This window comes from Sphingobium sp. SYK-6 (genome assembly GCF_000283515.1).
GTDB classification, from domain to species: domain Bacteria; phylum Pseudomonadota; class Alphaproteobacteria; order Sphingomonadales; family Sphingomonadaceae; genus Sphingobium; species Sphingobium lignivorans.
On the sequence record NC_015976.1, the window covers coordinates 1535799 to 1651141 of the forward strand.

At 65.4% G+C, this 115343-nt stretch carries 101 protein-coding genes and 1 tRNA gene (2 of these 102 cut by a window edge); 55 read left to right on the forward strand and 47 right to left on the reverse strand.

Translation table 11 applies throughout. The annotated features are described in order from the left end of the window. The 14 genes from SLG_RS06955 to SLG_RS07020 form a co-directional block, all read left to right on the forward strand. A protein-coding gene (locus SLG_RS06955) for an ABC transporter permease (RefSeq protein ID WP_014075739.1) crosses the window boundary here: on the forward strand, positions 1-1025 show its 3' portion. It extends 238 nt beyond the left edge of the window; 1025 of the gene's 1263 nt are visible here — the last part of the coding sequence; the start codon falls outside the window, past its left edge; its stop codon occupies positions 1023-1025. Between the two features lie 5 nt (positions 1026-1030). Next, positions 1031-1543 (forward strand): DUF3299 domain-containing protein, encoded by a 513-nt coding sequence (locus tag SLG_RS06960; RefSeq protein WP_014075740.1) that lies wholly within the window; start codon positions 1031-1033, stop codon positions 1541-1543. 301 nt (positions 1544-1844) lie between these two features. Next, positions 1845-3203: a dicarboxylate/amino acid:cation symporter gene (locus tag SLG_RS06965; protein ID WP_014075741.1), complete on the forward strand. Its 1359-nt coding sequence runs from the start codon at positions 1845-1847 to the stop codon at positions 3201-3203. 169 nt (positions 3204-3372) lie between these two features. Then, positions 3373-4257, forward strand: a complete 885-nt coding sequence (locus SLG_RS06970) for a LysR substrate-binding domain-containing protein (RefSeq protein WP_041392832.1) — start codon at positions 3373-3375, stop codon at positions 4255-4257. 98 nt (positions 4258-4355) lie between these two features. After that, positions 4356-5393, forward strand: a complete 1038-nt coding sequence (gene dgcN, locus SLG_RS06975; protein ID WP_014075744.1) for an N-acetyltransferase DgcN — start codon at positions 4356-4358, stop codon at positions 5391-5393. Beyond that, on the forward strand, positions 5351-6340 hold the full coding sequence (gene dgcA, locus SLG_RS06980; RefSeq protein WP_014075745.1) for an N-acetyl-D-Glu racemase DgcA: 990 nt from the start codon (positions 5351-5353) through the stop codon (positions 6338-6340). The genes dgcN and dgcA (SLG_RS06980) overlap by 43 nt, the downstream gene beginning before the upstream one ends. A 163-nt stretch (positions 6341-6503) precedes the next feature. Next, entirely contained in the window at positions 6504-8048 is a 1545-nt protein-coding gene (locus tag SLG_RS06985) for an N-acyl-D-amino-acid deacylase family protein (RefSeq protein WP_014075746.1), read from the forward strand. Then, positions 8045-9277, forward strand: coding sequence for a dicarboxylate/amino acid:cation symporter (locus SLG_RS06990; protein ID WP_014075747.1), 1233 nt, complete (start codon positions 8045-8047; stop codon positions 9275-9277). Before SLG_RS06985 ends, SLG_RS06990 begins: the two co-directional genes overlap by 4 nt. Positions 9278-9339: 62 nt before the next feature. Further along, positions 9340-12153, forward strand: coding sequence for a TonB-dependent receptor plug domain-containing protein (locus tag SLG_RS06995; RefSeq protein ID WP_014075748.1), 2814 nt, complete (start codon positions 9340-9342; stop codon positions 12151-12153). A gap of 60 nt (positions 12154-12213) precedes the next feature. Beyond that, on the forward strand, positions 12214-13815 hold the full coding sequence (locus SLG_RS07000; protein WP_083853339.1) for an N-acyl-D-amino-acid deacylase family protein: 1602 nt from the start codon (positions 12214-12216) through the stop codon (positions 13813-13815). 180 nt (positions 13816-13995) lie between these two features. Further along, entirely contained in the window at positions 13996-15648 is a 1653-nt protein-coding gene (locus tag SLG_RS07005; RefSeq protein WP_014075750.1) for an N-acyl-D-amino-acid deacylase family protein, read from the forward strand. A gap of 226 nt (positions 15649-15874) precedes the next feature. Continuing rightward, positions 15875-16780, forward strand: coding sequence for a 3-keto-5-aminohexanoate cleavage protein (locus tag SLG_RS07010; RefSeq protein ID WP_014075751.1), 906 nt, complete (start codon positions 15875-15877; stop codon positions 16778-16780). A gap of 2 nt (positions 16781-16782) precedes the next feature. Further along, positions 16783-17703 carry an NAD(P)-dependent oxidoreductase gene (locus SLG_RS07015; protein ID WP_014075752.1) on the forward strand — a complete coding sequence of 307 codons (921 nt, stop codon included), beginning with the start codon at positions 16783-16785 and terminating at the stop codon, positions 17701-17703. Next, positions 17700-18731, forward strand: a complete 1032-nt coding sequence (locus SLG_RS07020; RefSeq protein ID WP_014075753.1) for a fumarylacetoacetate hydrolase family protein — start codon at positions 17700-17702, stop codon at positions 18729-18731. Before SLG_RS07015 ends, SLG_RS07020 begins: the two co-directional genes overlap by 4 nt. Here SLG_RS07020 and SLG_RS07025 read toward each other — a convergent pair. The 5 genes from SLG_RS07025 to SLG_RS20305 all read right to left on the reverse strand — a co-directional run bounded on the left by SLG_RS07025 (position 18715) and on the right by SLG_RS20305 (position 24260). Beyond that, positions 18715-19932 carry an MFS transporter gene (locus SLG_RS07025; RefSeq protein WP_014075754.1) on the reverse strand — a complete coding sequence of 406 codons (1218 nt, stop codon included), beginning with the start codon at positions 19930-19932 and terminating at the stop codon, positions 18715-18717. The genes SLG_RS07020 and SLG_RS07025 overlap by 17 nt on opposite strands. Positions 19933-19950: 18 nt before the next feature. Beyond that, the gene (locus tag SLG_RS07030; RefSeq protein ID WP_014075755.1) at positions 19951-20739 is read right to left on the reverse strand and encodes a class II aldolase/adducin family protein; all 789 of its coding nucleotides are present in this window, start codon (positions 20737-20739) and stop codon (positions 19951-19953) included. 15 nt (positions 20740-20754) lie between these two features. Next, on the reverse strand, positions 20755-21129 hold the full coding sequence (locus SLG_RS07035) for a carboxymuconolactone decarboxylase family protein (RefSeq protein ID WP_014075756.1): 375 nt from the start codon (positions 21127-21129) through the stop codon (positions 20755-20757). Between the two features lie 11 nt (positions 21130-21140). Next, a complete protein-coding gene (locus tag SLG_RS07040) occupies positions 21141-23393 on the reverse strand; it encodes a TonB-dependent receptor (RefSeq protein ID WP_014075757.1) in 2253 nt (750 codons plus the stop codon). Positions 23394-23483: 90 nt separating this feature from the next. Next, positions 23484-24260 (reverse strand): helix-turn-helix transcriptional regulator, encoded by a 777-nt coding sequence (locus SLG_RS20305; protein WP_014075758.1) that lies wholly within the window; start codon positions 24258-24260, stop codon positions 23484-23486. Positions 24261-24355: 95 nt separating this feature from the next. On the opposite strand from SLG_RS20305, the gene SLG_RS07050 reads away from it, so the two are divergent. Further along, on the forward strand, positions 24356-25372 hold the full coding sequence (locus tag SLG_RS07050) for an LLM class flavin-dependent oxidoreductase (protein WP_014075759.1): 1017 nt from the start codon (positions 24356-24358) through the stop codon (positions 25370-25372). Between the two features lie 10 nt (positions 25373-25382). On the opposite strand, the gene SLG_RS20310 is transcribed toward SLG_RS07050, so the two are convergent. The 4 genes from SLG_RS20310 to recJ all read right to left on the reverse strand — a co-directional run bounded on the left by SLG_RS20310 (position 25383) and on the right by recJ (position 29774). Beyond that, positions 25383-26162, reverse strand: coding sequence for a helix-turn-helix transcriptional regulator (locus SLG_RS20310; RefSeq protein ID WP_014075760.1), 780 nt, complete (start codon positions 26160-26162; stop codon positions 25383-25385). A 17-nt stretch (positions 26163-26179) separates the two neighbouring features. After that, a complete protein-coding gene (locus SLG_RS07060; RefSeq protein ID WP_014075761.1) occupies positions 26180-27493 on the reverse strand; it encodes an MFS transporter in 1314 nt (437 codons plus the stop codon). A 294-nt stretch (positions 27494-27787) separates the two neighbouring features. Continuing rightward, positions 27788-27862 (reverse strand) — tRNA-Glu (locus tag SLG_RS07070). Positions 27863-28016: 154 nt separating this feature from the next. Beyond that, positions 28017-29774 (reverse strand): single-stranded-DNA-specific exonuclease RecJ, encoded by a 1758-nt coding sequence (recJ, locus tag SLG_RS07075; protein WP_014075762.1) that lies wholly within the window; start codon positions 29772-29774, stop codon positions 28017-28019. 195 nt (positions 29775-29969) lie between these two features. On the opposite strand from recJ, the gene SLG_RS07080 reads away from it, so the two are divergent. Then, positions 29970-30911 carry an ABC transporter ATP-binding protein gene (locus SLG_RS07080; RefSeq protein WP_014075763.1) on the forward strand — a complete coding sequence of 314 codons (942 nt, stop codon included), beginning with the start codon at positions 29970-29972 and terminating at the stop codon, positions 30909-30911. Beyond that, complete coding sequence (locus SLG_RS07085) at positions 30908-31669, forward strand: ABC transporter permease (RefSeq protein ID WP_014075764.1); 762 nt, start codon at positions 30908-30910, stop codon at positions 31667-31669. The genes SLG_RS07080 and SLG_RS07085 overlap by 4 nt, the downstream gene beginning before the upstream one ends. A 124-nt stretch (positions 31670-31793) precedes the next feature. Here the strand turns inward: SLG_RS07085 and glpX are convergent, their stop codons facing one another. Next, positions 31794-32780, reverse strand: coding sequence for a class II fructose-bisphosphatase (gene glpX, locus SLG_RS07090; protein ID WP_014075765.1), 987 nt, complete (start codon positions 32778-32780; stop codon positions 31794-31796). Between the two features lie 62 nt (positions 32781-32842). On the opposite strand from glpX, the gene SLG_RS07095 reads away from it, so the two are divergent. Next, complete coding sequence (locus SLG_RS07095; RefSeq protein WP_148276518.1) at positions 32843-33202, forward strand: hypothetical protein; 360 nt, start codon at positions 32843-32845, stop codon at positions 33200-33202. Between the two features lie 20 nt (positions 33203-33222). Here the strand turns inward: SLG_RS07095 and SLG_RS07100 are convergent, their stop codons facing one another. Together SLG_RS07100 and SLG_RS07105 are read right to left on the reverse strand one after the other, a co-directional pair. Beyond that, complete coding sequence (locus SLG_RS07100) at positions 33223-34533, reverse strand: homoserine dehydrogenase (RefSeq protein WP_014075767.1); 1311 nt, start codon at positions 34531-34533, stop codon at positions 33223-33225. Between the two features lie 198 nt (positions 34534-34731). Next, entirely contained in the window at positions 34732-35499 is a 768-nt protein-coding gene (locus SLG_RS07105) for a hypothetical protein (RefSeq protein WP_041392846.1), read from the reverse strand. 345 nt (positions 35500-35844) lie between these two features. On the opposite strand from SLG_RS07105, the gene SLG_RS07110 reads away from it, so the two are divergent. The 5 genes from SLG_RS07110 to SLG_RS07130 all read left to right on the forward strand — a co-directional run bounded on the left by SLG_RS07110 (position 35845) and on the right by SLG_RS07130 (position 39303). Then, the gene (locus SLG_RS07110; RefSeq protein ID WP_014075769.1) at positions 35845-36501 is read left to right on the forward strand and encodes an energy transducer TonB; all 657 of its coding nucleotides are present in this window, start codon (positions 35845-35847) and stop codon (positions 36499-36501) included. A 78-nt stretch (positions 36502-36579) separates the two neighbouring features. Further along, positions 36580-37338, forward strand: a complete 759-nt coding sequence (locus SLG_RS07115; RefSeq protein WP_014075770.1) for a MotA/TolQ/ExbB proton channel family protein — start codon at positions 36580-36582, stop codon at positions 37336-37338. Positions 37339-37429: 91 nt separating this feature from the next. Further along, positions 37430-37915, forward strand: coding sequence for an ExbD/TolR family protein (locus SLG_RS07120; protein WP_014075771.1), 486 nt, complete (start codon positions 37430-37432; stop codon positions 37913-37915). 25 nt (positions 37916-37940) lie between these two features. Beyond that, entirely contained in the window at positions 37941-38366 is a 426-nt protein-coding gene (locus SLG_RS07125; RefSeq protein WP_014075772.1) for an ExbD/TolR family protein, read from the forward strand. Positions 38367-38970: 604 nt separating this feature from the next. After that, complete coding sequence (locus SLG_RS07130) at positions 38971-39303, forward strand: PilZ domain-containing protein (protein ID WP_014075773.1); 333 nt, start codon at positions 38971-38973, stop codon at positions 39301-39303. A 131-nt stretch (positions 39304-39434) separates the two neighbouring features. Here SLG_RS07130 and SLG_RS07135 read toward each other — a convergent pair whose 3' ends face one another. The 4 genes from SLG_RS07135 to SLG_RS20315 form a co-directional block, all read right to left on the reverse strand. After that, positions 39435-41213, reverse strand: coding sequence for an ABC transporter transmembrane domain-containing protein (locus SLG_RS07135; RefSeq protein WP_014075774.1), 1779 nt, complete (start codon positions 41211-41213; stop codon positions 39435-39437). A 376-nt stretch (positions 41214-41589) separates the two neighbouring features. Further along, positions 41590-42207 (reverse strand): peptide chain release factor H, encoded by a 618-nt coding sequence (gene prfH, locus SLG_RS07140; protein WP_014075775.1) that lies wholly within the window; start codon positions 42205-42207, stop codon positions 41590-41592. Next, on the reverse strand, positions 42204-43301 hold the full coding sequence (locus SLG_RS07145; protein ID WP_014075776.1) for an RNA ligase RtcB family protein: 1098 nt from the start codon (positions 43299-43301) through the stop codon (positions 42204-42206). The genes prfH and SLG_RS07145 overlap by 4 nt, the downstream gene beginning before the upstream one ends. After that, entirely contained in the window at positions 43298-43801 is a 504-nt protein-coding gene (locus tag SLG_RS20315; RefSeq protein WP_193790358.1) for a hypothetical protein, read from the reverse strand. Before SLG_RS20315 ends, SLG_RS07145 begins: the two co-directional genes overlap by 4 nt. 1275 nt (positions 43802-45076) lie before the next feature. On the opposite strand from SLG_RS20315, the gene SLG_RS07155 reads away from it, so the two are divergent. The 3 genes from SLG_RS07155 to SLG_RS07165 are packed head-to-tail and all read left to right on the forward strand — an operon-like array spanning position 45077 to position 47817. After that, positions 45077-46312: a polyhydroxyalkanoate depolymerase gene (locus SLG_RS07155; protein ID WP_014075779.1), complete on the forward strand. Its 1236-nt coding sequence runs from the start codon at positions 45077-45079 to the stop codon at positions 46310-46312. A gap of 24 nt (positions 46313-46336) precedes the next feature. After that, the gene (gene dgcA / locus SLG_RS07160; protein ID WP_014075780.1) at positions 46337-47332 is read left to right on the forward strand and encodes an N-acetyl-D-Glu racemase DgcA; all 996 of its coding nucleotides are present in this window, start codon (positions 46337-46339) and stop codon (positions 47330-47332) included. A 47-nt stretch (positions 47333-47379) separates the two neighbouring features. Further along, complete coding sequence (locus SLG_RS07165) at positions 47380-47817, forward strand: hypothetical protein (protein ID WP_148276519.1); 438 nt, start codon at positions 47380-47382, stop codon at positions 47815-47817. Here SLG_RS07165 and SLG_RS07170 read toward each other — a convergent pair. Beyond that, positions 47802-48965: a mechanosensitive ion channel family protein gene (locus tag SLG_RS07170; RefSeq protein ID WP_148276520.1), complete on the reverse strand. Its 1164-nt coding sequence runs from the start codon at positions 48963-48965 to the stop codon at positions 47802-47804. The genes SLG_RS07165 and SLG_RS07170 overlap by 16 nt on opposite strands. A 20-nt stretch (positions 48966-48985) precedes the next feature. After that, positions 48986-49726, reverse strand: coding sequence for a bifunctional 2-polyprenyl-6-hydroxyphenol methylase/3-demethylubiquinol 3-O-methyltransferase UbiG (gene ubiG, locus SLG_RS07175; RefSeq protein WP_014075783.1), 741 nt, complete (start codon positions 49724-49726; stop codon positions 48986-48988). Between the two features lie 103 nt (positions 49727-49829). Between ubiG and SLG_RS07180 the strand changes: the two genes are divergently transcribed. The 9 genes from SLG_RS07180 to trxA all read left to right on the forward strand — a co-directional run bounded on the left by SLG_RS07180 (position 49830) and on the right by trxA (position 63806). Beyond that, on the forward strand, positions 49830-51089 hold the full coding sequence (locus SLG_RS07180; protein ID WP_014075784.1) for an aspartate kinase: 1260 nt from the start codon (positions 49830-49832) through the stop codon (positions 51087-51089). Positions 51090-51281: 192 nt separating this feature from the next. Continuing rightward, positions 51282-52268: an NAD(P)H-dependent flavin oxidoreductase gene (locus SLG_RS07185; protein ID WP_443018055.1), complete on the forward strand. Its 987-nt coding sequence runs from the start codon at positions 51282-51284 to the stop codon at positions 52266-52268. Positions 52269-52489: 221 nt separating this feature from the next. Then, a complete protein-coding gene (locus SLG_RS07190; RefSeq protein WP_221413803.1) occupies positions 52490-54784 on the forward strand; it encodes a sensor histidine kinase in 2295 nt (764 codons plus the stop codon). A 4-nt stretch (positions 54785-54788) separates the two neighbouring features. After that, entirely contained in the window at positions 54789-55247 is a 459-nt protein-coding gene (gene tsaE / locus SLG_RS07195; RefSeq protein WP_014075787.1) for a tRNA (adenosine(37)-N6)-threonylcarbamoyltransferase complex ATPase subunit type 1 TsaE, read from the forward strand. Next, complete coding sequence (locus tag SLG_RS07200) at positions 55244-56236, forward strand: aminoglycoside phosphotransferase family protein (protein ID WP_014075788.1); 993 nt, start codon at positions 55244-55246, stop codon at positions 56234-56236. The genes tsaE and SLG_RS07200 overlap by 4 nt, the downstream gene beginning before the upstream one ends. Continuing rightward, the gene (locus tag SLG_RS07205) at positions 56233-56958 is read left to right on the forward strand and encodes a nucleotidyltransferase family protein (protein WP_014075789.1); all 726 of its coding nucleotides are present in this window, start codon (positions 56233-56235) and stop codon (positions 56956-56958) included. The genes SLG_RS07200 and SLG_RS07205 overlap by 4 nt, the downstream gene beginning before the upstream one ends. Next, on the forward strand, positions 56951-59968 hold the full coding sequence (addB, locus tag SLG_RS07210; protein ID WP_014075790.1) for a double-strand break repair protein AddB: 3018 nt from the start codon (positions 56951-56953) through the stop codon (positions 59966-59968). Before SLG_RS07205 ends, addB begins: the two co-directional genes overlap by 8 nt. Continuing rightward, entirely contained in the window at positions 59961-63452 is a 3492-nt protein-coding gene (gene addA, locus SLG_RS07215) for a double-strand break repair helicase AddA (protein ID WP_041392855.1), read from the forward strand. Before addB ends, addA begins: the two co-directional genes overlap by 8 nt. 33 nt (positions 63453-63485) lie before the next feature. Beyond that, positions 63486-63806, forward strand: a complete 321-nt coding sequence (gene trxA / locus SLG_RS07220) for a thioredoxin (RefSeq protein WP_014075792.1) — start codon at positions 63486-63488, stop codon at positions 63804-63806. Positions 63807-64393: 587 nt separating this feature from the next. Here the strand turns inward: trxA and SLG_RS07225 are convergent. Together SLG_RS07225 and argJ are read right to left on the reverse strand one after the other, a co-directional pair. Continuing rightward, the gene (locus tag SLG_RS07225) at positions 64394-65191 is read right to left on the reverse strand and encodes an inositol monophosphatase family protein (RefSeq protein WP_014075793.1); all 798 of its coding nucleotides are present in this window, start codon (positions 65189-65191) and stop codon (positions 64394-64396) included. 4 nt (positions 65192-65195) lie between these two features. Next, positions 65196-66419 (reverse strand): bifunctional glutamate N-acetyltransferase/amino-acid acetyltransferase ArgJ, encoded by a 1224-nt coding sequence (argJ, locus tag SLG_RS07230; protein WP_014075794.1) that lies wholly within the window; start codon positions 66417-66419, stop codon positions 65196-65198. Between the two features lie 99 nt (positions 66420-66518). Here argJ and SLG_RS20320 point away from each other — a divergent pair, with 99 nt between their 5' ends. The 3 genes from SLG_RS20320 to secA all read left to right on the forward strand — a co-directional run bounded on the left by SLG_RS20320 (position 66519) and on the right by secA (position 70377). Then, positions 66519-67028 (forward strand): energy transducer TonB, encoded by a 510-nt coding sequence (locus SLG_RS20320; RefSeq protein WP_014075795.1) that lies wholly within the window; start codon positions 66519-66521, stop codon positions 67026-67028. 246 nt (positions 67029-67274) lie between these two features. Then, positions 67275-67523, forward strand: coding sequence for a hypothetical protein (locus SLG_RS07240; protein ID WP_041391798.1), 249 nt, complete (start codon positions 67275-67277; stop codon positions 67521-67523). A 112-nt stretch (positions 67524-67635) separates the two neighbouring features. Further along, the gene (gene secA / locus SLG_RS07245; protein ID WP_014075797.1) at positions 67636-70377 is read left to right on the forward strand and encodes a preprotein translocase subunit SecA; all 2742 of its coding nucleotides are present in this window, start codon (positions 67636-67638) and stop codon (positions 70375-70377) included. A gap of 45 nt (positions 70378-70422) precedes the next feature. Here the strand turns inward: secA and SLG_RS07250 are convergent, their stop codons facing one another. The 8 genes from SLG_RS07250 to SLG_RS07285 form a co-directional block, all read right to left on the reverse strand. After that, on the reverse strand, positions 70423-71667 hold the full coding sequence (locus tag SLG_RS07250) for an MFS transporter (protein WP_083853455.1): 1245 nt from the start codon (positions 71665-71667) through the stop codon (positions 70423-70425). A gap of 61 nt (positions 71668-71728) precedes the next feature. Next, positions 71729-72565 (reverse strand): TrmH family RNA methyltransferase, encoded by an 837-nt coding sequence (locus SLG_RS07255; protein ID WP_014075799.1) that lies wholly within the window; start codon positions 72563-72565, stop codon positions 71729-71731. Positions 72566-72576: 11 nt separating this feature from the next. Then, a complete protein-coding gene (locus tag SLG_RS07260; RefSeq protein WP_420825243.1) occupies positions 72577-72846 on the reverse strand; it encodes an HPr family phosphocarrier protein in 270 nt (89 codons plus the stop codon). A gap of 5 nt (positions 72847-72851) precedes the next feature. Beyond that, positions 72852-73256: a PTS sugar transporter subunit IIA gene (locus SLG_RS07265; RefSeq protein WP_014075801.1), complete on the reverse strand. Its 405-nt coding sequence runs from the start codon at positions 73254-73256 to the stop codon at positions 72852-72854. Then, on the reverse strand, positions 73253-74209 hold the full coding sequence (gene rapZ / locus SLG_RS07270; protein WP_014075802.1) for an RNase adapter RapZ: 957 nt from the start codon (positions 74207-74209) through the stop codon (positions 73253-73255). Before rapZ ends, SLG_RS07265 begins: the two co-directional genes overlap by 4 nt. Beyond that, positions 74206-74649: an HPr kinase/phosphorylase gene (locus SLG_RS07275; RefSeq protein WP_148276521.1), complete on the reverse strand. Its 444-nt coding sequence runs from the start codon at positions 74647-74649 to the stop codon at positions 74206-74208. Before SLG_RS07275 ends, rapZ begins: the two co-directional genes overlap by 4 nt. Further along, positions 74649-76244 (reverse strand): ATP-binding protein, encoded by a 1596-nt coding sequence (locus SLG_RS07280; protein WP_014075804.1) that lies wholly within the window; start codon positions 76242-76244, stop codon positions 74649-74651. The genes SLG_RS07275 and SLG_RS07280 overlap by 1 nt, the downstream gene beginning before the upstream one ends. Continuing rightward, on the reverse strand, positions 76213-76920 hold the full coding sequence (locus SLG_RS07285; protein ID WP_014075805.1) for a response regulator transcription factor: 708 nt from the start codon (positions 76918-76920) through the stop codon (positions 76213-76215). The genes SLG_RS07280 and SLG_RS07285 overlap by 32 nt, the downstream gene beginning before the upstream one ends. Before the next feature lie 277 nt (positions 76921-77197). Here SLG_RS07285 and SLG_RS07290 point away from each other — a divergent pair, with 277 nt between their 5' ends. After that, positions 77198-78793: a phosphoenolpyruvate carboxykinase gene (locus SLG_RS07290; protein ID WP_014075806.1), complete on the forward strand. Its 1596-nt coding sequence runs from the start codon at positions 77198-77200 to the stop codon at positions 78791-78793. 178 nt (positions 78794-78971) lie between these two features. Here SLG_RS07290 and SLG_RS07295 read toward each other — a convergent pair whose 3' ends face one another. After that, positions 78972-79463, reverse strand: a complete 492-nt coding sequence (locus SLG_RS07295; RefSeq protein ID WP_014075807.1) for an NfeD family protein — start codon at positions 79461-79463, stop codon at positions 78972-78974. Then, positions 79460-80428, reverse strand: a complete 969-nt coding sequence (locus tag SLG_RS07300) for an SPFH domain-containing protein (protein WP_014075808.1) — start codon at positions 80426-80428, stop codon at positions 79460-79462. The genes SLG_RS07295 and SLG_RS07300 overlap by 4 nt, the downstream gene beginning before the upstream one ends. A gap of 93 nt (positions 80429-80521) precedes the next feature. Here SLG_RS07300 and SLG_RS07305 point away from each other — a divergent pair, with 93 nt between their 5' ends. After that, a complete protein-coding gene (locus SLG_RS07305) occupies positions 80522-81367 on the forward strand; it encodes an HpcH/HpaI aldolase/citrate lyase family protein (RefSeq protein WP_014075809.1) in 846 nt (281 codons plus the stop codon). Between the two features lie 102 nt (positions 81368-81469). Here the strand turns inward: SLG_RS07305 and SLG_RS07310 are convergent, their stop codons facing one another. Beyond that, positions 81470-83128, reverse strand: a complete 1659-nt coding sequence (locus SLG_RS07310) for a M28 family metallopeptidase (protein WP_041392865.1) — start codon at positions 83126-83128, stop codon at positions 81470-81472. Between the two features lie 169 nt (positions 83129-83297). Between SLG_RS07310 and guaB the strand changes: the two genes are divergently transcribed. Genes guaB through SLG_RS07325 form a run of 3 tightly spaced genes read left to right on the forward strand, consistent with a single transcriptional unit; the run spans position 83298 to position 86563 of the window. Then, the gene (guaB, locus tag SLG_RS07315) at positions 83298-84755 is read left to right on the forward strand and encodes an IMP dehydrogenase (protein ID WP_014075811.1); all 1458 of its coding nucleotides are present in this window, start codon (positions 83298-83300) and stop codon (positions 84753-84755) included. Between the two features lie 45 nt (positions 84756-84800). Continuing rightward, positions 84801-85985, forward strand: coding sequence for an RsmB/NOP family class I SAM-dependent RNA methyltransferase (locus SLG_RS07320; RefSeq protein ID WP_014075812.1), 1185 nt, complete (start codon positions 84801-84803; stop codon positions 85983-85985). A 50-nt stretch (positions 85986-86035) separates the two neighbouring features. Continuing rightward, a complete protein-coding gene (locus tag SLG_RS07325) occupies positions 86036-86563 on the forward strand; it encodes a tetratricopeptide repeat protein (RefSeq protein WP_041391801.1) in 528 nt (175 codons plus the stop codon). A gap of 21 nt (positions 86564-86584) precedes the next feature. Here SLG_RS07325 and rsmA read toward each other — a convergent pair whose 3' ends face one another. The 4 genes from rsmA to SLG_RS07345 all read right to left on the reverse strand — a co-directional run bounded on the left by rsmA (position 86585) and on the right by SLG_RS07345 (position 92199). After that, complete coding sequence (gene rsmA / locus SLG_RS07330) at positions 86585-87415, reverse strand: 16S rRNA (adenine(1518)-N(6)/adenine(1519)-N(6))-dimethyltransferase RsmA (RefSeq protein ID WP_014075814.1); 831 nt, start codon at positions 87413-87415, stop codon at positions 86585-86587. Continuing rightward, positions 87412-88419, reverse strand: coding sequence for a 4-hydroxythreonine-4-phosphate dehydrogenase PdxA (gene pdxA, locus SLG_RS07335; protein ID WP_014075815.1), 1008 nt, complete (start codon positions 88417-88419; stop codon positions 87412-87414). The genes rsmA and pdxA overlap by 4 nt, the downstream gene beginning before the upstream one ends. Positions 88420-88456: 37 nt before the next feature. Next, the gene (locus SLG_RS07340; protein ID WP_014075816.1) at positions 88457-89800 is read right to left on the reverse strand and encodes a peptidylprolyl isomerase; all 1344 of its coding nucleotides are present in this window, start codon (positions 89798-89800) and stop codon (positions 88457-88459) included. Between the two features lie 152 nt (positions 89801-89952). After that, positions 89953-92199 (reverse strand): LPS assembly protein LptD, encoded by a 2247-nt coding sequence (locus tag SLG_RS07345; protein WP_041391805.1) that lies wholly within the window; start codon positions 92197-92199, stop codon positions 89953-89955. A gap of 264 nt (positions 92200-92463) precedes the next feature. Between SLG_RS07345 and SLG_RS07350 the strand changes: the two genes are divergently transcribed. Together SLG_RS07350 and SLG_RS07355 are read left to right on the forward strand one after the other, a co-directional pair. Next, a complete protein-coding gene (locus SLG_RS07350; RefSeq protein ID WP_014075818.1) occupies positions 92464-93918 on the forward strand; it encodes a leucyl aminopeptidase in 1455 nt (484 codons plus the stop codon). A 20-nt stretch (positions 93919-93938) separates the two neighbouring features. Next, positions 93939-94376 (forward strand): DNA polymerase III subunit chi, encoded by a 438-nt coding sequence (locus SLG_RS07355; RefSeq protein ID WP_014075819.1) that lies wholly within the window; start codon positions 93939-93941, stop codon positions 94374-94376. A 14-nt stretch (positions 94377-94390) separates the two neighbouring features. Here the strand turns inward: SLG_RS07355 and SLG_RS07360 are convergent, their stop codons facing one another. Then, entirely contained in the window at positions 94391-94864 is a 474-nt protein-coding gene (locus SLG_RS07360; RefSeq protein ID WP_051003713.1) for a hypothetical protein, read from the reverse strand. 461 nt (positions 94865-95325) lie between these two features. Between SLG_RS07360 and ndk the strand changes: the two genes are divergently transcribed. Further along, positions 95326-95748: a nucleoside-diphosphate kinase gene (gene ndk / locus SLG_RS07365; protein ID WP_014075821.1), complete on the forward strand. Its 423-nt coding sequence runs from the start codon at positions 95326-95328 to the stop codon at positions 95746-95748. Between the two features lie 59 nt (positions 95749-95807). Here the strand turns inward: ndk and SLG_RS07370 are convergent, their stop codons facing one another. Further along, a complete protein-coding gene (locus SLG_RS07370; protein ID WP_014075822.1) occupies positions 95808-96272 on the reverse strand; it encodes a hypothetical protein in 465 nt (154 codons plus the stop codon). Between the two features lie 120 nt (positions 96273-96392). Then, positions 96393-96674, reverse strand: a complete 282-nt coding sequence (locus SLG_RS07375; RefSeq protein WP_014075823.1) for a chorismate mutase — start codon at positions 96672-96674, stop codon at positions 96393-96395. Between the two features lie 105 nt (positions 96675-96779). Between SLG_RS07375 and SLG_RS07380 the strand changes: the two genes are divergently transcribed. From SLG_RS07380 to SLG_RS07390, 3 genes are all read left to right on the forward strand, one after another. After that, complete coding sequence (locus SLG_RS07380; protein ID WP_014075824.1) at positions 96780-97793, forward strand: polyprenyl synthetase family protein; 1014 nt, start codon at positions 96780-96782, stop codon at positions 97791-97793. Between the two features lie 66 nt (positions 97794-97859). Next, positions 97860-100328: an ATP-dependent helicase HrpB gene (hrpB, locus tag SLG_RS07385; RefSeq protein WP_041392869.1), complete on the forward strand. Its 2469-nt coding sequence runs from the start codon at positions 97860-97862 to the stop codon at positions 100326-100328. A gap of 89 nt (positions 100329-100417) precedes the next feature. Further along, on the forward strand, positions 100418-100696 hold the full coding sequence (locus tag SLG_RS07390) for an NADH dehydrogenase ubiquinone Fe-S protein 4 (RefSeq protein ID WP_014075826.1): 279 nt from the start codon (positions 100418-100420) through the stop codon (positions 100694-100696). Between the two features lie 51 nt (positions 100697-100747). Here the strand turns inward: SLG_RS07390 and purN are convergent, their stop codons facing one another. Beyond that, positions 100748-101710 carry a phosphoribosylglycinamide formyltransferase gene (gene purN, locus SLG_RS07395; protein ID WP_014075827.1) on the reverse strand — a complete coding sequence of 321 codons (963 nt, stop codon included), beginning with the start codon at positions 101708-101710 and terminating at the stop codon, positions 100748-100750. 117 nt (positions 101711-101827) lie between these two features. Continuing rightward, positions 101828-102934 carry a phosphoribosylformylglycinamidine cyclo-ligase gene (gene purM, locus SLG_RS07400; protein WP_014075828.1) on the reverse strand — a complete coding sequence of 369 codons (1107 nt, stop codon included), beginning with the start codon at positions 102932-102934 and terminating at the stop codon, positions 101828-101830. Between the two features lie 58 nt (positions 102935-102992). Between purM and SLG_RS07405 the strand changes: the two genes are divergently transcribed. The 4 genes from SLG_RS07405 to SLG_RS07420 are packed head-to-tail and all read left to right on the forward strand — an operon-like array spanning position 102993 to position 108566. Next, the gene (locus SLG_RS07405; RefSeq protein WP_041392871.1) at positions 102993-104252 is read left to right on the forward strand and encodes a hypothetical protein; all 1260 of its coding nucleotides are present in this window, start codon (positions 102993-102995) and stop codon (positions 104250-104252) included. Beyond that, entirely contained in the window at positions 104249-104881 is a 633-nt protein-coding gene (locus SLG_RS07410; RefSeq protein ID WP_014075830.1) for a hypothetical protein, read from the forward strand. Before SLG_RS07405 ends, SLG_RS07410 begins: the two co-directional genes overlap by 4 nt. A 6-nt stretch (positions 104882-104887) precedes the next feature. Beyond that, positions 104888-107038, forward strand: a complete 2151-nt coding sequence (locus SLG_RS07415; protein WP_014075831.1) for an RNA degradosome polyphosphate kinase — start codon at positions 104888-104890, stop codon at positions 107036-107038. A 16-nt stretch (positions 107039-107054) separates the two neighbouring features. After that, positions 107055-108566, forward strand: coding sequence for a Ppx/GppA family phosphatase (locus tag SLG_RS07420; protein ID WP_014075832.1), 1512 nt, complete (start codon positions 107055-107057; stop codon positions 108564-108566). A 58-nt stretch (positions 108567-108624) separates the two neighbouring features. Here SLG_RS07420 and SLG_RS07425 read toward each other — a convergent pair whose 3' ends face one another. Next, positions 108625-108921 carry an I78 family peptidase inhibitor gene (locus SLG_RS07425; protein ID WP_014075833.1) on the reverse strand — a complete coding sequence of 99 codons (297 nt, stop codon included), beginning with the start codon at positions 108919-108921 and terminating at the stop codon, positions 108625-108627. A 1-nt stretch (position 108922) separates the two neighbouring features. Beyond that, positions 108923-110092 (reverse strand): ribonuclease D, encoded by a 1170-nt coding sequence (gene rnd / locus SLG_RS07430; RefSeq protein ID WP_014075834.1) that lies wholly within the window; start codon positions 110090-110092, stop codon positions 108923-108925. A gap of 145 nt (positions 110093-110237) precedes the next feature. Between rnd and aspS the strand changes: the two genes are divergently transcribed. Beyond that, complete coding sequence (gene aspS / locus SLG_RS07435) at positions 110238-112028, forward strand: aspartate--tRNA ligase (RefSeq protein ID WP_014075835.1); 1791 nt, start codon at positions 110238-110240, stop codon at positions 112026-112028. A 148-nt stretch (positions 112029-112176) separates the two neighbouring features. Beyond that, positions 112177-112962: a polyphosphate kinase 2 family protein gene (locus SLG_RS07440; RefSeq protein WP_041391809.1), complete on the forward strand. Its 786-nt coding sequence runs from the start codon at positions 112177-112179 to the stop codon at positions 112960-112962. A 42-nt stretch (positions 112963-113004) separates the two neighbouring features. On the opposite strand, the gene SLG_RS07445 is transcribed toward SLG_RS07440, so the two are convergent. The 5 genes in view from SLG_RS07445 to SLG_RS07460 are tightly spaced (at most 52 nt apart) and all read right to left on the reverse strand, a layout consistent with a single transcriptional unit that may run on beyond the window. Next, complete coding sequence (locus tag SLG_RS07445; RefSeq protein WP_231848770.1) at positions 113005-113577, reverse strand: GNAT family N-acetyltransferase; 573 nt, start codon at positions 113575-113577, stop codon at positions 113005-113007. Continuing rightward, entirely contained in the window at positions 113577-114293 is a 717-nt protein-coding gene (locus tag SLG_RS07450; protein ID WP_014075838.1) for a hypothetical protein, read from the reverse strand. Before SLG_RS07450 ends, SLG_RS07445 begins: the two co-directional genes overlap by 1 nt. Beyond that, complete coding sequence (gene greB, locus SLG_RS07455) at positions 114290-114808, reverse strand: transcription elongation factor GreB (protein ID WP_014075839.1); 519 nt, start codon at positions 114806-114808, stop codon at positions 114290-114292. The genes SLG_RS07450 and greB overlap by 4 nt, the downstream gene beginning before the upstream one ends. Before the next feature lie 5 nt (positions 114809-114813). After that, positions 114814-114987 (reverse strand): hypothetical protein, encoded by a 174-nt coding sequence (locus SLG_RS21920; protein ID WP_014075840.1) that lies wholly within the window; start codon positions 114985-114987, stop codon positions 114814-114816. A 52-nt stretch (positions 114988-115039) separates the two neighbouring features. Continuing rightward, positions 115040-115343 carry the 3' end of a lytic transglycosylase domain-containing protein gene (locus SLG_RS07460; RefSeq protein ID WP_014075841.1) on the reverse strand. It continues 1715 nt past the right edge of the window, so the window shows 304 of its 2019 coding nt (coding positions 1716-2019); its start codon lies beyond the right edge, outside the window — the gene reads right to left on this strand; its stop codon occupies positions 115040-115042.

Here is a 115343-nt window from a genome sequence, read left to right on the forward strand (position 1 = left end):
CGCTGGACAGCGTCGATCTGCTGCGCGCCGATCCTTCGGTCCGACAAGTCATTCCCCTGGCACTCGGCGACAATTTTCGCGGCTATCGCATTGTCGGCACCGAGGTCGCCTATGTCGACCATTTCGGGGCCAAGCTGGCGGAAGGGCGGATGTTCACCGCGCCGCAGCAGGTCGTCATCGGAGCCGGCGTCGCCAGGGCGCTGGGCATGAAGCTCGGTCAGCGCTTCGTCGGCTCGCACGGGCTGGAGGCTGATGAAGGTGCCGGCGAGCATGAGCATTCCCCTTTCACCACAGTGGGCATTCTGGCGCCGACCGGCAGCGTCATCGACCGCCTCATCCTGACATCGGTCGAGAGCGTCTGGGACGTTCACGGCATCGCGCATCATCATCATGATGATGAAGCCGGGGAGCACCATGACCATGAGGCCGAGGCGCATCACGAGCATGAACCCAATCTCACCGGCCGCGAGGCCCTGAAACCCGAGGTGACCGCGCTGCTGGTCTCCTACAAGTCGGCCTTCGGTGCCGTGCGCCTTCCGATCATGATCAACCGCCAGACCAACATGCAGGCCGCCGTTCCGGCGATCGAGACCGCTCGCCTGCTTTCCCTGCTGGGCGTCGGCATCGACGGCGCGCGCGCATTCGCCTGGCTGCTCGCCGCGACCGGCGGCCTGTCGATCTTCGTGGCCCTGCTGGCCGCTGCCACCGCGCGGGAAGGTGATCTCGCCCTGTTGCGGATCATGGGGGCCAGTCCCTGGCAAGTCTTCGGGACGATCCTGGCGGAAGGCCTGATCATCGCAGCGGCCGGCGCGATGGCCGGCTTCGTGCTGGGCCATGCCGCGCTGGCGCTCGCGACCCGGATGCTCCCCCAACTGGGCGACTTCGGCTTTGATCCCTTCGCGCTTCCGCCGGGGGAGGGCAGCATCGTCCTCGCCGTTCTCGCCATCGGCCTCGTTGCCGCGCTCATCCCGGGCCTGCGCGTGTTCCGCACCGATCTGGTGCGCACGCTCGCCCGGACAAGCTAGGAGTTATGTCCATGCGCCCCGCCTGCCTCGCAGCCCTTGCGGCCATCACGCTCCTTGCCGCTCCGCTTTCCGGCGCGATGCAGGAGACCGGCCGCGTCCCCGATCCCAAGGTCAAGGATATCTGGCAGCCCGCCAAGACGCCGGCGGGCGGGATCGCCTGGTCCATGCTGGAGACGACCAAGCTCAGCGATCGCACCGATCCCAAGACCAACATCATCTATACCAAGCCGATTTTCCCGCCCGCGATCAAGGCACTCGCGGGCAAGCCGATCAAGGTCGCGGGCTGGATGATGCCGCTCGACAACGCGGCGCGGCAGAAGCACTGGGTGCTGCTCGGCTATCCCCCCGGATGCCCCTTCCACATGCATGCGCTGCCCAATCAGTTCATCGAAGTGATGGCTGCCGAACCCTTTCCGGTCAACGAGAGCAAGGTCCATGTGATCACCGGCACGCTGCAGCTGGTCGGCCAGGACGAAAGCGGCATCTTCTATCGCCTCGTCAACGCACGGTCCGCGTAACGGAGCAGCGCCGGTAGAGGCGTTTTCTCGCTGGCGTAGATCGGGAATTGCCCAGGCCTGATGTGACGGCGTTGACCGTGCTCCATAGCCTCAGGCTATTGCGCGGCGCAGCTTTTTTGGGGGACGAGGCGTCCAATCGCTCTAGAATGAAGGCAATCGCGCTTCTCTATAGGCCGCGCCGGACCGGCGCGGCCTTGTGGTTCTGGTGGCACGAAGAGTCTGCAGACCAGATCCTGTCGAGAAGCCCAGTCTTTCCGGTCGCAGTGCAGCGTCCATCCACCTTTTGCGGAGAAACCGTCGCATGGCACCGCGCCTTACGCGTTATATCATCATGGGCATGGTGCTCGGCGTGGCGGCCGGGACGGGGGCGCATTTTGCGCTTGGGGAGAATGCGGAACTCTCTGGACGGGTGGCCGGCTATCTTCATCTGCCGGCGGACGTGTTCCTGCATCTCATCAAGATGATCATCGCGCCGCTGGTATTCTCGACGCTGGTGGCGGGGATCGCGCATATGGGCGACAGCGCGGCACTTGGGCGGATCGGGGGACGGGCGATCGGCTGGTTCCTGGTCGCCAGCCTGATCTCGATCGGCCTGGGCCTTGTGATGGTGAACCTGCTGGCGCCGGGGGAGGGGCTCAACCTCACGCGCACGGCGGCGGAGGCCGGTGCAGCCGGCGGCATGGGCATCGAGACCGGCGGGCTCAACCTGCGCGATTTCATCCTGCACATCTTCCCCACGTCGATGGTGCAGGCCATGGCGGACAACCAGATTCTCCAGATCGTGGTCTTCTCGCTGTTCGTCGGAGTGGCACTCACGGCGATCGGGGAGAAGGGCAAGCCGATCGTCACGCTGGTGGAATCGCTGGTCGAGCTCATGCTGCAGGTGACCGGTTATGTGATGCGGGTCTCGCCGATCGCGGTGTTCGGTGCGCTGGCCGCCTCGATCACGCGGGAAGGGCCCGGCGTGCTGCTGACCTATGGCGAGCTGGTGGGCGAGTTCTACATCGCGCTGTTCCTGCTGTGGGGACTGCTGATCCTGGCCGGTGCGTTCTTCCTGGGGCGGCGCATCCTCACGCTGCTGCGCTATGTGCGCGAGCCGGTGCTGCTGGCCTTCTCCACCGCATCCTCGGAAGCGGCCTATCCCAAGATGCTGGAGCAGCTGGACCGGTTTGGCGTGCCGCGCCGCATCTACAGCTTCGTGCTGCCGCTGGGCTACAGCTTCAATCTCGACGGCTCGATGATGTATGCCAGCTTCGCGACGATCTTCATCGCGCAGGCCTATGGCATCGATCTCCCGATCCTCACGCAGATCACCATCCTGCTGGTGCTGATGGTGACGAGCAAGGGCATTGCCGCGGTGCCGCGGGCGAGCCTGGTGGTGGTCGCCGCGACGCTGGGGCAGTTCAACCTGCCGGTCGAAGGCATCGCGTTCATCCTCGCGGTGGATCACTTCATGGACATGGGCCGCACCGCGACCAATGTGCTGGGCAATGCCATCGCGACATCGGTGGTGACGAAGTGGGAAGGCATGCTCGAGGTCGAGGAGCCCGAATATGTGGCCCACCCCAAAGCCCCCGCCCACACCGCTGCCGATGGCCGCGCCGGCCTCGAACTCGCCGACGATATGGTCATCACGAGCGACAGCCACAAAGGCGCTTGAGGCAGAACGCGGCGGCCGACAAATGTGCTGCAGGGTTGGGGCGCCATCACCCTTTTGAAGGACGGCCCGGAAGCTGGTATCGCGGAGGAATGGAGCGCGGAGTTGACATTCGCCTGCCCTGTGGCGTTTCAGCAGGGCGTCTCCTTTCCATGATCGGTCCCTGCCCGTGATCAGCTTGCGCCATATCGAGGTTTTCCACGCCGTTTACAGCAACGGCTCGGTCAGCGGCGCCGCGCGTTCGCTCAACGTTTCGCAGCCGTCGGTTACCAAGGTGCTCAAACATGCCGAGATGCTGCTCGGCTTCCCGCTGTTCGAACGCGCGAAGGGTGGCCTCGTCCCGACCGAGGATGCGCACACGCTCTTCGCCGACGTCGCGGAGATCCAGGATCGCGTCTACGCCTTGCGTCAGGCGAGCAAGAATTTGCGACAGGGCCGGACAGGGACGCTGCGCATCTCGGCGTTGCCGTCGCTCAGCCTCAATGTGCTGCCCGCGACGGCCGCGCGGTTCCTCGCCACGCATCAGGGTGTGGGCTTCGACCTGCAAACGGTCCACCATGAGGATATGGTGCGCAAGCTCTATGAGCGCGAAACCGATGTCGTGATCGGATATGAAGTGCCGCCCGACGCGCCGGTCTCCCATCGCTGGCTGGGCGAGGCGGAGCTGGTCGTCCTGTTCCGGGACGAGGACATGCCGGACCCACCGGCGCGCATCGCTTTCGAGGAGCTCAAGGGGCGACCTTTCATCAGCCCGATCCGCAGCGGGCCTGTGGGGCGGCTTCTTCTGGCGGAGCTGCAGCGTCTTGACGTGCATCTCGACGAAGTCGTCTCGGCGCGCACTTTCTACATTGCCTCGGCGCTGGTCCAGGCAGGTGTTGGCATGGCGATCGTCGACAATTTCACGGCGCATGCAGCGCTCGCACCCGGCGTGAGCTATCGACCGCTGCAGCCGTCGCTGGTGTTCGACGTCCATGCGATTCATCTGCAGAACCGGCCGCCATCGGGCCTTGCGACCGCCTTTCTGAAGCTCATGGGGGACGCCATCGAGAGCCTATAGCCTCGCGTTATAGGGTGGCGGGAGCTTGCTATGCGACGCCGTGCGCGCCGACGCTCTATCGCGTTTGCGAAATAACCCGCAAACAATGAGAGCGTTCGATGATCCCACATCCCTATTTCCTGTATCTCGGCCATTCTGTCGATGAAATCGGGATCAAGACCTCTCGCGGTCTCGCCGTGTTCCGTGGCGAGGACTGTGTCGGCGAGTTTCGCCATGACGATTGCCCGCTCACCCTGGGCCTGAAGCGCATGAGCTTCGAGGAAGCGGTGGCGGCCGGTGCCCGGACGCTGGTGCTTGGTATTGCCAATGCCGGCGGGCGGCTGGGCAAGGATCTGGTCGATGATGCCGAGGCGGCGCTCGCTGCGGGCCTCAACGTCGCGTCCGGCCTGCACCAGCGGTTGCGCGACGAGCCGCGTCTGGTCGCCGCCGCAGCGAAATATGGCAAGACCCTCTATGACGTGCGCGATCCGGCGGATGACCTGGAGGTCGGCAACGGCAAGGCGCGCGCCGGCTTGCGTTTGCTCACGGTCGGCACCGATTGCTCGGTGGGTAAGATGTACACGACGCTCCAGCTCGCGCGTGCCCTGCAGGCGCGCAAGATCGCGGCGGACTTCCGGGCCACCGGGCAGACGGGAATTCTCATCGCCGGGAGCGGCGTGCCGCTGGACGCCGTGATCGCGGACTTCATCTCGGGTGCGATCGAGCAGGTATCCCCTGCCCGCATCGATGGCGGCTGGGATCTGATCGAGGGGCAGGGGTCGCTCTTCCACCCCTCCTTCGCCGGCGTATCCACCGGTCTGCTTCATGGTGCGCAGCCCGATGCGCTGGTGCTGTGCCACGAGCCGGGCCGTCCGCACATGCGCGGCCTGCCGCACTATCAGCTCCCTGATCTGGCCGAATGCCTTGAGGCCAATCTGCGTGTTGCGCGCCTGACCAATCCGGACGTGATTCCGGTGGGCATCGCCTTCAACACGTCCAAGATGGACCCGCAGGCCGCCCGGGCGCTGTGCGCCGAGACGGCGGCCGCCTTCGATCTCCCATGTGTCGACCCCGTTGCGATGGGTGTCGAGCCAATCATTGACCGGATTCTCGCATGCTTCGCACCCTCGACGTCCGCAACGACAGCTTCCCGCTGATCGCACCCTTCCGTATCTCGCGCGGCGTGAAGAGCGCCGCCGAGGTCGTGACGGTCTCCCTGACGCTCGGTGACCATGTCGGGCGGGGAGAGGCCGTGCCTTATCCCCGCTACGGTGAATCGATCGCGGGTACGATCGACGCCATAGAGGCCGTGCGTCCCGCGCTCGAAGCAGGTGCGAACCGCGGGGAGATCGGGCGCCTCATGCCTCCCGGCGCGGCGCGCAATGCCGTGGACTGCGCGCTGTGGGATCTGGAGGCGCAGCTCGCCGACAAAAGCGTTCCGGAGCTGCTTGGGCGTCCGGCTCTCACGCCCGTGCCGACGGCGCTCACGGTGGGTCTCGATACGCCGGACGCCATGGCGGCGGCGGCGGCAAAGCTCGCTTATGTTCCGCTCATCAAGGTGAAGGTCGACCGGAATGACCCGACGGCGCAGATCCGCGCGGTCCGTGCCGCTGCGCCGCGTCCGCGGATCATCGTCGATCCGAACGAGAGCTGGACGATGGCGGAGGTCCGCGATCTCCAGTCGCTTCTGGCCGAAGCCCGGGTGGATCTGCTCGAGCAACCGCTGCCGTCCGAGGAGGATGGCGAACTGGCCGGGTTCCGCTCGGTGGTGCCGATCGCAGCGGATGAGTCCGCGCATGTCGCGGGCGATGTTGCGGTGCTTCGCGAGAAATATCAGGTCGTCAACATCAAGCTCGACAAGACCGGCGGACTGACGGCCGCGCTGGATCTGGCGGCTTCGGTGCAGGCGCATGGCATGGGGCTGATGGTCGGCTGCATGGTGAGCTCCTCGCTCTCGATCGCGCCCGCTCTGGTCGTGGCTGCGCGCGCGGCCTTCATCGATCTCGACGGGCCGGTCTGGCTCAAGCACGACCGGGAAGGCGGGGTTTCGTGCACGGATGGCGTCATGTCTCCGCCGCGGCCGGGCTTCTGGGGCAATCCATAGACTGGGGTTATGGGATCGGAAACCCTTGCAATTGGCCGCTACACTTCACTTTTCCATGCTGCGCCTGCACAATCCGATCCAGCAGAAGCAGGCAAGTTTTGAAAGGGCGTTGATGACAGGCCGATCTTCACGGCAATTCCAGGGCCTCCGGCGCATTCTTGCAATGGCCACATTGTCCTGTTCGGCCATCCCGGCGGGCGCGCTGGCGCAGGACTATGATGTGCTCCTGCGGGGCGGCACCATCTATACCGGTTCGGATGCGCCCTTCGTCGGGGATGTCGCGATCGCCGGCGACAAGCTGGTCTATGTCGGCCCTCGCGCGTCCGGCAAGGCCAAGCGCGTCATTGATGCCAAGGGCATGATCGTTTCTCCGGGTTTCATCGATCCTCATACGCATGTAGGCGATATGCTCGCCGGCGACGATGCGGCTGAGCGACTGGTGCTACCGTTCCTCATGCAGGGCGTGACGACGGCGTTCATCGGCAATGACGGCGCGGGCGATCCCGATGTCGCGAGCGTGCTCGGCCGGCCGCGCAGTCATCCCGTGGGCATCAACTATGCGACATTCGTGGGCCTTGGGGCGGTCCGTAACAAGGTGATCGGGCCAGTCGACCGCGCGCCGTCGGCGGACGAGCTTGCGAGCATGAAGACACTGGTCGCGACGGCCATGTGCCAGGGTGCGCTGGGCCTCTCGACCGGATTGTTCTACGCGCCGCAAAGCTTCGCCAAGCAGGATGAAGTGGTCGCGCTCGCGCGCGAGGCGGCCGTACGGGGCGGCATCTACGACAGCCATATCCGCGACGAGTCGAGCTACACGATCGGCCTCTCCGGCGCGATCGAAGAGGCCCTCACGATCGGCAGGGAAGCCGGGTTGCCGGTCCACATCGCCCATATCAAGGCACTGGGCGTCGACGTGCATGGTCAGGCCGGCGCGATCATCGCGAAGATCGAGGCTGCGCAGGCGGCGGGGCATGTCGTCCATGCCGATCAATATCCCTGGTCCGCTTCGGGCACTGGCCTTTCGGCATCGCTGCTTCCGCGCTGGGCGGAGGATGGCGGGCGCAAGGCCATGCTGGCCCGCTTCGACGATGCGGCCACCCTTGAGCGCATCAAGGTCGAGATGCGCGAGAATATGCGTCGCCGGGGTGGCGCGGACTCGCTGCTGATCACGTCCGGCGGGCCGGATATCTCCGGCAAGACGCTGGCGCAGGTCGGCACAGACATGGGGCTCGATCCTGTCGACGCCGCCGTCGCCATTCTGCGCAAACAGAGCGCTTCGGTCGCCTCCTTCAATCAAAGCGAGGCGGATATCGCTGCCTTCATGAAGCGTCCCTGGGTCATGACCAGTTCGGACGCCTCGACCGGCCATCCCCGCGTCTATGGCTCTTTCGCACGTAAATATGACAAATATGTGAGACAGGAGCAGGTTGTTCCGCTGCGCGATTTTATCGAACGCAGCAGTCGTTTGACGGCCGAGGCCTTCAGCCTTGCGGGTCGCGGTCGCCTCGCGGCGGGCAGCTTTGCGGACGTGCTGGTGTTCGATCCCGAGCGTTATTCCGCGCGGGCCGATTATGTTCAGCCCACCCTGTTCGCCAGGGGCGTGCGGTTCGTGTTCGTGAACGGCGGCCTGGCGATCGAGGATGGGGCGCCGACGGGCGTCTCGGCCGGCAGGGCGCTTCCCCGCACCGCGACGAGCCATTGCCCGTGAGGCTGATCCGGTCCTGGTTCGCGATACCGCTCTGGAAAAGGGTGATCGCCGGCCTCGTTCTGGGCGTTGCATTCGCGGTCTTCTTTCCCGGCCTCACACCCGCGGTCGCGGTGGTCGGAGATATTTTCATCCGGCTGATCCGCATGCTCGTGGTGCCGGTGGTGTTCATCACGATTGCCTCGGGGGTGACCGCGCTCGGTGATCCCAAGCGGCTCGGTTCGGTCGGCGGACGCACCCTGGGGTTGTTCGCGGTCACGACCGCCATTGCGGTGTCGGTCGGCATGATCGTCGCCCTGATCATCGGGCCAGGCATCGGTGCCAATCTTGGCAGCGCGCTCCCACACGAGATCGGGACGCCCAAATCCACTTACGACCAGCTCGTCGGCATCATTCCCATCAACATCATCGAGGCGCTGGCCGCCGGCGACATGCTGGCGATCATCTTCTTCTCGCTGCTGCTGGGCGTCGGCACGATCCTGGCGGGGGAGGGCGGACGCCCGCTCGCCAACCTGCTCCAGTCCGGTTCGAACGTGCTGTTCCACATCATCCGCCTCGTGATGGAGGTGACGCCCTTCGGCGTCTTTGCGCTGACCGCCGGGGCCATCGCCACCAATGGCTTTGCGGTCTTCGCCAATATCGGCCTCCTCGCGCTGTGCGTGGTGATCGGATCGCTCATCCAGGTGGTGTTTGTTCACAGCCTGCTGGTGCGGGGCATCGCGCGGATGCGGCTTTCCTTCTTCTTCCGCGGGATCATGGATGCGCTGGCAGTGGCCTTCTCCACGGCATCATCTTCGGCGACGCTGCCGGTGGCGCTGCGCGTGGCGCGTGACAATCTGCGCATTGCCCCTGCCGTCGCATCGACCGTGCTGCCGATCGGCGCCAGCATCGGCAAGGACGGCACCGCCATGTATGTCGGGCTGCTGAGCATCTTCAGCCTGCAGGCGCTCGGCATCCAGCCCGACGCCGGCATGCTCGCGGTCATTCTGTTTACCGGTGCGCTCGCGGCCTTCGGCACGGCGCCCATCCCGTCCGCTTCGTTGTTCATGCTGGCTGCCGTTCTCTCGGCGGTCGGCGTCTCAACCGAACAGGCGGCCCTGATCGTCGGCTTCGTCCTGCCGTTCGATCGGCTGCTCGACATGACGCGCACGGTGCCCAGCGCCTGCGCCAATCTGGCTGTCACGACGGCCATTGCTCACTGGGAAGGCGACCTTGCCAGAAGCGACGGCTGACCAGCACGCAGAAGCTGGCAGTCGGGAGGAACTTCCAACCAAGAACCTAAAGGGGAAGCATAATGTACAGATTATTGATCTGCGCGTCGGCAAGCGCGCTCATGGCGACAATCCCGTTCCAAACAGCGGGGGCGCAGGGCATCGATGCCGAAGAGGGCGGAAGCGACGCAATCGTCATCACTGGCTCGCGTATCGCGCGCGACGGCTATAATGCGCCGACCCCGCTGACGGTGCTCAACGAAGCGGATGTCCAGGTCGCTGCGCCGGCCAACGTTGCCGACTTCGTCAACCAGATCCCGTCGCTGGTCGGCAGTGCCACGCCTGCCAACTCGAACCTCTCCATCAGCGCCGGCACGGCAGGCGTGAACGCGCTCAACCTGCGCGCGCTTGGCTCCAGCCGGACGCTCGTGCTGCTGGACGGCCAGCGCTCGGTCGGCGCCACGCTGGGCGGCATCGTCGATGTCAACAACATTCCCCAGGGCCTCGTGAAGAGCGTGGAAGTCGTCACTGGCGGTGCATCGGCAGCCTACGGGTCGGACGCTGTCTCCGGCGTGGTCAACTTCATCCTCGACAAGGAGTTCACGGGGATCAAGGGCGCCATCGAAGGCGGCGAAACCACCTATGGTGACGGGCAGAACTATCGCATCTCGCTTTCCGGCGGCATGAGCTTTGCCGGTGGCCGGGGGCATCTGCTGCTGAACGGCGAATATGCCAAGAAGGAAGGCATTCACGGCGTCCCGCGCGACTGGAACCAGCAGGGCTGGTACATGATCAACAACCCCGCTTATGCTGCCGGCAATGGCGCGCCGGAGCGGCTGATCGTCCGCAATGCCGGCCTCAGCAATGCCTATCCGGGCGGCATGATCACCAACACGGCGCTGCGCGGCACGACCTTCGGCGTCAACGGCGCGCTCGGCCAGTTTGCTTATGGCGAGACGCGCGATCCCTGGATGATCGGCGGGGACTGGCAGGCCGTGCAGGTCAACAGCAACCAGTCGCTCGATCCGGAAGAGGAGCGCAAGGGCCTGTTCGGCCGGTTGAGCTACGAGGTGACGGACAATATCGAGCTGTTCGGACAGGTGTCCTGGAACCAGACGAAGAATCTCGGCTGGCTCGGCGTTCAGATGAACCAGGGCAATGTCACCATCCAGCGGGACAATGCCTTCATTCCGGAGGAACTGCGCGAGCGGATGGTCGCCGAGGGGATTCAGTCCTTCGCACTCGGCACGACCAATGCGGACCTGCCGATCCGCAAGAATGACGGCGTGCGCGAAACCGAGCGTTATGTCGTCGGCGCGAATGGTCATTTCGAACTGCTCGGCACGACCATGCGCTGGGACGCTTATTACCAGAAAGGCATCACCCGCACGCGCGAGATGGCGCGTGATATCACCAACAATGCCCGCCTTGCAGCGGCGACCGACGCTGTCTTCCATCCCGACACCGGCGAGATCGTCTGCCGTTCCAGCATCGCCAATCCGGGCAATGGCTGCGTTCCGCTCAACCGCCTCGGCATCGGCGTGGCCGATCCGGCGGCACTCGATTATGTTCTGGGCAATCCGTTCCGTCGCCAGAAGTTCGAACAGGATGTCTTTGCGGCGAACCTCTCGTTCAATGCATTCGACCTTCCCGCCGGCGCGGTGGCCATCGCGGTGGGCGCCGAGCATCGCAAGGAGAAGGTCAGCGGCGAAGTCGATCCGGACTTCCAGAGCGGCTGGTTCGTTGGCAATTTCCGGGCGACGAACGGCCAGTATGACGTGACGGAGGCCTATCTCGAGCTGCTGGTGCCGATCGCCGAAGGCCTTGAATTCAATGGTGCCGTTCGCGGCACGGATTACAGCACGTCGGGTTATGTGACGACCTGGAAGGCTGGCCTGACCTATGAGCCGATCCCGGATATCCGCCTGCGCGCCACGCGCTCGCGCGATATCCGCGCGCCCAATCTCGGTGAATTGTTCACGGCCGGCTCGACCCGCACGAACGTGCTGATCGATCCGTTCAACGGCAATGCCACCGTGCAGTTCAGCGGCACCACGCAGGGCAATCTCGGCCTGGATCCGGAAAAGGCGGACCAGTGGGGCATCGGTGCGGTGTTCGAACCGACATTCCTGCGCGGCTTTGCGATGTCCGTCGATTTCTATGACATCAAGCTCAACGGCGGGATCAGCTCGGCGACGGCGCAGACGATCGTCGATCGCTGCTTTGAAGGCGTGCAGCAATATTGCGCGGCGATCGTGCGGGGTCCCAACGCTTTCGGCACCAATCTCCAGGTGTTCGAGAGCCCCTTCAACTTCGCCACGCAGCATGCCCAGGGCCTCGACTTCGAGGCATCCTACCGCACGCCCCTCGATCGTCTGGCGAGTTCGCTCGGCGGCGATCTGCTGGTGCGCGCGATGGCCACCCGCTACCTCAAGAACTATGTCGACGATGGCTTGACCACGCCGACGGACAGTGTCGGCCAGAATGCCGGCAGCGGTCCGCCCAAGTGGCTCTATCGCGTGCAGGCGACTTATACGAACGACCCGGTCTCCATCACGCTCATCGGGCGTGGCGTCAGCGCGGGCGTGTATGACAACAGCTTCATTACATGCACGAGCGGTTGTCCGGTTTCGACAGCCGACAACCGCACCATCAACAGCAACCGGATCGATGGCGCCTTCTATGTCGATGCGAACATCACGTATGACTTCAGCGTGCTTGGCGAGGAATCCCAGCTGTTCTTCAATGTGAGGAACCTCTTCAACAAGGATCCTGCGATCGTGGCCGGTGGCGGGCAGGGGGCTGCGGGCAGTGCCTATGCCACGCCGTCGACCAACCAGTCGCTCTATGATCTGCTGGGCCGCACCTTCCGAGTGGGGCTGCGCTTCAAGTTCTGAAACGACGACGGCGGAGCGGCCTCGTGTCGCTCCACCGCATCCAAAGTCGGGAGTGGTGGTATGAAGAAGGCATCGGGATTGATGCGCCGGACGGTCAGGGTCGCCGCCATGGCGGCGCTGTTTGCGGGCACGAGCGCGTTTGCGCAGGATTATGACGTCCTCATTCGCGGCGGAACCGTTTATGACGGGACCGGCAGCGAAGGGCAGAAAGTCGATGTTGCGATCAGGGGCGAGCGCATTGTCGAGGTCGGGCGCATCGCGGCCACGGCGACCGCCAGCACTGTCGTGGACGCGACGGGCAAGATCGTTTCGCCCGGTTTCATCGACCCGCATTCTCACGCCGGGGAAGGTCTTGTCGATCCGGAAGTCGCCGGCGCCGCGGCGATACTCTATCAGGGCATCACGACGCTGGCGATCAATCCTGATGGCGGCGGACCGGGGGACATTGCGCCCCAACTCGCGACGATCGAGGGGCATGGGACCGGCATCAATGTCGTTCCCCTGATCGGCCATAACGGCGTGCGGCGCGATGTCATGGGCGTGGCGAACCGCAAGGCCAGCTCAAAAGAACTGGCGGCAATGGAAGCGCTGGTGAAGAAGGGCATGGAGGATGGCGCTTACGGCTTCTCTTCCGGCCCCTTTTATGTGCCGGGCAAATATTCGGACACGGCCGAACTGGTCCAGCTGGCCCGCGTTGCCGCCCAATATCCCCATTCGTTCCACATCAGCCACATCCGGGATGAATCCAATTACGACATCGGCGTGCTGGATGCGATCGGCGAAGTGATCGAAGTCTCGCGGCAGGCCCGCATTCCCGGGATCGTCACGCACATGAAGGTGCTCGGCCCGCAATTGTGGGGCAAGTCCAGGGAGGCCGTGGCGCTGATCGAGAGCGCCCGGGCGGAAGGCCTGAGCATCTGGGCCGATCAATATCCCTATGCGGCGTCGGGTTCCGGACTGCAGCCGGCCCTGCTGCCCGGATGGGCGCAGGAAGGCGGGCCCGAAGCGATCGCCAGGCGGTTGCAGGACCCCAAGCAGCGGGCGGTCATCCGCGAGGCGATGGTCGAGAATCTTGCCCGTCGCGGCGGGGCAAACGCGATCATGATCCGCAATTTCCCGCCTGATCCCTCGCTTCAGGGCCAGCGTCTCGACGAGATCGCCGCCGCGCGGGGCATGCATCCTCTCGATGTCGCCATCGACATGCTCATCCAGGGCGGTTCGAGCATCGTCTCGTTCAACATGAGCGAGGATGATATCGAATATATCATGCGGCAACCCTGGACGATGACCTCGACGGACGGTGGCCTGCAGGCCTTTGGCGTGGGTGGCACGCATCCGCGCAGCTATGGCGCCTTCCCGCGCAAGATCCGCAATTATGTCCTGGACAAGCCCGTCATCCCGATGGCGCAAGCCATTCATTCCTCGACCGGGCTCACCGCACAGGTGCTCCATATCGACGACCGGGGCGTGCTCAGGGCGGGCGCCTATGCCGATGTGATCGTGTTCGATCCCAAGGCGATCCGTGACACCGCGACTTATGACAAGCCGCACGCCTTCTCCGAGGGAATGAGCTTCATTCTGGTGAACGGCAAGCCTGCGCTGGTCGACGGCAAGGTCACGGATGAGCGACATGGCAAGGTGCTTCGTCGCGCGAAGGACTGACGAGATCGGCTCCGTTCCGTTTCCACGCTCTCTCCCGGGGAGCGGAGCCGAACCTGAATGGGGCGCTAAGCCCCGGCATGATCTTGCCTCCGGTCCGGCCTGGTCGTCTGCGACGACAGGCGTTGCTGCGCCACCCGGGCGCAAGGTCATAGGCGAGGCAATGGACGGAAAGGACGAAAGATGACGACCAAACAGCGCTGGCTGACCGGCCTTGCTTCTGTGCTCGCGCTCACGATGGGCAGCGCCGAGCCTGCACAGGCCGATGGACCGCTGCATGATGTCGTCATCCTCGGCGGTACGGTGGTCGATGGCACGGGCGCTCCCGGCTACCGTGCTGATGTCGCGATCAAGGGTGATCGCATCGTGGCCATTTCCCGCGATGGTCTCGCCCCGGAGAGCGGCCGCTATGCCCTGAATGCCGAAGGGCTGGTGGTCGCACCGGGCTTCATCGACAATCACGCGCACATCTCGACCAATATTGATCAGTATCCGCTGGCCGAGAATTTCCTGCGGCAGGGCATCACCAGCATCGTTGCCAGTCTTCACAGTGGCGCGCAGCCCTATCCGCTCAAGCCTTATGCGGAATCGCTTCGCGTCGCACCCAATGTCGCATTCTTCACAGGCCATTCCTATGCGCGCATGCAGGTTCTCGGCATGGAGAACCGCGCGCCGAACGCGGACGAACTGCGACGGATGCAGAACATCATCGCCGATGGGATGAAGGATGGCGCGCTCGGCCTGTCGACCGGCCTGATCTATGTGCCAGCCAATTACGCCCGGACAGAGGAAGTGATCGCCCTTGCCAAGGTGGCTGCCTGCCATGGCGGCATCTACGTCTCCCACATACGCGACGAGGGGAACGGAGTTCTCGACTCGATAAAGGAAGCCATCCGCATCGCGCGCGAGGCTGGGCTGCCCGGCCAGATCAATCACCACAAGGTGATGGGGGCTGGGCAATGGGGCTGGAGCCGCCAGACCATCGCGCTGATCGACGAGGCGCGCGCAAGCGGGCTCGACATCACGCACGACGTCTATCCCTATGCGGCGTCCGCGTCCTATTCCACCGTGATGTTCCCGAGCTGGGCACTGGCCGGTGGCCCGGATGCGTTCCGCAAGCGTGTCGAGGAGAAGGGCACGCGCGCGCGCCTCGAGCAGGAGATGATGCGCATCCTGATGGTCCAGCGCACCGGCGCGGATCTCAAGCGGCTGCAGTTTCGTTCCGTCGAGGCCTTTCCCGACTATGACGGGCGGACACTGGCGGATCTGGCTGCCGACCGGGGTCTCGCTGGCACGCCCGAAGACGCCATCCAGCTCCTGATCGAACTGCAGCTCAAGGGTGGCTTCACGGCCATCTATCATGCGATGGACGAAGCGGACATCATCCGCATTCTCCAGCATCCGCTGGCGATGATCGAGACGGACGGGGATCCGGTCGGGCTCGGCGAGGGCTTTCCGCATCCCCGCAGCTATGGCGCATTTCCGCGCGTGCTCGGGCGCTATGTGCGCGAGCAGGGCGTCATCACGCTGGAAGACGCGGTGCGGCGCATGACCTCGCTCGCCGCCGACCAGATCGGCCAGACCGAGCGCGGCCGTGTGCGCGAGGGGGCCTATGCGGACATCACCGTGTTCGATCCCCGGCAGATTGCCGACAAGGCGACCTATATCGAGCCGCATCAATATCCGGTCGGGATCGTCCATGTGCTGGTGAACGGTGTTCCCGTCATCCGGGGTGGGGCGCTGACCGGCGAGAAGCCCGGCCGCCCCCTGCTCGGGCCAGCGCGTCCGGGCGCGGTGCGCGCCGACAAGGCCGTTCCGGGCTGCGAGGGCAGTTGACGCGGGTGGAAGGCTGATCTGCCGCCGGATCGCCATCCCCCTGCTGCTCCCTTCTACCTGATCTTCATCTCCTATCCTCGCTGACTCTCGCAAGTTGTCGGCTGCCTGAAACAGCCGTCACGCCTCATTTCGTGGCGGAACGGCGCCTTGTCCCGCAGCAAGAGGACAGACTTGCAGCGCGACACGAGAGAAGGCTTCCGGACTGACGGATTGTGGAGAGGATTGCATGCTCGCTGGGAATAAGATCATCATCACCGTCGCCATCAATGGCGGCATGCAGCAGGATCGCGAAGGTGCGGTCATTCCCAAGCAGCCTGTCGAGATTGGCGAAGCGGCGGCGCGCTGCTACGAGGCGGGGGCTGCGATGGTGCATGTCCATGCGCGTGATCCCGAGGGCAAGAATAGCGGCGACCCCGCAATCTACGCCCAGATCATCAAGGAAATTCGTGCCCGTTCGCCGATTCTCGTCCAGACCACCAACGGCATCGGCGTGCGACGCGACCCGAAAACGGGCCAGCTATACTGGCCATCCGATGAGGAGCGCCTGGGTCTGTTGGGGATCGAGCCGCAGCAGGACCTGTTCGGTATCGCGGCGGGTTCGGCGGATTTCTATAATCCCGAAGGCGGTTATCCGGGCGAGACGCCCTATGTGAACTCGCCCGAACTGCTGCGCAGTACGATCAAGGCCGTCTACGAGAAGGGTTCGGCGCTCGAATATGAGATTGTCGAGGCAAGCTCGCTTCATCGCCTCATGCGCTATGCCGAGGAGGGACTGTTCGATCGTCACCGCGAGAATATGTGGCTTCTGCACGGCGGCGGATTTGGAGCGACGCCGGCCATTGCGCGCAACGTGATCTTCTCCATCGATGAAGGCCTGCGCATGTTCCCCAAGGCGATCTGGGGCATTACAGGGACCGGGCGCGACATGTTCAAGATGGCGACACTGGGCGTCGCGATGGGTTGCGATCTGGTCCGGGTCGGATTTGAAGACGGCATTCACCTGCCGGATGGCACGGTGGGCCGCGACAATAGCGAGATGGTCCGGGCCGCGGTGGACATCGCCGCTTTCTATGGCGCCCAGCCAGCCACGGTTGAGGAAGCGCGGGCACGTTTCGGGCTCAAGGCGGCCTGACCGTGGAGCCACCCGCCGTGCTCGTCACCAGTCCGATGCTTGCCGCACGGCAAGCTGACTGGAATCTCGGCTATCGCCTGATCACGGGCGACGTGACGCCGGAGGTTGCCGAGCACGTGGAAGTGGTCGTGAGCGGCGACAGCCTTTCGAACGCCCTGATCGACAGTTTGCCGCGGCTCAAGCTCGTCGCCTGCTTCTCGACCGGCTATTCGGGAATCGATCTCGCCCATCTGCGCAGGCGCGCCATCGCGCTCACCACTGCTGCGGGCGTCAATGCCCATGATGTGGCCGATCATGCGATGGCACTGCTCCTCGGCTGGTGGCATGGCCTTTCCAGCGCCGACCGGCAGGTGCGCAGTGGCGGCTGGCGTGACTCGCTGCCTCCGCGCTCTTCACTGCGAGGCCGCAGGGCCGGCGTGGTCGGTCTGGGACGTATCGGGCGCGCCATCGCACAGCGGCTGCAAAGCCATGAGATGCCGGTCCGCTGGTGGGGGCCGCGGGACAAGCCCGACGTGCAATGGAAGCGTGCCGGGAGCCTGCCCGCGCTTGCTGAGTGGAGCGATATATTGATCGTCGCGAGTCGCGCCGATCCGCAGAATGCCGGCCAGATCGACGCTGCCGTGCTGCGGGCTCTGGGACCCGGCGGTGTGCTGGTGAATGTCTCGCGCGGCTTTCTCGTCGATGAGGATGCGCTGATCGGCGCGCTCCGCGACGGCTCGCTGGGCGGCGCTGCGCTCGACGTCTTTGCGGCCGAGCCGACCGATGCGACGCTTTGGAGCGATGTTCCCAACATCCTGCTGAGTCCCCATATTGCCGGGTTCACGCGCGAGGCAGGCGCCGACATGATTGCCCAGCTTCGCGAGAATGTGCGTCGCTACTTCGCAGGCGAGCCATTGCTGACACCGGTTGAGGACGCGGCATGACGGTCTTTCATCCCGCGACCGGGCTCGCGGTGGGGGGCTTCGGCGTCGGCACTTATCGTGTCCCGGGCGGCAGGCCCTTTCCAGCTATCGTTCTTGCCGATGGCACGGTGATCGATGTGTCTGGAGACTATGTCGATACTCATGCCATTTTCGACGACTGGGATCGTGCACTGGACAGGTTTGCCGACCTTGCCGCGAAAGGGCAGGGAAGTGACCTGCGCTTCGAGGCCATTGAGTGCCTGCCTCCGCTTGCCCATCCCAATCTGCTCGGCGCCGGTTCGAATTATCGCCAGCATGTCGCGGAGATGATGACACACAACAAGTTCAACCAGGACCAGCGTCTTGCAGGGGAAAGCGACGAAGCCTTCTTTCAGCGCAATCTGGCGGAGGTCGATCGGCGCGCAAGCGAAGGCATGCCGTTCATCTGGACGGGTCTTCATTCATCGCTCGCCGGTGCCAATGACGATATCGTCCTGCCGCTGATCGGCGAGAATCCCGATTGGGAGCTGGAACTGGGCGTCGTCGTGGCGGGAAGCGGTCGCTATTTCAGGCCGGACGAGACCGAGTCTCTCATTGCGGGCTATGTGATCGTCAACGATCTCGGCACGGTGGACGAGTTCCGCCGCGTAGACATCAAGTTCGGCTATGACTGGATGAGCAAGCATCAGCCGAGCTTCAAGCCGTTCGGGCCGTTCATCGTGCCGAAGCAATTCGTGAAGCGCGACGAAATCCGCATCAATCTCAAGGTCAATGGCGAGACGATGCAGGACTGGCCAGTGACGGACATGATCTTCTCGCCCGAGCAGATGCTTTCCTATGCCACCGAGCGGCTGCGGCTTCTGCCGGGCGATCTTCTGATTACCGGATCACCGCCGGGCAATGCCGGATCGCATGGCGGCCGGTGGCTGCGTCCGGGCGATGTCGTGGAAAGTTCGCTCGACTATCTGGGCCGCCAGCGCAACCGCGTCTTGGCGGAAGACGCTGGGGGGCGGAGCCCAACCTTTGGCGCATTCAAGACGAGTTGGTAGCGAGCCGCGGCAGGAGCAGGAAGAGCGTGGCGGGGATCAGCAGCAGCCCGGCCGCTGCGAGGAGGGCGGATGTATAGCCGCCCGTCATGTCCGCCAATTTCCCCATCCATAGCGGGCTGAGTCCCGCGGCGACCATGAAGCCGCCATATTGCGCGGCATAGGCGCGGCTATAGGCGGCGAGGGGGAAATAGCGCGCCGTGAGGATGCCGATCAGATCGGCTTCAGCGCCCATGGCGGCGCCCAGCGCGATCGCACCCAGCGGTGCCATCGAGGGGCCGCCAAGCGCCAGAACGGCGCAGCCCGTCCCGCACATGAGGCAACTCGCACAGCCGAGCCAGGCCGGCTCGATCCGATCCGCCAGCCATCCGACGAGGATCCGCGTGACGATCACCGACAGGCCGATAAGCCCGGCAAGGGCGCCAGCCTGCTGCACCGGCATGCCGGTCTCGCGCAACATCGGGACGAAATGCGGGAGCATGCCCGCAAAGGCGAAGGCCATTGCGCAAAAGGCGAGATATTGCAGGCGGAAGAGCCGCGACGAGCGCACCGCGCCATAGTGCTCGCTCCCGGCCTGAGCGGCAGAGGGCGCCCGGCCCGGCAAGCCGAGAAGCGCCGGAAGGATCCCGAGCGCCGCGAGCGCGGCAAGCGCCAGGAAGCCCTCGCGCCAGCCGTAGCGTGCGATGATGAGGGCAATGAGCGGCGGCACGATCGCCGCTGCGAGACCGATCCCGACCTGAGTGAGGCCAAGCGCCAGGCCACGCGAGCGGTTGAAGGCGGCCGAGACCGCGCGCGTGTAGGGCACGGGGGTCGACGTGGCCGTCAGCAAGCCGATCAGGACCAGGATCAGCACATAGGCCCCTGCCGACCAGACTTGCGACAATGCGAGGAAGCCCAGCGAAAGCGTGAGGGAACCCAGCGCTGCCATGGCGCGTGGTCCGAACCGGTCAATGAGCCGCCCGACCAGCGGCATCGCAGCTGCCATGGCGAGGGTGGAGCCGAAAAAGGCCGCACCGAATGCCGTCCGGCTGAGCGCGATCTCGCCTGCGAGATCGCGCGCAAACAGGCCGACATTATAGGTGAGCAACCCGGAGACGCCGAGACCCACGCCCAGTGCCGAGGTCAGGACGATCCGCCAGCCCCGTACGAACTCCGAAGGCGCTATAGCGCCGGCGGCTCCCGGCTCATTCTCCCCTGTCGTCACTCTTGTCCTTGCCGAGAGCTAGTGCGCATAATCCGCGCCAGCATCGTCCAGCATCCGGGTGAGCGCAACCCATTCGCGGTCGATCACCGCATCGCCATTCTCGAAGGCTCGCGCCATGAACCGGCAATCCTCCTCGGTCGGCCAGACGAGATCGGCCTTCGGATCACGGCATTGTGAGAGCGTCGCCACCTGCATGCGGCAGGCGCGCTCCAGATAATAGATACGCGAGAAGCACTCCCGCACCGACTTGCCGATGACGAGGGGGCCGTGGTTGCGCAGCATCAGCACGTCGCCATCGGCCAGGGCCGCCGGCAGTCGTGCGCGCTTCTCGGCGCTGTCGAACGGGCCACAATAGTCGAGATAGAAGATCTTGCCGAAGAAACGCAGCGCGTGCTGGCTCAACGGCAGCAGGCCCTCGCGATAATTGGCAACCGCGATCGTCGCTTCGGTATGCGCATGCATGACGCAGGCCGCGCGGGGCTGGCCCATATGGATGGCGCTGTGGATGCAGAAGCCGCCGCGGCTGATGCCGAGGCCGGTCGGATCGCTGATGACATTGCCGTCGACGTCGCATTTGACCATGTCCGAGGCGCGCGCCTCGTGGAAAAGATGGCCATAGGGCAGCTGGAGGAAATGTTCGTCCTCGCCCGGCACGCGGATCGAGATATGCGTATGGATGAGGTCGGTGATGCCGAGCCAATGGAACAGCCGGTAGGCGATCGCCAGTTCGACCCGCGCTTCCTGCTCCGCCGGTGAGATATGGTCCGCGACCAGTTTGACGGACGCCATGATATTGCCGGTCGTCATATCAGTTCCTCCCTGTCAAAGCTCCAGCTCAGCACCGCCCTGGATGCGCCGGAACAGCGCCATCGCGCTGAGCGCCCGGGGCAGGCCGGCATAAGGGATGGTCTGGAGGATGATCTCCTTGATCTCCTCGTCCGTGAAGCCGAGCTTGTGCGCATGCTTGAAGTGGATCGCGACGCCATGCGCGCCGATCGCGATCAGGATCGACATGCAGATCAGCTCGCGGTCTCGCAGCGACAGGCCGGGGCGTGCCCAGATTGTCCCGAAATTGGCTTCCGAGATGATCTTCCACAGATCCTCGTCAAGCTCGCGGACGCCCTCATTCTGCCCCCAGCCGAGCTGTGCGATGATGTCGAGCCCAGCCTGCTCCCGCCCGTCGTTAAAATCGCTCATCCTGTTTTCCTTCAAAACCTCACCTGACCCCGGACACCGAAGGTGCGCGGCGCGTAGAGGACGATGCCGACCGCCTGATTATTGGGATAAGCGTTGCTCATCGTGGCGCTGGCGATTGTGACAACATCGGTCACATTGTTGACATAGCCCTGGATCGACCAGCGATTGTCCGGCGCCTGATAGGAAAGGCTGAGGTCGATCCGCGCAGTCGGCTTTCCTTGTGTTTCTGGCACATAGGAAACGTCGTTCTGGAACTCCGTCTCGTAGCGGCCCCGCGCCTCTGCGGCGAACCTGCCGCCATTGGCGAGCGGAAAACTCTGCTCGATGCTGCCGTTGATCGTCCATTCCGGCGCGCGCAGCGGCGGCTGCCCGTCGCAATTCACGGTCGCCTGAGGGACGCCCGCCGTCACCTTGCACGCGGACGTGGCGGGTGGTGCAGCAAGGGTCAGATAGGAGAAGCTGTCATATTTTGCCTTGAGATACTGGATCTGCGTGCCGAGCCGCGTGGTCGGCGTTGCCAGAAACTCGCTTTCCAGTTCGAAGCCATAGGCGTGGGACTTGCCGGCATTCTCCGTCACCAGTGTGGATGAAACGCCGATCAGCTTCACGAAGGAAAGCTGCTGGTCCTTGTAGTCGGAGTAGAAGGCTTCGATGTTGAGCTGCAGCTTGTTGTCGAGGAACCGGTTCTTCGATCCCACCGTATAGGATGTCACCTTTTCGGGCTCGTAGGTCTGCGAGCCGACCGGACCATAGAAGAAGCCGCCTGCCTTGAAACCGGTTCCGACGCTGGCATAGAGGAAGTTGCGCGGCCCTGCGTCGAACTCGACGCCGGCTTTCCAGGTCACCTTGTTCCAGTCGCGTGAACCCCGGACGATGTTGGCCGGCGCGCCGACCGGCAGATCGGGAATGACCGGATCCGGACCGACGGTGTTGTTGAGCGTGTAGCGGGCGCTGTCGCTATTCTTCTTCTCGTAGGTGTAGCGCAGACCGCCGGTCACGCGAAACGCATCGGTGAAGCCATAGGTGAGCTGCGAGAAGAGTGCCCCGGTCCAGCCCCAGAGGTTGGTGTGTTGGTCGCTATAGTTGCGGCGTGGCGCATTCTCGCCATTGGCACGCGCTTTCATGTCCGTGTCGAGATAATAGGCGCCGAAGACATATTGGAAGGGTTGCGCGCTGGGTGAGGCGAGGCGCAGCTCAACGGATTTTTGCCAGGGCTCCTGCTGCTCGCGCAACTGCCAGCTCGTCGCTGTCGTCACGTAGCGGACATTGGCGGCGCGATAGCCACCAACCAGCGACACCGTACCGAGTGTGGTCGTCCAGTCCATATTGAGGCCGACGCCGTAATAATTCCCGTCGGTGAAGGGATTGCGGGTCTGCGCGGCGAGGCCAACGGACGTGTAGAAGCTCGCAAGATCGCCGACGCCGGTGTAGGGATCGGCGACGAAGCAGCTCACGCCTGTCCGTCCGAGCGCAGCGCATGGTTTGCGCAGCGTGGCCCCAGGCCCCTTTCCGCCCTGATGGGCCCAGTCGAACGAGATGAGCACCGAGAAATTGTCGGTCGGCTCGGCGAGGAACGAGGCGCGCACAGCCTCGCCTTTGTCGTCGCCCGTGCCGTCGCTCATGAAGCCGTCACGGCGCACGCGCTGCCCGGCGATCCGCACGGCGACATTGTCCGAGATCGGGATGTTCAGTACGCCGGTCGCGTTGAAGCGGTCATAGTTGCCGACGTCGGCGGCAAGGCTTCCTTCAAACTCGAACCTGGGCCGCACCGGAATGACGTTGATGGCGCCGGCCGTCGCGTTGCGGCCGTAGAGGGTTCCTTGTGGGCCTTTAAGGATTTCGACGCGATCGAGATCGAGATAGAGTCCGTGGATGACCGTGGGCGTCGCCAGGTAGACGCCGCCGAGGTTCACTGCGACGGTGGGATCGGCAAAGGCATTGCCGCCGAGCTGGCTGACACCACGGACAGCGAAGGTCGTGTATGGACCGCCTGAGGGCTGCACTTGCAGGCCCGCGGTCAGGCGGCTGAGATCCTCGGTTTGGCTCACACCGCGCGATACCATGGTTTCGCCCGTGACGGCGGTGACAGACAAGGCTGTCCGCTGCACATTCTCCGAGCGGCGCTGGGCGGTTACGACGATATCCTGAAGCCCCTGTTCGCCGGTCTCGATTTCGGCCGATGCGCTGCCCTGCGCCAGTGCCGGCGACGAGAGCGCGACGCTCAATGCCAGAAACGATGTTCCAAGTTTGGCCACCACCCCCATGAAATCCCTCCCGATGATTTGCTGTTTGGGGGAGAAGTAGATGGACGGGGGGAGGGGGTCTGTCCGTCCGGCAAAGGACAGAGGCGCTCGCTAGCGCAGGACCAGCCGGGCAAGTTCATAGGCGCTGCTTATGCCGAGGCGCTGATAGGCGCGTTTCCTGTACGTCAGGACGGACGACGCGGCGATTCCGAGATCGAGCGCGCATCCCTCGACCGAGATGCCCATGGCCGCGCGCGCACAAACCTCGCGCTCGCGGGGCGTCAAGGCAGGGTAACGCTGGCCGAACCGTTCCTCCAGTTCGGCGATGCGATCGGCCCGGTTCTCGACGACTTCGCCGATCAGGCTGCGGTGCCGGTCGACCAGTGGAGTCAGCAGGCGGTAGGCGCTGCCAAGCAGGGATAATTCCCGTTCCGTGAACCGGCCTGACGTTTTGCGTCGCACGACGGTCATGCAGCGCCAACCGTTTCGCCCCAACTTGCGAATGAAGGAGACGCGCTCGACGACGCTTGCTCGTTCCAGCATGGATCGATAGGCCGGCACGACGATATCGCAAGGCGCCACCTTCAGGCACAGGATCGTGTCGTCATCCTTGACGCTGTCGATGGCCACCTGCAGCGGATCATTGGGCAGGAACAGCTTTACATAAGTGCTCCCGTTGACGACCGGCTTGTCCAGTTCGGTCTGCATGATCAGCGGTTCCGATCTGGTGCTGCCATCGATGAGATAGAATCTGTCGACCAGCACGCCGAGCGATCCACTGAGCGTTCGGTAGAAGCGATCGGATCCCAGCCGATCGACTGCAGCCGCGAACGGTTTCAACACGGCTGGTTCGACCATATGTCCATCGATGCGTCGGACCTCTGTCATGGGCTTATCGCTCCTTGGTTGTCCCGAACTGGGTGGACAGGCGCCGCCATCCCGCTTCGCTATCTGTCGGCCCATCACGAGATGGAGGCAGCGACATGCAGTTCGGACTATTCATGGGCATCTGGGAAAACCCCCAGGCGGGCACCAGCCATCATGCCATCCTGCATCAGGTGATCGACTATGTCGTGCGCGCCGAGGCACTTGGCTTCATGTCCGTGTTCCTCAACGAGCATCATTTCACGGGCCTGCCCCAGATCCCTTCCTCGATGATGGTGCTCTCGAACCTGGCTGCCCGCACGCGCACGATCCGGCTGGGAACGGCCGTCACGATCCTGCCCTGGCACAATCCGCTGTTGTTCGCTGAAGAAGTCGGCACGCTCGATTTGCTGTCCGACGGGCGTTTCGATTGCGGGATCGGCCGCGGCTTCCGCTTTGTCGAATGCCAGGGATTCGGGATTCCCGGCGCGGAACTTCAGGCCCGCTATGAGGAAGCGCTGACCATTCTTCAGAAAGCCTGGTCGGCGCCGGGGCGTTTCTCGCACAGCGGCACATATTGGAACTTCACGGACGCGATCATCGACCCAAAATCGATCCAGCAACCGCATCCGCCGGTCTGGATCGCCGTCGGCAGCGATGCCTCGGCGCGCCGCACGGCAGAGCAAGGCTATAATCTGCTGCTTGATCAGTTCAGCGATTCCGGCCAGCTCGGCCAGCGCATCGCGGTCTATCGCGAGGCGGTGGAAGCGCAGGGCTGCCCGTTCGACCCACGCTCCATCGGCGTGACCCGCGCTTTCCATCTCACGACGAACGAAGCCGAAACACGAGAGGCGATCGCGCATCACCACCATGTGCTTGCCAATAATCGCATGCTCTCGACTGACCCGAACGCGTCCGGCGGCGTGCATGCGCCGCCGATGGCGACGGGCGATGAAGACGATATCTGGCTCATCGGCACGGCCGACCAGTTGATCGCCAGGATCGAGCGGCTGAAGGCGGCCGGCGTCGATTATCTGCTGCTGCTCGACGCGGCGGGCGATCAGAAGAGCCTCGAGCGATTTGCCAGCGAGATCATGCCGCTTTTCGCCGACTCGCGCGAAAGCGTTGCGGCCTGACGCATCAGTCCTAGTGCGTGACGAGCGAGCATAGCTCGAAGGGGCTCGTCACGCGCAGCCTCTGGTAGGCGCGCTGGCGGTAGGTGAGGACCGAGGTTTTTGCGATACCGAGGTCGAGCGCAGTGGCCTCCACGGTCATGCCGATCGCGGCCCTGGCGCAGACCTGCCGCTCACGCTGGGTCAACTGGTCGAAGCGGCTGGCAAATCTTTCCTCAAATTGCGCGACGGTCAGCTGCTGCGGGCTTGCCTGCCGACGCCGGTTGAGCGGCAGCATCGGCAGCGCCAGACAGGCGAGTCCGACCAGCGCGTCCAGTTCGTCATCCCCAAAGCAGCCCTCATTCTCATGACGCGCGACATTGATTACGCGCCAGCTATCGGCACCGCGCTGGATGATCGAGACGCGCTCGACAATGCCGGCATCGTCGAAAAAGCGCTGGCGAAAGCCGCGGGAAGCGATGTCAGAGGGGCCGATACGCAGCATGGCGACGTTGCTGCATTCGGGTGCCGCACGATAGGCATCGAACACGGGGTCGAGCCGGACATACCATTTGTTATAGGCTGGAAAGAGATCGGCGACGCCTGGCTCGCAGGAATAATATTGCAGCGAATGATCCTCGCGGCCAGTCGCCTCGAAAAGATAGATCCGGCGCGCTCCTGCGGTCACGGCCAGCACCGAATCCCGTACCGTGGAACCGAACTCCTCGGTTCCGATCGCGCCGAGGAGCCGTTCGTACATCGTCCCCATGGTGGTCGGCGCGCGCCAATCCCTGATCTGCCTGATGTCCGACATGTGCCTCTCCGGCTTTTCTAGTTACCGCTCGAGACCACTGCCCGAGCCGCCTCTCGCGATCCTGCGACAGCTATGACGACGAGCGCAAGCACCGATAGGCTGGCCGGAACAGAAAAGAGCGACATGATCGTCGTCTCCGAAACGCCGGCGCTGAGGCCGAAGCCAATCAGGATTGGCGCAATGACGGTGCCCACGCGCCCGACGCTCTTGGTCCAGCCGATGCCGACGGCGCGAAGATGATCGGGATAATAGCTCGCCAGCACGACATTCACGCCGCCATAGGCGCCGAGGAAAAAGAAGCCGCATATTGCCAGCAGCACGAGCAGGATTGTCGTTGGCGCCGAGGCTAATAACTTGCCGATAAGGAACATCAGGATCGCGGCGATCGTGAGGAAGGTCGTCAGAACGGGTGTGGCGCCGAACCGGTCAATAAGGATGCCCACGCCGAGGGCCGCGATAATTCCTCCGAACGAGAAGATCGACACGGACATGGTGGCCACCCAGTTCTCGCGACCGACCTCGACCAGCAAGATGGGGAGCCAGCTGCTGAGGCAGTAGCTGATTGTCAGCATCGAAATGAACAACATCCAGAGCATGAGCGTGCCGAGGAGATAGCCAGGCGATACGATCGCCAGTGCGCCATTGCCAATGCTCCGGGTGACTTGCGCGTTGGCCTCGTCTCGCTTCGCAGGTTCGATCAGCCAAAGGCCGGCAATTGCCGCAAAGATGAGGCAGCTGCCTCCGACGGCCACGGAGGCCGCCCGCCAGCCCCCCAGGCCCGAGAACATCTCGGCGACCACGCCCGACATGGTGGCGCCCAGGCCATAGCCGGTGAACAGGATCATGATCGCGATGCCGCGCCGTTCCGGAGGCGCCGAAGCCGTCACGATCGAAAGACAGCTTGGCAGGCAGCCCCCCAGGAAGGCGCCGGTCATCAATCGGGCGGCAAAGAGTTCCGCAGCGGTGCTTGAGGCGGCCGACAACGCCTCGAAAAGACCGAAGCCGACCAGCGTGCAGAGCACGATGCGCCGATGCCCCAGTCGTGCGGCCAGCAGCGGAAATATGATGAGGCCGGCGCACTGGCCGATCAGATTGGCCGAAAAAATCGGGCCCAGATCGGCGTGCGACAATCGCAACGTCGCGGCGATATCGGGTGCCAGCGGCCCCACGATACTGTGAACGATCCCGTCGAGAAAATAGACAAGGCTGCAGACCAGAATCAGGGAGAGGCGAAGTGACGCCTGCCCAGCATCCAATGCCTTTGGCCCGCCGCCCGCTTCAGCCATGCTTAGCTCTCCCATGGAGCCTTCTCGCACGATTTCGGCGGTCATTTTGTCCTCTCCAGAAAGGACGCAGGCAAGCACGCCGAAGTGGGGGGTGAGCCAATCAGAAGGTGCATCTTTCAGCGCCGAATCGCTGGAATTGCACCTGGATGGCCCTCCCCAGCAGCAGATCAGGCAAGCAGCGGCGAACCCGCCGCCGGCGCGCCAAACCGCAGCAACCAAGGAAGGGTTTATCGGTAAAATCGATCAAGGCCGTCCAGCGCAGGCTCAATCCATATGTGGACGAATTCGATATGTTGCATTCTGCAACTGACAAAATCAAAGCTAAATCGTTGATTTCATTGGTGACCCCTACGGGAATCGAACCCGTGTTTCAGCCGTGAGAGGGCCGCGTCCTGACCGCTAGACGAAGGGGCCACGTTCGGGCAGTTGCCTGCCGCCGTGATCGGGGCGCTTTAGGGGGCTCCTCCGGTCGGGTCAAGGGGGCGTGGCGCCTTCGCGGCGCTATGCTGCTCGGTCCGAGGCGAAGCGGTCACCCACCGGAATGCGCCTCCTCATTTCAGCGGGGTTTTCAGCTGTCGGCGATGTCTTCCACATGCAGTTCGGTGGCGGGGCGGGGCCCCCAGTCATCGATCTTCGCGCGGCCCGCGAGCCAGAAGCGGCGCGCACGATCGGCGCCCAGAAGGGCCTGGCCCAGCGGCGCATCGGCCTGGCGAAAGGCCATCGCCTTGAGCGAGCGTCCGTCTTCCCCGGCGACGATGGCGCGGACATGGCCATTGCCCACGATATCGGCGCGCACGACGCGGACCGGCCCGAGCACGACGCGCGGTGCGGGCCAGCCATTGCCGAAGGGGCCCGCCTGCTCCATCCGCGTCACCAGATCCGGAGTCAGCCCGCCGGGCGCGACCAGAAGATCAACAAGCAGGGCACGGGCAGCGGACGCGCGGGCGATGTCCTCCCGCAGCCGCTCCTCCAGAAAATCGGAAAGCGCCTGAACCCGGTCCTGCCGGACGGTGAGCCCGGCCGCCATGGCATGGCCTCCCCCGGCGATCAGCAGCCCATGGTCCCCGGCGGCGAGGATAGCAGCGCCCAGATCGACTCCCTGGATGGACCGTCCCGATCCCTTGCCGAGGCCGTCCTCGTCCAGCGCGATGACGATGGCCGGCGCGCCGGTCTTCTCCTTGAGCCGTCCCGCCACGATACCGATCACGCCGGGATGCCAGCCCGTCCCGGCAACCAGCGCGACGGCGCTCTCGCCGCGCTCGGAGAGAAGGCGCTCGGCTTCTTCCTGGACATTCGCCTCGATGATGCGTCGCTCGCTGTTCAGCCGATCGAGATCGGCGGCGAGCAGGGCGGCTTCGGCGGGATCCTCGGTCGTGAGCAGGCGCACACCGAGATCGGACCGGCCGACGCGGCCGCCAGCATTGATACGGGGCCCAAGTGCAAAACCGAGATCGGAGGCCAGCGGCGCACGTTCGAGCCGGCTGGCGGAGAGCAGCGCGTTGAGGCCGATATTGCCGCGGCGCGCCATTGCTTTCAGCCCCTGTGCGACGAAGGCGCGGTTGAGCCCCCGGATCTGTGCGACATCCGCCACGGTGCCGAGCGCGACGAGATCGAGCAGATCGATGAGGCGAGGCTCGGGGTTCCGGTCGAACCAGCCGCGCGCGCGCAAGGTGCGGATCAGCGCGGCACCCAGCAGGAACGCGACGCCGACCGCGGCGAGATGGCCATGCCCGGCGCCATCGCTGCTCTCGTCCAGTCGGTTGGGATTCACCAGCGCGAGGGCAGGGGGCAGGGCGGCGGCGCATTTGTGATGATCGACGACGATGACGTCGAGCCCGGCGTCGCGCGCCGCTTCCAGCGCGGCGAAGGCCTGCGCGCCGCAATCGACCGTGACCACGAGGCTGGAGCCCTGTTGGGCGAGCGCGACCAGCGCCTCGCCGGAAGGGCCATAGCCTTCCATCAGCCGGTCCGGGATATAGACGCCGGCGTTGAGCCCGAGGTCGCGCAACAGGCGGATCAGCAGTGCGGCGCTGGTGGCACCATCGACATCGTAGTCGCCGAAGATGGTGATGGATTCCCGGTCGATGACAGCCGCGGCGAGCCGCTCGGCCGCGCGGTCCATGTCCCGGAAGATCGAGGGGTCGGGCATGAAGGCGCGGATCGTGGGAAGGCGCTCGCGGTCCAGCATGTCGTTGGTGCAGCCGCGCCCGCGCAGCAGATCATCCACCAGATCGCCACTGCTGCCGGCGGGCTCCGGCCCGCGCCAGCGCCACGCGCGGCCAGTGAGCGATCGTTCGATATCGAGCGCGAAGCGGGTCGCGTTCATGGCCTGGCACCCAGGGACGGGGAACAGCGTTCAGTCATGATCGCGCGCATCGGCTCCTGAAGAGTGGCAAAAGGCTCGCCGGGCAAGTCCGGCCGGGAGACCCCTAGGCTCAGTCCTAGCATGAGATTGCTTCCGTGCGACAGCCGTGGCGGCACGCGGGCTTGAAATCCCCTGTCGATCGGCTAGCTCCACCTCATGGCTGCCATCCTTTCCGTCCGCGACGTCACCAAGCGCTATGCGAGCGGTCATGTCGCGCTCGAACGAATCGATCTGGACGTGGAGGAGGGCGAGATTTTCGCGCTGCTTGGCCCCAACGGGGCCGGCAAGACCACGCTCATCTCGATCATCTGCGGCATCGTGAATGCCAGCGGCGGGACGATCACCGTGGCGGGGCACGACATCGTGCGCGATTATCGCGCCACGCGCAGCACCATCGGGCTGGTGCCGCAGGAACTGACCACGGACATGTTCGAGCGGGTGATCGACACGGTGCGGTTCAGCCGGGGACTGTTCGGCAAGCCGCGGGACGATGCGTTCATCGAGAAGATCCTGCGTGAGCTTTCGCTCTGGGACAAGCGGACGGCGAAGATCAGCGAGCTTTCCGGCGGCATGAAGCGCCGCGTGATGATCGCCAAGGCACTTTCGCATGAGCCCAGGCTGCTCTTTCTCGACGAGCCCACCGCCGGCGTCGACGTCGAGCTGCGGCGGGACATGTGGGGGCTTGTCCGGCAGCTTCGCGAATCCGGCGCCACCATCGTGCTGACGACTCATTATATCGAGGAAGCCGAGGAAATGGCCGATCGGGTGGGCGTCATCAACCATGGCCAACTGGTGCTGGTGGAAGAGAAGACCACGCTGATGAAGAAGCTCGGTCGCAAGACCCTGCACATCACGCTGGCGGAGCCGATGGCGACGATCCCGGACAGTCTCGCTGAATGGGCACTGACGCTCATCGACGAGGGGCATCAGCTCGAATATGTGTTCGATGCCAATGCCGAACGCACCGGCGTTTCCGCGCTGCTGCGCGCTCTTGGCGACCTGGGCATCGGCTACAAGGACCTCAACACGCGGGAAAGCTCGCTGGAGGACATTTTCCTGCGCCTTGTCCACGGGGCCGGAGAGGAGAAAGCCGCATGAACGGGCATGCCATGCTGGCCATCTATCTCTTCGAGCTCAACCGCTTCCGGCGGACGCTGATGACCGGGCTGATCGTTCCCGTCATCACCACGGCGCTTTATTTCATCGTCTTCGGCAGCGCGATCGGATCGCGTATGACCGAGATCGACGGCATTCCCTACGGGGCCTATATCGTGCCGGGCCTCATCATGCTGTCGATGTTCACCGAGAGCATCTTCAATGCCAGCTTCGGCATCTACATGCCCAAATATAGCGGGACGATCTACGAGCTGCTCTCGGCGCCCGTCTCGGCGCTGGAGACCGTCATCGCTTATGTCGGCGCCGCGGCCACCAAATCGATGACCATCGGTCTCGTGATCTTCGGCACCGCGCATCTCTTCGTGGATGTGCCGGTCGCGCATCCGGTGGCGATGATCGCCTTCATGGCGCTGATCGCGGTCAGCTTCTGCCTGTTCGGCTTCATCCTCGGCATCTGGGCGCAGAGCTTCGAGCAGTTGCAGGTCATCCCGATGCTGATCGTGATGCCGATGACGTTCCTCGGCGGGGCGTTCTACTCGGTGCACATGCTGGCCGAGCCCTGGCGCACGGTGACGCTCTTCAATCCGGTCGTCTATCTCATCAGCGGGTTCCGCTGGACATTCTTCGGCCGAGGGGATGTCGCCATGGGCATATCGATGGGATTCGTGAGCGGCATGCTCGCCGTGTGCCTGGCCATCATCTTCTGGATGTTCCGGACAGGATACCGGCTGAAGAAATAGTCAGCGGGGCGGAGAGCCCGGGCCTCCGACGGGTATCGCGCAAACATCGACCCGTTTTCCCCGGTGCTCGACGTCCCCGGTGCTCGACAGGGAGGAGGGGCGGCGCGCGGCCGCCCCATATATCTCACTTGATGCGGTGTTCGCCCTTCACCCAGCGCACCGTGCCGGACGACGCCCGCATGACGACGCTGTGAGTCGTCATCTTGCCCGTGGCCAGACGCTTCACGCCATCGAGCAGGGAGCCGTCGGTCACGCCCGTCGCCGCGAAGATGCAGTCGCCCTTGGCGAGATCCTCGAGCTTGTAGATCCGGTCGAGATCGTCGATGCCCCACTTGCGCGCGCGTGCCCGCTCGTCATCGTTGCGGAACAGCAGCTTGCCGTTGAACTGGCCGCCGACGCAGCGGAGCGCGGCGCAGGCCAGCACACCTTCCGGTGCGCCGCCCGAACCCATGTACATGTCGATGGTGGTTTCCGGATTGGTCGTGGCGATGACGCCGGCCACGTCGCCATCGCCGATCAGCACCACGCCGCAGCCAATGGCGCGCAACTCGGCGATGAGCTTCTCGTGCCGGGGACGATCCAGCACGCACACGATGATGTCAGACGGCGCGACGCCCTTGGCGCGGGCGACGGCTTCGACATTCTCGGTCGGCGTCTTGGCGAGATCGATGATGTCGGGCGGATAGCCCGGCCCGACCGCGAGCTTCTCCATGTAGACGTCGGGCGCATTGAGGAGATTGCCTTCCTCGGCAGCGGCGAGCACCGCGAGCGCATTGGGACCGGCCTTGGCCGTAATGGTCGTGCCTTCGAGCGGATCGAGCGCGATATCGATCTTGGGGCCACGGCCCGGCGCGCCGCCGACCTTCTCGCCGATGAACAGCATGGGCGCCTCGTCGCGCTCGCCTTCGCCGATCACTACGGTGCCATCCATGTAGAGATTGTCGAAGGCCTTGCGCATCGCTTCCACGGCGGCGGCATCGGCGGCCTTCTCGTCGCCCCGGCCCACCAGCTTCGATGCAGCGATGGCCGCAGCCTCGGTCACGCGCACCATTTCCAGCACGAGAACGCGATCGAGAACGGAACTGGCTTCGACGGAACTTGACTTCCCCATCCCATGGCTTCCTTTGTCAGTTGAGGCGCTTCCGATAGGCGAGCTTTGTTGCAATGTCGATAATGCGAATGGCATTCCTGCTGGCATTGACCGCGCTCGCCGCCTCGGCCTGCCGCGCGCAAGGCGGTCCGGAGGATGAGCGCTCGGCCGAGATGATGAAGCGCTACGAGGCGCGGACGAAGATATTCAAGCCCTGCCCGGTGGGTCGTCCGGGCGAGATCGTGGTCTGCGCGCGGCCCGAGGAAGAGGCCGGTGCGCGCTTCCGCCTGCCGCTTCCCGGGGAGCGGGAGACCGCCTCCACGGTGCCGGGGGAAGCACCGCGCGCATCCGCCGCGCCAGTGAAGCAGGGGGGATGTTCCATCGTGTCGGGCGATCCGCCTATCTGCAACAAGGGTCTCACGGTCGTGAAGACGGGCCACTGAAGTCGCGGCATCACAGGCGTTCAGTCCAGGATGTGCATCACCATCGGCTCGCCCATGAGGCTGTCGGATCCACCCAGGCGCTCCAGCACATCCTGGATGCAGGATAGCGCGCCGGCATGCGTGACAATGGCCACCAGGACGGCATCATCGTCGCTGGCCGGGCGCTGGATGACGCTCTCGATGGACACATCGGCGTCGCGCATCGCTGCCGTGATCTCGGCAAGCACCCCCGGGCGGTCCTGCACCAGAAAGCGCAGATAGGCGCGGCCGATCCGCGCGCCGCCATCTGCCTTGACCTGCCTTTGCAGCCATTCGGCCGGCATGGCGAAGGCCGGGCCATATTCATCCCGCGCGACATCGATGACGTCCGCCACCACGGCCGAAGCCGTGGGGCCTTCCCCGGCGCCGGCGCCCTGAAAGAAGAGACGGCCGACGAAATTGCCTTCCGCCACCACGGCGTTGAGCGCCCCGTCGACATGGGCGAGCGGGTGATCGACCGGCACCAGCATCGGATGGACGCGCTGGAAAAGACCGACATTCTCGCCGCCATCCTCCTCGCACTCGGCCATGGCAATCAGGCGTACGCGATAACCGAGCGCCGCGGCTTCCCGGATGTCGGCGGCGAGCACATGGCGGATGCCGGTGATGTCCACGGAGGGGAAATCGATCTCCGTGCCGAAGGACAGGCTGGCTAGGATCGACAGCTTGTGCGCGGCGTCGATGCCGTCGATGTCGAAGGTCGGGTCCGCCTCGGCATAGCCTTTCGCCTGTGCCTCCTCCAGCACATCGGCAAAGGCGCTGCCATCCCGCTCCATGGTCGAGAGGATGTAATTGCAGGTGCCGTTGAGGATGCCGTAGACCCGCATGATCCGGTTGGCCGCAGCCCCTTCCCGCAGGCCCTTGATGACCGGCACGCCGCCCGCGACCGCCGCTTCATATTTGAGCGCCACGCCCGTCCGCTCCGCTTCCCGGGCGAGATCGAGCCCGTGATGGGCGATCATCGCCTTGTTGGCGGTCACGAAAGGCTTGCCCTGGCCAAGGCACTGGCGTGCCAGGGTGAGGGCAGGGCCATCCGAGCCGCCGATGAGCTCGACGACGGTATCGATGTCGTCTCGCCCGGCAAGCGTGCTCATGTCGTCTACCCACTCGTAGCGCGAGAGATCGACGCCGCGATCCTTGTTGCGATCCCGCGCCGAGATGGCGACGACCTCGATCGGCCGACCGGCGCGCCGCGCGACCAGCTCCCGATTGGCTTCCAGCAGGCGAATGACCCCCGCGCCCACCGTTCCAAGACCGATGATGGCGAGGCGAAGCGGGGCGGTGGTGTTCATGAGTGCTCGTTCCTGTGAGATGCGCGGCGCGCGTTGAGGGCGCTCTTAATGGCGACTGTGGAAAATCAGAACCAACTTTCTTGATCCGGCTGTGTGACCGCACCGTCGGGCCTGCTCCGGGCGCGTAAAGCGACCCCGGCATTCCGATTTTCCGGGCGAGTTCGGCCGGGGGGGGGAGGGAGGCGCTATGCCTCTCCCTCAGATCACCGGTTGGCCGGTCCTTTCGCAAGGCGCGAGGGCGCCGCGGAATGCGGCATAGTCCCGCGAGGCGGCCTGCGCTTCCGTGCGATCCAGTCCACGCAGTGGGCGGGCCGGCAATTGCTCGGGCAATCCGCAGGCGAGACGATACCAGAGCATCGTGTCGGGCTCCGGCAGCGATGCCGCCTCATCCACGACCTCCCCAAGGGAGGCGCTGAAATGCGGTTTCTCGTCGGGCCGGCGAATGACCGACAGGGAAATCGGGCTGCCATTGGCCGTCTCGAGGAAAATCTGGGTCTCCCCTTCACCGAGGATCGTGCCGGTGACGTGGAAGGCGGAGCTGATTCCGGTGATCGCGGGCGGCGCGTCCGGGGCCATGGCCTCGGCGATCACCTTGCGCACCAGCGCTTCGTTGGCGGCGGACCAATCCGTCACGGCTGTGCTCGACGTCAGCTGGAACTGGTCGATGCGGGAACCGACCTTGCCGAAGATGAGCAGCGTGCGCCCCTTCAGGCCGGGCTTCTTCGCTTTCGAAGTGGGGCCGTCGATCAGGAAGGAAACCTTGCGGGCAATGACGCTTTCCCCCCGAATCAGGCCCATGGTGTCGGCCTCAACGTAGAAGCGGGTGCGCCCCGCGCCGAGATCGGGCGCACGTTCCGGGGGCAATGCGATCACCGATTTCACCTGAACGCGGGCAATGGCGGGGGAAGCGATGACAAGGTCGGCAACGCGCGCAAAGCTCATCGATGGCGCGGCGGGCGCGGTCATTTCCTCCGCCGCTTGGCCGGGGCTCGGCAAAGCCAGGCCAGCGCAGAAAAGCGCCACGGGCAGGGCGCCGCCAAAGCGGCTTCGGCGACCCGCGTTCCTGTCAATCCTGTTCGGCATAAGATGATTCTCCGGAGGCGTGTCCAAGCATGGGATGATAGGCAATCAGAGCCATTGGTGCACTGTCAACAAAGCGTTTGCCTCCCGCGATTTGCCGCGATAGGACAAAGCCGGAAACGGAGACCGGGCGACCAGAATCGCGCGGACGGCGTAGTGTTGTTAACGGTGCGCTGATTCGCCATTCTGGATCAAGAGTGCCGCTTTAGAGCTAAGGAGTTTCGTTGCTGAATGGCCTATGCTGACCACTCACAATCGTCCAGTCGGACGATATCCATCGTAGTCGTTGCGATCATTCACGTGATCCTCGGCTATGCATTTGTGACGGGTCTTGGCATCCAATATGTCAAGAAAGCTGCAGAGCAGCTGAACGTCATCGATGTGGCCGAAGAGCCGCCGCCACCCGAGGAGGAGCCGCCGCCACCGCCGCCTCCGCCGCCGGACATGCCGCCGCCGCCTCCGCCGCCACCTTCGGCGCCGCCGCCAGTGATCTCGCTGCCTTCCCAGGCGCCGGTCCTTGCGCCGCCTCCGCCACCGATCCCCCGGCCACCTGCTCCGCCCGCGCCGCCGGCTCCGCCGCCGCCGCCCGTGGTCAGCAAGGCTGCCGGTGCCCGTGGCAATCCCGCAAACTGGATCACGAATGACGACTATCCTTCGCGCGCTCTGCGTGACGAGGCTCAGGGTACCGTGGCCATCGAGTGGGAGATCAACGAGCAGGGCCGCGTCGAGAATTGCCGCGTGACCTCGTCAAGCGGCAACCGCGATCTCGACGAGGCTGCCTGCAGCCTGATCGTGCGCCGCGGTCGTTATTCGCCGGCACTCGACCAGGCGGGTAACCCGATCCGGACGAAGGATCGCCGTCGCGTGGTCTGGCGTCTGCCTGAATGATCCTGAATTTTCCGGCCGTCCCGGACTGGGGCGAAGGACGGCCACTTCACTGACTGGTTCTGAAGAGGAAACAAACGAATGTTCATCCAACTTTCCGCCGCCGCCGCGCCGGCAGCATCCGCCAACCCTTACGGCCTCATGGAGGCCCTCGAGCAGGGTGGTGTCATCGCATGGACGGTCTTCCTGATCCTGTGCGGCATGTCCGTTTTCTCGTTCTTCATCCTGTTCTCGAAGCTGATCGAGCAGCAGAAGGTGATCAACCAGGCCAAGAAGATCCGCACGGTCTTCTGGCGCGCGCCTTCGCTGAAGGAAGGCTCCGCCAAGCTTGAGAAGAACAGCGCCTACAAGCAGCTCGTCGACGACGGCATCCTGGCGCAGGAACAGCATGGCAAGCTGACCGATCCGGTCGAGGCACATGACTGGATGCACGCATCGCTCGCCCGCTCGGAAGCGGCGATCAACTCGAAGCTCGGCGGCGGTCTGGCATTCCTCGCCACCGTTGGCGCCACCGCGCCGTTCATCGGTCTGTTCGGTACGGTTATCGGCATCTACCGCGCGCTCATCAAGATCGGCGCGTCGGGTCAGGCATCGATCGACGCCGTCGCCGGTCCGGTCGGTGAGGCGCTCATCATGACCGCCCTGGGTCTGGCTGTGGCCGTTCCGGCCGTGCTTGCCTACAACTGGCTGCAGCGCCGCAACAAGTCGATCGCCGAGGATCTGAGCGGCTTCAACAACGACCTGCTCGGCTACATGGTTTCCGGCGGCGCCGTCCGTCCGGCGGCCCTCGCCGCGCCGGCCGCCGCTCCGGTCGCCAAGCCGGCTGCTGCCAAGGCCTGATCGCTTCAGAACGGCACGGCCGGCTGAAACCGACCGTGCCGCCTGACATCGAGAAGCTCATGGCTACGGCCCAGAAGTAGGATTATGATCGATGGCAATGAGTGCTGGGGGTGGCGGTGACGACGCCCCAATGTCGGACATCAACACGACGCCCCTCGTGGACGTCATGCTGGTGCTTCTCATCATCTTTCTGATCGCGGTTCCGGTCGTGATCCAGACAGTTGAAGTGAATCTCCCGAAAATCGCCTTCGAACCCACCACGACCAAGCCGGAAAACGTGTCGCTGACCGTCCGGGCCGTGGATGGCAATTGCGAAGTTTACTGGAACATGACGAAGGTCAACGCGGGCGACCTGCTCAACCGCGCGGTGGACAAGCTCAAGAAGGATATCGAGAACGCTGGCGGCGTTGAGAACATGAGCCCCGAGGATCTCCCCGAGGCGCATATTCGTGCGGACGTCGATACGCCTTATCGTTGCATTGGAGGAACGATCTTCACCATGCAGCGTGCGGGCTATCCCAGGGTCGGGTTCATTTCCGAGCCTGAGCCGGGTTCGATTACCGTCCGTCGCCTCTGACGCCCAGATTTAGGAGACCAGTCCAATGGCAATGAGCGGTGGCCGCGACGACGGCGAACCGATGATGGAAATGAACACGACGCCGTTGATCGACGTCATGCTCGTTCTCCTCATCATGTTCATTATCACCATCCCCATCCAGACCCACGCGGTGAAGATCGACCTGCCGCAGAACGCCGACGCGCCGCAGAATGCGATCGATCCGGTCAAGAACCGCCTGACGATCGACCCTGCCGGCGTGATCTACTGGAATGGCAGCCCGATCGACCGGGTCCTGCTGCGCCAGTATCTGGAGCAGACTGCGGCGATGGCGCCGGAGCCGGAACTCCAGTTCGAGCCCGACCAGTCGGCCCGCTATGTGGTGGTCGACGAGGTTCTCGCCGCCATCAAGCGCGCGAAGGTTACGAAGCTGGGCTTCGTCGGGAACGAGCGCTACGGCGGCGTGTTCTGATCAAAGCGGAGCGGAGCCCCAGGCTTTCCGTTTCAGCAATCAGTCAGGGAGAGGGGGCTTCGGCCCCCTTTCTTTTTGGTGACGAGCGAGCGCCGGCAAGGATCCGATGCCGGAAGGAAGCGATGACGCGCCGGTCTGGGCTCGACTTCCTCATACCGGATGGTGCCTTCACCGCGACGGCAGGGTTGCGGCATTCTGCGCCCTCCGCGTACCTCTGCTTCTCCAGCGACCTGAATGTCGGCGACAGCCTTGAGGAGCGACTTTCCCGCCGCCGGCTAGCGCGGTCGGATGCGCTGGTTTCCTTGGCACGCGAGCCACGGAGCAAGGGCGCGGTTTTGGCAGATATATGTGGGGCCGCTTTTGCCGGCATGCTTCGCCCGGCGGCCCTCGGTCGGATGAACTCGGGGCGCCTCGACCGCACAGCGCCACGCAGAACCGCACAGAACCGCGCAGCGTCGCTGCAAAGGCACCTGCACTGGAGATGCCATTACCGCCATGGCACCTGGTCTCGCCCGGAAAGAGCCCTGGCTCGGGCGCAGGGACGTTAGGATATTGGTAATGCGCCGCGCCTTATCCTTCGCTTTCAAAGGCGAGCAAGAACGATATGGGCGCGCTTCAGGAACCTTCAGACCAACATTATGTCTCACGCCTGCAGGACCGCCAGACGGTCCTCATTGGCGTGCGTGTGCGGCGCAAGGGCGAAAGCTGGTTCAAGAGCCGCATCACGGACATGTCGCTGGGGGGCTTCCGCCTGCTGAGCTTCGTGAAGCTGCGTGTCGGCATGGAGGTCTGGGTGATGTTCCCCGGCTTCGAGGGACGCAAGGCGCTGGTCGCCTGGACCGCCAATCATGAGGCCGGCTGCGAGTTCGAGAACCCGCTTCATCCCGCGATCTTCGATCACATCGTGCGCATGTCGGATCCCGGCGCCCGGGGCTGACTCCCGCAGACATCGGCGGAGGCGGAGCTGATCGATAGCCGCCGCGCTCGCCCCGGGAGCAGCGTGGATCACCTGTTCAACGATGCCGCTGGTCATGTGCGGGCGCTTCCCCCGTCCGATCGCTCCTGTGCTCAGGCCGGTTCCGCGAATTGCAGCGCAGCGAGGCGCGCGTACAAGCCATTGCGCGCGCTGAGCTCGGCATGGTTGCCGATTTCCACGATCCGGCCCTGATCCATCACGACAATGCGGTCGGCGGCACGCACGGTCGCGAGGCGATGGGCAATGACGATGGTCGTGCGGCCGCGCATGAGCTGGCCAAGGGCATCCTGGACCAGCCGCTCCGATTCGGCATCGAGCGCGGAAGTCGCCTCGTCCAGCAGGAGGAGCGGCGCATCGCGCAGCAGCGCGCGGGCAATGGCCAGACGCTGGCGCTGCCCGCCGGAGAGCCGTGCGCCGCCCTCGCCAAGCTCGGTGTCGAGGCCCTGGGGCAGACCAAGCAGGAAATCCTCGGCATTGGCCGCGCGTGCGGCGGCGAGAAGGTCATCATCGGTGGCGTCCCAGCGCCCGTAACGCAGATTGTCGCGCGCGCTGGCGGCAAACATCACTGTTTCCTGCGGCACGAGCGCGATCATCGCGCGGATATCGGCCGGATCGGCGCTGCGCAGATCGACGCCGTTGAGCAGGATCTGCCCGTCGGCGGGATCATAGAAGCGCTCCACAAGCTGCAGGATCGTGGACTTGCCCGCGCCGGAGGGGCCGACGATGGCGACCGTCTCGCCCGGCCTCACATCCAGCGAGAAATTCTCGAGCGCCAGGCTGTCGGGCCGTGTCGGATAGCGGAAGGAGACATTCTCGAAGCGCAGATGGGCCTGCCGGGCATCCGGTATGGCGACCGGCGCGGCCGGCGGCCGGATGGAGGGCGTCGCGCTCGTCAGCTCGCTCAGCCGGGCTGCGGCGCCCGCGCCGCGCAGCAGATCGCCATAGACTTCCGTCAGGGCGCCGAACGCGCCCGCGACGAGGCCGCCGGTGATGACGAAGGCAGCGATGCTGCCCCCCGAGAGCCGTCCAGAGACGACATCAAGCGCGCCTTGCCACATGATCATGGTGATCGAGCCGAAAATGACGAGGATGATCGTGGCGGTCATGAAGGCCCGGGCGACGATGCGCCGCCGCGCCGTGGCGAAGCCTTCCTCGACGGCCTGGCCGAACCGGGCTTCCTCCCGGCGCTCCTGTACGAAGGCCTGCACGATCTTCATGGCCCCGAGCACTTCGGTCGTGATGCTGCCGACTGCGGCCAGGCGGTCCTGGCTCGCGCGCGACAGGTTGCGCAGGCGGCGGCCGATAAAGATCACCGGCCCCAGCACGAGCGGAATGCCGAACAGCAGCATGGCTGTGAGGCGTGGCGCGAGCGTGAAAAGGTAGATGATCCCGCCCAAGCCGGTGAGCACGTTGCGCAGGGCCACCGAAACCGTCGAGCCGACGACCTGCTCGATGATGGCCGTGTCCGCCGTCATGCGCGACGCGATTTCGGATGGGCGGTTCTGCTCGAAGAAAGCTGGCTCCAACCTCAGGAGGTTGCGTTGCGCGGCGATCCTCATGTCGGCGACGACGCGTTCGCCGAGCCATGAGACGAAGTAGAAGCGCAGTGCCGTGGCCAGCGCCAGGACGACCACGATGACCAGCAGATATTGGAACCAGCGGCCGATGTCGCTGCCGGTCCCGGCCGCGAACCCCCGGTCGATGACCAGCTTGAAGCCGCTCGGAATGGCCAGCGTCGCGGCCGATGCCATCATGAGGGAAAGGGCAGCGCCGACAAGGCGGCCCGGATAGTTCAATGCCATGCGCCAGATCAGCCGCAGGCTGCCCAGGCTGGCGCCACGCGGCGCGTCGTCGGATCGGTTGGAAGCCATGGCGGCGCCCTAGACGATTTTGCTCGCCAGTGAAAATGCTCTGTGGGGCATTCGTCCGGCGTTTTTCCTGTGTCGGGCGGATTGGGCGACGTGGACAAATCTCCCGGCCTGACAGGGAGTCCGCTATCTGGTCGCCTTGATAGCTAGCGCCATGGCTGAATTGGGTGGGGAGGCGTCAGGCGGTTTCCGGCGGAAAATGGGGACGAAGCCGTCGTTCCCAAACCGGAGGTTGAGCGCCCGCTCTGGCCTAATGCCGACGTTCCGCCCTTGTTCGCACGGGAAGCCTTACGACTGAGGCTGACGATAGAGGAAGGGCAGCTTCAATCGCCAATATCGCGCGAAGCTGCCATTCTCTTACGCCCCTTAGCCTTATCGGCTAACGCCGCCTGAACCGCTCGCCCTCATAGGTCCGGATCGCATTGCCACGCTCGAGTTCGCGGCTGTGATCCCACAGGGCCCTTTTGCCTTCGGCTTCACCTGCTCCCCGTCGCTCCTCAAGCGCCATCGTCAGTTTCAGCCGCGCAATCTTCTTGTTCGCGAGTTGCGAGCGTTGATCCTGGGACGTCGCGACAAGCCCACTCGGCAAATGCGTCGCCCGAACTGCGCTATCGGTCTTGTTGACATGCTGCCCGCCAGGCCCGGAAGCGCGAAAGGTCTGATAGCGAATGTCTTCGTCCCTTAGGTCCGGCGACTGCGCGTCGATCCGGAAAGGTCGCACGCCGACGAACCAATTCCGCCGCTTGTGCAGAGGGCGGAACGGACTGGTTCCGATCCAACGGATTGTGCCGATGCAGGTGGCGGCGAATGCCTCCGCCCCGTCGCCCGATACGCGCAGCAACGCCGTTGCCGCTGGTCCCTCGACCGGCTCGACCGGTTCGCATACCAGCCCGCCGGCCACGCCCTCCCGGCTGAGCGCATGGACCAGCTGAGCCACGACCCACTCGCACTCCCTCGGTCCCTGACCGGAGAAGAGATGCAGGATAATCTCCGTCATGCGCGCCTCGTCTTGTAGGTGAGCAGTGGGCGCAACGTCGCGATCAGGTCGATCAGCCCCGCCGTTTCGAGATCGCGCACGACCTGATGGACGTCCTTGTACGCCTGCGGAGCCTCCTCATAAATCAGGTCACGATCCTCGCAGATCACCCGGCTACCCAGCTTCGTTCGCTCAAGATCGGCGATGCTGAACCGGCGGACGAGCTTGTCCTTGGCCTCGCTGCGGCTCCATTTGCGGCCCGCGCCATGCGCGAGCGAATGCAGCGCCGCGTCAGCCTGTTCCAGCCGGGGGCGGACCAGATAGGTCATGTCGCCGCGCGATCCGGGGATCGCGACCAGCCCCTTGTCCGCGGGTGCCGCACCTTTGCGGTGCAGCCACCCACCCTGATGCGGCGTCACGCTGTTGTGGCAGATGTCGAGCAGACGCTCGCCAGTGGTCCCGATCCGATCGAGAAAGCGCTCGGCGATGACCTTGCGGTTGAGCACCGCCCAACGCATCGCATCGTTATGCGCGGCCAAATAGTCCGCGCGTTCGGTCTCGCCAGCGATCAACCCGCCGACATTGTGCCGTGCGAGATGCGCGGCCAGGATGGCCTGGCCCAGCCCCCGCGACCCGCTGTGTACCATCAGATAGAGCGCGGCGGGATCGACCCCCGTGTCTCCGTCTCCATGCACCGTCTCAATCCGCAGCAGCTCGGCGAAATGGTTGCCCCCGCCGATCGTGCCCAGCGCTTCGCCGGCAAGATCTGGTGCCAGCGCAGCCTCCGCGAGACGCGCGGCACCATCCCCTGACCATGGGCCGTCCAGACCGCGCAACTTGCGCTCGACGGTATCGAGCCGGAACTTGCGTAGCGGCATTGCGGTACGCCAAAGCCCCATCCCACACCCGATGTCGCTGCCGACCAGGTGGGGATAAACATGGCTGCGTGACCAGAAAGCTGCGCCCACCGCAATGCCGCGTCCGGCATGCAGGTCGGGTAGCCCAACGATGCGATCGATTCCGTCGAGCCGTGCAGTCTGGTGAAGCTGGTTCACCGCTGCCTGTTCGATCCAGCTTTCGGGCGAGGCCACGATATGTATGGTTGCACCGTTCATGGTGCCACCTCCTCTCGTGCGGGCTTGCGCCTGCCGGGCGCAACGACAAGCCCCTGGTCGCGCCAGAACCAGACACGATCCTTCAGCACGCCGTCGCACGGGTCGACATAGAGTTCGCAGCGCCGCCAACTGTACCGGTCGGGATCAAGGACACGGCCTTCGCACAGCAATTCCCCATGCCGGCCCTGCGAGATGCCGAAGATCACGAAATCGCGCAGATGTTCGCGAACGTGCATCTTCACGGTGCTGCCGGTGTCGAGATGCTCGCAGATTTCGCTGAACACATCATCCCAGCGCCGTCCTACCCGCCGCTGGAGGAAGCGCACGAGCGGCGCGAGATTCTCGTTGAGCGATTTCGAATAGTCCGCGCGCTCGCGGACGTGCCGCTTTAGACCGATCTGCTTGAAGTCGTTGTGGTCATTCTTGAGTTTTACGGGCGGCGCATGCCGCGAGCCCCAGCGCGGACGCTCGACGATGACCTTGAACATGTCAGCGCGCATGGCGATCCTCCCCAAGAGCGGAGATGCCCGTCGGCAGACGTTGAATATAAAGAATGGACGCGGCGCCATCGCCGCGAAAAAGGGTCAGGCGACCGCAGTCACCCGCACGGGAATTGCCCATGTGATATGTTCCTGAACTCGGAAAACGGGAGTGATGACGGGTGCGGTTGCGGCTCGCATATGTTCACTCCTTTCCTTCGTTCGAGAAACAGTGTTGCGGCCCTTACGCCAAATCGCCCCGCCGATCAATGGCTCCGAGTTGTCCGCATCGGTATCGCCACCCGGATGAGGTCCGCTTTTCGGTGTCCGCTGTTCGATCCCCAATGACCACTTCTCGGGCACATTGCTGTTGACGGTCCCGCAATGCGCGAACGGCGGGTTCTAACGGAAGCTGCTGTTCTATGCACGGCAGGCGAACGGCGCGATTTGGTCGTGTCCTGACAGGCCCCTTCCGGAGGAAGACGCCGGCTAGCCGCCCTTCCGCAAAGCCATCGAATTCGTGCACGCCGCCCAAGGCCTTCTCCGCCTGCGGGGAACGGCCCTCCAAAGCGCCGGAGGGGCGAGGCATCGCGGGCGGATATTCGCTGCTTGCTTTCGTGGCATCACCCCAATCAGCACCGCTTTTTCGGCTGTCCTACACCCCCTCCGCCATGGCAGCCCTGCCGGACGCCTCTTCCCGTTGCAGGAAACAGGATAATGCGTGGCTCTCGGCGAATTCTCATCGAAGGATTTTCATCATCCGGTCGGGCCGCGCAGGCTTGCCGGGACGAGCTCCAGCGTCTGCCGCATCGGCGCTCTCGCAAAGGTCACGGAAGCGGAAGATGACACGGACGGGTCGTCATCTTTGTAAACTTCCAGGCCGCACCGCCTTGTTGGCCCGGCATGGGTGGGCCGTCGCGGCGCATCGTCCGTGCTCCTCCTCCTCGGCACGGGCCCTCGCCACGGCTCCGCGAATCGGCCCGGCCCTCGAATGGCGCCGTCGCAGGGGAGAGGGCCATCCCCCGATTCCCCGATCGCGATCTCCCCGAGAGCCGAGGCGCGTTTCGGCTCGAAATTTGTCCGTGCTCCCCCTGGGCTATCGGTGCCGGGATGAACCCTGATGCGGCCGGATTCCGGCGCTCTTCTTTTGCATCGGCATCGGTCTCCATTATATGCAAGACATGGGGATCGAGCCGAGAAAAGGATTCTTAACGGCATATTCGTGGAAGCCGGTTTTACTGCATCGCAACATCGGTTCCCTTGCCCTATATGGTTGGGCAAAAGGCTAGGACATACATGCTCTACAATGCTTATGAGATTCAGCGCAGCCTGCTGGCCAGTGCAAGCGCCATGGCGACGGCCAGTGTGGAGCTGTTGCAGAATCCGGCCAATCCCTTCGCCTATTTCGGCGGGGGCCCCATGCTCGCGTCCGCCCTGGATGTCTTCGCCCATGCGGCAGCGCCGCGCGGCAAGCCGGCCTTCGATCTCCCCACTACGGACATAGACGGCAAGACCGTCGCGGTGCGCGAGGTCGTCGAGGCACGCAAGACCTTCGGCCAGCTCAAGCATTTCATCCGCGAAGGGCACGAGACGGGCAGCCCCAAGGTGTTGGTCGTCGCGCCCATGTCCGGCCATTTCGCGACTCTGCTGCGGGGCACGGTGGCACGCCTCATGCCGGGGCATGACGTCTACATCACCGATTGGCGGGACGCGCGCAACGTGCCGCTGTCCCAGGGCGGTTTCGACCTCGATGATTATGTCGACTATCTGATCGACTGGCTCGATCATATGGGCCCCGGCGCGCACATGCTGGCTGTCTGCCAGCCCTCCGTGCCCTGTCTCGCCGCCGCGAGCCTCATGTCCGCAGCCGATCATCCGGCCCGGCCGCGCACGCTCACCATGATGGGTGGCCCCATCGACACGCGCCAGGGGCCGACGGCGGTCAATGAGCTCGCGCAGGAGCGGCCGCTGAGCTGGTTCCGGCAGAATGTGGTGGCCACGGTGCCCTTCAGCTATCCGGGCGCCGGGCGGAAAGTCTATCCGGGCTTCATGCAGCTTGCCGGCTTCATGTCGATGAATCTCGGCAACCATCTGATGAGCCACTGGCAGATGTTCCGGCATCTGGTGAAAGGTGACGAGGAAAGCGCCGAGGCGACCAAGCGCTTCTATGACGAATATCGCTCGGTGTGCGACATGACGGCGGAATTCTATCTCCAGACCGTCAACGAGGTGTTCAAGAAGCACAGCCTGCCCAAGGGCGAGTTCATGCATCGCGGTGCCGTCGTGGATACCGGCGCGATCCGGGACGTGGCCCTGCTGGCTGTGGAAGGGGAGAATGACGACATCTCCGGCATCGGCCAGACCGAAGCGGCCCTCCACATCACGCCCAATCTGCCTGACGCGATGAAGCAATATTATCTCGCCAGAGACGTGGGCCATTATGGCATCTTCAATGGCTCGAAATGGCGCAACCGCATTGCACCCGTGGTGGAAGCGTGGATCGCGCAGCATGATCGGTCGACGCGCAACTGAGGTGAGGGCCGTGAGACAAAGGGCATGACGGGCGCGATCCGGCTTCATTCGGTGGCCGTGGAGCGTTTTCCCGTGGCCGGTGCATTCACCATCAGCCGGGGCGCCAAGACGTTCGTCGATGTCGTCGTCTGTACCGTCACCGACGGGGTCCGAACCGGCCGTGGGGAAGGCACCGCAATCTATTATCATGGCGAGACCGCGCAGGGTTGCGCCGACGCGATCCGCGCGGTTGCCACCGATCCGGCCGCGTTCGATCGCCACGCACTGCGAGGGCTGATGCCGCCGGGCGCAGCGCGCAATGCGCTGGATTGCGCGCTATGGGACATCGAGGCGCGGCGCGAGGGCGCGCCGGTGTGGCAGCTTGCGGGCCTTCCCGAACCTTCTCCGGTGCGCACGGCCTTCACCATCAGTCTCGACGAACCCGATGTCATGGCCGCGGCAGCGGCGCGCGCCGCGGCACGGGGCTTCTCCCTCCTCAAGTGCAAGCTGACGGGCGAGGGCGATCCGGCGCGCATCGAGGCGGTGCGGCAAGGCGCGCCCGATGCCGATCTGATCGTGGATGCCAACGAGAGCTGGGCCGGAATGGACATCGCGGTGCAGGCCCGCGCCCTCGCCGATCTGGGGGTATCGCTGATTGAACAGCCTCTGCCGGCGGGACATGATTCCGCCTTGGCGGGGCTTTCGCTGGCGGTGCCGATTTGCGCGGACGAGAGCTGCCAGAGCCTTGCCGATATCGAGGGTCTGGGTGCTTATCAGGCCATCAACATCAAGCTGGACAAGGCCGGAGGCCTGACGGAAGCGCTGGCGATGGCAAAGGCCGCGCGAGACCATGGCCAGAAGGTCATGGTCGGCTGCATGCTGGGCACCTCACTGGGCATCGCGCCGGCCTTTCTACTGGCGGGATCAGCAAGCTGGGTCGACCTGGATGGCGCGCTGCTGCTGGCGCGGGATCGCGACGAAGGATTGATCGTTTCGGACGGAATGCTCCAGCCGGGCCGTTTGTGGGGGACGGGACAATAATTAAAGATTTACCAGCTTGACTTAAGTCATCCTGATCGGTCACTCGAATGGCTGATCCGGAATTTGGGGCATGGAACCGGACCCTTTGGTCATATCTGAGGAGATGTTGCGTGCGCTTTGCACGAATTCTCGCGCTGCTGCTCGTTGCTGCCACCTTGGGCATCTGCGGCTATTATCTCTGGAAAATGCCCTTCGCCTGGTTTCACCTTCCGCCCGCGATCATCGGCGTCCTGATGAGTGTCTATTTCTGGCGCAGGGCTCCCAAGCGGAAAAAGGCCCGACGTGCCGCGGCGCTTGCGAGCTGTGCGGTGGTGCCGTTCATCGGCGCCAGCGCCGTCATCAGCCTCTTCACCTCGCCAGCGCCTGTCTGGCCCGTTTTCATGACGCTGACCGCGTTCTCCATCCTGGTCGCCGTCGTCGCGTTGATGCGGATCGAGCGTAAGCAGGCGCACATCTGGGCGGATTATTATCAGGACGTCGCCTGAGGCGAGGTTTGAACCGGCGGGACGGTTGCCCCCCAGTCGGCGGGATAGGGCATGATCATGCGACCGTCCGGCGCCGCCGTGAAGGTCGTCTGTGTCGGGTAAGCAAACTCGACCCCGCCTTCATTGAAGCGCCGCAGAATCGCGAGTCCGATCCGGTGCCGGATGCTGTAGATTTCCTCCCAGTCCGTCGAAAACACGTCGAACTCGACTTCGAAATCCAGTGAACTGGCGCCGAAGCCGACGAAACCCGCGCGCACGAAGACGCCGCCATTGGCTTCGACCAGTTCGCGCATGAGGACGGGGATGCCCTCCGCGACCTCTGGTGCCGTCTGATAGATGACGCCGACGGCAAACTTGAGCCTCCGCCGGTCGAGGCCTGAATAAGCCGTGATCTCCTTGTTCAGAAGCTGGGCATTGGAAACCACGATCCGTTCGCCGGTGACGGCCCGCAGCCGGGTGGATTTGAGGCCGATGCGCTCCACCGTGGCTGTCTGGCTGCCGAAATTGATGGCATCGCCCACCTTGAAGGGCTGGTCGAAGATGATCGAGAGCGAGGCGAAGAGATCCGAGAAGATACCCTGCGCGGCAAGGCCGATGGCGATGCCGCCGATGCCCAAGCCTGCGACAAGGCCGGTCACGTTGACGCCGAGATTGTCCAGCACCACGATGATCGCAACGGCGAAGACCGCCACCGAGACGAGCACCTTGATGAGGCCGGAGGCATTGGCAAGGGCCTCGCTGCCGCCCATCTCCGGGTTCGAGCGAAGGCGGATCAGGCCCAGGACGATCTGGCGCACCCAGATCGCGACTTGCCACGCAGTCACGACGGTGAAGAGAAAGCCGATCGTCCGGAACACAGTGGGGGGCGGATCGGCATAGCCGACCACCAGACGCGCCGCGACGAGCAGCATGAAGACATGGCCTGTGCGCGCTGCCGCTTCTTCAAGAACACTCATGAAAGGCGCGCTCTTGGCACCACGCGCGAAGATGCGGATGAGCAAGCCCTTCAGCAGCCCAAGCAGCAGATAGATAACCAGCCCGGCCGCCGACGCGATGAGAATCTCGCTCCAGTTGAGCGATACCCAGTCCCATGCCTGGTCCATCGTATCGACGGGATTTCGGGCGGACGCTGGAGAGGAAGCGGACATGGTGGCGATATCCCGAATTATCAGGCTGGAATCTGGGTAACCGCCAGAATGTAATTCAGTGCCAGATTGTCGCTCAGCACGAAGCCGTATCGGGGATCGGCGAGCAGGCCCTTGCGGTCCACGATCTGCAGTCCCTGCGCTGCGAGTTGCGCTTCCATTTCGTCGGGTGTGATAAACCGGGACCAGTCATGCGTGCCCCGGGGGATACGCCCAAGCCCTTCCGCCAGCGAGACGATCAGCAGGCGGGAGAGGGGCGTGCGATTGGGGGTCGAGAGGATGAGCAGGCCATCAGGCTTGAGCAAGCGCGCGATGGCGGCCAGGAAGAGGGCCGGGTCGCTGACATGCTCGATAACCTCAAGGGTGGTGATGAGATCATAGCGCGGCTCGGCGAGCATTTCGACGCCACAGGCGCGGTAGTCGATGGCGAGTCCCATGGCATCGGCATGCGCGCGGGCAACGGCGATGTTTTCAGGCGCCGCGTCGATTGCCGTGACGGCTGCGCCCATGCGTGCGAGCGGTTCGGCGACGAGGCCGGCGCCGCAGCCGATGTCCAGCGCGCGCTTGCCGGCAAGGGGCCGCAGTGTCGCGCTGTCGCCATGCCAATGCTTGTCGATCGCTTCCCGAATATAGCCTAGCCGGGCCGGACCGAGCTTGTGCAGCATGGCGCTGCCACCTTCGGGATCCCACCAGTCGGCGGCCTGGGCGCCGAAATGCGCCGCTTCCCTGGGGTCGATCGTCCCTGCTTGCGCGTCGCTTGCCATGACCTGTCCTGCTGACTAAGAGGGCGCCGGCTCGAAGCCGGCGAAACCAAAACGCCTGTTTTCCTGCCCCCTTGATAGTCGATGAAAGGTCCGCGGCAAGTCCATGGCGCGAATTGTGATGAAATTTGGCGGCACGTCGATGGCCGGCATGGAACGCATCCGCAACGTCGCAATGCGCGTCAAGCACGAGGTCGGCCTTGGCAATGAGGTCGCGGTCGTGGTTTCCGCCATGGCGGGCGAGACGGACCGGCTTGTCGGCTTCTGCAAGGAAGCGAGCCCGCTCTACGACGAGGCGGAATATGACGTGGTCGTCGCTTCGGGCGAACAGGTCACGTCCGGCCTGCTGGCGATGACGCTCAAGGCGATCGGCGTGGACGCGAGGAGCTGGCTTGGCTGGCAGCTTCCCATCCGCACGGTGGAAGCGCACAGCAAGGCGCGCATCGAGGACATCGAAACGCAGGCGCTGTTGCAGGCGATGGCAGCCGGACAGGTCGCGGTGATTCCCGGCTTCCAGGGTCAGATGGCGGATGGCCGCGTCTCCACGCTCGGCCGTGGCGGCTCGGATACCTCCGCTGTCGCCATCGCGGCCGCCGTGAAGGCCGAGAGATGCGATATCTATACGGACGTGGATGGCGTCTACACGACCGATCCGCGCATCGTGAGCCGGGCCCGCAAGCTCAACAAGGTCACCTATGAGGAAATGCTGGAGCTGGCGAGCGTTGGCTCGAAAGTGCTGCAGACCCGCTCTGTCGCGCTCGCGATGAAGGAGAAGGTGCGCGTGCAGGTGCTCTCCTCGTTCGAGCAACCCGGCAATGATCCCGAACCCGGCACGATGATCGTCAGCGAAGAAGAAATCGAGGAAAGCGACATGGAACGGCAGCTCATCACCGGCATCGCGCACGACAAGAACGAGGCCAAGATCATCGTGACCCGCGTGCCCGACAAGCCGGGCGCCGTGGCCAGCATCTTCCTGCCGCTTGCCGAGGCGAGCATCAATGTCGACATGATCATCCAGAACGACAGCAAGGACAATGCGGAGACGGACGTCACCTTCACCGTGCCGCGCGCCGACCTTGCCCGCAGTGTCGACATCCTCGAGGCACGCAAGGAAAGCATCGGCTTCCGGCGCATCATCACGGACGCGGAGGTCGCGAAGATTAGCGTGGTGGGCGTAGGCATGCGCAGCCATGCCGGTGTCGCCGCGCTGATGTTCAAGACTCTGGCCGATCGCGGCATCAATATCGAGGCGATCTCGACGAGCGAGATCAAGGTCTCCGTGCTGATCGACGAGGACGAGACGGAACTGGCGGTTCGCGTGCTGCACACGGCTTATGGCCTGGATGGGGACCAGCCGGCGGGTTGAGCCGCCGCTGACATTGTGGCTGAATGCCGGATGCGGGAAACCCCCGCCCGCCAACGCACCAGCCTGTATCGGCTCGGCTTGTGTCGAGACGTCGCCGGCAAGACGCTGTGGGGCGAAGAATGCGCGCCGGAGCGCACTGGATAGTAAAGAGAACAGGGGGTTTCCTTGACCGTTGATCGACTGGCCGCCCTGATGGAGCGCGGCGCGGAATTTCTGGGCAGCGAGACTGCAATTATCTGCGGCGCGATGAGCTGGGTGTCCGAGCGGCATCTGGTCGCCGCGGTCAGCAACGCCGGCGGCTTTGGCCTGATCGCCTGCGGCGCGATGACGCCCGAATTGCTGGATGCCGAGATCGCGGCCACCCGCGCGCTCACGGACAGGCCGTTCGGCGTCAATCTCATCACCATGCACCCGCAGCTTTTCGACCTGATCGCGGTCTGTGCCAAACATGCGGTAGGCCATGTGGTCCTTGCCGGCGGCCTCCCGCCCAAGGGCAGCATCGAGGCAATCAGGGAATGGGGCGCGAAGGTCATCTGCTTCGCTCCGGCGCTGGCGCTGGCCAGGAAGCTGCACCGCTCGGGTGTCGATGCTCTGGTGATCGAGGGCATGGAGGCCGGGGGGCATATCGGACCCGTGGCGACCGGCGTCCTTGCACAGGAGATCCTGCCGGTGCTCGCCGGGGAACTGCCGATCTTCGTGGCCGGCGGCATCGGCCATGGCGAGGCGATCGCAGCCTATCTGGAAATGGGAGCTGCAGGCGTCCAGCTCGGCACGCGCTTCGCCTGCGCCACCGAGAGCATCGCGCATCCGAACTTCAAGAAGGCGTTCTTCCGTGCCTCGGCCCGCGACGCGGTGGCGAGCGTGCAGATCGATCCGCGCCTGCCGGTCATTCCCGTGCGGGCGTTGCGGAACGCGGGAAGCGACGCGTTCACCACCAAGCAGCGGGAAGTCGCGCAATTGCTCGACGAGGGCAAGGTCGACATGGGTGCGGCCCAGCTTCAGATCGAGCATTACTGGGCCGGCGCGCTGCGCCGGGCAGTGATCGACGGGGACGTGGAGAATGGCTCGCTGATGGCGGGGCAATCGGTGGGCATGGTGACGAAGGAAGAACCCGTTGCCGACATCATCGCCGCCCTGATGGCCGAGGCGCGCGAGGCGCTCGCTCGTCGCACGGCCTGATCCCTGCGACGCGGCCGACCGGGGCGATGCCCAGGGAAATGGCCTCTCTCGGATGAAGACTTCGGCGTGAGCAGTTGCGTTCAGGAGGCGCGCCCGACCACGCATTTGTTGGCGCTCTTCGGCCATGCCTTGTCTCACGCGGGATTGGCTCGTAATCCAGCCTGGTGATTTCGCTTCCGCCGCTTACACTGGCCATCGCCGGAGCCGTCCTGGCCCTGTGGATGGCATTGTCGCTCTGGGCTCTCTTGACGGGACTCAGTCTGCGCCGGTCGTCGCGGCAGGCGCGGGGGCAGGCCGATCGGCTGGCGGACCTCCTGCAATCGGCGCCGGCGATTCCCATGCTCGTGCGATCGGACGGGCGCATCGAGGCGCCAGATCGCCTTGCGAACTGGCTCGGGCGCACCACTGTCCCCGCTTTTCTCTCCGAGCTGGTGTCCGAGGAAGGCGGGCTGGAGCCGGAACATTCCCGCGCGCTGGCTGCCGAGGTCAAGGCCGCCCAGCGCGGCGGACGCTCCTTCGTCCTCCCCATCCGGGCGCGCGGATCGAGCCGGACGCTGCTGGTGCGCGGAGGACCGGCCGGACCGGACCTCGCCAGCCCGGGGACGATCGTGCTGTGGATCTTCGATGCCACCGAGAGCCAGTCCCAGATCGAGGAGTTGCGCAAACGCGTCGGCGATTATCGAGAAGCGCTGGAGGCATTGTCCGGCGTCATCGAGGCCGCGCCGATGCCGGTCTGGCATCGCGGGGCCGACCAGCGCCTGAGTCTCGTCAACAGCGCATATGTCCGATCGGTCGACGGGGAGTCGGCGCAGCAGGTGATCGAGCAGGGCATCGAGCTTGTCGAAGCGGTCGATGGCCTCTCCCCGAGCGCATCCGCTGCTCGCGCGGCCGATGCCAATGCGCCGACCGCGCGCATGGTCCCCGTCACCATCGATGGCGAGCGGCGCCTCATGCGGGTCGTGGACGTGCCGCTCGGCCCGGTCGGTGTCGCGGGCTATGCCATCGACATGCAGGAGCTGGAGGAAGCCAGAGCCGAGCTTCGCCACCTGGTGCAGGCCAATCGCGACATGCTCGACCGGCTCTCCGCAGGCGTGGTCCAGTTCAGCTCCAATCATCTTCTCCAGTTCTGCAACCAGCCGTTTCTCAGCATTTTCGGCCTCAGTCCGGAAATGGCGACGGCCGACACGCATTTCGACCGCGTGCTCGATGCCATGCGCGATGCCGGGCTGGTGCCGGAGACGGCCGATTTTCCGGCCTGGCGCAAGGAGAAGCGCGAATGGTTCCAGTCACCCAATGCCCGCGAGGAGCATTGGCGGCTGCGCGATGGCGTGCATATGCGCGTCTATGCTCAGCCGCTCCCGGATGGCGGCCTGCTGCTGATCTTCGAGGATCGTACCGAGCATGTGCAGCTGTCGAGCGCACGCGACACGCTGCTGCGCGTGCGCACGGCTACCCTCGACAATCTGTTCGAAGCGATTGCCGTGTTCGCGGCCGATGGGCGCCTCCATCTCTGGAACAGCCGCTTCCGGCAGATATGGGCCGTGCAGGAAGTGTTGCTCGCCACCCATCCGCGCGTCGATGAGCTGATGTCGGCGCTGGCGGACCGGCTGGCGCGTCCGCAGCAATCGAGCCTCGTTCACCAGCTCATCCGTGCAGCGACCGTCGAGCGCCGCCAGCGGGGCGGACGCATCGCGTTCGCCGATGGACGCTATTTCGAGTTCGCGGCCATTCCGCTGCCGGACGGCAATGCGCTGTTCGTCATGCTCGACATCTCCGACAGCCGCCGTATCGAACAGGCGCTGCGCGACCGCAACGAAGCGCTCGAGGATGCCGACCGGGTGAAGACCGCTTTCGTGTCCAACATGAGCTATGAATTGCGGACTCCGCTGACCTCGATTGCCGGCTTCGCGGAGATGATGCAGTCCGGCTATGCGGGCGAGCTGACGCCGCAGGCGCGCGAATATGTGGATGCGATCATCGCCAGCACCACACGCCTCGCGCGCCTGATCGACAATGTGCTCGATCTTACGCAGGGCGCGGCGGGGGGCTTGCCGATCGAGCGCAAGCCGGTGGAGGTGGAACCGCTCGTGACGGGGCTTGCCGCTGCCTTCGAGGAGAAGGCGCAGGCGCGCGGCGTCACGATCGCGCTGGCGCTGCGGCCCAACCTGGGCACGATCGTCGGTGATGAACGGCGCATCCGGCAAGCCGTGGAGCATGTGGTCGATAATGCCGTGCGCTTCGTTCAGGACGGTGGGCGGGTGCTGATCCATGGCGAGGGCACGCACAAGAGCGTGCGCATCATCGTCTCGGATGACGGCCCCGGCATCGAATCCCGGCTGCAGGCCCGCCTGTTCGACAGCTTCGCGCGGTTCGGGCGCAATGCGGCCGGGGAGACTACGGGGCTCGGCCTGCCGCTCGTGCGCCAGTTCGTGGAATCCCACGGCGGCTCGGTGAGCCTGGTGTCGGAGCCGGGACAAGGCACCATCGTCACGATCGAGCTGCCGCGTGGCGAATGAAGCCATGCGCATCGTGACGCGCGCGCTCGCCGGGCCGGAAGACACCCAGGCTGCCGGCGAGGCGCTTGCCGGGCAGCTTCGCCCCGGTGACGTCCTGATGCTGGAAGGCGGGCTGGGGGCTGGCAAGACGACGCTCGCGCGGGGCCTGCTGCGCGGCCTGGGTTTCACGGGCGACGTGCCCAGCCCGACCTTCGCGATCCTGCAAGGTTATGAGCCACCGGAAACGGCGCTGCCGCTCGCTCATGTCGATCTCTATCGGATCGAGGAGGAAAGCGAACTGGAGGAACTGGGGCTCGACGACTGGCTGAGCGAGGGCGTGCTCGTGATCGAATGGCCTGACCGGCTTGGCGGTCGCTATGCGGACAATGCGCTGGCGCTGGCGATCGAGCCGTCCGGCGAGGGCGGGCGAGTCTTGACAGCGCGCCTTCCCCGGTCTTGGGAAAGCCGATGGCCGTTCCCATGATTCCGCCCGCCGGCGCTCCCGCTTTTCTTGCCGCTGCCGGATGGAAAGGTGCGCAGATCCTCCCGCTTGCCGGCGATGCCTCGTTCCGCCGCTATTTCCGGATCGTGGATAGCGATCGCCGGGCGATCCTGATGGACGCGCCGCCGCCGCACGAGGATCCGCGTCCGTTCATCGCCGTGGGGGAATGGCTTTGCGGTCATGGCTTCGCCGCGCCCGCCATCCTCGCGCGTGACCTGGCGCAGGGTCTCGTGCTGCTGGAGGATTTCGGCGATGCGCGCGTGCGCGAATATGTCGATGCCGCTCCTGAGGAGGAAATGGCCGTCTATACCCGCGCGGTCGATCTGCTTGCGCAGCTGCACCGGCAACCGGCCAAGACCGACCTCCCGCCTTATGATCGTGCCGTCTATCAGCGCGAGGCAGGGCTGCTTCCCGAATGGTTCTGCCCCGCCGCCGGGCTCGATGTCGACCAGGAGAGCTACATCGCCGCCTGGGACCAGGTGCTGCCGATCGTCGAGGGCGATGCGGCGCCGGTGGTGACGGTGCTGCGGGACTATCATGCCGAGAACATCATGCTGCTGCCGGACCATGCACGCTCGCATGGCCTGGGCCTGCTCGATTTTCAGGACGCACTGGCCGGCCACCCAGCCTATGATCTCGTTTCTCTCCTGCAGGACGCGCGGCGCGACGTCTCGCCCGAGGTCGAACGAGCGATGCTGGCCCATTACCAGTCCGTCGCGGCGGTCTCGGCGGATTTCGAGGCGGCCTATGCGGTGCTCGGCGCTCAGCGCAATGCCAAGATCATCGGTATCTTCACCCGGCTCTGGAAACGCGACGGCAAGCCGCGCTACCTCGATTTCCTGCCGCGCATGTGGGGGCTTCTGGAGCGCGATCTCGCGCATCCGGCGCTGGCGCCCGTCGCCGCATGGTTCGCTGCCAATGTGCCGGCACAGGCGCGCGGGCCGCTGCACAGCGACGAGAATGCGGCATGAGCATCGAACTCGAGACCGCGATGCTGATGGCGGCAGGCCTCGGCAAGCGCATGCGGCCGCTCACCGCTACCCGGCCCAAGCCGCTGATCCGCGTCGCGCGCCAGCCTTTGCTGGATCATGCGCTCGACCGGATCGAGGAAGCCGGCATCCGCCGCATCATCGTCAATGTCCATTATCTGCCCGACGCGATCGAGGCGCATCTGGCTGCCCGCGCGCGGCGCACGGGGGTGGACTATGTGGTCTCGGACGAGCGTGACAAGCTGCTCGAAACGGGCGGGGGGCTGGTGAAGGCCCTGCCGCTGCTCGGTGACAAGCCGTTTCTATGCGCCAATAGTGACAATCTCTGGGTCAATGGCCCGTTCGATGCGATCGGCGCGCTGGCGGCGCGCTGGGACGACAGGGTAATGGATGCCCTGCTGCTGATGATCCCCCATGCGCGGGCGACCGGCCACAGCGGGCTGGGCGATTTCCACATGGATGCGAATGGCCGGCTTAGCCGCCGCCGGTCCGGGCGCGTGGCGCCATTCGTCTTCACGGGCATCCAGATCCTGTCGCCCCGGCTCATTGTCGAGCCCCCCTCGGATGTCTTCTCCACCAATGTGTTCTGGGATCGGGCCATCGCGGAGGGGCGCGCTTATGGCATGACCCATGCCGGCCTGTGGTTCGATGTCGGGACGCCGCAGGCCATTCCGCTGGTCGAGGCGGCGCTCGCCAGTGTCTGAGCGGCGCGCGCCCGCTCTCTATACCATTCCCGCCCACCGGGCCTTTTCGGATGCGCTGGCGGCCGGTCTTCTGGCGCGCCACGGCCGCGAGGGTGGCGGGTTACGCCTGGCGCGGGGCATCATCCTCCTGCCCAACAATCGCGCGGTCCGCGCGGTGCGCGATGCATTCGTGCGCGCGTCGGGCAGCGGACTGCTGCTGCCTCGCCTCGTGCCCGTTGGCGATGTCGATCTCGACCAGACGCTGGGCAATGCGCTCGCTCCGCTGGGCGCGGATGCCGCATTGCCCCCTGCCATCGGATCGACCGAGCGGCTGATGATGCTGGCCCGGCTTGTACGCGAGCAGCGCGCGAAGGCCGGGGAACGGATCGAGATGGGCGAGGCCTGGCGTCTCGCCGCTGCGCTGGCGCGCACGCTCGACCAGCTCATCGTGGAACGCAAGGCTCCCTCGGACCTGAAGGCGCTGGAGCCGGACGACCTCTCCAGCCACTGGCGCAGCGCCTTTGGCGCCTTCGAGGAGCTGATGGCGGCCTGGCAGCAGGCGCTGGCCCTGCGGGGCTGCATCGACATGGCCGAGCGGCGCAACCGGCTGCTGGATCATGTCGCCGGGCGCTGGCGCTTGGCCCCGCCGGACAGGTTCGTGGTCGCGGCGGGCATCGTCACCAGTGCGCCGGCAGTGGCGGGTCTGCTGCGCGTCGTGTCGGACCTGCCGGACGGCATGGTCGTCCTGCCCGATCTCGACCTCAACCTGACGCCGGAGCAATGGGACGCGATTGGCCCGGTGATGGCGCCCGAGCCGGGACGGGAACGAACGGTTCCGCCACAGGAAACCCATCCCCAGTTCGCGCTCAAGCTGATGCTCGAGCGGATGGGTGTGCATCGCGACGAGGTGGCACTCTGGCGCTGGGGCAGCGAGCATGACGCGCGCGCGGCGCGTGGCCGGGCGATCAGCAATGCGATGCTGCCCGCGCTGCTGACGGGCGGGTGGCCCAAGGTGCCGCGCGGAGAACGCGCGCTGCGGGACGTGCGCGCCATAGAGGCTGCCAGCCCCGCCGAGGAAGCGCAGGCTATCGCTATCGCCTTGCGCGAGGCCGTGGAGACGCCCGGCCGGACGGCGGCTTTGGTGACGCCGGATCGCGCCCTTGCCACGCGCGTCTCCGCGCATCTGCGGCGCTGGGGCATCGAGGCGGACGACAGTGCGGGTCGGCCGCTCGCGCAACTGCCGCCGGGCACGCTGCTGCTGGCACTGGCTCAGGCCGGAGCGGAGCGATTCGCGCCGGTCGCCTTGCTCGCCCTGCTGAAGCATCCGCTGGTGATGGCCGGGGAGGGGCGCCTCGCCTGGCTGGAGCAGGTGCGGCGGCTCGATCTGCTGCTGCGCGGCCCCCGGCCGCCAGCGGGGCTCGACGGCGTCGCCGGCTTGCTCGCGGAAGAGGGCGGGCGACGCGAGCCCCTTCGTGCCGCCTTGCGGCCCTGGTGGCCCGGCGTCGCCGCGATGCTCGGCGGGATCGAGACGGCCTTCGCTGCCGAGCGGCCCTTGCCCGATCTCTTTGCGGCGTTGCGCGGGGCAGCCTCGGCGCTCACAGGCGAGCGGGTCTGGTCGGGGCATCAGGGGCATTCTGCCGCCCGGCTGATCGCGGATGCAGAGGCTGCGGCGCCGCATGGGCCGCCCACTGCCGATCCGGCCGGCTTCGTGAGCATGCTGGCGCAGATCATGACGGCCGAGGCCGTCCGTCCGCCGCAGGGCGGTCATCCGCGCGTGCAGATACTGGGCTTGCTCGAAGCGCGACTCCAGCAGGCGGATCTCATGATCCTCGCGGGGCTCAACGAAGGCGTGTGGCCGGGCCTGCCGTCGCCGGACCCATGGCTCGCGCCGCGCATCCGCCATGCCCTCGGTCTGCCGGGGCTGGATTATCGGATCGGTCTTTCGGCCCATGATTTCGCCAACGGACTGGGGGCGCCGCAGGTCATCCTGTCGCGCGCCCGGCGCGATTCCTCGGCGCCGACGGTCGCGTCGCGATTCTGGCTGCGGCTCAAGGCCATGACCGGCGAGCGCTGGGTGGAAGACAATCGCCTGATCGCGCTCGCGCGCATGATCGACCGGCCAGTCCAAGCGGCGCCGGCCACGCCGGTACCCGCGCCATGCCCGCCGGTGGAGGTGCGACCGAAGGAGATCGCGGTCACGGACGTCGATCGCTTGCGCGCCGATCCTTATGCTTTCTACGCGGCTCGAATCCTGCGCCTCTCCCCACTGGAGCCGGTCGATGCCGATCCCGGCCCGGCCTGGCGCGGCACGCGCGCGCATGACGTGCTGCAGCGCTGGATGGAGGAAGGCAGCGGCGATCCGGCCCGGCTGGCGGCCCTTGCGCAGGACATGATCGCGGGCGCAGCGGCGCATCCGCTGCTGCGGGCGCTGTGGCAGCCACGCCTGCTGGCCGGCCTGGATTGGGTCGCGGCGGAAGTGGCGGCGCAGCGCGAAACGGGGCGCACCATATTGTTCGGCGAACGCTGGGGGAAGATCGAGCGGGGTGGTGTCGTTCTGCGCGGCAAGCCGGACCGGATGGACCGGCTCGCCGATGGTGCGCTCGCCGTGGTCGATTACAAGAGCGGCGCCACCGCATCCGTGCGGCAGGTCGAGGCGGGCTATTCGCTCCAGCTCGGCCTGCTCGGCCTCATCGCGCGCGAGGGCGGATTCGAGGAGGCGGCGGGGGTGGTGCGAGGCACGCCGGTCAGCGCCTTCGAATATTGGAAGCTCGGCAAGTCCGCCAAGGGCGCGTTCGGCTACAAGCGCCCGCTCACGGACCCGCGCGGCACGCACAGGCGGATCGTGACCGATGCCTTCCTGCCCATGGTCGAACGCTTCTTCGATGAAGCGGCGGCGCGCTGGCTGACGGGGGGAGAGCCGTTCACGGCGCGGCCGCATTCGGATGCGCCGGTCTTCACGGACTATGACCAGCTCATGCGGCTCGACGAATGGTTCGGCCGGGGCGGCCGGCCGGGTGGTGACGATGGCTGAGGTCGGGATGCTTCATCCGCTCACCGGGGATCAGGCCGGCGCGTCCGATCCGCGAGGGCATCGCTGGGTGACGGCGTCCGCCGGCACTGGCAAGACGGCGGTGCTTTCCGCCCGGGTCCTGCGGCTGCTGCTGCAGGATGTCGCGCCCGAGCGCATCCTCTGCCTCACCTTCACCAAGGCCGGTGCGGCGGAGATGGCCGAGCGCGTGCATGGCCGGCTCGCCCGCTGGGTGCAGGTCGACGATGTCGACCTGTTCCGCGACCTTGAGGCGCTGGGCGAAGTGGCCGATCCTGCCATGCGCGAGAAAGCGCGCCTGCTTTTCGCCCGCGTGCTCGATGCCACTGGCGGGGGGCTGCGCATCCAGACCATCCACAGCTTCTGCCAGTCGCTGTTGGCCGCCTTCCCGCTGGAGGCGGGGCTGGTGCCTGGCTTCGAGCCGCTGGACGACCGCGGGCAGGCGGAACTCTCCCGCCGCGCGCTTATCGCCATGATCGAGACTGCGCAGCGCGACGCGGACGAGCCGCTCCTTTCCGCCATCGAGATGCTGGCGCTGCGGCTGGGGGAAGACGGCACGCAGGCCTATCTTGCCCGGTGCGTGCGTGCGGCGAGTGCGCTCGATGCCTTGCCGGACGATCTGGAAGAGGCGCTGCTGGACCAGCTCGATTTGCCCACCGGCGATGTCGAGACGGTGCTGGCCGAGCGCTGTGAGGATGCGGCCTTTCCAGTGGCACGCCTGCGGCAGATCGCTACTGCCAATGCCGCATGGGGTGCGAAATCGGGACTGGAGACGGCCGATCGCATCGCTGCTTGGCTGGCCGCGGCTCCGCAGGCGCGGGCGGAAGGACTGGACGAGCTGTGCAGCGCGTTGCTGACCCGCGAGGGCGAGGTCAAGAATCGCAACCGGGACAAGCTGCTCGCTGCCGCGCCCGATTATGTCGCGCTGGCGACCGCCTGCGGCGAGGCCATCCGGGCGCTGGTCGACCTGCGGCGCCATGTCGCTTTCGTGCGCCTCGCCGCACGTGGGCTCCACGCCGGCCGGGCCTATGCCCGCGCATATGCGCAAGCCAAGCGCCAGGCGGGCGCCGTGGATTTCGACGATCTCATCGGCCATGCCAGCGCTTTGCTGACGCGCCCCGGCATGGCGGAATGGATCCGCTACAAGCTGGACCAGCGGGTCGACCATATTCTGGTCGATGAGGCGCAGGACACCAATGATGCGCAGTGGAGCATCGTCTGGTCCATCGTGGAAGAATTCCTCGAGGTCGAGGATGACGGACTTTCGGCCCTGCGCACCCTGTTCGTCGTGGGAGATACCAAGCAGGCGATCTTCGGTTTCCAGGGCACCAGCCCCGAAGCCTTCCTCGGCGCGCTGCGGGAATTCCGCGTGGCGGCCGGGCGAGTCAGCCATCCCTTCGAGGAATTGCCGCTGGCGCTCAGCTTCCGGTCCATGCCGGCGGTGCTGGATGTCGTCGACGCGGTGCTGGAGGAGGTCGGCCATGCCGAGTTCGGGCTCGAATCGCCATCCGCGCCGCACCAGAGCGCCCGGCGTCATCCCGGCCGTGTGCTGCTGCTGCCGCCAACGTCCCTGATCGTCGCCGGGAGCGAGGCGGAAGGCGAAGGCGCGGAGGAGGTCGAGGACGGGCCGGTCGAAGGCGAGGAAGACTGGCTCTCGGATCATCAGCGCCGCCATGCCGAGAAGATCGCGCGGCTGGTGAAGGCGCTGATCGGCACGCCGCTCGCCAGCAAGGGGCGCGATGCGCGGCCCGGCGACGTTCTCGTGCTGCTGCGCAGTCGCGGCGCGCTTTCCCGCCTCATCGTGGCGCGGCTCTATGAAGCGGGCGTGCCGGTGGCGGGCGTGGATCGCTTGCGGTTGCAGACGCCCCTTGCGGTGCGCGACCTGCTGGCGGCGCTGCGCTTTGCCGTGCAGCCGGAAGATGATCTCAATCTCGCCGGCCTGCTCGTCTCGCCTCTGATCGGCTGGAGCCAGGAGGATCTTTTGGCCCGCGCCATTCCCCGCCGCGGTTCGCTCTGGGGGCATCTGCGCGAGAATGCCGCGCCGGAGGCGCTGGCGCCGCTGCGCGGGCTGCTGGCAGCGGCGGATTTCACCACGCCCTATCGCTATCTGGAAGCCATCCTGTCCGGGCCGATGGATGGACGGCGCAAGCTCGTCGCGCGGCTGGGCGAGGAAGCGCGTGATGCGATCGACGAGCTCATCAATGCCGCGCTCGGTTTCGAAGCGGATGACCACCCGTCGCTCCAGCGCTTCATCGACTGGTTCGATCGCGGCGATGCGGACATCAAGCGGGAGCTGGGCGAGGGGGGCGACATGGTCCGGGTGATGACCGTCCATGGTTCCAAGGGGCTGGAAGCGCCGATCGTGATCCTCGCCGATGCCGCCTTCGACCCCGGCCAGCGCCCGCGCGCCGATGCGGTGGACCTGCCCGTGGCAAACACCTCGCTGCCGCTGATCCGCCCGGGCAAGGGCGAGGCCGCGCCCCCTATCGAGGCCGCGATGGATGCGGCGCAGCGGCTCGACATGGAGGAGCACTGGCGGCTGCTCTATGTCGCTCTCACGCGGGCGGAGGAGCAGCTGATCGTGACCGGCGCGCTTGGCAGCCGCGCCAAAGGCGTGGTGCCGGAGGGGAGCTGGCATCAGGCGGTGGAACGCGCGATGCGGCGGCTGGGCGCGGATCGCCTCGACATGGCGGAGTGGGGCGAGGGTTTCGCCTGGCAAGGCCCGGCCGGATTGCCGCCCGCCCGGCCCGCGCGCGGCGGCGGCGACCAGGCGCCCGGTGGGGCGGATGAGGCTCTGCCCGACTGGCTGCATGCGCCCGCGCCCACGGAAGCGCGGCCGCCGCGCCCGCTGGCGCCCTCGGCGGCCGTGGACGATGACGTGCCCGATCCGCCACCCGATGCCGCCATGCGGGCCGCAGCGGAGCGGGGGCGCCTGCTGCATGCGCTGTTCGAGCGGCTGCCGGACCTTCCGGGCGAAGAGCGCGTAGCGGCGGCCGAGCGCTGGCTGGCGGGGCCGGGCGGGCTCGCCGATCCCGCCGCGCGCAGGGCGCTGGTGGCGCATGTCCTCGCGGTGCTCGACGATCCTGCTCATGCCGCCCTGTTCGGCCCCGGCGCGCTCGCCGAAGCGCCGGTCGCCGCAGTGGTCGACGGGCAGGTGATCGCGGGAACGGTCGACCGGCTGCTGGTGCGGGACGAGGACGTCCATGTCGTGGATTTCAAGACCGGGCGGGCCGTGCCGGCGGACGTGGCGCAGGTGCCCCTCGCGCATGTCCGCCAGATGGCGGCCTATGTCGCGGCATTGGCGGAGATCTTTCCCGAGCGGCAAATTCGCGCGAGCCTGCTCTACACGGCGGGACCGCGTCTGGTCGATCTGTCGGCTGCGCTGCTTTCCGCGCACAAGCCCCGCTTTGGACCGGCGGAGCACAACTTGTCCGCCCACAATCTTGAGACGGGCGGTCCGGCTGACTAGATAACAACGCAAAGATGCAAGGAGTTTGCGATCATGGCCACCAAGGCGATTTCCGACGCGAGTTTTCATGACGATGTGATTGCGGCCGACAAGCCTGTGCTGGTCGATTTCTGGGCGGAATGGTGCGGCCCCTGCCGCATGATCGGGCCGGCGCTGGAGGAAATTAGCGAGGAGCTTGGTGACAAGGTGACGATCACCAAGATCAACATCGACGAGCATCCCGATGCGCCGGCGCGCTATGGCGTGCGCGGCATCCCCACGATGATCCTCTTCAAGAACGGCGCACCTGCTGCCACCAAGGTCGGCGCCGCGCCCAAGAGCGCGCTCAAGGGCTGGCTCGAAGGCGAGCTGTAAGGCTTTTCGGGAAAACGTCTTCCGGTCTCGGTCCGCCATCGACCGGGAGACGTGTCCGAAACATGACGCACGAGATGGCGGGGTGCTGGGTAGTCAGTTTCTCCATATAAATATCTTTTAAATTAATATGTTGCTGGCTATATTTTAGTTGCCATGAAACTTTCGGCCTTCTCCCGCCAGAAGATCCGAGCCCGGACTGAAACAGGCCGAGTCGCAGTGAGTCGCGCCGATGCCCGGCGCCCATGAGAACGGGATGGACCGAGGGATCGTGCGGGGTCTCCATGGCTGCGCCGCAGGCCTGTCCAACACGGCGCTCCAGTCTGGAAGTTGACGAAGATGACGATACGTCCGCATCATCTTCCGTTCCCCTGAGCTTTGCGGCTGAGCCAATGAGGCGGACGTCGGAGCCCGCCCCGGCAAGCCTGTGCGGGCTGGCCGGATGATGAAAATCCCTCCAATGAGAAAGAACCCTGCTTGCCAGCACCCTTTCGACAGGATGCGGTGACCGGCAGGGCTGCCATAGGAACAGCGGTGTAGGACAGGAAAAAGCGAGGCTGACGGACGCAGAAACGGCGACCGGCTTTCGCTCAGCGGTAAAGAATCCTCGCTGCCCGGTCCCACATGGCGGGGGAGGCGGCAGCAAGCATGCCGCGTCCGGGCTCGGCGCCGAGCCTGTAGGGTGATCCGTCCGGGCGCGCTACGCGGCCACCCGCCTCGTTGACGAACAGCGCGCCGGGTGCGTGATCCCATGGCAAGGTCCGCTCAAACACGGCGAGGTCATGCGTGCCGAGCACGATGCGTGGATACTGCTCGCCGGCACAACGGGGGATGTCCGTCATGGCGAAGCGGCCCTCGATCCGGTCGATGAGGCCTTGCCGGTCTTCCGGCTTCACGAAGAGCAAGGAGATGCCGGCAATCGGCAATGGGCCGCCGCTCTCGCGTGCGCTCACGCGCTCGCCATCGATGGTCGCGCCCTGGCCGAGCGCGGCATGGCAAAGACGGCCGGTCAGGGGATCGAGCATCCAGCCCGCCTGCGTGACGCCCGCATCGACCAGCGCGACCATGATTGCGAAAGGGGGGCGCCCTGCAGCGAAATTTCCTGTTCCATCAATGGGATCGATGAGCCAGTTCAGGCCTGTTGCGAGATCGTTCATCCGGGCCGGATCGGCCGCGCAGGCTTCCTCGCCCACGAGACCGGCTTCGGGCAGCAATCTCGCCAGCCCTTCGTTGAGGCGCTCTTCGGCTTCCCGGTCGGCGATGGTGACCAGCTCGCCGGCGGTTTTCTCCTCGACTTCGTGCGTGGCGAGATTGCGGTAGCGCGGCAGCACGACATCGCGCGCCACGGCCCGCATCAGATCGGCGACCGAGTCCGTCAGCGCGTCCATGGGTTCAGCTCCGGTAATCGGCGTTGATCGAGATGTAGCCGTGCGTCAGGTCGCAGGTCCACACCGTCGCCTTGCCATCGCCCAGCCCCAGATCGACGCCGATACGAATTTCGTCACCACGCAGATGATCGGCCACTGGCGTCTCGTCATAGCCCTCGACCGCAAGGCCATGTTTTGCAACCCAGATATCGCCGAACCGGATGGCCAGCCGGTCCCGGTCGGCCGGTTCGCCGGCTTTGCCGACGGCCATGACCACGCGACCCCAGTTGGCATCCTCCCCCGCGATCGCCGTCTTCACGAGCGGGGAATTGGCGATCGAGAGCCCCACCCTGCGGGCACTCTCGTCACTCACGGCGCCGGTGACGGCGATCTCGATGAACTTGCGGGCGCCTTCGCCATCCCGCACCACCAGCCTGGCCAGCTGCCCGCATATGTCGTCCAGCGCGGACAGGAATGCGTCCGCGCCCGGATCGTCCATCGTTCTGAGCGGTGCGTTGCCGGCCTTGCCCGTGGCGAAGACAAGGACCGTGTCGCTGGTCGAGGTATCCCCATCCACAGTGATGCACGAGAAGCTCGCCCGGTTGCAGGCGTCGAGCATCTGCTGGAGCAGGGCGGGGTCGATCGCCACATCGGTGAACACATATCCCAGCATGGTGGCCATGTCCGGCGCGATCATGCCGGATCCTTTGATGATCCCGGCCAGCCGAACCGTCCTGCCATCCACGATCGCGCTGGTCGTTGCCCCCTTGGCGAACGTATCGGTCGTGCCGATCGTCTCGGCCGCCTGCTCCCAGGTGCAGGGCGCGGCGGTGAGCGCCGCTTCCACGCCCGCGCGCGCCTTGTCCTGCGGCAGCGGCACGCCGATCACGCCGGTCGAGCTCACGAAGACTTCATCGATCGAGCAGCCCAGATGCGCGGCGACCTGCGTGCGAATCTGGTCGACCGCCTCGCGGCCCCGATAGCCGGTGAAGGCATTGCTGTTCCCGGCATTCACGATGAGCGCGCGGGCCCGGCCGCCAGCCGCGCTTTCCCGGCCCAGCTCGACTTCCGTGGACGAGCAGACATTGCGCGTGAACACGCCGGCGACGGCCGTGTCTTCGCTCAGCGCGACATAAGTGAGATCGCACCGGTCCCATTCCTTGTATCGCGCGCGCGCAATGCGTGGCGTCACCCCTTCGATGGCGGGCAGGGCGGGGAAGGGGCGGGCAAGAGGAGAGCGTTCGGTCATCGCCGCGCGATGGACCCAAAGAAGGGGCGAATCAAGGGATCGCATCCATCGCTTTGCGGGCGGCGGGGAATTCGCATAGGCAGGCGTCCGGGAGGCGCCATGAACAGGAAGTCGGCGGATCTGCTGAACGCGCTTGGGGGCGTCATCACCATCGCGAGCCTTCTCGCCTTTGCCTGGAGCCAGATCGCGGTCGACGGGCTGACGCGGCGCGCCGGGCGCGTCGTGCATCTCGCGGTGCAGGATCTGACCATCAACCTTGGCATGGCGGGGTCTGCGATCACGCCGGGGCCGCCTCCCGTCATCATGTTGCCGCCTGGCAGCAAGGCGCCCCGGGGCCGTGGCCCGGCAACCTGGATCACGAACGACGATTATCCCATGGAGGCGCTTCGCAACGAACAGTCAGGCGTGTCGCAGATCGCCTGGACCATCGAGCCGGATGGTCGCGCAGGGCAATGCCATGTCGTTCGCGGAAGCGGCCACGCCGTGCTGGACGAGGCTGCCCGCCGTCTCATCCTGCGCAATGGCCGATACGAGCCCGCGCGCGATGCGCAGGGGCGCGCCATACGGGCGGTGGATCAGCGCCGGGTCGTCTGGCGACTGGCGGACTAGGGCTGATCGCCATTCAGCGCTGGCGGCCTGCAAATGGCGGTTCCCGTACTTCCGGTGCTCACGTACCTTGAGTACGCTGCGCTCCGGGTCCCGAGAAACCACCATTTTCGCCACGCCATCATCTGAATGTCGAGCAGCCCTAAGCGCGCTATTCGCTGCCTGTTAATCCCGAATGGAATAGACGAAGGCGGTATTGGCCCTTATGTGGGCATCGTCCAACGGCGGAGTGTTTCTCGCTTGCAACTGATGATCCTCCTTTCCGCGCTTCTGGCGTCGCTGACCGGCCTGGTGGCCGGAGAGCGGCCGGTCGAGCGGGCACAGGTGGAGCAGAGCGCCGTTGCGGCCGTAGCGGGGGTCGCCGCGATCGCAGCTTCGTCCGCATCGCGGCCGGTTGACGTGGCGCCTGTGACGTGGACGGATGCGCCGCGTGCGCAGGTCGTGCGTCCCCTCGCCATGAACACGCGCCTCGCCATCCGGCAGAGCTGGCTGAGATAAGCCGTTCCGGGCCGCTCCCGGCGGTCCGCATGCCTCCAGCGCGCTGAAAGGCGCGTGCGTTCCCGGCTGCACGCCGGTTCCAGACCCGTATTCCCATGACAGGATTCAGCCCATGTTCGGCGCACTCGCCAAATCCCTTTTCGGCTCGTCCAACGATCGTTACGTCAAGTCGCTGCGCAAGACCGTGGAGCAGATCAACGCCTTCGAGCCCACGATTTCCGCGATGGATGACGAGACGCTCGTCGCCCAGACCGCCAAGTTCCGCGCCAGCCTCGCTGAGGGTGCCACGCTCGACCAGATCCTGCCGGAAGCCTTCGCCACCGTGCGCGAAGCCGCCAAGCGCACGCTCGGGCAGCGCCATTATGATGTGCAGCTGATCGGCGGCATGGTGCTCCATCGCGGCGAGATCGCCGAGATGCGCACCGGCGAGGGCAAGACGCTGGTCGCCACGCTCGCCACCTATCTGAATGCGCTGGAGGGGAAGGGCGTCCACGTCGTCACCGTGAACGACTATCTGGCCCGGCGCGACTGCGAATGGATGAGCCGGCTTTACAATTTCCTTGGCCTCACCACCGGCGTGATCGTGCCCAATCTGAGTGAAGCGGAGCGGCGCGAGGCCTATGAGGCCGACATCACCTACGCGACCAACAACGAGCTGGGCTTCGACTATCTGCGCGACAACATGAAGTATGAGCGCAACCAGATGGTGCAGCGGCCGTTCAACTTCGCGATCGTCGACGAGGTGGACTCGATCCTGATCGACGAGGCGCGCACGCCTCTCATCATTTCCGGCCCGACGGACGACAAGTCCGAGCTTTACATCGCTGTCGACAAGCTGGTGCGCCAGCTCTCCGACACGGACTTCGAGAAGGACGAGAAGCAGCGCAGCATCGTCCTGACCGAGGACGGGACCGAGAAGGTCGAGCGCATGCTCGAGGAAGCCGGGCTGCTGCAGGGCGCCAATCTCTACGATTTCGAGAACACGCAGGTCGTTCATCATGTGAACCAGGCCCTGCGCGCGATCTTCATGTTCCGGCGTGACATCGATTATATCGTGAAGGACGGCAAAGTCGTCATCATCGACGAGTTCACCGGCCGCATGATGGATGGCCGGCGCTGGTCGGACGGGCTGCATCAGGCGGTGGAAGCCAAGGAAGGCGTCAACATCGAGCCCGAGAACCAGACGCTCGCCTCGATCACGTTCCAGAATTATTTCCGCATGTATCCCAAGCTGAGCGGCATGACGGGTACGGCCTCGACCGAGGCGGCGGAATTCTACGACATCTACAAGATGAACGTGGTGACCATCCCCACGAACCTGCCTGTGCAGCGCCAGGACGACGAGGATCTTTTCTACAAGAGCCTCGAGGACAAGTTCAAAGGCATCGCCAAGACGATCAAGGAACATCAGCTGAAGGGTCAGCCGGTGCTGGTCGGTACGGTGTCCATCGAGAAATCCGAGCTGCTGTCCGCCTTCCTGAAGCAGGAGAATGTGCCGCACAGCGTGCTGAACGCGCGCTTCCACGATAGCGAGGCGCGAATCGTGGCGCAGGCGGGCCGGCTCGGCGCGGTCACCATCGCGACCAACATGGCCGGTCGCGGCACGGACATCCAGCTTGGCGGCAACCTCGAATTCCGCGTCGAGGACGAATTGAATGCCATGCCCGAGGGCCCCGAGCGCGACGCCGCGATCGAGCGCATCCGGGAGGAGATCAAGACCGAGCGGCAGCAGGTGCTCGATGCGGGCGGCCTGTTCGTGCTCGGCACGGAGCGGCACGAAAGCCGCCGCATCGACAATCAGCTGCGCGGCCGGTCCGGCCGCCAGGGCGATCCGGGCCTCAGCCGTTTCTACCTGAGCCTCGATGACGATCTGCTGCGCATCTTCGGGCCGGACACGCTCTTTGCCCGCATGATGCGCTCCTCGCTCGAGGACGGGGAGGCGCTGCCGCCGTCCAAGTGGATGAGCAAGGCGATCGAGACCGCGCAGAAGAAGGTCGAACAGCGCAACTACGACATCCGCAAGCAGGTCGTCGAATATGATGACGTGATGAACGACCAGCGGAAGGTCATCTACGAGCAGCGCAGCGACATCATGGATGCCGGGTCCGTGAATGACGTCGTGACCGATATGCGTCACGAGACGATCAACGGCATCGTGGGAGCGGCCTGCCCGCAGGGCACCTATCCCGAGCAATGGAATGTCGAGGGATTGAAGGCCGATGTGGAGCGCACCCTTGCGCTGACGCCCGATATCGACGGCTGGCTCAAGGAAGACGCGGTCGATCCCGAGATTTTCGTCGAGCGGATCATTGCCATGTCCGATGCGGCGCTGGCGGAGAAAACCGCGCAGATCCGGCCCGAGACATGGGCCAGCATCGAAAAGAGCATCCTGCTCCAGAATCTCGATCATCACTGGAAGGAGCATCTGGCCACGCTCGATGCGCTCCGGCAGGTGGTGCATCTGCGCGCCTATGCGCAGAAGACGCCGATCAACGAGTACAAGCAGGAAGCCTTCGCCCTGTTCGAGCGCATGCTGAACAGCATTCGCGAGGATGTGACGAACACGGTCAGCCATATCGAGTTCCAGTTGCAGGAACCGACCCCGCCGCCGCTGCCGGACCTGCCGGACTTCCTTACCAGTCACATCGATCCGTTCACCGGCGAGGACAACAGCGCGGATATCGACGCGGGAACGCGCGGCCTCATCACCACCACCATCCCGCGCATGGCGCCGACGATGGCGGGCGCAACGGGCGGCGATAATCCCTATGCCGACCAGAATATCAGCCGCAATGCGCCGTGCCCCTGCGGGTCGGGCGAGAAATACAAGCACTGCCACGGCGCGCTGGCCTGAGCGCGCGCCTGCTGGCCCGGCGCCGCTCGCGCGGAACCGGGCCGGTTACTCCCGGGCGAGCCAGACCAGACCGAACAGGCTGACCATGCCGGCGGCGGTCAGATAGAGCCCGACCGCCCCGATCCCGTGCGTCGCGACGAGATATTGCGCAACGATGGGCGCCATGGCGCCGCCGAGAATGCCGCCGACGTTGAAGGCGAAGGACGAGCCGGAATAGCGCACGCGGGCCGGGAAGAGAGAGGTGAGCCACTCGCCCAGCGGCCCGTAAGTGAAGCCCATGACGAGCAGCGCCACGGCCAGGGTCATGAAGAGCAGGGCAGGCGCATCGGCATTGAACCCCGCGCCGAAGACGAAACCGAGCGGCACGGTCGCCGCGCAGCCGGCGATCAGCGCTTTGGCGGCCGATTGCCGGTCCGACCACCAGCCGGCGAGAATGATGCCCAGCGCCAGCATGAAGATCGCGGCAAGCTGCATGGACAGGACCTGGTCGCGCGCCATGCCGAGGGTCGTGGTGGCATAGCCAAGCGCGAAGGCCGTGGAGATGTAGAAGAGCGCGAAGCACGCCACGACCGCGAGCGTGCCTGCCATGGTTGCGCGCAGATGGCGCGTCAGCAGCTCCGCCATCGGGATGCGGGCCGGAGGCTCAGCATCGAGCGCGGCCCGGAATTCCGGCGTTTCGCCCAGCCGCAAGCGCACCCACAGGCCCAGGATGACGAGCAGGGCACTGGCGAGGAACGGGAGGCGCCATCCCCATGCCAGGAACTCGGCTTCGCTCAGCCAGAGGCCCAGCACGAGGAACAGGCCGTTTGCGGCGATGAAGCCCAGCGGGGCGCCGAGCTGCGGCATCATGCCGAAGCGCCCGCGCCAGCCGGGCGGCGCATTCTCCACCGCGAGCAGCGCGGCGCCGCCCCATTCGCCCCCGAGGCCCAGCCCCTGCCCGAAGCGCAGGATGCAGAGCAGCAACGGCGCCAGCCAGCCGATCATCGCATAAGTCGGGAGGAAGGCGATCAGGAACGTGGAGCCGCCCATCAGCAGCAGCGAGGCGACCAGCGTCGACTTCCGGCCGATCCGATCGCCATAATGACCGAACACCGCCGCGCCGAGCGGTCGGGCGAGGAAAGCAAGCGCGAAGCTGGCATAAGCGGCCATGAGCTGCGCGGTGGGGGAACTCGCGGGAAAGAAAAGCGGCCCGAAGACCAGACTCGCGGCGGTCGCGTAGATATAGAAATCGTAGAATTCGACCGTGGTGCCCACCAGGCTGGCGACCAGCACTCGCCGATGCTGCATCATCGCGGCAAGGCCGCCTCGCGTCGTTTCGGTCAAGACATTCCCCTCCTGCTGACCGGTACGTTCACTCCGGCGCTTGCGGCGCCGTGCCCTGATCTCCGGTTCGCCGCAACTGGTTCAGCACCTCATAGGCCATCACCGCCCCGGCGACGGACGCGTTCAGGCTGTCGGCACGGCCCATCATCGGAATTTTCACCAGCAGGTCGCAGGCGGCTTCATAGCCGGCAGGCAGGCCGCGCGCTTCATTGCCGATCAGCAGGAAAGCGGGCGGGACATAGGCGGGGGCCTGATAGTCCTGATCGGTGTTGAGGCTGGTGCCGATGAGCTGACCCGGCCCGGCGCGTAGCCAGGCGAGGAATTCATCCCAGCCTGCATGCGCGATGGTCTGCGTGAAGATCGCGCCCATAGAAGCGCGCACGGCCTCCACGGAGAAGGGATCGACGCAATCATCGACCAGTATCACGCCGCCCGCGCCCACGGCGTCGCCGATGCGCATCAGCGTGCCGAGATTGCCCGGATCGCGCATCGCCTGCGCGACGAACCAGATGGGCGCCCGGGCGCGGTCGAGTGCGGGGAGGGGCGTCAGCCGATCGCGATAGACGCCGATGAGGGTCTGGGCATTGTCCTTGCCGGACATCTTGCCGAGAATATCCGGCGTGGTGAAGATCACGTCGCCGCCGGCCGCTTCCACCGCATCGATCAGCGCGCTGGCCAGGGGATGGGGGTCCGCGCCGCTGGCGAGGAAGATCATCTCGGGCAGCACGCCCAGCTCGCGCGCTTCGGTCAGGATGCGCAGCCCTTCGGCAAGGAAAAGTCCTTCCCGCTTGCGCAGCTTCTTCTCGCGCAGGGAGCGGACCCGCTTGACGAGCGGATTGGAAAAGCCGGTGATTTCTCGGGCCAAGGCGTCTGTGCCTATTCCTCGCCGAAGCGATCCTGGACCAGTGCGGTCATGGCGGCCAGAGCTTCCTCGGCGCCTTCGCCCGCAGCGGAAATCGTGATGTCGTCGCCCATTGCCGCGCCCAGCATCATGAGTCCCATGATCGAGGTGCCGACGACTTCATGACCATCCTTGCGCACGGTGACCGTCGCCTTGAGCCCGCTGGCGAGCGTCACGAATTTCGCGCTGGCGCGGGCGTGCAGGCCCCGCTTGTTGGCGATGCGCACGGTCTGGCTGAGCATCATCCCGCTCACTGGATGTCGCCGAGCAGCTCGGAAGCCACGCTGATATACTTCTTCCCGGCTTCACGCGCTGCGGCCACGGCCTGCGTCACGCTCATCGTGCGCCGCGCGCTTTCCAGGCGGATCAGCATTGGCAGGTTGATGCCGGCGATGACCTCGATTCGCCCGGCATCGAGCAGCGAGATCGCGAGATTGGAAGGGGTGCCGCCGAACAGGTCGGTGAGCAGGATGACTCCCGATCCGTCATTGACCCGGTCGACCGCCGCGGCGATATCGGCGCGGCGCGCTTCCATGTCGTCATCGGGACCGATGCAGACGGTCTCGATCGCCTCCTGCGGGCCGACGACATGCTCCATGGCAATGCGAAATTCGGTCGCAAGCCCGCCATGCGTTACGAGCACAAGTCCTATCATGTCGATTTAGCGCCCCGCCCTTCAATTACCGTTTGTTTGCCTTGGCGCCGGTTCTCATAGGCGTCCAGCTGCACCGATTCCAGATTGCGGTGCATGATGGTGGGCGAAAAGCCAGCCGCGCGCAAGCGCTGACCGATCTCCTCCGTCACGCAGACGGACCGATGTCTCCCCCCGGTACAGCCGAACGCAATGGTCACATAAGCCTTGCCGTCCTCGCTGTAGCGCGGAAGGACGGTCCCGAGAAGCGCTTCGATCTGGCCGACGGCTTTCTCGAACAACGGGTCGGCCATCACATAGTCGCGCACTGGTGCGTCAAGCCCGCCCAGATGGCGCAGGTCGTCCTCCCAATAGGGATTTCTCAGGAACCGCATGTCGAACATGAGATCGGCATTGCGGGGCACGCCCCGGGCAAAGCCGAACGACAGCAGCGTGAGGGTGGATTCGAAGCTGCCGGCAAAGCGCTGCCGGATCGCCTGCTGAAGCGCATTGCTGGTGAAGTCGCTGCTGTCGATGAGATGCTCTGCGGCCCGGCGCAGGGGCTCCAGCAATTCGCGCTCCCGGGCAATGCCGTCTGCCGCAGGGCGATCGGGGGCGAGAGGGTGGCGCCGCCGGGTCTCGGCATAGCGCCGTTCAAGCACGGTTCCCGAACAATCCAGGAAAAGCATCTCCACCTGATTACGCCCCTGATCGCGCAGCGAGGCGATGACGGACAGGACGGTGTCGGCAGCAAAGCCGCGCGTCCGGCTGTCGATGCCGATGGCGAGCGGGCGATCCTCTCCGGCGGCATAGCCCTGTGGCGGGGGGGCCGCGAGCAGCCGGTCCAGCATCGTGAGCGGGAGATTGTCCACCGTTTCCCACCCCGCATCCTCCAGGGTGCGCAGACTGGTCGATTTTCCGGCGCCCGAAAGGCCGGTGACGATCAGGATGGACTTGGGGGTGGGCGGGGGAATCATGGCAGCTTTCCGGTGAGGTTGGTCCGCTTCATGGCCCATTCCGCCTTTATGGGGGCTGAAGCGTCGAGGCCACGCAGCACGATGAGCGGCAGCATGATGCCGTGCAGAAGGATATGAGTGGAAGTCTCGGGCATTCTCGGCGGTTGCTCGTCCAGTCGGATCGCCAGCAAGGCCGGCACGTCGTCCATATAGGGCATCTCCACGATCCCGAGGTGCCGGATTTCCATCTTTCCCGCGATGTTCGGCGCGGCGCTGAGGCGCAGGCCTCCGTCTTGCACACGCAATTGCGTGTAATCGTCGCTGATGAGCGTGGCGCCCCGGTCGATCAGCCGCAGGGCGAGATCCGATTTGCCCGATCCGCTGGGCCCCATGATGAGGAGACCCTGGCCGCCGATCGCCACGCTGGATGCGTGCAGGACATCATCGGCACCTTCGCTCATCATTCGCTTTCCTGCGCTGACGGTGCCGTGGTCCCCGGCATGGTGAAGACGAACCGGGCGCCTTTCTTGCCGTCCGCCCTGCCTTCTACCCAGATCACGCCATGATGTCCTTCCAATATGGTGCGCGCGATCGCCAGGCCGAGCCCGCTATGCTTGCCGAAGCCGTCGCGCTCGGGACGCACGCTATGGAAACGCCTGAAGATCTTTTCGCGCTCCGCTTCCGGTACGCCGGGGCCGTCATCCTCGATCGCGACCTGCACCTGATCGCCCTGCTGCTCGGCAAAGAGGCGCACCCGGCCCCCTTCGGGCGAGAAGGAAATGGCATTGTCGATCAGATTGTCGACGACGCGTGCGATCTTCTGGGGGTCGCCCGTCACGAAGAGGCTCCCCCGCCCGGGGCCGGCATAGCTCACTTTGACCTGCGGGACGCCCTGTCGGGGCGTGTGTCCCCGGGCGATGCGGGCGATCAGGCGGCCGAGATCGATGCGCTCGAATGGCGTGCGCGAAAGTTGCGCATCGATCCGGGAGGCCTCGGCAATGTCGCTCACCAGCCTGTCCAGCCGACGAACATCGTCCTGCGCGATGTCGAGCAGCTTTGCCTGCAGCGCGGGGTCCTTGATCTGGCTGAGGCCTTCCAGCGCGGACCGCAGCGATGCGATGGGGTTCTTGAGTTCATGGCTGACATCGGCGGCGAATGCGTCCGTGGCATCGATCCGCTGGCGCAGGGCCTGGCTCATGTCCGAGATCGCGCGCGCGAGCATGCCGATCTCGTCGCGCCGGTCCGGCAGGCGGGGGACGATCACCTCGCGTGCACGCCCGAGCCGCACGCGCACCGCCGCCCGCGCCAGCCTGCGCAGCGGCAGGACGATCGTGCGCGCGAGGAAGAGGGAGAGGAGGACGGAAGCGATGATCGCCGCCGCCAGCACGAGGCTGATGCGCAGGCGCTCGGCACGGACAATCTCGGTAATGTCGCTGGCGTTGATGGTCGCCAGCAGCAATTGCCTTTCCCCGGGGAGGGGATGGGCGACGCTCAGGAAAGGCGTGCGATCCGGCGCGAAGCGGTAGGCCGCCTGTGGCGTTCCGCTCCGCATTGCGTCGCGCGCTTCCGGCCAGCGATCCAGCCTGTCGGTCGCGGGCTCGACGAGATAGGGCGGGGCGGAGGCGAGGGCGATCGTTTCCACCACCCGATCGATGCCGCGGGCCAGTCTGATATGCAGCGGATCCTGCTCCGGGCGCCGCAGCCGGTAGGTCGGCGGAGCGAGCCCGAAACTGTCGACCACCTTGTCTCCCGGCGCGTCATAGAGGCGCAGGCGCATGCCGGTCGTCTGGGCGGACCGCGCCAGAAGGGAGTCCCGGTCTCGCGCCCGGGCCAGTTCCATCGCCTTGACGATGAGCGCGGTTTCGCGGCCCATGGAGACGAGCCGTCCGTCGATCAGCCGCGTGCGATAGCTGTCGAGATAGAAGAAACCGCCCGCGAGAATGGCGAGCGCGAAGACATTGACCGCAAGGATGCGGCGCGTGAGCGAGATGCGCGTGGTCCATTCACCGCTCGCATGCCGCTCCTCATTCCTCGCTGAAACGATATCCGGCGCCATATAATGTGTCGATCGCGTTGAAATCCGGCGCGACGTCCCGGAACTTCCGGCGCAACCGCTTGATGTGACTGTCGATCGTGCGGTCGTCGACATAGATATCGTCCTGATAGGCGGCATCCATGAGCTGGTTGCGCGTCTTGACGATGCCGGGCCGCAGGGCCAGCGCCTCCAGGATCATGAACTCCGTGACTGTGAGCGACACATCCGTTCCGTCCCATTGCACGCGATGCCGCGCCGGATCCATCGTCAGGCGGCCGCGCCGGATCGTCTCGGCTGTTCCTTCCGTCGGCGCCTCGTCGTTCGTGTGGGTGAGCGCGGCGCGGCGGAGCAGGGCGCGGATGCGCGCGATGAGCAGCCGCTGGGAAAAGGGTTTCGCGATATAGTCGTCCGCGCCCATGGCGAGGCCGAGCGCTTCGTCCAGCTCGTCGCTCTTCGACGTCAGGAAGATGAAAGGCAGGCTGCTCCTCTCGCGCAGGCGCCGCAGCAATTCGATGCCATCCAGGTTCGGCATCTTGATGTCGCAGACGACGAGATCGGGAGGATTTTCCGTGATCGCCTTCAGGGCTGCCTGCCCGTCGGGATAAAGCCGCGTCAGGAACCCCTCAGCGATCAGGGCGATGCTGAGCGAGGAGAGAATGTTGCGGTCGTCGTCGACCAGGGCGATCGAAGCGCTCATCGAGCCTTGCGCGGTGCCATGTCATTGCGTGAACGACCCGATTAGACCAAGCGCCTTTCCAGCGCAACTCGGGGGCAAATCGTTACGGCAAGACGACCGGGTGCTCACGCGCGATGAGCCGCGCGCCCGTGTCCCGTTCCGTGGCAGTGCACAATGCATGTTGTTTGACGCTGACAGGTCAATTGCTTATGCGCAGATGACAAGTGCAATTCATTGTGACCATTGGTCCTGCGCGCCGTCAGACCGGCAGCGCAGGACAGTGAACCAGGAGACAGGTGTGCAGGCCAAATCTTCCTTCGACTTGAGCGAACAGGGCATTTCGACATCGGCTGCCGTTCATTGGAATCTTCTTACGGCGCCTCTCGTCGAGCACGCGGTTCGGAACGGGGAAGGCCATCTTTCCAAGGACGGGCCGCTCGTGGTTGCCACCGGCAAGCACACCGGCCGCAGCGCCAAGGACAAGTTCATCGTTCGCGATGCGACGACGGAAGACACCATCGGCTGGGGCAATGTGAACGTCCCGATGGAGCCTGCCCATTTCGAGGCTCTGAAAGCCGATTTCCTGGCGGCCCTGAACGAGAAGCCGCAGCTCTATGTCGCCGACCTGTACGGCGGCTCCCAGCCCGAGCATCGCGTCAACGTGCGCGTCATCAATGAGCTGGCCTGGCACAATCTCTTCATCCGGACCTTGCTGGTGCGCCCCGAGCCGTCGGAATTGGCGGACTTCGCCCCGGAATACACGATCATCGACCTGCCCAGCTTCCGGGCCGATCCGGCACGGCACGGCTCCCGCAGCGAGACGATCATCGCCGTCAACTTCACCGAGAAGCTCATTCTCATCGGTGGTACGGCCTATGCCGGCGAGATGAAGAAGTCGGTCTTCTCGATCCTCAATTATCTGCTGCCCGCCAAGGGCATCATGCCGATGCACTGCTCGGCCAACATCGGCCCGGACGGGGACACGGCCGTGTTCTTCGGCCTGTCCGGCACGGGCAAGACCACGCTCTCGGCAGACAAGAGCCGCACGCTCATCGGCGATGACGAGCATGGCTGGTCGGACACGGCCGTCTTCAACTTCGAGGGCGGCTGCTATGCCAAGATGATCCGCCTGTCCGCCGAGGCGGAACCGGAGATCCACGCCACCACCAAGCGTTTCGGCACGGTGCTGGAGAATGTGGTGATCGACCCGCACACCCGCGAGATCGACCTCGACGATGACAGCCTGGCCGAAAACAGCCGCGGCTCCTACCCGATCCATTTCATTCCGAATGCGTCGAAGGACAATCTGGGGCCCGTGCCGCAGAACATCATCTTCCTCACGGCCGACGCATATGGCGTGCTTCCCCCGATCTCGCGCCTGACGCCCGATCAGGCCATGTATCACTTCCTCTCCGGCTACACCGCGCGCGTCGCGGGCACCGAGATTGGCGTGACCGAGCCGAGCGCGACCTTCTCGACCTGCTTCGGCGCGCCCTTCATGCCCCGCAAGCCGAGCGTCTACGGCAATCTCCTCAAGGAGCGGATCGCCAAGGGTGGCGTCAAGTGCTGGCTGGTGAACACCGGCTGGACGGGAGGCAAATATGGCGTCGGCTCGCGCATGCCGATCAAGGTGACGCGCGCTCTGCTGAATGCCGCGCTCGATGGCAGCCTCAATGATGCGGAATTCCGGATCGATCCGAACTTCGGCTTCGAGGTGCCGGTCGCCGTGGCAGGCGTGGACAGCACGATCCTCGATCCGCGCGCGACCTGGACCGACAAGGCGGCCTATGACGAGACGGCGCGCAAGCTCGTCCAGCAGTTCGTCGAGAACTTCGCGCAGTTCGAGAAGGACGTGGATGCTTCCGTGCGCGACGTCATGACGGTCGCTGCCTAAGCAGGGACCGACAGCGCGCGCTGCGTGCTGATCGGGTTTGATTGTTGAACGCCGGCCATTCGATCGCGAATGGCCGGCGTTTGCTTTTCCGGTCCTGGAGAACCCAGCTTCCCACTCTTCCCTGCGGGGGCGGGGAAGGGGTGCCAGCGCGAAAGTTTTTGCCTGACCTTGAGGCGGCTCAGGTCTGTCCCGGGGGAAGAGAGGCGATCCCCGGCATCTCCGGCACCGGCTCGACGGTCAGGATCGATCCCGAGACGCCAGTAATCCGCACATAGCTTCCCGTGGATGCGTCCGGCCCGGAGACGGGCCAGCTGCCGTCATCGACCCGTACCCGTCCTTCGCCATGGCTGATCGCCTGCGTCACCACGACCGTCCGCCCGATCAGCCGCGCCGTGCGGTCATTGAGGAGCGGGTCTTCCGGCTCGACGGGACGGGCAAGATACCAGAGCCGGCCTCCGCTGATTGACAGGGCGCTGAAGATGGCAAAGGCCAGCCACTGGAAAGGCTCGCCGATCGGCAGAAGCAGCACGGCCCCGGCGGTCAGCGCGGCGGCAAGGGACACCCAGATCAGGAACACGCCGGGCGCGAGGAGCTCGGCCGCGGCGAGGATGATCGCCAATATGCCCCAGAAGATCGATGGATGGATATCCCCGAAGAGGCCGCCGATCATGGCGTTCGCGTCCGGGGCACGCCCGCCGGCGGACGCTCGGCCCTGGCGGGCTCATCGGTCCCGAGCGCTTCCCGGGCAAGCTGGCCGATGCCGCCCAATGTGCCGATGAGCTGCGTCGCCTCGACGGGAAACAGGATGGTCTTGGCATTGCTGGACGTGGCGAACTTCTCCACTGCCTCGACATATTTCTGCGCGATGAAATAATTGATCGCCTGTGCGTTCCCGCCGGCGATGGCGTCGCTCACCATCTGGGTCGCCTTCGCTTCCGCCTGAGCCTCGCGCTCGCGGGCTTCGGCATCGCGAAATGCTGCTTCGCGCCGGCCCTCGGCCTCGAGGATGCGGGATTGCTTCGCGCCTTCCGCGCGCAGTACTTCCGAGCTCTTGAGGCCCTCCGCTTCAAGGATGTTTGCGCGCTTCTCGCGCTCCGCCTTCATCTGCCGCGCCATCGCGTTCACGATGTCCTGTGGCGGACGGATGTCCTTGATCTCGACGCGCGTGATCTTCACGCCCCAGGCGTTGGTCGCGTGATCGACGACGCTGAGCAGGCGGGCGTTGATCTCGTCGCGCTTGGAAAGTGTCTCGTCCAGATCCATCGAGCCCATCACGGTGCGCAGGTTGGTGGTCGAGAGCTGGAGCAGCGCGACGCTGAGATTGCTTACCTCATAAGCCGCCTTGGCTGCGTCCAGCACCTGGAAGAAGACCACGGCATCGACCGACACCATCGCGTTGTCGCGCGTGATGATCTCCTGCGAGGGAACGTCGATCACCTGCTCCATCATGTTGATGCGGCGGCCCACCCGGTAGAAGAAGGCAGGATAGAGATTGAAGCCGGGAGAAGCGACCTCGGTGAACTTCCCGAACCGCTCGATGGTATAGCGATGGCCCTGCCGGACGATCTTCACGCTGGCGGCCAGATAGAAGATCACCAGAAAGGCGATGAAGAGAGTGAATGTGATCAAGTCCATGGCGATGGCCTCCTGCTCCTGGCCTCGCTACTATGTAGCGCCGCGCTTCCTGCGGGAAGCGGAATCGGATTGAACGAGGGAGAAAGCATCAGGATGAACGCCGCCAGGGATCCGTCAGCCACCATGCCGTTGAGGCTCGTTCGCACGCTGCTTTTCGTGCCTGCCTCCCGGCCGCGCGCCATCGAAAAGGCGCGTTCGCTCGATTGCGATTTCATCATCCTGGATCTTGAGGACTCGGTCCTTCCCGAGGACCGCGATCAGGCACGGCAAAATGCGGTCAATGCGGTCAAGGCCGGTTTCGACGGGCGGCCATGCGCGATCCGCATCAATGCCGAGGGGCGGAGCGACCACGGGCTGGACATGGTGGCGGTTCGCGCCGCGATGCCGCCTTATGTGATCGTGCCCAAGGTCATCGAGGCGCGGCAGGCGCATGACGTTCATCTGGTCACGCAGCGGCAGATCATCGCGATGATCGAGTCGCCGGTGGGCCTCGTCAATGCGCAGCGGATCGCGCGGGAGCCCGGTGTCGTGGCGTTGCTTGCCGGCACCAATGACATGCGGCGGGGGCTGGGCGTACCGCCCGATGCGCCGCGCAGCGCCATTTCGCTCGCTCTCCAGTCGATCGTGCTGGCAGCCCGCGCGGCTGGCGTCGCGGCCTTCGACGGTGTCTACAACAATCTGGAAGACCCCGAAGGGCTGGCTCAGGAATGCGAGGAGGGGCGGTACATCGGCTTCGACGGGAAGTCGATCATCCATCCAAGCCATATCGCCATCGCGAATGGCAGCTTCTCGCCCAGCGGCCCAGCCGTGGAGCAGGCGAAAGCGATCATCGAAGCCTTTACCGGCGGTGCCCAGCGCTATGACGGCCGCATGATCGAATCCATGCACGTGGCGGAAGCAAAAGCGATCCTCGAGCGGGCAGAACGCCTGCGCGGCTGATGCGCCGGCACCGGTGACGCCTGCAACGCGCGGCGTTCGGCCGAAATCGCGGAAATCGGGTGGCGCGCCGTGCCGGTTGAACCGGGCCTGCGCGCCACGGCTTCATTTGCGCTGCGACTGGCTCTCTTTCCGCACCCGCGCGAATTCGGAGCCGGCTTTCCACTCCGGCCAGCGAGTGGAATGGGCCAGATCATGGCCGATGTCGAACATCACGCTGATATCGTCGATGGCGCCGGCGAGGTCCCACTCCGGCGACCATGCATCGCAGGCCTGATGATAGCAGCGGCCGGTATAGTCATCGACCCACTTCTGGCCGGCTTCCCGGCCGCCCTCGACCAGATCGGACGCGCCGGCAATGCCCATGATGAGCATCACGGGCACGCCGCGCTTGGCGAAGGGGAAATGATCGGCGCGGTAGAAGAGGCCGCGCTCGGGGAGGCTTTCCTCTGTCATGCTGCGGCCCTGCGCGGCAGCGAAGCGGGCGAGATCATCCTCCAGCGTGGACTGGCCCTTGCCGACGAGGATGACGTCCCGCGCCTTGCCCGCCGTCTGCAGGATGTCGAGGTCCAGCACCGCGACCGTCTTCTCGTGGGGATAGAGCGGATTTGCGGCATAGCTTTCCGACCCGAGCAGACCGCGCTCTTCCGCCGTCCATGCAGCGAAGAGGATGGTGCGCTCGGGTGACGGACCGGCCTTGAAGTTGCGGGCAATCTCCAGCATGCCGGCAAGGCCCAGCGCATCGTCATTCGCGCCGGCACGATAGATGCGGCCCTGCGCATCGGGCGGTCCCTCGCCATAGGCGTCCCAGTGGCCGCCATAGATGATCGTCTCGTCCGGGCGAGTGGTGCCGGGAATTCTGGCGAGCACATTGCGGCTCTGGATGATCTCGTGCGAGACCGGATAGGCCGCGTTCAGGCGAGTGCCGTCGATTGGAACCGGCCGGAAATCGGCGCGCCGCGCTGCCTTGCGCAGCTTGTCGAGATCAAGGCCTGCGCGCTGGAAGAGCGCCTGCGACGCCTCGCCCGAGAGCCATCCCTGCAGCGCGAGGCTGGTCTGCTTTTCAGGGGGCAGGACAAGGCCGTAATTCTCGCCGCCGCTGCTGACCACGACGTTCCAGCCATAGCCGACACCCTCCGCATCATGCACGATCAGGGCACCGACCGCGCCGCGCCGGGCCGCTTCCTCGAACTTGTAGGTCCAGCGACCATAATAGGTCATGGTCCTGCCGCCGAACTTGCCTGCGACCGGTTCGGCCGGCGTGGCGACGAAATCGGGATCGTTGATGAGGAAGACGGCGACCTTGCCCTTGAGGTCCACGCCCTTGAAGTCATCCCATCCCCGCTCCGGCGCATCGACGCCATAGCCCACGAAGACCAGCGGGGCGTTGTCGATCACGGCCCTGTCGCGGGGCTGGAGCGTCGTGAGATGAATGTCCTTGCCCGCGGTCAGGGGCTGCGCGTTGCTGCCGCCCGTCAGTTCCAGCGTCTCGGGCTTGCCCAGCCGGGTGTGGAGCAACGGCACGGCCTGGGTCCAGCTTCCGTCCCGGCCGCCGGGCTCGAGCCCGAGCGCCTCGAAACGGGCAATGAGATAGCCCACGGTCTTGTGCTCGCCCACGGTGCCGGGCGCGCGGCCCTCAAACTCGTCCGAGGCGAGCGTTCTCACCGTCTGGTTGATCCGGGCGGCATCGATGTCCGGCCGGGCCAGGGCGGGCGCGGCGACGGCGAGCAGGAGCGAGGCTCCGATCCATTTCAAAGCTGACATGGCAGCGAGCCTTCGCGCCACAGCGGCCCCGATGTCAACCTCGGGATCGGCCGGCATGGGCCGCTGTCGCGTGCTGCTTTTCGCCGCCCCTAGCGGGAACGCATGTAAATGGTTACATGGGCCGCCACTGATTCCCCAGCGGGGTTCCTCAAGACCAGGTGGCGCTTTCATGGACATTCGGCTCGGCCTCACTTTCGACGACGTGCTTCTCCAGCCGGGGGAGTCCGACGTTCTGCCGAGCCAGGCTGATGTCTCCACCCGGATCAGCCGCGACATTGCGCTGAACATTCCAATCCTTTCGTCCGCCATGGATACGGTGACGGAAGAAGACATGGCCATCGTCATGGCGCAGCTCGGCGGCATCGGCGTGCTGCATCGCAATCTCTCCATCGAGGAACAATGCGCCGCCGTCCGCGCGGTGAAGCGCTTCGAGAGCGGCATGGTCGTCAACCCGATCACCATGGGACCGGACCAGCCCCTGTCGGACGCGCAGGCGCTGATGACGCGGCACCGGATCAGCGGCATCCCGATCGTCGAAGCCTCGGGCAAGCTCGTCGGCATTCTCACCAATCGCGACGTGCGCTTCGCGGAGAATCCCTCGCAGCCGGTGCGCGAGCTGATGACGCACGAGAATCTGGCGACTGTCCGCATCGGCGTGGCGCAGGAGGAAGCGCGTCGCCTGCTGCACCAGCGTCGCATCGAGAAGCTGCTGGTCGTGGATGACGATTTCCGCTGCGTCGGGCTCATCACGGTCAAGGACATCGAGAAAGCAGTCACCTATCCGCAGGCGACCAAGGATGCGTCCGGCCGCCTTCGCGTCGCTGCCGCGACCACGGTCGGCGACAAGGGGCTGGAGCGCACAGAGGCGCTGATCGACGCCGAATGCGACCTCATCGTGGTCGATACGGCTCATGGCCACAGCCGCAGTGTCGCGGCTTCGGTCGAGCGCATCCGGAAGCTCTCCAACAGGGTGCAGCTGATCGCCGGCAACGTGGCCACCGCCGAGGCGACACGCGCGCTGATCGATGCGGGCGCGGATGGCATCAAGGTCGGCATCGGTCCGGGCTCGATCTGCACCACGCGCGTCATCGCGGGCGTGGGCGTGCCGCAACTCACCGCGATCATGGATTCGGCCGAAGAAGCGGCGAAGAGCGGCATTCCCGTGATCGCCGATGGCGGCCTGCGCACATCGGGCGACGTGGCCAAGGCCCTGGCTGCCGGCGGGTCTGCCGTGATGATCGGCTCGCTGCTGGCCGGCACCGAGGAAGCGCCGGGCGAGACCTTCCTGTATCAGGGACGGGCCTACAAGAGCTATCGCGGCATGGGTTCGGTCGGCGCCATGGCGCGCGGCTCCGCGGACCGCTATTTCCAGCAGGACATCAAGGACCAGATGAAGCTGGTTCCGGAAGGCATTGAAGGACAAGTGCCTTACAAGGGACCTGCCCGGGACGTGATCCATCAGCTCGTGGGCGGCGTGAAGGCGGCCATGGGCTATACCGGCAGCCAGACCATCACCGATCTGCAGAAGCGCGCGCGCTTCGTGCGGATCACCAATGCGGGGCTCTCGGAGAGCCATGTCCATGATGTCACGATCACGCGTGAGGCACCGAATTACCCGACCCGTTGATCCCGCTCGCGGCTTGAACAGCACTGGGACCACGGGGATGGGCCAGTGACGCCCGCTGCACGCGCACAGGCCGCGATCGAGCTGCTCGATCTCGTGATCGCCGCTGCCCGTGACGATGGTGCTGCCGCGGATACGCTCGTGGCGCGCTATTTCCGGGAGCGGCGCTATGCCGGTGCGAAGGATCGGCGCGCCGTTCGGGACCTGGTCTATCGGGCGGTCCGGGCCTGTGGCGACCGTCCGGAGAACGGGCGAGCAGCATTGCTTGCGGTCGCGCGGCAGGATCCCGACGTGGCAGCATGGTTCGACGGATCGATGCATGGCCCGGCACCGATCGGGGCGGCCGAACTTGCGGCAAGTCCTTCGCGCCTGCCCGGCTGGGTACTGCCCGAGCTTTCGCCGCTGGTTGATGCCGCAGAGCAAGAGGCCCTGCTGGATCGCGCGCCGCTGCACTTGCGGGTCAACAGTCTCAAGTCGACTGCGGAAGAGCTGTTGCGCCACTGGCCGGAAGCGGTTCCCATCCCGGGCACGACACATGGCATCGAGTTGCCAGCCGGCAAGGACGTGGAGCGCGATCCCGCCATGGCGCAGGGGTGGGTCGAGGTCCAGGATGCCGGCAGCCAGATCATCGCGAGCGCATGCGGCGCGAAAGCAGGCATGACCGTGCTCGACCTGTGCGCGGGCGCGGGAGGAAAGACGCTGGCGCTGGCGGCGGACATGGGCGGCGAGGGGCGGCTGATCGCGGCGGACAGCGTGCGCGACCGTCTGGCGCGTCTCGCGCCACGGGCCGCGCGGGCTGGCGCCGCGAACATGATCGAGACGCTGCTGCTCGATCCGGGCCGCGAGGAAGCCGCGCTCGCGTCTCTGGAAGGGAGATGCGATGTCGTCCTCATCGATGCGCCGTGCAGTGGCGCGGGCACCTGGCGGCGCAATCCGGAAGCGCGCTGGCGACTGACGCCCGAGAGAGTGGCCAGGATCAATGCGTTGCAAGCGAGACTGCTGCGGGTGGCGGCGCCGCTGGTCCGGCCCGGAGGACGGCTCGTCTATGCCGTCTGTTCGCTGCTGGAACGCGAAGGGCGCGAGATAATTCAGGATTTTGTCAGCTTTGATCCGCTATGGCGTCCGGTGCCATGGAACGGTCGAGGCCGGCCCTGGGGCGACGGCACCTTGCTGACTCCCCATCATGACGGGACAGACGGCTTTTTCTTCGCCGTCCTCGAGAAACCATGCTAGCGTCAGGGTTTATGGCGTCAGTTGTACGCAGTTCGTTCTGGGAGACAGTCATGCGGTTCACGCCCGCCTCCATCCTGCTGGCGAGTGCCCTTGCGCTGTCAGCGAGCAGCGGTATCGGTCAGCAATCATTGCGGCCATCCGCTGTCGCTGCTTCGAATCCCAAGGCGGCGCAATGGGTTGCCCAAGGACAGCAGGCGTTGACGAGCGGCCAGTATGACCAGGCGCGCGATGCCTATGAGACGGCGCTTCTGCTAGCACCGCAGGATCCGGACATCTACCTCGCCCTGGGCAAGATCGCGCGGGCGCAGAAGATGCCCGGCAAGGCCATCCGCTATTTCAACCGTGTGCTCGACATGGATCCTTCCAACCAGACCGCGCTGCAGGGTGAAGGGCTGGCGATGATGGACAAGGGCGCCACCGAGAGCGCGCGCGAAACGCTCGCGAAGCTGCGGACGATCTGCAAGGCGAATTGCGCGAGCGCCGAGCCGCTGGCTGCGGCCATCGCGTCCGGGGCACCGAAGGTGGCGGCGGCCGAGACCAAGGCAGTCGCGCCGCCCAAGATCGTCGAGCAGCAATAAGGGGCTCTTGCCCCCTCCGCTTCAATCGGCGCTGCCAAGCCGCCGGGCAATCGCTACATAATCCTCGACACGCAGGGTTTCGGCACGCCGGCTCGCATCGATGCCGAGCGCGTCCAGCGTCTCCAGCGCACCGGGAATGCCCTTGATGCTCTGGCGCAGCATCTTGCGTCGCTGCCCGAAAGCCGCCGCCGTCAGGCGGCCGAGAGTGCGCACGTCGACGCCTTCCGGCGCCGTCCCCGGAACGACATGCACGACGGCGGACATCACTTTGGGCGGAGGCGTGAAAGCCGAGCGATGGACCTTCATCGCCAGCCGCACGGCGCAGCGCCATTGGGCGAGCACGGCGAGCCTCCCATAAGCGTCCTGCCCCGGACCGGCGACGATGCGCTCGGCAACCTCCGCCTGGAACATCAGGGTGGCCGATTTCCACCAGGGTGGCCACACCGCGCTTTCGAGCCAGCCGACAAGCAAAGCCGTGCCGACATTGTAAGGGAGGTTCGCCACGATATGGGCGGGCCCGCCGCACGCTTCGAGTGGATCGACCCTGAGCGCATCGCCTTCGATCACCCTGAGCTTTCCGGGGAAGGCCGCGGCCAGTTCTTCAAGGGCGGGCAGGCAGCGCGCATCGCGTTCCACCGCGGTTACCTGCGCCCCCGCGCGCAGGAGGGCGCGCGTGAGGCCGCCCGGTCCCGGGCCGACCTCGAACACCCTTTCGCCGGCAAGCGAACCGGGGACGGCGGCAATCCGATCGAGCAATTGCTCATCGAGCAGGAAATTCTGGCCCAGTGCCTTGCTGGCCCGCAGGCCGTGACTGGCGATCACCTCGCGCAGAGGTGGCAGGACGGGCGTCATGCAGGCTGGCCGGTCTCGTTCCATGCCCGACGGAAGAGCTCGGCATCCCGCGCCATGCGGATGGCCGCGATCATGGCGCCTGGATGGGCCTGGCCGGATCCCGCGAGCGCGAAGGCAGTGCCGTGATCGGGTGAGGTTCTCACGATGGGCAGGCCGAGCGTCATGTTCACGCCGTCGTCGAAATGGAGCGCCTTGATGGGGATCAGGGCCTGATCGTGATAGCAGCAGAGCGCGGCATCATATTCGCGGCGGGCGCGCGCGCTGAACATGGCGTCCGCGGCGTGCGGCCCGGTGATGTCCACGCCCTCGCTGCGAAGCTGCGCCAGCGCCGGTTCGATGATGGTCCGCTCCTCATCGCCCAGCAATCCGCCCTCTCCGGCATGAGGATTGAGGCCCGCCATGGCGAGTCGCGGCTTCTCGATGCCGAACAGGCGCCGCAGGCCGCGAACCGTCGCCAGAGCACGGCTGCGGATCAGGGAGGAGGTCAGGGCCTGGGGGACTGCCGCATAGGGCATATGGATCGTGATCGGCACGACGCGGAGCGTGGGCCCCGCCAGCATCATCACGATATTCTCGCGTCCCACGCCGCAGCGCTCGGCGACGAATTCCGTCTGTCCCGGATGGGTGAAACCGACCTGTGCGAGCTGGGCCTTGGAGACCGGCGCGGTGACGAGCGCACTGGCGCTTTCCGAACGGGCAAGGCCGGTGGCGGCCTCCAGCGACTGGAATGCGCAGCGGGCGCCGTCCAGAGTGGGAGACCCCGGCACGATCTCGCCGGCATCGGCCACCTGCAGGCACGGCAGGGCCTCGCTGAACACCTTCTCGGCATCCGCCGGATCGTGGATCTGCTGAACCGGCCCGTCCCAGACGGCACGGACCGCCGCGGCATCTCCCACGACGAAGAAGCAGGGCAGATCTTCAGCCTCCCGGGCCTCCCAGGATTTGGCAATGACCTCGGGACCAATCCCCGCCGGGTCTCCAAGTGAAATGGCAACAGGACGCATCGATGGGACAGCCCCCGGGGGCCAGGTCTGGATCAGCTCAGTTATAGTCGATCACCGCATCGCGACGCAGGTCGCGCAGATAGGTGCGGGCTCTCTTGTTGACCCGATCTTCTTCCATCTGGGACATGATCTGATCGAACGAAGGTGATCCCGCGTCTTCCGGATCGTCGCGGCCACACAGGATGAGCGCGCGCACGCCCTCGGTCGCCGAGCCGAAGGGCGGCGTGGCTTCCCCGACCTGCATGGCGAGCAGGACGGACTGGAGCTGCGGCGGCAGGTTGCGCGCGACGATGTCATTCTCGACCACGGTCGCGCCCAGCCCCTGGGCGAGCTCGGACACCGCGCCGCATCCCTGCAGCTTGCTCAGGGCGTCGCCGAAGGCATTGGCTTTCTGCTGGGCCTGCGCTGGTGTCGTCCCCGCTGGGAAGTCGATGGCGAGCTGCTTCAGGCTGAGCACAGCGTCGCGCGGATCGGCCGTCAGCACCTGGCGCTTGTCGACGAGGTAGAGGATCGAGAAGCCGCCCGGGATAGGGATGGGGCCCACGACCTGCCCGACCTCGAGCTGCTGCACGGCGCTCGCCAGCGCGTCGGGCAACTGGGCGGGACGCACCCACCCCAGATCGCCACCGACGGCCGCGGTCGATGCCTCGGAATACTGGCGGGCATAGGCCTGGAAGGACCCGCCCTTGCGGATCTGCTCCATGATCTGCTCGCCGTTCGCCTGCACTTGCTGCGTCGTTTCGGGCGTCGCGGAAAGGTAGATTTCCCCGACGTGGAATTCATCCTTGCCCTTGGACGCTTTCAGCCGGTCCACGATGGCGGTGACCTCGTCCTCCGAGACGTTCACGAAGGGCTGGACTTCCCGACGCAACAGGCGGTTCCAGGCGACTTCGCCCTCGATCTGGCGCTTGATGCTCCGCTCCGACGAGCCATGCTCGCCGAGATATTTGGCGAACCCTTCGGGCGAATAGCGGAAATTGGCCGCGACCCGCGCGAAATTCTCGTCCAGCTCGGCCTTGGGGACACGAATGTCCTTTGCCGCTGCTTCCTGGATCTGGAGGGTCTCGTCGATGAGGTTGCGCAGCACCTGCAGGCGCAGGCGGTCGGTTTCCTCCGCGCTCACCTTGCCGCCATTGGCAAGCACGACGAGCGCAAGGCGCTGTTCGATATCCGTCTCGGTGATGACTTCGCCGTTCACCAGCGCCGTCGCCTTGCGCACATTGGGATCGCGCTTGCCGAACATCGTCACATCGGCGGGAATGTCGAGCGCCGTGGACGGCGCGTTCAGGTCGTCGCCGCCGACCGTCTGCGACGGCGCCGCCTGGACGATCAGGCATGTCGCAACGCTCGCAATCACCGCTCTGGCGATACCGGAAGGCATCCTCTTAACCTTGATCAAAATGCTCTCCATTCAGAAGCAGGCGATGGCCCGAAAACTGGCCCGCTTGCTCCGGCTGATGCCGCGATGCGGCTGAACCGGGGCTGAGCGATGACTGTGACCGTCGCAGCCAGATCCCCGGTGAAGGCTGTTCTTTACATACCCAGATTCTTAAATACCAGCCGCAGCTGAAAGGAATTGCCGAGCCGCGCGTCGCCGACCGTCTGATAGTCGCGGCGCCATGTGAAGCCCATTTCCAGGCAATCGTCCTCATAGGCAATGCCGAGACGGTGGCGCACGGGCTCGAAGCCGGAGAGCGTGCTGGTCGGATCATCATTCGCGCCGGTGAGGTCGATATTGGTCGAGCCGAAAACGGACCAGTAGCGGGCGATCGCCACACGCGCCGCAACGCGGACTTCCTCGACATCGCGCAGGTCCTCCACGCCGGACGTCACGTTGCGATCCAGCCGGAGATAGCCCACTTCGATATAGGTCTTGCGCGAGCCGACCGTGGCCTCGATCTCGTTGCGGCGGACGGCAAGATTATCCTTGTCGACGCGGAAGCGGTGCGTGACCGCCAGGAAATCCTTGTAGCGCAGTTGCGCCCGCCCCACGATGTCCGACATACGATCGGAAAGGCCCGTGCCGTCCGGCAACACGGTGGCGCGTTCGGTGAGCCGGTAGCTCTGACCCACCGTCGCGTCGAAGGTGAAATTCGGCCGATCGAGCCGATAATCGAACCCGTAAGTGATCCGGCTCGAATCCTCGAAGCGGTCATAACCCGGAAAGCGATTCAGCGCGAAGAGGTTGGAATCCTCCAGATCGATCGCCCGAGCATCCTCATTGGGCACATCGAGATTGGAAATGCGCGGCGCGAGCACCAGCTGGATGCGCGGCGTGATCCGCTGGCTGCCGCCCAGCGCCTTGCCGATGAACGGCCAGCGCATGTCGAGCGCGAGCGCTGCGATCCCGCGCGTCTGCCAACCGGGCTCGCCGCGGTAGATGACCGTCGGGCTGAGATCATTCTGCGCGCTGTGATAGACATCGCCCCGGGCATAGCCGGTGATGCTCACTTCCTGGCCCATCCCGGTCAGCCGGCTCTGGGACCAGGTGACACCCGCGAAAGCACGCTGGGTATCCTGCCCATCGGTGCGCAGGATCGATAGGCTGTTCGCCTGAAACTGCACGCGCCCGCCGAACAGGGGATCGGTCGTGCGCAGGCGATAGTCGATTGCGGGGATGGCGATGGGCAGCTGCCCCGCCGAGACGCCCGGCCGCAACGACTGGAAAGCCCAGCCTGCGATGGACAGGTAGCTGCGCGTATCGATGCGCTCGAGATTGACGGTCGAACGCAGCCTGTCTTCGCGGGAAATGTCGTAGCGGTTGAGGAAGGTGCGATCGGAAACGTAGCGGAGCGAGCCGGACAGCGACCACAAGGGATCGAACTGGAATTTCCCGCTCGCGGCCAGATAACCGCGCAGCTTGTCCTTGGTGGTCGTGATAGTCGGATCCGCCACCGGGGTCACGGCGCTGACGGTCGCAAAGCCGGTGACCTGGTAAGCGCCATTGGAGAGTAAGGCTCGATAATTGCCCTCGATCATCGGCAATTCGGCGCTGAAGACGTGCGGCGTCAGCGTCAGGTCGCGATTGCTGGAGAGGCGCCAGTAATAGGGCACCGCGAACTCGAAGCCGTTGCGACGGTCATAGCCCACATCCGGCACCAGCAGGCCATCGCCGCCTTCCTCGCCGATGCTGTGGCGCAGGCCGGGCAGGGGAATGAGTGGCATCCCGAGCAGCTTGACCCGCGCATTGTCGTAGCGCACCCGCTCGCGCGCATTGTCCAGCACCACCCGATCGGCCTGGATCTGCCAGGTCGGCTCCTTGGGGCAGCCGGCATCGGTTTCGACCCGGCAAGGCGTGTAGGCGGCACGCTCCAGCACATAGATATCGCCTTCGCGCGTGCCTTTCTCGGCGGCGAGGCGATTGGCATTGTTGGTGACGATCAGCAGATTCTGGATGACGCCGTCCCGCAGGCTCTCGGTGACGTCCATCTCGTCCGCATAAGCCCTGTCGCCTTTCTCGTTCACGAGGGCGACATCGCCGCGCGCGATGACCGTTCCCGCCTTGCGGTCCCAGCTCACTTCATCGGCAAAGAGGCGTGCCCCTTCCCGCGACACCTGGACATTGCCCGACGCGGTGACGACATCCGAATCCTGATCATAATCGATGCGGGCGGCCTCGAAGGCGATTTCCTCGGCCGAGATCGGCTGGTCCGGCGGCGCCAGGTCGCGAGCAGCGACCGGGGGATCCTGAAGGATCGGGCCCTCGCCTGTCGTTTGGGCGCCGGCGCGATTCGCGCCTGTCCCCGCCAGCAGCAATGCGATTGCCGTGGCGGCGACCATCGTCGGCCGCTGGAGAGCTTGCCTCTGTTGCGCGCGGCGCAGCCTCGTCGCCAAACCTGTCGTCTCCATACTGGTTGCGGGCGGAAGCTTTGCTTGGCGCCTGCGCCGCCTATTGCATTGCCGCGCCCCGATCGCAATCTCCTAGCCAAGCGCGAAATCGCGTCAATCGCGCCGTTTGCCGTGGCGCGGCGGGCGGCAAGGCGCTATTCGGCAGCCAATCATGCGCCGGCTGGCGCGGTCATTTCGGTTCCAGGAGCTTAATTCATGAAGATCGCCATCAGTGCTTCTCGTCCCGAGGATGCGGGATGTCTCATCTTCCCGATCGCCAAGGGAGCGGACATCGCTCCGGCCATCGAGGCGCGGGCCCTGGCGGCCGATGCCGCCGCCAGCCTGCGCTTCGCGGGTGAAGCCGGGGGGCTTGTCGAGCTGTTCGCCAGCGAGGCGGGGAAGACCATGCGCATCCTGCTGGTCGGGACGGGCGAAGGCAGTGCCGCCGATTTCGAGAAGGCGGGCGCCGCTGTGTCCGCGCGGCTGCTGACTTCCGGCCTGACTCACGCAGCGGTGGACGGCACGGCAATCGAGGCGGCATCGCTTGCCCATCTCGGCTTCGGGGCGCTGTTGCGGGCATGGCGGATCGATACCTATCGCACGCGGCTCAGCGAGAAGGCGAAGCCGACCCTCGAGACGCTGACGCTGGTCAGCGAGGCGGCTGAGCTGGCCGCGCTGTGGGCGGATCGCGAGGCCCTGGCAGGCGGTGTGGCGTTCACGCGCGAGTTGATATCCGAGCCGGCCAATATCCTTTATCCCGAGAGCTTCGTGGAGCGTTGCGCGCCGCTGGCCGATCTGGGCGTCGAGATCAGCGTGCTGACCGAGGACGACATGGAGCGGCTCGGCATGGGCGCGCTGCTCGGCGTGGCGCAGGGCTCGGTCCGCAAGCCGCGCCTTCTGGCCATGCGCTGGGACGGGACCGGCGGCATTCAGGAAAAACCGCTGCTGCTGGTCGGCAAGGGCGTCACCTTCGATACCGGCGGCATTTCGCTTAAGCCCGGCCCCGGCATGGAAGACATGAAGTGGGACATGGGTGGGGCCGGGGCCGTGGCGGGCACCATGAAAGCCCTCGCGCTGCGCAAGGCCAATGCCCATGTCGTCGGCATCTGCGGCCTCGTCGAGAACATGCCGGACGGCAATGCGCAGCGGCCGGGCGATATCGTCACCACCATGTCGGGCCAGACGGTGGAAGTGCTGAACACGGATGCCGAAGGACGGCTGGTGCTGTGCGATGCCATCTGGTGGGCGCAGCAGACCTACAAGCCCGAGGTTCTGCTCGATCTTGCCACGCTGACCGGCGCGATGATCATCGCGCTGGGCCACGAGCATGCTGGTCTGTTCAGCAATGACGATGGTCTTGCCAATCAGCTTCTCTCCGCAGGTGTCCAAAGCGGCGACAAGCTGTGGCGCTTCCCGCTGTCCGAAGCCTATGACAAGCTGCTGGACAGCCCCATCGCCGACATCAAGAATATCGGGCCGCGCTATGCCGGCTCCATCACGGCAGCGCAGTTCATCAAGCGCTTCGTGCAGGATGGCGTGAAGTGGGCGCATCTCGACATCGCGGGCATGGTCTGGGCGGACAAGCCCGGCGCCACCTGGGACAAGGGCGCGACCGGCTATGGCGTGCGCCTGCTCGATCAGCTCATTCGCGATCATTATCAGGCGGACTGATCCGGGGGACGGGAAAAAGCGTGCAGGTCGACTTCTACCAGCTCAGCCGCGATCCGGTCGAAACCGTCATGCCCGCGATCGCGCGCAGGATCCTGGAGAGCGGTGGCCGGCTGCTGGTGGTCTCGGACGAGCGGGACCAGCTCGACCGGATTTCCCGGGGCCTGTGGAACGCGGGGCCGGAGACCTATCTCGCGAACGATCATGCCGACGCGCCGGCGTCGCATGTCCAGCCGGTGCTGCTCTCGCCCGGTTGCGAGCCGCTGAACGGCGCCCGTCATGCGGCGCTGGCGGATGGTCGGTGGCGGGAAGAGGTCCTTGGCTTCGATCGGGCTTTCTACTTCTTCGACGAGGCGACCATCGCCGGTGCGCGTGCGGCATGGCGCGCGCTGAGCCGGACGGACGGCGTCGTCCCTCGTTTCTGGAAGCAGGAAGGCGGCCGCTGGCGGCAGGGACCCTGAGCAACGCCGTGCTCTCAGGGTGGTGACCAGCCGGTCGTGTGGATCAGTTCGGCCAGCAATTGCGTGCGATGAAGATGCTCGATCTCCGGATCGGCGACCTGAAGATATTCGGCCCCTGAGAGATTGTCGCCACGCTTGCGGTTCAGTGGTGGCTCGAGGCTCTCGATCATCAATGCCTCCATCGTTTCGATGATCACATTGTGGTTCCACGAGGAGGACGGGGTGTGGAGCAGCCCATCCTTGCCCACAGCCCGCATGCCGAACCAGGAGAAACGATCCCAGCGTCCCGCCATCCGGTCCCCCGTATGGGCCTTGAGGCGGGCGCAGAGCTTCTCCGTCGCCCGGCCGACATAAATGATCCGATCGCGGTCATGCAGCAGGTAGACGCCGACCTGCTCTGCAAAGTCCACCTTGCCCGGCCCGCGCTTCTGCCGCCCGAACAGCCTGGGCTGGCCGCTCCAGCGGATCTGGTCCCGTTTCCAGTACATGCCGAATGCGGTGAGCGCTCCGGGGCCGGAGCGGGGCGCCGCCCTTTCCGCGCGTGTCTGCAGTGCCGGGCCGGGGCAATCCTCGCAGATCGTTGCGGCGGGCCGGTGATAGATGATGGGCTCCCTGCAATGACCAGCTTTGACACAGGGGATCACAGCAGTCCCCGCGGGCGCCGGGGACCGGGAATGCAGGGCAGGGACTGGCGGGATATCGGGGCCATCTGGCCTGTACTGGATCGATCCATCCGTCTGGCGGATCAGTCGATACATGATCTCTCCGGGAACAACATCTTGTCCGGGCTGGCTTTCCATTTGCATGTTATGCTCCCGTCCCCGGGCATCAGCTTAGATGGACCGCATTAATCGATCGTAACAAGGTTTCTGGTGTGCACTTGATCCGGCAGCACTTCGCCGCTAGAGGGCGCGCGTCTTTCCATTCAGCCTGATTTCGGAGCATTCCCATGGCGGTGACTCGCACCTTCTCGATCATCAAGCCCGACGCCACGCGTCGTAACCTCACCGGCGGCGTCACCAAGATGCTCGAGGAGGCAGGCCTGCGCGTCGTCGCTTCCAAGCGCATTCACATGACCCGCGAGCAGGCCGAGGGCTTCTACGCGGTGCACAAGGAGCGCCCCTTCTTCGGCGAGCTGGTCGAATTCATGATCTCCGGCCCCGTCGTCGTGCAGGTGCTCGAAGGCGAGGACGCCGTGAAGCGCAATCGCGACGTGATGGGCGCCACCAACCCGGCCAATGCCGACGAAGGCACCATCCGCAAGACCTATGCCGAGTCCATCGAGGCCAACAGCGTGCACGGGTCGGACAGCGAGGAGAATGCCGCGATCGAGATCGCCTACTTCTTCAAGCCGGAAGAAATCGTCGGCTGAACGCGAGTCGTCCATGCGACAGAAGGGCTGCCGGAGCGATCCGGCGGCCCTTTTTCATATCAGGCGCCCGTCGCCGGCTGGCCCGCCCAGGCAAGCAGGTCGAAATCATCGGGGACGATGAGGAAGAGATTGGCGACAGGGGTGAGCATGTTGCTGCGATGCCCCTTGCCGCGCTGGTCCTCAATGAACACCAGATCGCCCTTGCCGATGCGATGACGGGTTCCATCGGTGAGTTCTACTTCGATGTCGCCGGTGATGTTGATCGAGAACCGCTTGTTCGGGGCTGTTCCCCAGTGCGTCCTGCCCGGGCCGATGCTGCCGGCAAGGACGGTTTCGACGGGAATGGGCTTGTTCCCATGCACGCGCACCCGCCGGGCACGGGAAATACCGTCCGCATCGGCATAGACATGCAGCACTTCGAGCAGGCCGGGTGGCGCGCGCATTGTCTGCGCTTCGGCGCCCTGCGGAGCGAGCATGGCGACAAGCGCACCCGCAGTCATGAGATCACGCCGACTGGTTTCCATCCTTCGCTCTCCCTCTCCCTCTCCCTTTTTTGCGTGATCGCCCGCCGGACTCCTCGGCACTTTCCGGCGGCCGCATCTTTCTCGCGCGGCGCTGGCCCGGGAAGGAAGAAACGTCCGGCGCTAGTCGTTGCCTCGCATCTGCTCATGATGGCGGATCACTTCGTCAATGACGAAGCGCAGGAACTTCTCGGTGAAGTCCGGGTCCAGATTGGCGTCCATCGCGAGCCGGCGCAGCCGCGCGACCTGCTCGCTCTCGCGTTGCGGATCCGCCGGGGGGAGGGCGGCCGTCGCCTTGTATTCGCCCACGGCCTTCGTGATCTTGAACCGTTCGGCCAGCATGAAGACGAGCGCGGCGTCGATATTGTCGATGCTTTCCCGGTAGCGCCTGAGCGTTTCGTCCATTCCGCTGCCTTCTCCTTTTTTGCGGCGGGCATCACTCGCCTCTCCGCAGGCACAAGGCAAGCCAATTTGCTTGCCAAACCGGGGTGCTGCCGCCAGAGCACGGCCATGAGCGCCACCATTCACCGCCTGTCGCGCAACAGCGCGCCATCGCTCGAGCCGATGATGAGCCTGGTCGCGGAAGACCTGAACAGCGTCAACGCCGTGATCCTGGCGCGCATGCAGTCGCGCATTCCGCTGATCCCGGAGCTTGCGGGCCATTTGATCGCGGGGGGCGGCAAGCGCATGCGCCCCATGCTGACACTCGCTTGCGCGCGGCTGCTCGATTATGCCGGCACGCGCCATCACAGGCTCGCCGCCGCGGTCGAGTTTATTCACACCGCCACGCTGCTGCACGACGATGTGGTGGATGGCAGCGCGATGCGGCGGGGCAAGCGCACGGCAAACATGATCTGGGGCAACAATGCCTCGGTGCTGGTCGGCGATTTCCTCTTCAGCCGCTCCTTCGAGCTGATGGTCGAGGACGGCTCGCTCAAGGTCCTCAAGATTCTGGCCAACGCCTCCGCCGTCATTGCCGAGGGCGAAGTGAACCAGCTCACCGCCCAGCGCCGGATTGAGACGGACGAGGACCAGTATCTGGACATCATCGGCGCGAAGACCGCCGCGCTGTTCGCGGCCGCCTGCCGTATCGCGGCCGTGGTGGCCGAGCGGCCCGAAGCGGAGGAACTCGCGCTGGATGCCTATGGCCGCAATCTCGGCATTGCCTTCCAGCTCGTCGATGATGCCATCGATTATGTCTCGGACGGCGAGACCATGGGCAAGGACACCGGCGACGATTTCCGCGACGGCAAGATCACTCTGCCGGTCATCCTGGCTTATGCGCGCGGCAACGAGGCGGATCGCAAGTTCTGGAAAGAGACCATGTCGGGCCTGCACGGGGACAATGCCGATCTGGCCCATGCCCAGTCTCTGCTCGCCGCAACGGGGGCGATCGACGATACGCTGGCACGTGCCCGCCATTATGGCCAGCGGGCGATCGATGCGATCGGCATGTTCGGCAATGCGCGGGCCAAGGCGGCCCTGACCGAGGCCGTCGAGTTCGCAATCGCGCGCGCTTACTAATCGCAAGATGCCGGACAGGCCGGGGGGCTTGTTAGAAAGTCGCGTCTGCGTCACGGACGAGGCATGATGCAGCGGCTTCCCATCCATGCGGTTCTGCCTGATCTGCTCGCGGTTCTGCGTGCGCGGACGGGGGCGGTGCTGGTCGCGCCGCCCGGGGCTGGCAAGACGACGATGGTCGCCCCGGCCCTGCTCGCCGAGCCGTGGGCGGCGGGTAGCCAGATCTGGCTGCTCTCGCCGCGCCGGCTTGCCGCACGCGCCGCTGCCGAGCGCATGGCCGAGCTTGCCGGCGAGAAGCCGGGCGAAACCATTGGCTACGCCACGCGACTCGAGAGCCGCACCTCACCGCGCACCCGGCTGCTGGTCGTCACCGAGGGCATTTTTCGTCGCCGCATTCAGGCGGACCCCGAGCTGTCGGGCGTGGCGGCCGTGCTGTTCGATGAAGTGCATGAGCGCAGCCTCGAGGGCGATTTCGGCCTTGCCCTCGCCCTCGACGCACAGGCAGGCCTGCGGGAGGATCTGCGCCTGCTCGCCATGTCCGCTACGCTGGATGGAGCTCGATTCGCCGCGCTGATGGGAGGCGTTCCGGTCATCGAGAGCGAGGGGCGGGCCTATCCGGTCGATCTTCGTCATGTCGGACGCGATGCCGCGCAGCGACTCGAGGATGCCATGGCCGCCACCATCCGGCGCGCACTCGCGGAAGAGAAAGAGGGGGATGTGCTCGCTTTCCTGCCGGGCGTGGGCGAGATCGGGCGCACGGCAGAGCGACTCGCGGGCCTGCCGCCGCATGTCGCCGTGCATCCCCTGCATGGCTCGCTCGATCCGGCGGCGCAGCGTGCGGCGCTTCGGCCCGCCGGCCCGGGCGCGCGCAAGGTCATCCTCGCGACGAGCATCGCCGAGACCAGCCTGACCATCGATGGCGTGCGCATCGTGGTCGACAGCGGCCTCGCGCGCAGGCCCCGCCACGATCTTGCGGCCGGAGTGACGCGTCTCGTGACGGAGCGCGCCAGCCAGGCAGCCGTGATCCAGCGCGCGGGCCGGGCGGGGCGGCAGGGGCCGGGCGTCGCCTATCGCCTGTGGGAGGCGGCCGCCACCTCTGGCATGCCGCCCTTCGATCCACCGGAAATCCTGGAAAGCGACCTGACCGGCCTGGTGCTGGATTGCGCGGTCTGGGGCGTGACGGACCCCGCGACCCTGCGCTGGCTCGATGCGCCGCCCGCTGCAGCGGTGAGCGAGGCGCGGCGCCGTCTCACCGCGATCGGCGCTCTCGATCAGGAGGGCCGTGCGAGCGCTCATGGGCGCGCTATCGCCGAACTGCCCCTGGAGCCACGCCTCGCGCATATGCTGCTGCTATCCGCGCAAGCCGGAGAGGGGGCGGCCGCCGCCGATGTCGCCGTGCTGCTGACCGAGCGTGGTTTGGGTGGGCCCTCCGTCGATCTTTCCCGCCGTCGCGCGACCTGGGCACGTGAGCGCGGGCCGCGCGCGGACGGCGCGCGCAGGCTGGCGGCGCGCTGGCTTGGCCTTGTCGGCAAGAGCGCGCCCGCAGGCGAGGGCGCGCGCCATGACGAGGATGCCGCGCTGGCCCACTGCCTCGCGCGTGCATTTCCGGACAGGATCGCGCGCAGGCGTGCTGCTGACGGGCAGGACTGGATCAGCGTGGGCGGGCGCGGCTTCCGGCTCGATCCGGCCGATCCGCTGGCTCGCGCGGACTGGCTTGCCGTCGGTGAGATTCAGGGAAGCGCGGCGGGGGCGCGCATCCTGTCGGCCGTGGCGATGGAGGAGGCGGACGTGCTCGCGCTGGCGGCCGAGCGGATCGAGGAAAAGCGGACCGTGCGCTGGCGACGCGACCTTGGCGGCGTCGAGGCTTCCCGGGAGCGCTGGCTGGGCGCCATCCGCCTCTCCGCCGGCCCGGATGATTCGCCCGAACGCGCGGCGGTGATCGCCGCGCTGGCGGCCGCGCTACGGGAAGGCGGACTGGAGCTTCTGCCATGGGACAAGGCCGCTATGTCCCTGCGCATGCGTGCCGATTTTGCCGGGGAAGGCGCGCCCATCTCCAGCGAGGCCCTGCTCGCCGATGCGGAGGCATGGCTGGACATGCTGCTTCCGGCCGATGCCCGCCGCCTTGGCGCCATCGACTCAGGCGCGCTGCGCAATCTGCTGGTCCAGCGCCTGGGTTGGGATGCCACGCAGCGCATCGAGGCGCTTGCGCCGGCGGACTTCACCAGCCCGGCCGGGAGCCATCACGCCATCGATTATGACGCGCCGGCCGGTCCCACCGTCGAGGTGCGTGTGCAGGCGCTGTTCGGCTTGTCGGAGCATCCTGTGGTGGGGGCGGCGCGAATCCCGCTGGTCCTGTCGCTCACGTCGCCGGCGGGGCGACCGATCCAGACCACGCGGGATTTGCCGGGCTTCTGGAAAGGAAGCTGGGCTGCTGTGGCGCGCGAAATGCGGGGCCGTTATCCCAAGCATCCCTGGCCGGACGATCCTGCCGCCGCGAGTGCGACTCTGCGCACCAAGAGGGCGGACGCGCGGGGCTGAGCTACTGCACGGCGATTCTCCCCGGCACGCGATCTTGACACGCCCTGCGGTTTTGCGCGACGGACGAGCCGACAAGCAAGGGAGTCCCCATGGCCGCGCGTATCTACCAGATTCCCAAGAATGCGATGCAGTCGGGCAAGGCACGCACCGGCACATGGGTGCTGGAGTTCGAGGCTCTCGAAGCCAAGAAGCCCGATCCGATGATGGGCTGGGCCGGTTCGGGCGACACGCGCGAGCAGGTGAAGCTGACTTTCCCGAGCGAAGCTGCCGCGCGCGCTTATGCCGAGCGTTACGGCATTGCATGTCATGTGGTCAGGACGCCGCCCAAAACCTTGAAAATTCAGGCTTACGCTGACAATTTCCGCTAAGGTCGCGTCGCCTCGCGCACCGGTTTCCGATAAGCCGCGCCGCCAATTCGCCTAAAAGGCGTCGGCAATATCCATCATCCTTGTGAGCCTTCTGGGCGCGACCGCCCGCCAGCTCTTTGCCAGCCAGTCCCCGACATGGTCCCAGTCCACGCCGGGCCTGTCGAGCCGGAGCGCGACCCAGCCGCTCGCGCCATAATAAGCGGGGCGATAATAGAGATCCGGCTCCGCATCGATGAGCGCGTTCATCTCGTCCGGCCCCGATGTCTTCACCAGCAGCGCGATGGCGTCCTCGCCATGATGATTGACGGAAACATAAGCGAAGAACTTGCCGGATTTCTCGCCACCCACGCGCCAGCCCGGCGCGCCATGCGATGTACGCGCGTCCGTCTCGGGGAGGGCAAGCGCCAGCTCTCCCACGCGAGCGACGATCCAGTCCGCGTCCATCTCGCGGCTCACATAGTCGGCGAGCATGCGTGGATAGAGCTGATACTCCGCATAGAGCACGCGCTGTGCCAGCGAGTCGGCCGTGTCGCCGGGCAGGATCGAGACCGGAATCTGTCCCAGCACCGGGCCGTCATCCAGTTCGGACGTGACCAGATGGACTGTGCAGCCGCCATGGCTGTCGCCTGCGTCGATCGCGCGCTGATGCGTGTCGAGGCCCCGGTAATTGGGCAGCAGGGAAGGATGGGTGTTCAGCATCCGTCCCGCCCATTGCGCCACGAAGCCAGGCGTGAGGATTCGCATATAACCGCACAGCGCCACATAATCCGCGCCGGACCGGAGCAGCGCGTCCTGCATGATCGCCTCGTGCGCCTCGCGGCTCATGCCCTTGTGGCTGTGCGCGAAGGTCGGCACGCCTTCGGCCGCCGCGATGGTGAGCCCGCGCGCCTCGGGCTTGTTGGAGGCGACAAGCACGATCTCATAGGGGCAGCCGGGCAGGCGCGAGGCGTAGAGCAGCGACGTCATCGTCGTTCCGGTGCCGGAAAGCATCACTGCGACTTTAGCTTTGGCCATGGAACGCCTACTCATTCACCATCGCCCTGAACCTGTTCCAGGGGCTATCTGCGATCGGGATCGGCCAATGCGGCCAAATGGATACTGAAACAAGGTCAGCATGACGTGCGGCAGGCGTCAGCCGAGATGCGTCGCGCTCCAGCCGGCCATCGCGCTCCAGCTTTCCGCCGAGCCCCTTACGGTGCAGCCCTTGTCGCCTGCGCGAATCTCGCCGAGGCGATGCACCGTTTCCCCGGCTTCCTCGAGCGCGGCAGTCGCGCCGGTGACATCGCCGGGCGCGACGACCACGGCCATGCCGATGCCGCAGTTGAAAGTGCGAGCCATTTCGCCCGGCTCGATATTGCCCTGCGCCTGCAGGAAGGCCATCAGCCGCGGCTGTGGCCAGAGATCGGCATCGACATGCGCATGGAGACCGGCCGGCAGAATGCGCGGGATGTTCTCCAGCAGGCCGCCGCCCGTGATGTGGGCCATGGCGTGAACAAGTCCCTTGCGGACCAGCGGGAGCAGTGGCTTCACATAGATCCGCGTGGGCGCCATCAGCGCGTCAATCAACAGCACCTCCTGATCGAAGAGAGCAGGGCGGTCCAGTTTCCAGCCCTTGTCCGTCGCGAGGCGACGCACCAGCGAATAGCCGTTCGAATGGACGCCCGAGGAGGCTAGCCCCAGAATTACGTCGCCCTCGGCAACCTTGTCGGCAGTGAGGACCTCGTCCCGCTCGACCGCGCCGACGCAGAAGCCGGCAAGATCATAGTCTCCATCGGCATACATGCCCGGCATTTCCGCCGTCTCGCCGCCGATCAGCGCGCAACCGGCCTGTCTGCAGCCTTCCGCAATTCCCGCGATCACGCGCTCGGCAACGCCGTTGTCCAGCTTTCCGGTCGCGAAATAATCGAGGAAGAACAGGGGCTCGGCACCCTGCACGATCAGGTCGTTGGCACACATCGCCACGAGATCGATGCCGACCGTGTCGTGCTTCCCGCTGTCGATCGCGAGCTTGAGCTTCGTGCCCACGCCGTCATTCGCCGCGACCAGCAGCGGGTCGCGGAACCCTGCCGCCTTGAGATCGAAGAAACCTCCGAAGCCGCCGAGGTCCGCGTCGGCCCCCGGGCGCCGGGTTGCCCGGGCGAGCGGCGCGATGGCGCGCACCAGCGCGTTGCCTGCGGCGATATCGACGCCGGCCTGGGCATAGGTGTAGGCGGGGGGAGCGTTGTGCTTGCTGTCCATGTGCCGCCATTACCAAATCGGGCTTGGTTTTCCAGAGCAATGCCGCCAAAAGGACGCCGTGACGCTCAGCCTGCCTTCCCTGCGCCCCATTCACCTCGTTTTTCTGCTGGTTCTGGCAGCCTTTGCGGCCGTGCTTGTTGCGCAGATCGAAGGCGAGCGAGGGATCGCGCCGATCGCGTCCAATGGCGATTTCGAGGTGCGGGACATTCGCGTGGACGTTTACGGTCCCAACGCCGACGCCGCTCGCGCGACCGGCTGGCGCCTCGCCCAGCGACTCGGCTGGCGCGCGCTCTGGCAGCGCACGAACGGCGCGGGCGGGCCGATGCTGGGTGACGGCGTGCTGGATGGCCTGGTTTCCGGCATCGAGGTCCAGCAGGAGCAGATCGGCCCCAATCGATACATCGCCACGCTGGCCGTCATGTTCGATCGTGCCCGGGCCGGGCAGGCGCTTGGCGTGAGCGGCCAGATCATGCGCTCTCCGCCGCTTCTGGTGATTCCCGTGCTGTGGGATGGTGGTGCCGCGACTACCTTCGAGAGGCCGAGTGAGTGGCAGAAGGCCTGGGCCATGTTCCGGACCGCCGAGAGCAGCATCGATTATGTGCGCACCGTTGGCGATGGTGCCGATCCGATGTTGCTCAATGCCGGCCAGACCGGGCGGCGCGGTCGCAACTGGTGGCGGGTATTGCTCGATCTCTATGGGGCTGCCGACGTCATCATGCCGATCGCACGTCTCGAGCGGACCTGGCCCGGCGGTCCTGTGACCGGCCATTTCACCGCGCGTTATGGGCCGGACAATCATCTTGTCGGCAGTTTCACCATGACCGTGAACAGGTCGCAGGACGTGCCTAAAATGATGGCGGACGCGGTCGGCCGGATCGATGCGCTCTATGCCCGTGCGCTGGCGAGCGGCACGTTGCGACCCGATCCTTCGCTGGTCATCGAGGAGCCGGTCAACGCCGTTGAACTGGAAGGCGTCGAGAATCTGGATTCGCTCCTCGCCGCCCTGCCGAGCGAGGAAGGAACGGGGCAAGTGAATGGCGGCCTCACCATCATGGTGGATACGCCGTCCCCCACGTCGCTGAGCGAGGTTCAGGCCTTGTTGCGCTCTGTCCCGGGCGTCAGCGGCATATCCACGACGAGCCTGGCGCTGGGCGGCACTTCGGTGATGCAGCTTGGTTTCACCGGCTCGGCCGATCAGCTTCGCGTCGCGCTGGAAGCGCGCGGATTCTCCGTCAGCGGTTCAGGGAGCACGCTGCGGATCGTCCGCCGGGCCGGCGCTCCGGCGGCACAACCCTCTCCGGGGGGCGGCGACCGATGAGCCAGTTGCCGCTGCCCATGGGCTGGTCGCAGCGGGGGGAGCGAGACAGCCTGCTGATCCATGAAGCGAATGCTGATGCCATCGCGCTGGTTCGCAACTGGTCCCGCTGGCCTTCATGCTGCACCCTGCTGGTCGGGCCGCCACGCTCGGGCAAGACGCTCGTGGGCGCGCTGTTCGCGGCCGAGAACGGCGGGCAAGTGGTCGATGATGCTCATCGCGCCGACGAGCAGCATCTCTTCACGCTCTGGAACGACGCGCAGGACATGAAGGCGCCGCTGCTGTTGATCGCGCCGGAGCCGCCGCCCGCCTGGAGGATCGCCTTGCCGGACTTGCACACGCGCCTTGGCACCGCCGCGATCGCCCGGATCGGCTTGCCTGACGAGGCGGTCAGCGCGGCACTCATCGCACATGGGCTGGAGCAGGCCGGCTCCGCCTTCGCACCGGATGTCCCGGAATATCTCGCCCGGCGTTCCGAGCGATGCTATGGGGCGATCGAAGCTCTGGTGAGCCGCCTCAATGCCGCCTCGCTGGCGACGGGGCAGAAGCTTTCCGTGGGATCGGTGCGGCAACTTTTCCGTAACGAAACCGGGCCAGGCGAAACAACCGATCCATTTTCGCGCGGAGAATGAACGACCGTGGCTGAAGCCGATCCTGTCCCGTCGATTTCCGATGCATCGATCCCTGAACCGGGGCGTTATTTCAATCGCGAGCTTTCCTGGCTCAACTTCAACCAGCGCGTGCTGGAAGAAGCCTCCAATCCCGCGCATCCGCTGCTGGAGCGGCTGCGCTTCCTCTCCATTTCCGGCAACAATCTCGACGAGTTCTTCATGGTCCGCGTGGCCGGGCTCAAGGAGCAGCAGCTTCAGGGCGTGGAGCTCCGTTCGGTCGACGGACTGACGCCGGCCCAGCAGCTCGAAGCCATCGGGGCGCGCGCCGACGCGCTCATGGCCGAGCAGCAAAGCGTCTGGCACGACCTGTGGGCGGCCCTGCGCAGCGCCGGGATCAATGTGATCGGCACGGAGCAGGTCGACGGGAAAGCCGAGGCCTGGCTGCGCGAGCATTTCATGGAGCAGGTCTTCCCGATCATCACGCCTCAGGCGCTCGATCCGGCACATCCGTTTCCCTTCATCCCCAACAAGGGACTTGGCCTGTTCTTCGATCTCGTCCGCGAGTCGGACAAGCAGGTGGTGCAGGAACTGGTGATCCTGCCGGCGACGCTGCCGCGCTTCATTCGCATGCCGGGCCGTACGGCACGGTACATCGCGATGGAATCGCTGGTCCGGCGCTTCACCGATCTGCTGTTCCCCGGCTTCATCGTCCGCGAGAGCGGGCTTTTCCGCATCCTCCGGGACAGCGACATCGAGATCGAGGAAGAAGCGGAGGATCTCGTCCGCTATTATCGCAGCGCCATCAAGCAGCGCCGACGCGGCCGGATCATTCGCCTCGAGATGGAGCGCGGTGTTGCCGAGCCGGTCGAGAACATGCTCCAGACGCTGATGCAGGGGCATGAGGCGATGTCAGTGGACATTGACGGCTTCGTGGGCATCACCGATCTCGCCGAGCTGGTCGAGGAGGATCGTCCCGATCTCAAGTTCACGGCTTATGTCCCCCGCTTCCCGGAGCGCATCCGCGAATATGGCGGGGATTGCTTCGCCGCGATCAAGGCCAAGGACATCATTGTCCACCATCCCTATGAAAGCTTTGATGTCGTCATCGCTTTCCTGAAGCAGGCGGCGGCCGACCCGGACGTCGTGGCGATCAAGCAGACGCTTTATCGCGCCGGCAAGCAATCGGCGATCATCCGCGCGCTCATCGACGCGGCCGATGCCGGCAAGTCTGTCACGGCGATCGTGGAGCTCAAGGCCCGGTTCGACGAGGAGCAGAACCTGCTCTGGGCCAGCCAGCTCGAGCGGGCCGGCGTGCAGGTGGTCTACGGCTTCATCGAGTGGAAGACGCACGCCAAGATATCCATGGTCGTCCGTCGCGAAGGCACCGGCTTCCGCACCTACTGCCATTTCGGCACCGGCAACTATCATCCGGTCACGGCCCGCATCTACACCGATCTCAGCTTCTTCACGGCCGATCCGCGCGCCGGGCGCGATGCAGCTGCCGTGTTCAACTACATCACGGGCTATGTCGAACCCAAGTCGATGGAACTGCTCACCTTGTCGCCGCTCAATCTGCGCCAGAGGCTGACCGAGCTCATCGATGCCGAGATCGAGCATGCCCGGGCCGGACGCCCGGGCAATATCTGGGCCAAGATGAACAGCCTTGTGGATGCGGCCATCATCGAGAAGCTTTATGCGGCGAGCAACGCCGGCGTGAAGATCGAACTGATCGTGCGGGGCATCTGTTGTCTGCGGCCGGGCGTGCCGGGCATGTCCGACAATATCCACGTCAAGTCGGTGGTCGGCCGGTTCCTGGAGCATAGCCGCATCTGGGCCTTCGGGAATGGCAAGGCGCTGCCCAACAACGACGCAAAGCTGTTCATCAGTTCGGCAGACTGGATGCCGCGCAATTTCGACCGGCGGGTGGAGTATATGCTCCCCATCGAAAATCCGACGGTTCACGATCAGGTGCTCGACCAGGTGCTGGTGGCCAATCTGCTCGACAATGAACAAAGCTGGGTGCTCAACGCCGATGGTTCCTATGAACGCCTCAAGCCGGAAGGCAAGCGGTTCAATCTGCACCATTATTTCATGACCAATCCGTCGCTTTCCGGGCGCGGCGCGGCGCGGCGCAAGGACGTTGCGGTGCCCAAGCTTTCGCTCGGCAAACGTGGCTGAACGGAGCCTGCTTCCCGTGACATTGCTTGATCGTCCCACAGGCCAGTCGAGGCAGACGACGCTCAAAGGCGCCCATTTCCGTCGCACCGCAATCATTGATATCGGTTCGAACAGTGTCCGCCTCGTCGTTTATGATGGGCCCCGGCGGGTGCCTTTCATCCTGTTCAACGAGAAGATCATGGCCGGCCTTGGCGCCGACATCGGGCGGACAGGGCGGATCGGCGAGCGCGCCATAGAGCGCGGTCTTCAGGCACTGGAGCGCTTCTCCCGGCTGATCGAAGAAATGGCGGTGGAAGAAGTGATCTGCGTGGCGACCGCCGCCGTGCGGGACGCCGGTAACGGCGCCGAGTTCATCGAGCGCGCGGACAGCCTCGGATTCCAGGTCCGCATGTTGAGCGGCGAGGAAGAGGGCAGGGCGTCAGCCTTCGGCCTGCTCTCCGGCATCCCGCAGGCCGAAGGGATCATGGGCGATCTGGGCGGTGGGAGCCTCGAACTGGTGCGGGTCGGCGCGGGCGGTGTCGGGCCGGCGGTGTCCCTGCCGCTGGGCGTGTTCCGCATCGGAGAGATCAGGCGGCGGGGCAAGAAGGCGCTCGCGCAGCGCTTCGATACACTGCTGCATCAACTGGGCGGCGACGACTTGCCTGCCGATGTGCCATTCTATCTCATCGGTGGAAGCTGGCGGGCGCTGGCGCGGCTCGACATGCAGATCACCGGCTATCCCCTGCCGATCCTCCATCATTATGAAATGACGCCGGATCGGCCTGCGGCACTGCTGCAATGGCTGGAGCGGGCACAGAAGGCCGATCTCAAGGGCCTGCCCGCTGTCAGCAGCGCGCGTCTGCCGGGTTTGCCCGATGCGGCGCATATGCTGGTCGCCATCGTCGAGCGGCTGCGGCCCTCCCGCCTCACAGTCTCGGCTTTCGGCCTTCGCGAAGGCCTCCTGTTCGAGCAGTTGCCGCCGGAACTGGCGGAGCAGGATCCTTTGCTGGTGGCCGCCCGTATCGAGGGCGATGCGCAAGGGCGGTTCGTGGGTCATGGCGACCAGATCGCGGGCTGGATTGCACCGCTGTTCGAGAACGATCCGCCCGAATGGGCGCGTGTACGCCTCGCGGCCTGCCTCCTGGCCGATGTCGGCTGGCGTGCCAATCCCGATTTCCGGGCCGAGCGCGGCCTCGAATTCGCGCTGCACGGCAACTGGCCCGGCGTCACGGCGGCAGAGCGCGCGGCCATGGCCCAGGCGCTTCATGCCAATTTCGGTGGCGGCGCCATGATCGCTCCCGCGCTCGAAGCCCTCGCTCCGCCGGAGTTCCTGCGGCGCGCGATCGAATGGGGTCTTGCCATTCGCTTGTGTCAGCGGCTTTCCGGCGGTGCCGAGGGGCCCCTGCAAGGATCGTCGATCGGCACGCGGGAGGGCACGATCATCCTGAAGCTGGAGCCGGAATATGCCGCACTGGCCGGAGAAGCGATCGACCGGCGACTCCGCCAGCTGGGCAGTGCCATGGGAGCCGGCTTCCTCGTCGATGCATGATCCGGCCTGTCGGCAGACCGGCCTCCGCGTGAACTGACCCTGCGTCGTCCTGGCCGACTCAGCCGCAGCGGGCGCTGGTGACGATCATGGCCTCGTCATAGGAAACTGTCAGGCGGTCCTGCCTGAAGTCCATGGTCATCGCGCTGCCGGGTGGGCCCCAGCGCAGGGTGCGCGCACCCGATCTGGCGAGCAGTTCCGCGCCCAGCTCGGCGCTCACCTTGCGGCCGACATAAGTGCCGAGGCCTTCGTTCGCGCATTCACCGGTGGCCTGCGGGGGCGTGGTCGGGCCCTCGGCAGTGGTGGCGGCGCAGCCCGGCAGCATGATGGCGGCTACGAGAGCAATGGTCCGGCGCATGTCAGGCCTCCGTGCGAGTCATCAGCAGTTTACCATCGCGTACCGCGAAAGCCATCCGACCCTCCACCAGATCGAGCGCATCGCGGCCGAACTGCTCGAAACGCCAGCCCTCGAGAATGGGCAGGTTTGCCCGCACACCCGCGGCCAGCAGTTCAAGATCGTCGGAGCGTGCCAGCAGGCGGGAAGCGACGTTGATCTCGCGCGAGCGGATCTTGAGCAGCAGCTTGAGCAGATCGGCGACCAGCGCGCCTTCCTTGCCGAGGCCCGGGCGGCTTGGATCGCGCTCGGGCATCTCCTCGCGCGGCAGCGGCTTTGCAGACTGGATGGCGGCCATCAGGCGCGCGCCGATCTCATTGCCTTTCCAGCTTGCGGAAAGCCCGCGCACCTTGCCCAGATCCTCCTGGGCGCGGGGCGGATGCGAAGCGATGTCCGCCAGCGTCTCGTCCTTCGCGATCCGCCCGCGGGGCAGGTTCTTGTCGCGCGCTTCGAGCTCGCGCCATGCGGCGATCGCCTTGAGGCGCCCCAGCACCTCGGCCTTCCGGCTGGAGATGCGAACGCGTTTCCAGGCATCGCCGGGGTTCACGGTGTAGTTGGACGGATCGGCGAGCCGCTCCATTTCCTGATCGAGCCAGATCCCGCGGCCTGTCTTGCGCAGTTCCTCCAACATCAGCGGGAAGATCTCGGCGAGATGCGTCACGTCGCCGATGGCATAATCGATCTGCCGCTTGTCGAGCGGCCTGCGGCCCCAGTCGGTAAAGCGCGCGCCCTTGTCGAGATGGATGCCGAGCCAGCTGTCGACCAGATTGGAATAACCGATCTGCTCGCCCTGGCTCAGGGCCATGCTGGCAATCTGCGTGTCGAACAGGGGATAGGGCGTCTTGCCCGTGAGATTGTAGACAATCTCGATATCCTGCCCTCCGGCATGGAAAACCTTGAGGACGTCCTCATTGTCGACCAGCAGCGTCAGCAGTGGCTTGAGGTCCAGCCCCGACGCCTTGGGATCGATGGCGGCAGCTTCCTTGCCGTCCGAGATCTGGAACAGGCACAGATCCGGCCAGTAGCTGTTCTCGCGCATGAATTCGGTGTCGATGGCGATGAAATCCGCCTTCGCCATGCGCTCGCACAAGGCGAACAGAGCTGCATTCTCGGTAATCAGTGGATGGATTTGCATATGGCAAGTGATCTTATTATGGGCCGGTCCTCGGGTCGGGAGCCGGGATAAGCGAGACAAGGCGCGTCCCTTAGCCTCCTTGTCAGTCTTTGTCATTCATCCAGCCGCCTCGCAATGAGGGGCACGAAATAAAGGCCAGTCACGCATGCACGCCTATCGCACGCACACCTGCGGGGAGCTTCGATCCACTCATGTCGGGGAGACCGTCCGCGTCTCCGGCTGGGTTCACCGCAAGCGCGACCATGGCGACCTCGTTTTCATCGATCTGCGCGATCATTACGGCATGGTGCAGATCGTCACGGAAGTCGACGGGCCGGTTTTCTCCGTGATCGAAAGCCTCAAGGCGGAGAGCGTCGTGACGATCACCGGCAAGGTGGTCGCGCGTGCGGCGGAAGCGGTCAATCCGAACCTCTCCACCGGCGAGATCGAGATTCGCGCGGAGGATGCCAGCGTGCAGTCCGCCGCGCAGGAGCTGCCTCTGCCGGTGGCCGGCGAGCTGGACTATCCCGAAGAGATTCGCCTCAAATATCGTTTCCTCGATCTGCGCCGGGAAACGCTTCACGCCAACATCATGCTGCGCAGCAACGTCATCGCGTCGCTGCGCCAGCGCATGATCGGCCAGGGCTTCACGGAATTCCAGACACCGATCCTGACGGCGAGCTCGCCCGAGGGCGCGCGCGACTATCTGGTGCCCAGCCGCGTGCATCCGGGCAAGTTCTACGCGCTGCCCCAGGCGCCGCAGATGTTCAAGCAGCTCCTGATGGTGGCGGGTTTCGATCGCTATTTCCAGATCGCCCCCTGCTTCCGCGACGAGGATGCCCGCGCTGATCGGTCGCCCGGCGAGTTCTACCAGCTCGATTTCGAGATGAGCTTCGTCACGCAGGACGATGTGTTCGCGGCCATCGAACCGGTGCTTCACGGCGTGTTCGAGGAGTTTGCCGACTGGCAGGGCAAGAAGCGGACGGTCAGTCCCTTGCCGTTCCGGCGCATTCCCTATCGCGAATCCATGCTCAAATATGGCAGCGACAAGCCGGATCTGCGCAATCCTATCCTCATTTCCGATGTCAGCGCGCATTTCGTGGGTTCGGGCTTCGGCCGCTTCGCGTCGATCGTGGAGAGCGGCGATGTCGTGCGGGCCATTCCCGCGCCCGGCACCGCCGAGAAGAGCCGGAAATTCTTCGATGACATGAACGCCTGGGCGCAGGGCGAAGGCTTTGCCGGTCTTGGCTATGCCACCCGCAAGGGCGGCGAGTGGGGCGGTCCCATCGCCAAGAACCATGGCGAGGACAAGATGAACGCGCTGGCCGACGCGCTCGGTCTCGGGCCGGACGACGGCCTGTTCTTCGCGGCCGGCAAGGAAGCGCAGGCAGCGAAGCTCGCCGGCCTTGCGCGCACGCGAGTCGGCGAGCAGCTCGGGCTCATCGATCCCGATCGCTTCGAGTTCTGCTGGATCGTCGACTTCCCGATGTTCGAGTATGACGAAGACGCCAAGAAGATCGATTTCAGCCACAATCCCTTCAGCATGCCGCAGGGCGAGCTGGAAGCGCTGGAGACGATGGACCCGCTCGACATCCTCGCGTGGCAGTATGACATCGTCTGCAATGGCGTCGAGCTGTCGTCGGGTGCCATCCGGAACCACAAGCCGGAGATCATGTACAAGGCGTTCGAGATTGCCGGCTACAGCCGCGAGGATGTCGACACGAATTTCGCGGGCATGATCAATGCGTTCAAATATGGCGCGCCGCCCCACGGCGGTTCCGCGCCCGGTGTGGACCGCATCGTCATGCTGCTGGCCGACCAGCCGAACATCCGCGAAGTGATCGTCTTCCCGATGACGCAGAAGGCCGAGGACCTGATGATGCAGGCGCCGGCGCCTGCGACGCTCAAGCAGCTTCGGGAACTGCATATCCGGATCGTCGAGCCGCAGAAGGGTTGAGCGCAGCCGAGGGGCTTCACCGCCTGCCCATGCCTTCATCCGGCCTCCCCGGCGGGCCGGATGAGCAAGGCCGGGCGAGCGGTGTGCGATCCACGGCCTTCAGGGCGATGCACTCTCGACAATGACTACCCGGGCGGTAGGGTGGGGCATGGCCATCAAGCTTTCCGACTATGAGAAGGGCGGCAATTTCGAAGGCGACTTCGACAAGGCTCTGCTCAAGCTTCAGAAGCGGCTGGAGAAAATCCAGGTCGCGCATATCGTTCACAAGCGGCGCAGCGTCGTCATGCTGGAAGGCTGGGACGCGGCCGGCAAGGGCGGGATCATCAAGCGCATGACGGCGCTGCTCGATCCACGCTATTTCAAGGTCTGGTCCATATCGGCGCCCACTGAGGACGAACTCGGGCGGCATTTCCTCTGGCGGTTCTGGACGCGCCTCCCGGCGGACAGGCATATCGCGATCTATGATCGCAGCTGGTACGGGCGCGTGCTTGTCGAGCGGGTGGAAAGCTTCTGTTCCGAGAAGGAGTGGAAGCGCGGCTATGACGAGATCAACGAGTTCGAGGCGCAGCAGGTGGACAGCGGCACCGCCATCGTGAAGCTGTTCGTCCACATCACCCAGAAAGAGCAGGATCGCCAGCTCGCCCAGCGCCTGGACGATCCGTTCAAGCGCTGGAAGACCGGCCTTGAGGATTATCGCAACCGGGCGAAGCGGGACGCATATGTTGAAGCGATCAAGGAGATGTTCGCGCGGACCGACACGCGCTGGGCGCCCTGGCATGTGATCGACGGCAATGATCGCAAATCGGCGCGGATCGCGGCGCTCACCTGCATTGCCGACGCGCTGGAGAAGCATGTGCCAATGGACATGCCGCCAGCCGATCCGGCCGTGATCCGGCTGGCGCAAGAGGCCTTCGGTTACGATCCCGACGACTGATGCGTGGCTCTGCCGGTCACGATGCAGAGCTTCCCACCCCGATCAGGACGGCCGGGTGAGCTCCTGGTACATGATATAGGCGTCGACATAGCCGAGCTTGGGGTGCCGGAAGGCGCCGGGCAAGGCTCCGATGATGGTGAAGCCCATGTGCTGCCACAGCCGCACGGCGCGATGATTGGTCGCGATGACGAGGTTATACTGCATCGCGCGGTAGCCTTGCCGGCGGGCGGTTTCCAGCGAGTGGCGGCACAGCGCCTGCGCGACGCCTTTCCCGCGCTGGTCCGGCCGGACGGCATAGCCTGCATTGGCGACATGCGCGGCCGGTCCGGTCGAATTGGGCCGCAGCGTATAGGTCCCGATGACTTCGCCCGTGGGCCCTAAAGCCACGAAGACGCTCTTGTCGGCCGCAAACCAGTAGGCGCGCGCCGCAGACTCATCGAGGTCGCGATCCAGCGGATAGGTTTCACCCTCGCGGATCACAGGCTCGATGACCGACCAGATGCCCGGCCAGTCCTGTGGCGTCGCAGCGCGTATGACTGGCGCGTCAGGCACTACACTGCCGGATTCCATGACAAGCTCTTCCTCGCCGCCGCCGTTGCTGATCGCTTCATTCATCATTGCCTCACTGGAAGATAGGAGATGGCGTTGCCTCGCCAGTTCAGGATGAGGCCCGTGCCGTCTCGTCGCACCGGTGCCGCATCGAAATCCACGACGCCCATGTCGTTGGGCAGGAAAAGGATGCGGACCTCCAGCCTTCCCCCCTTCGGTGCGGGCGGGAGCTGAAAGACGGGCGAGGTCGTGCCATGGAAGGGCTCGGAAAGTTGAATGGACCGGGGTGTGCGGCCCGCGAGGTCGGCGAACCAGCCATCGGCCTGCGTGTAGCCCGTCCTGGCTTCTCCCTCTTCGAACTCGATACGGAAATCGACGGCGGGGATGTCCTTTCCGTCGGGCCATGTGACGTGCAGGGCGAAAGGGGGCTCCTCTCCTGCAGCGGCATCATGGACACGCGCGCTTTCCAGGCGGAACTCGGCTGGCTTCGGGCGGGGCAGGGTCGTCAGGCGAAGGTCGCCCTGTTCGCAGGTCCATTGTCCTTCCGCCCATTCGTCGAGCGCACCGGTACTCAGGAAATAGCGGAAGCGACCATCCTCGGTGATTTCGATCATCGAGGCGACGTCAGGCCCGGCGGAGGCGCGGAACTCGCCGGTCAGGCACTGCGCGGCGAGGTTCGACGCGGGCAGAAGTGCCCCGATCGTAAAGAACGGCAGTGCGCAGCGGATGAGCCGGCCCGCGCCGGATATCTTCGGCTGTCCGAAAACCGATCCGTCCGTCACGTCGCTTGCGGTGCGGGGGGAACAGCATCATCCGGATAGCTGATTTCCACGACTTCCCATTCCTTCTCGCCACCCGGCAGAAAAACGCGCCGCAGATCGCCCACCGTCGCGCCGCGCAGCGCACGCGCCAGAGGCGTGTCCCACCCGATGCGTCCTTCCCCGGCATCGGCTTCGTCGTTCCCGACGATGGTCACGTTTCGCTGCTGGTCATCCTCGTCGGCAATCGTGACGGTGGCACCGAAGAAGATCCGGCTCCTGTCGGGCTGCTGACGCGGATCGATCACGCGTGCCGCCTTCATGCGCTCGGAGAGCCAGCGCAGGCGCCGGTCGATCTCGCGCATCCGCTTACGGCCGTAGAGATAGTCGCCATTCTCGCTGCGGTCGCCATTGCCGGCAGCCCAGCTCACGATTTCGACGATCTTGGGGCGCTCGTCGGACAGCAGCCTGTCATATTCCGCGCGTAACGCCATCATGCCGGCCGGCGTGATGTAGTTCGGCCTGGCCGGACTGCTCATCCGGTTTATCGGCGGCGCTTGGGGCGTTTGGTGGCGTACATGAGCGCGGCAACCAGCGCGGCGGACCCCACGCCGATGCTCATCCAGAAAGCCTTGTTGGCCGTGAGAGGCTCCGTGCCATTGGCTTCGGCGGGGGAGGGCGCTGCCGCCGCTCCGGCTTCCTTTGATTGTTCGGTCATCGTTCCTGATCGTCGTTGATGAAGGGAAATATTGCAGGGAAGAAAGCGGGCCTCAGCCCGGCCGCTGCTTCCCGAGATACCGGCTGAGCGGCGCCGAGGAGGAGGAGGACGCCATCTGCCGGGTCGGATTGACGAGATCGTAGATCACGGCGTTCTCCAGCACGCGCTGCACATAGTTGCGCGTCTCATAGATCGGGATATCCTCGATCCACTGCACGATGTCCGCGCCCGGCAGGCGCGGATCGCCGTTGGCCTTGAGCCATTTGTTCACATTGCCCATGCCGCCATTATAGGCCGCCACGGCCAGCGGGTAGCTGCCGCCATAATAGCGCAGCAACTGGCTGAAATAGGTGCTG

Excerpts from the sequence above, each read along its gene's own strand:
- SLG_RS07120 (WP_014075771.1), top strand. The coding sequence starts at position 37,430 with ATGGCAATGAGTGCTGGGGGTGGCGGTGACGACGCCCCAATGTCGGAC.
- SLG_RS07300 (WP_014075808.1), bottom strand. The coding sequence starts at position 80,428 with ATGGACTTGATCACATTCACTCTCTTCATCGCCTTTCTGGTGATCTTC.
- purN (WP_014075827.1), bottom strand. The coding sequence starts at position 101,710 with ATGGCCAAAGCTAAAGTCGCAGTGATGCTTTCCGGCACCGGAACGACG.
- SLG_RS07285 (WP_014075805.1), bottom strand. The coding sequence starts at position 76,920 with ATGAGCGCTTCGATCGCCCTGGTCGACGACGACCGCAACATTCTCTCC.
- SLG_RS07190 (WP_221413803.1), top strand. The coding sequence starts at position 52,490 with ATGGCATTGTCGCTCTGGGCTCTCTTGACGGGACTCAGTCTGCGCCGG.
- SLG_RS07200 (WP_014075788.1), top strand. The coding sequence starts at position 55,244 with ATGATTCCGCCCGCCGGCGCTCCCGCTTTTCTTGCCGCTGCCGGATGG.
- SLG_RS07295 (WP_014075807.1), bottom strand. The coding sequence starts at position 79,463 with ATGATCGGCGGCCTCTTCGGGGATATCCATCCATCGATCTTCTGGGGC.
- recJ (WP_014075762.1), bottom strand. The coding sequence starts at position 29,774 with ATGAACGCGACCCGCTTCGCGCTCGATATCGAACGATCGCTCACTGGC.
- SLG_RS07035 (WP_014075756.1), bottom strand. The coding sequence starts at position 21,129 with ATGAGCGATTTTAACGACGGGCGGGAGCAGGCTGGGCTCGACATCATC.
- prfH (WP_014075775.1), bottom strand. The coding sequence starts at position 42,207 with ATGACGGAGATTATCCTGCATCTCTTCTCCGGTCAGGGACCGAGGGAG.
- glpX (WP_014075765.1), bottom strand. The coding sequence starts at position 32,780 with ATGGGGAAGTCAAGTTCCGTCGAAGCCAGTTCCGTTCTCGATCGCGTT.
- SLG_RS07380 (WP_014075824.1), top strand. The coding sequence starts at position 96,780 with ATGAGCGCCACCATTCACCGCCTGTCGCGCAACAGCGCGCCATCGCTC.
- SLG_RS06985 (WP_014075746.1), top strand. The coding sequence starts at position 6,504 with ATGGCCACATTGTCCTGTTCGGCCATCCCGGCGGGCGCGCTGGCGCAG.
- SLG_RS07130 (WP_014075773.1), top strand. The coding sequence starts at position 38,971 with ATGGGCGCGCTTCAGGAACCTTCAGACCAACATTATGTCTCACGCCTG.
- pdxA (WP_014075815.1), bottom strand. The coding sequence starts at position 88,419 with ATGCGTCCTGTTGCCATTTCACTTGGAGACCCGGCGGGGATTGGTCCC.
- SLG_RS07440 (WP_041391809.1), top strand. The coding sequence starts at position 112,177 with ATGGCCATCAAGCTTTCCGACTATGAGAAGGGCGGCAATTTCGAAGGC.
- dgcN (WP_014075744.1), top strand. The coding sequence starts at position 4,356 with ATGATCCCACATCCCTATTTCCTGTATCTCGGCCATTCTGTCGATGAA.
- SLG_RS07260 (WP_420825243.1), bottom strand. The coding sequence starts at position 72,846 with ATGATGCTCAGCCAGACCGTGCGCATCGCCAACAAGCGGGGCCTGCAC.
- SLG_RS07265 (WP_014075801.1), bottom strand. The coding sequence starts at position 73,256 with ATGATAGGACTTGTGCTCGTAACGCATGGCGGGCTTGCGACCGAATTT.
- SLG_RS07310 (WP_041392865.1), bottom strand. The coding sequence starts at position 83,128 with ATGTCAGCTTTGAAATGGATCGGAGCCTCGCTCCTGCTCGCCGTCGCC.
- rsmA (WP_014075814.1), bottom strand. The coding sequence starts at position 87,415 with ATGACGCCCGTCCTGCCACCTCTGCGCGAGGTGATCGCCAGTCACGGC.
- SLG_RS06965 (WP_014075741.1), top strand. The coding sequence starts at position 1,845 with ATGGCACCGCGCCTTACGCGTTATATCATCATGGGCATGGTGCTCGGC.
- SLG_RS20320 (WP_014075795.1), top strand. The coding sequence starts at position 66,519 with ATGAACAGGAAGTCGGCGGATCTGCTGAACGCGCTTGGGGGCGTCATC.
- SLG_RS07135 (WP_014075774.1), bottom strand. The coding sequence starts at position 41,213 with ATGGCTTCCAACCGATCCGACGACGCGCCGCGTGGCGCCAGCCTGGGC.
- ubiG (WP_014075783.1), bottom strand. The coding sequence starts at position 49,726 with ATGGCAAGCGACGCGCAAGCAGGGACGATCGACCCCAGGGAAGCGGCG.
- SLG_RS07205 (WP_014075789.1), top strand. The coding sequence starts at position 56,233 with ATGAGCATCGAACTCGAGACCGCGATGCTGATGGCGGCAGGCCTCGGC.
- dgcA (WP_014075745.1), top strand. The coding sequence starts at position 5,351 with ATGCTTCGCACCCTCGACGTCCGCAACGACAGCTTCCCGCTGATCGCA.
- SLG_RS07250 (WP_083853455.1), bottom strand. The coding sequence starts at position 71,667 with ATGATGCAGCATCGGCGAGTGCTGGTCGCCAGCCTGGTGGGCACCACG.
- SLG_RS06960 (WP_014075740.1), top strand. The coding sequence starts at position 1,031 with ATGTCCATGCGCCCCGCCTGCCTCGCAGCCCTTGCGGCCATCACGCTC.
- rapZ (WP_014075802.1), bottom strand. The coding sequence starts at position 74,209 with ATGATTCCCCCGCCCACCCCCAAGTCCATCCTGATCGTCACCGGCCTT.
- SLG_RS07375 (WP_014075823.1), bottom strand. The coding sequence starts at position 96,674 with ATGGACGAAACGCTCAGGCGCTACCGGGAAAGCATCGACAATATCGAC.
- SLG_RS07115 (WP_014075770.1), top strand. The coding sequence starts at position 36,580 with ATGTTCATCCAACTTTCCGCCGCCGCCGCGCCGGCAGCATCCGCCAAC.
- SLG_RS07110 (WP_014075769.1), top strand. The coding sequence starts at position 35,845 with ATGGCCTATGCTGACCACTCACAATCGTCCAGTCGGACGATATCCATC.
- hrpB (WP_041392869.1), top strand. The coding sequence starts at position 97,860 with ATGCAGCGGCTTCCCATCCATGCGGTTCTGCCTGATCTGCTCGCGGTT.
- SLG_RS07145 (WP_014075776.1), bottom strand. The coding sequence starts at position 43,301 with ATGAACGGTGCAACCATACATATCGTGGCCTCGCCCGAAAGCTGGATC.
- SLG_RS07155 (WP_014075779.1), top strand. The coding sequence starts at position 45,077 with ATGCTCTACAATGCTTATGAGATTCAGCGCAGCCTGCTGGCCAGTGCA.
- SLG_RS07410 (WP_014075830.1), top strand. The coding sequence starts at position 104,249 with ATGAGCCAGTTGCCGCTGCCCATGGGCTGGTCGCAGCGGGGGGAGCGA.
- SLG_RS07060 (WP_014075761.1), bottom strand. The coding sequence starts at position 27,493 with ATGACCGCCGAAATCGTGCGAGAAGGCTCCATGGGAGAGCTAAGCATG.
- ndk (WP_014075821.1), top strand. The coding sequence starts at position 95,326 with ATGGCGGTGACTCGCACCTTCTCGATCATCAAGCCCGACGCCACGCGT.
- SLG_RS07340 (WP_014075816.1), bottom strand. The coding sequence starts at position 89,800 with ATGCCTTCCGGTATCGCCAGAGCGGTGATTGCGAGCGTTGCGACATGC.
- addA (WP_041392855.1), top strand. The coding sequence starts at position 59,961 with ATGGCTGAGGTCGGGATGCTTCATCCGCTCACCGGGGATCAGGCCGGC.
- SLG_RS07305 (WP_014075809.1), top strand. The coding sequence starts at position 80,522 with ATGAACGCCGCCAGGGATCCGTCAGCCACCATGCCGTTGAGGCTCGTT.
- SLG_RS07275 (WP_148276521.1), bottom strand. The coding sequence starts at position 74,649 with ATGAGCGAAGGTGCCGATGATGTCCTGCACGCATCCAGCGTGGCGATC.
- SLG_RS07445 (WP_231848770.1), bottom strand. The coding sequence starts at position 113,577 with ATGAATGAAGCGATCAGCAACGGCGGCGGCGAGGAAGAGCTTGTCATG.
- SLG_RS07325 (WP_041391801.1), top strand. The coding sequence starts at position 86,036 with ATGCGGTTCACGCCCGCCTCCATCCTGCTGGCGAGTGCCCTTGCGCTG.
- aspS (WP_014075835.1), top strand. The coding sequence starts at position 110,238 with ATGCACGCCTATCGCACGCACACCTGCGGGGAGCTTCGATCCACTCAT.
- SLG_RS07185 (WP_443018055.1), top strand. The coding sequence starts at position 51,282 with ATGGAGCGCGGCGCGGAATTTCTGGGCAGCGAGACTGCAATTATCTGC.
- SLG_RS07100 (WP_014075767.1), bottom strand. The coding sequence starts at position 34,533 with ATGAACACCACCGCCCCGCTTCGCCTCGCCATCATCGGTCTTGGAACG.
- SLG_RS20305 (WP_014075758.1), bottom strand. The coding sequence starts at position 24,260 with ATGACAGAGGTCCGACGCATCGATGGACATATGGTCGAACCAGCCGTG.
- SLG_RS07370 (WP_014075822.1), bottom strand. The coding sequence starts at position 96,272 with ATGGAAACCAGTCGGCGTGATCTCATGACTGCGGGTGCGCTTGTCGCC.
- SLG_RS07125 (WP_014075772.1), top strand. The coding sequence starts at position 37,941 with ATGGCAATGAGCGGTGGCCGCGACGACGGCGAACCGATGATGGAAATG.
- SLG_RS07360 (WP_051003713.1), bottom strand. The coding sequence starts at position 94,864 with ATGTACTGGAAACGGGACCAGATCCGCTGGAGCGGCCAGCCCAGGCTG.
- SLG_RS07095 (WP_148276518.1), top strand. The coding sequence starts at position 32,843 with ATGCGAATGGCATTCCTGCTGGCATTGACCGCGCTCGCCGCCTCGGCC.
- SLG_RS07040 (WP_014075757.1), bottom strand. The coding sequence starts at position 23,393 with ATGGGGGTGGTGGCCAAACTTGGAACATCGTTTCTGGCATTGAGCGTC.
- rnd (WP_014075834.1), bottom strand. The coding sequence starts at position 110,092 with ATGCAAATCCATCCACTGATTACCGAGAATGCAGCTCTGTTCGCCTTG.
- SLG_RS07005 (WP_014075750.1), top strand. The coding sequence starts at position 13,996 with ATGACGACCAAACAGCGCTGGCTGACCGGCCTTGCTTCTGTGCTCGCG.
- SLG_RS07010 (WP_014075751.1), top strand. The coding sequence starts at position 15,875 with ATGCTCGCTGGGAATAAGATCATCATCACCGTCGCCATCAATGGCGGC.
- guaB (WP_014075811.1), top strand. The coding sequence starts at position 83,298 with ATGGACATTCGGCTCGGCCTCACTTTCGACGACGTGCTTCTCCAGCCG.
- SLG_RS07345 (WP_041391805.1), bottom strand. The coding sequence starts at position 92,199 with ATGGTCGCCGCCACGGCAATCGCATTGCTGCTGGCGGGGACAGGCGCG.
- greB (WP_014075839.1), bottom strand. The coding sequence starts at position 114,808 with ATGAGCAGTCCGGCCAGGCCGAACTACATCACGCCGGCCGGCATGATG.
- tsaE (WP_014075787.1), top strand. The coding sequence starts at position 54,789 with ATGCGCATCGTGACGCGCGCGCTCGCCGGGCCGGAAGACACCCAGGCT.
- purM (WP_014075828.1), bottom strand. The coding sequence starts at position 102,934 with ATGGACAGCAAGCACAACGCTCCCCCCGCCTACACCTATGCCCAGGCC.
- trxA (WP_014075792.1), top strand. The coding sequence starts at position 63,486 with ATGGCCACCAAGGCGATTTCCGACGCGAGTTTTCATGACGATGTGATT.
- SLG_RS21920 (WP_014075840.1), bottom strand. The coding sequence starts at position 114,987 with ATGACCGAACAATCAAAGGAAGCCGGAGCGGCGGCAGCGCCCTCCCCC.
- SLG_RS07085 (WP_014075764.1), top strand. The coding sequence starts at position 30,908 with ATGAACGGGCATGCCATGCTGGCCATCTATCTCTTCGAGCTCAACCGC.
- SLG_RS07105 (WP_041392846.1), bottom strand. The coding sequence starts at position 35,499 with ATGACCGCGCCCGCCGCGCCATCGATGAGCTTTGCGCGCGTTGCCGAC.
- SLG_RS07350 (WP_014075818.1), top strand. The coding sequence starts at position 92,464 with ATGAAGATCGCCATCAGTGCTTCTCGTCCCGAGGATGCGGGATGTCTC.
- dgcA (WP_014075780.1), top strand. The coding sequence starts at position 46,337 with ATGACGGGCGCGATCCGGCTTCATTCGGTGGCCGTGGAGCGTTTTCCC.
- SLG_RS07030 (WP_014075755.1), bottom strand. The coding sequence starts at position 20,739 with ATGACGACCGGCAATATCATGGCGTCCGTCAAACTGGTCGCGGACCAT.
- argJ (WP_014075794.1), bottom strand. The coding sequence starts at position 66,419 with ATGACCGAACGCTCTCCTCTTGCCCGCCCCTTCCCCGCCCTGCCCGCC.
- SLG_RS07390 (WP_014075826.1), top strand. The coding sequence starts at position 100,418 with ATGGCCGCGCGTATCTACCAGATTCCCAAGAATGCGATGCAGTCGGGC.
- SLG_RS07225 (WP_014075793.1), bottom strand. The coding sequence starts at position 65,191 with ATGGACGCGCTGACGGACTCGGTCGCCGATCTGATGCGGGCCGTGGCG.
- SLG_RS07050 (WP_014075759.1), top strand. The coding sequence starts at position 24,356 with ATGCAGTTCGGACTATTCATGGGCATCTGGGAAAACCCCCAGGCGGGC.
- SLG_RS20315 (WP_193790358.1), bottom strand. The coding sequence starts at position 43,801 with ATGCGCGCTGACATGTTCAAGGTCATCGTCGAGCGTCCGCGCTGGGGC.
- SLG_RS07080 (WP_014075763.1), top strand. The coding sequence starts at position 29,970 with ATGGCTGCCATCCTTTCCGTCCGCGACGTCACCAAGCGCTATGCGAGC.
- SLG_RS07180 (WP_014075784.1), top strand. The coding sequence starts at position 49,830 with ATGGCGCGAATTGTGATGAAATTTGGCGGCACGTCGATGGCCGGCATG.
- SLG_RS07020 (WP_014075753.1), top strand. The coding sequence starts at position 17,700 with ATGACGGTCTTTCATCCCGCGACCGGGCTCGCGGTGGGGGGCTTCGGC.
- SLG_RS07280 (WP_014075804.1), bottom strand. The coding sequence starts at position 76,244 with ATGGCGCCGGATATCGTTTCAGCGAGGAATGAGGAGCGGCATGCGAGC.
- SLG_RS07425 (WP_014075833.1), bottom strand. The coding sequence starts at position 108,921 with ATGCGCCGGACCATTGCTCTCGTAGCCGCCATCATGCTGCCGGGCTGC.
- SLG_RS20310 (WP_014075760.1), bottom strand. The coding sequence starts at position 26,162 with ATGTCGGACATCAGGCAGATCAGGGATTGGCGCGCGCCGACCACCATG.
- SLG_RS07165 (WP_148276519.1), top strand. The coding sequence starts at position 47,380 with ATGGCTGATCCGGAATTTGGGGCATGGAACCGGACCCTTTGGTCATAT.
- SLG_RS07170 (WP_148276520.1), bottom strand. The coding sequence starts at position 48,965 with ATGTCCGCTTCCTCTCCAGCGTCCGCCCGAAATCCCGTCGATACGATG.
- secA (WP_014075797.1), top strand. The coding sequence starts at position 67,636 with ATGTTCGGCGCACTCGCCAAATCCCTTTTCGGCTCGTCCAACGATCGT.
- SLG_RS07000 (WP_083853339.1), top strand. The coding sequence starts at position 12,214 with ATGAAGAAGGCATCGGGATTGATGCGCCGGACGGTCAGGGTCGCCGCC.
- SLG_RS06995 (WP_014075748.1), top strand. The coding sequence starts at position 9,340 with ATGTACAGATTATTGATCTGCGCGTCGGCAAGCGCGCTCATGGCGACA.
- SLG_RS07240 (WP_041391798.1), top strand. The coding sequence starts at position 67,275 with ATGATCCTCCTTTCCGCGCTTCTGGCGTCGCTGACCGGCCTGGTGGCC.